The organism is Acinetobacter sp. CAU_H_29a_1 (assembly GCF_058599505.1).
The window spans coordinates 173,014-288,356 of record NZ_CM178655.1 but is presented as its reverse complement, the minus strand read 5'-3'; the positions used below and the strand labels follow the sequence as shown (position 1 = coordinate 288,356).

Below are 115,343 nucleotides of genomic sequence, written 5' to 3'. Positions count from 1 at the left end.
TTGCCACTAAACTTTTTAAAGTGGCTGTTTTTGCAAACGTGGCCTTAAGTTCAGTGGTCAGTGCAATATTCTGCGCCCAGTCATCAATTAAAATATGTTGAATCGCATCCAACTGACTTTCTAGATCTGGATAGTCTTCATGGCTAAAGCCTGCCAATGCATCAGCTGGATCAACCGCTTCTGCAAAGATTTTCTCTGCAATCGGGCCTAAGCCTGCTTCTTTGGCTTTAAATGATTTACTGGTCCGTTTTGGACGGTACGGTGCGTAAATTTCTTCTAAGGCATTTTTAGTTTCAGCAGCATTTACACGTGCCAATAAATCATCAGACAATTTGTCTTGTTCTTTTAATGATTCGATTACCTTGTCGCGACGTTCAAATAAGTCACGTAAATAAGCCAAACGTGTATCGAGCTGACGTAACTGCGCATCATCTAAGCCTTGCGTGACTTCTTTACGGTAACGCGCAATAAATGGAACGCTAGCACCTTCATCAATCAACTTGATGGCAGCCTCGATTTGATTTGGACGTACGGCAATTTCTTTTGCCAACTGCTGAACTAAGTCAGTCATCGTATGTGATCCCACAAGGATATGTACTAAAAGCCATGATTATAAAGACCAAGACTATAAAATCCACAACTGTTTTTATTAATTTAATGGCTTAAATGTGACATATTTCAGGCAAATTTCATAAATCCATCTCATTTTCAGTGTTAAATCTTATTTTTAGGTATTCTTTGCCATTTTTTTCTATGGGCTAAGATGTATACATTTAGTATCTATGTCTTGATTTTACCTGCAATATTTGTTGCTTTAGAGCATAGTAAAGACATACAAATGAGTCGTATACTCAAGACTATCCCGACTTTTGTTTACGATGACAATAAAGAATAAAGGAGCACTTCAATGAGTTTAGTTGTACCTGCTGAAAAAACAGATGCTGTACATAGCGATGCAGATCGCGTTGAACGCATTTTAGTGGTAGATGACGATGTGCGTTTACGTACGCTACTTCAACGCTTTTTAGAAGATAAAGGCTTTGTGGTGAAAACAGCGCATGACGCAACTCAAATGGATCGTCTCTTACAGCGCGAACTGTTTTCACTGATTGTGCTCGACTTCATGCTCCCTGTTGAAGATGGTTTAAGTATCTGTCGTCGTCTACGCCAATCCAATATTGATACGCCTATTATTATGCTTACCGCTCGTGGCAGTGATTCAGACCGTATTGCAGGTCTAGAAGCGGGTGCAGATGATTACTTACCGAAACCATTTAATCCAAATGAGTTGTTAGCACGTATTCGCGCTGTACTGCGCCGCCAAGTGCGTGAAGTTCCAGGCGCACCAAGCCAACAAATGGAAGTGGTCAGCTTTGGGCCATGGTCACTTGATTTATCAACACGTACCCTAACGCGTGAAGGTCAAGTCGTAACCCTAACTACAGGTGAGTTTGCGGTACTGAAAGCCTTGGTACAACATCCACGTGAGCCTTTGACTCGCGACAAATTGATGAACCTTGCGCGTGGCCGTGAATGGGGTGCAATGGAACGTTCGATTGATGTTCAGGTATCGCGCCTACGTCGTCTTGTGGAAGAAAACCCTGCTCGTGCACGTTATATCCAAACGGTTTGGGGTGTGGGTTATGTGTTCGTTCCAGATGGCGCGGAATAATTCAAAACTAAAAAATACGGCTTCGGTCTTTTTAAGCTGAGTAGCAATAATCAGCACGACGGAGTCCTAAAATTAAGCTCAACTTTATCGATTAACCTGCGGTTCGCCTTACTTTTGTTTCGACAAAAGTAAGCAAAACCATTGTCATCTGCAAAACTCGGCATATTTCTGCATTTCAACATCATGCTCGCAGAAACTTTATAACACCCAGACCTCCTGCCTCGAACAATTGCAGATGACTTTTCGCGTATCGCATACCTGTCACCATTGAACTATGTCTCTTACATAGAAACAGGAAATCACGTGAAACTCGAACCCATCGACCCTCAAAAATTTACAGATTACGAAGCGTATTCAGAACGTAAACGCACGCGTTGGGAACGCTTTTTAGATAAAATCAAGCCGCGTTCTGCTGCCATGCGCACCACCGTACTGGTACTCTTCATTGTATTTTTCAGTTTATTTATGTCTTTGTGGTTCTTTTGGCGCACCTTATATCTTCCAGAAATTCAACAACATGCTCGTTATCTTGCTGTTGAAATAGAAATTCTCAACAACCCCGATTTACGGATTTATCATCAAAATACTGAAGTCGATGTCGATGACTGGCTAAGAAGCCGCGTCGGGATTGAATACGTCACCGATCCCAAAGAATATCCCAATGTTAAAGATAAGGTGATTGCCGAGTTCTTTACCAATCAAATTGAAGCTAAGCTGGCCAAAGAATTAAAAGTCGAACATGCCACAGTATATTTCCAATTTAAACCTAGCCCGCGCATTTGGATTCAAACGCCTGAAATGAACGGCAACTGGGTACGGGAACCACTGAAAACCTATGCCAACTACAGCCCTGAGTTAATTTTCGGTTGGCTGCTTGGCGTACCCCTTATTGCAGCAGCCATTATTTTAACCTTGGTTCGTCAGCTCAATCGCCCGCTGCGTCGTCTGCAAAATGCTGCCAACAGTTATAGTAAAACAGGCACAGCACCGTATTTAGAGACCAATCACGGCCCTCAAGAAATTCGCGAGGTCAACCAAGCGTTTAATCACATGATCTATACCCTTGATCAGACTGAACGTGACCGCCGGATTATGCTGGCGGGGATTTCACATGACTTACGCACCCCACTGACCCGTATTCGACTCAGTGCAGAAATGATGCCCGATGATGATTTTTTAAAAGAAGGGCTGATTTATGACGTTGAAGATATGGACGCGATCTTAAATCAGTTCATTTCCTATATGCGTGACGGCTCAGATGAGGAAATTCAAGACACCGATTTAAATATGCTGTTACAAGAATTGGTGGTGCAATTCAAACCGCTGGATATTCGTTTTGAACCTGCTGAATTACCGATTATTCAGGCACGTAGTCTATCTCTTAAACGCCTGATTGGTAACTTGATTAATAATTCAAAACGCTACGGTGCTGAGCCGATTGAACTTTCCGCAACAGTGGAAAATGAACATATTTTAATTAGCGTAGCAGACCATGGTGAAGGCATTCCTGACGATCAAATTGAAGAGCTCATGCAACCTTTTGTGCGTGGCAATGAAGCCAGAACAGTTCAAGGCAGTGGTTTAGGTCTCGCCATTGTGAAACGAATTGTCGACATTCACCAAGGTCAACTCAGCATTCATAATCGGGAACAAGGCGGACTTGAAGCAATTATTTCGCTGCCTCTTCATCACAATCAAGATGCTGAAATTTCCAGCAACAACCCACTCGAAAAATTAAAGCAAACCTTGGTTGAGCATTTTTAAACTTTGTACAATAGTTGATCAAACGATTTTGTTCAACTATTCAACAATTTAATTTTACCAAATATATTTCAACCACTTACAAATCATCAGAATCCCTTATACCCACATTTTTTCAAAAAATTAGACCTTAGCCTAACAGGTATGCACAATGTCGTTCTTGATCGGTACAATCAGTGCCAGATCCAGAATATTAACGAGAGTAAACCATGTCTTTAGATCGTATCCGTTTAGCTTCACTTCACGATAAAGTCATCAGTGCAGAAGAAGCGTCTGCTTTTATTGAAGATGGCATGACTGTAGGTATGAGTGGCTTCACTCGTGCTGGCGAAGCGAAAGCTGTACCTTTGGCATTGGTTAAACGTGCACACACAAATCCTTTAAAAATCACATTAATTACTGGTGCTTCTTTAGGTAATGACCTAGACAAGCAATTGACTGAAGCGGGTGTATTGGCACGTCGTTTACCGTTCCAAGTGGACAACACTTTACGTAAAGCTATCAACAATGGCGAAGTGATGTTCATTGACCAACACTTGTCTGAAACTGTTGAGCAAATGCGTAACCTTCAGTTGAAAAAGCCAGATGTAGCTATCATTGAAGCGGTTGCGATTACTGAAGATGGCGGCATCATTCCAACAACATCTGTGGGCAACTCTGCAAGCTTCGCAATTTTTGCAGAAAAAGTGATTGTTGAAATCAACACCAACTTAAGCCCTGCATTTGAAGGCTTACACGATATTTACATCCCAACTTACCGTCCAACACGTCAACCGATTCCATTGACTCAAGTGGATGAGCGTATTGGTACGCACGCGATCAATATCGACCCTGCAAAAATCGTGGGTATCGTCATCAACAACGACTTACACGATTCTCCATCGACTGTAACTGCGCCAGATGATGAAACTCAAGGCATTGCAGATCACTTAATCGCATTCTTTGAAAAAGAAGTAGCTGAAGAGCGTCTACCGAAAAACTTAGGCCCATTACAAGCAGGGATTGGCTCAATTGCCAATGCTGTACTTACAGGCCTTAAAGATTCGAACTTCGAAGACCTCGTCATGTACTCAGAAGTGTTGCAAGACTGTACTTTCGAATTGATTGATGCAGGTAAAATGAAGTTTGCTTCAGGTTCATCAATTACCCTTTCTGCAAAATACGGCGAGAAAGTATTTAATAACCTTGAAGCGTACAAAGATAAATTGGTTTTACGTCCGCAAGAAATTTCGAACCACCCTGAATTGGTTCGTCGTTTAGGTATTATCGGCATCAACACTGCACTTGAATTTGACATTTACGGTAACGTGAACTCAACTCACGTTTGCGGTACGAAAATGATGAACGGTATCGGTGGTTCAGGTGACTTCGCACGTAATGCACACTTGGCAATCTTCGTGACCAAATCAATTGCAAAAGGTGGCGACATCTCTTCAATCGTACCGTTTGCGTCGCATATCGATCACGCAGAACATGATGTTGACATCCTGGTAACAGAACAAGGTTTGGCTGACCTGCGTGGTTTAGCACCACGTGAGCGTGCTCGTGCGATTATCGACAACTGTGCACACCCACTGTACCGTGATGCATTAAATGACTACTTTGATCGTTCATGTGCAAAAGGTGGTCATACACCTCACCTTCTTCGTGAAGCGTTGTCTTGGCATTCTAACTTTGAAGAAACAGGCCACATGCTTCCTGTTCAAGCAGAAGCAAAATCTGCTTAATTTAAAGTTTAAGAAAAGCGCCCTCTTGGGCGTTTTTTTATGTCTGATGAAAAGTGTAATAAAACACTTATCAAAATAAAAAAACTCAATTAATCTAAAGGCATCCAAAAAATAAAAATGCCAAGCTCATGTTCATTATTCGCCCCTATCTCGAAACAGATTTAGAAGACGTCATTGCACTTTGGGAGGTATGCGACCTCACTCGCCCTTGGAACAACCCTGAAATTGATATTTTTAGAAAAACCGCACAAAAAGATGGTTTATTTTTATTAGCGGTTAAAGATGAACAACTCATCGCCACATTGATGGGTGGTTATGATGGCCATCGCGGCTGGATTAATTATTTGGCAGTACATCCGCACTTTCAACGCAATGGGGTCGCAACCGCACTTATACAGCAACTAGAGAAGCGCCTGATTGCGTTAGGCTGTCCCAAACTACAACTGCTTGTACGTAAAGAAAACATCGACGTGCAAAGCTTCTATGAGCAACTGGGTTATGAGGAAATCGAAGTCGTGTGCTTCGGTAAACGTCTGATTGCCGATTAAGCTTAGACACTCAATGCGCCGATACAGGTAGACGGCCCAATCTTAAAAAAATTGGAAATTTAAGCGCAAAGACTTGGTTCGCATAATCATCAACGGCAAAGAATGCTTTGAACTTATATAAGGGGTCATCTGAATTTTTCGCTCGATAATGTTTCAGTGCAGACCATGTATTTAAATAATCCAACAATTGAGCAGCAGACCATTGAAACGACATCGACAATTCAGGCGTCGCTATTTCCTCAAAGGGAAAAGGAATGGTTTGATAGGCCTCGTCGATATAACGACGTTCGGCATCCCAATAGCCTTTCAAAGTCTTAAAATAAAGTCGTTCAATACAGCCCTGTAACTCAGGTTGCTGCAGCTGAATTAAACCATAGCCAATGACCGCCAAAATGCCGTCAGGTCGCAAAGTCCGCCGCACTTCTGCATAAAAACCATCAAAATCAAACCAATGAATGGCTTGAGCCACCGTGATTAAATCAAAACTCTGCTCGGCAAAACTGGTGTGCTCTGCAGACTGAACTTGATAACTAACATTTTCAAAATAAGGTGCATGTTGTAACTGATGCACACTGATATCTGTCGCCACCACGGCATCAAAATGCGGCGCCAACAATTGAGTTAATTGCCCCGATCCTGCACCACAGTCCCACGCAAATTGAGGAGTTACTACATGCTTGAGTATTTCTTGAATCAAACTCGCTGGATAACTCGGACGTGCGAGTTGATAAAGCTGACTTCCCGATGAAAAGCGGTCTTTCATAAGCCATCCTCAGTCTTATTTTTGACTCAAAATTAGCACATTTTCCATCAACCAAAGCATGATGTTGTCCAACATCTTATACAATCCAACTTTTCATGAGACAAAAAAAAGCCCCAAACATTGTTTGAGGCTTTTTTGAATATGGTGGCGAGACCCAGGATCGAACTGGGGACACACGGATTTTCAATCCGTTGCTCTACCTACTGAGCTATCACGCCGATGCCGTGTATTAAGCCGTATCTCGGGTGAATAGTCAATAAAAATCATCACTTTTTTATTTGATCGAATAAATTTCAGGCAAAAAAAATCCCTGATGGGATCAGGGATTGAAATTTTTAAATAAGATTTTGAATATGGTGGCGAGACCCAGGATCGAACTGGGGACACACGGATTTTCAATCCGTTGCTCTACCTACTGAGCTATCACGCCGATGTCGCGTATTAAACAGTTTAAGCGAAGCAGCGTCAAGTCCGTTTTCAAAAAAATCATTTGAGTGTTTACTTTTACAGCAAACCCAGCGCCCTTCGTACATTTTTTGAGTCATTCTTTAAAATTAAAGCGCATCACCATCGTTATTCATGAAAAAAGCAGCCCAAAGACTGCTTTAAAAAAGCTTAAATTTTACCAATGTGCTCTAAGCAACGGTGAATTGCACCACAGCCCGGCTCGAACACTTTGACACCTTTGGCTTCTTCCATACGACAGACTTCTTCAACCAGCCGCTCCGCAACACCTCGTCCACGGTTTGCAGGATGTACTACGATGTATTCTAAGGTTTTATTTTCACCCTGCCCACTACACCAAATGGCGCCAATGACTTTAGTATTAAATTCTGCGGTGTAAAGTAAGGTATACTGAGCTAGATTTTGCTCAAGTTGTTCTACGGCATCATGCCCATCGCCAAATTCAGGACTAGTGTCGTACAGTCGCTCTAGCTGGCTGCGCAACTCTTCTTTTTCCAGTGAAGTATAAGCGTGTACGGTAATAGGCATTGATAAACCCTCCTGAGCAATCTAATATGCGGTGACTTCGTTACGGCGAAACATTTTACATCAATTATTTGACGTCTTTGAGGAACGTGTCTATGACAGAACGTATCAGTGAAGTGGTAAGAAATACCAACGAAACCAAAATTCGAGTTCGTGTAAACCTCGATGGTACGGGTCAAGGCACGCTCAACACAGGTATTCCCTTTTTAGATCATATGATTGATCAAATCAAGCGACATGGCTTATTTGATATTGATCTTGAATGTGATGGCGACTTGGAAATTGATGATCACCACACGGTTGAAGACTGTGGTATCACGCTTGGACAGGCTTTTGCTAAAGCTTTAGGTGACAAAAAAGGTTTACGTCGTTATGGTCATTTTTATGCACCGTTAGATGAATCTTTAAGCCGTGCTGTGGTGGACTTATCTGGCCGTCCAGGTTTATTTATGGATATTCCATTTACCCGTGCCATGATTGGTCGTTTTGATGTGGATCTATTCTCTGAGTTTTTCCAAGGCTTTGTGAACCATGCACTCATGACAGTACACATTGACAACCTGAAAGGGAAAAATAGCCACCACCAAATTGAAAGTGTGTTCAAAGCATTTGCGCGTGCACTTCGTATGGCCTGTGAAATTGACCCACGTGCAACCAACACCATTGCTTCAACCAAAGGTAGTTTGTAATGACCCGTATTGCCCTTCTTGACTATGGTATGGGTAACCTACACTCAGCAGCAAAAGCGCTTGAGCATGTTGGTGCAACGGTCGATGTGACCAATGATCCCAAGTTAGTGGCTCAAGCTGACAAAATTGTATTCCCTGGCGTAGGTGCTATGCGTGACTGTATGCAAGGCATGCATGAAGCAGGGATTGATGAAGTCGTTCGCCATGCGGCATTTAATAAGCCTGTATTAGCGATTTGTGTGGGTATGCAAGCGCTGATGCAACGCTCTGAAGAAAATGGCGGAGTCGATGCTCTCGGTATTTTTGAAGGCAGTGTGAAACGCTTTCCTGATGTAGACGGCTTGAAAGTACCCCATATGGGTTGGAACCAAGTTCATCAAGCCGATCCGAGTCATCCAATGTGGAAAGACATTGAGCAAGATGCACGTTTTTACTTCGTGCACAGCTTTTATGTTGAACCGAAGAACTCTGGCATTGTGGCGGCGACCTGTGACTACGGTTTAGAGTTCTGCACAGCCATCCATCAAGAAAATTTGTTTGCGACCCAGTTCCACCCTGAAAAAAGTCATACCGCAGGTTTACAACTGCTGAAAAACTTTGTGGAATGGAAAATTTAATTTATTCCAGCCTCTGTTTGATTGAAAAGCTCAACTTCGGTTGGGCTTTTGTTTATCCAAAATTGATGCATCTAAGCTCAAAATAAATCAGAAACAGCTTAAGTAAATGAGGCGTGTTACCTCACTCCTGTACCTTTCAATATATAAAATCTTTGCTTTACAGCAGACTAGTATACTCAAGATGACTATGATGCCTTTTCATTGTCACCAAATTTGATTATGATTTGCCTGCTTTTTAGACATTTTTATTTATAAAAAACTTAATTTACAACGATAAGGTAAGTCACTATGACTCAATATGCACAAGAATCTGCGCTAAATGCCGCAGGTCGTTTCGGCCGTTTTTCATACCTTGCATGGAACTGTCTACTTGCCATTGTAGCGTCAATTATTCTAGGTATATTCATCGCCATCTTTCCTAATACTTTCGTGAACTTGGAAACAGGCAACTTCGGTGGCGGCATGATTTTTATCGTCCTGATCTATGTTGCGCTCATGTACTTCACTTTTGTATTTACTATTCGTCGCCTACATGACCGCAACCATACGGGCTGGTTATCACTGTTGATGCTAGTGCCTCTTGCCAACGTGATCCTAATGCTTTACCTGATTTTCGCACCAGGCGATAATCGTAGCAACAGCTATGGCTCACCACGCCCAACCGCAGGCTGGGAAGCCGTTTTGGCATGGATTTACATCCTGATTTTCGTTTTAGCGATTATCGGCGGTATTGCGGCTGGTTTTATGTCCTAAAATCACCTGTGCAAAACAGCCTGCCTAGGTCGGCTGTTTTGCTAAATCAACCTAAAAGCTTTAGGCTTAAGCAACAATGGCATAGTCAAAGCATGATGGATTCTTCTTTTCAACACATCCTTCCCAGCAAAGTCGAAATTCAACAATTTCCTCGTTTTCAAAATTTGCCAAAACAAGCAGTTCATGTCATTCAAAACTTAGAACAGTGTGAAGCAATCCGCGCTGAACTGGAACAGGTTTCCATCTTCGGTTTTGACAGCGAATCCAAACCGACCTTTCAAGTGGGAGAAATCTCCACAGGCCCGCATTTAATTCAACTGGCCAGCGTCGAGCATGCTTATTTGTTTCAAATGAGTCCACCCATTTGGAACTTCCTTGCGCCATTTTTGGCGAATCCCGCCCAACTCAAAGTGGGCTTTGGTTTAAAAAATGATGCCCATCTGTTCCGTAAAAAAGGTTTTGAGCTCAAGGGTGTGGTTGAGCTGTCAAAATGCTTTGCAAGCTTTGGTTTGACTAACCCTGTCGGCATTAAAAATGCCATGGCCCTGCTGTTTCAACTCAACTTCCCCAAAAGCAAAAAAGTCAGCACTTCAAATTGGGCAAGGAAGATACTCACGCCTGAACAAGTTGACTATGCCGCTGCCGATGCCTATGCCGCTCTGTTGGTTTTTGAAGAATTGCGGCGTTTAGAGCGACTCCCAAAAGATATTTCCAAAGAATTAGAGAAAACAACAAAACCTTGTCGTCATGAAAAGCTGTAACAGATGCTTAGAAAATTGCCAATACTTTGCTAAGATGACGGACATTGATTTTATTTAAGATTTGGCTAGGAGCGAAAGCATGCTGATCATCCCTGCAATTGACCTGAAAGATGGCAAATGTGTTCGTTTAAAACAAGGTCGTATGGAAGACGATACGGTTTTTTCTGATGATCCTGTTGCAACTGCACAGCACTGGGTAAATGAAGGCGCGCGTCGCTTACATTTGGTCGATTTAAATGGTGCTTTCGCTGGTACGCCAATTCATAAACCTGTGGTTGAAGCCATTGCTCGCGCACAACCTGAACTGCCAATTCAAATCGGCGGCGGTATTCGCTCACTAGAAACCATCGAACACTACTTAGAAGCGGGTGTGTCTTTTGTCATTATTGGCACCAAAGCAGTTCAAGATCCTGAGTTTGTAGAAGAAGCTTGTAAGAAATTTGCAGGTCATATCATTGTCGGTATCGATGCCATGAATGGCATGGTGGCCACCGATGGTTGGGCCAATGTGACGGATGTGAAAGCAACTGATTTGGCCAAACGTTTTGCCGATGCGGGCGTATCGAGCATTGTCTATACCGACATTGCTCGTGACGGGATGATGCAAGGTGTGAACGTTGAGCAAACTGTTCAACTGGCACAATACTCTGGCCTACCTGTGATTGCATCAGGTGGTGTGACCAACCTTGATGACGTACGTAACCTTAAAGGTCAACCGGGTATTTTGGGTGCAATTACCGGTCGTGCAATTTACGAAGGCAGTTTAAACCTACGTGAAGCACAATTGCTGTTAGATGAACAATCGCTCTAATTGTAGAATTTTAAAAAGAGGTCTTTTGACCTCTTTTTTATGCGCTAAATATCAGTGTGTAAGATCTGCATCTTATTTAATAAATCGCATTACGAATAAACTTTAACGGTACAGTTCCACGGTTGATATATTGGTATTCGATGGCACTCGAAAAAACAATCGACTCTCCTACACCCAAGACTTTCATGTCTCCTGCCAAATCTAAAGTTAGCTCACCCTCCATCACATAGAGCATCTCACGCCAACCTTCTGGGTCAGGTTCTGCACTATAGTGTTCATTTGGGGCCAGTACCCATGTCCACAATTCAACTTTTTGTGTTGCTGCCGCCGAGGCCATTAATTTTGCTTCACTGTATGCTTGTGTACCCTGCCAAGCCAGAACGTTGACCACCGCTTGCCCTTGCTGTTCAGGCGCGGCAATGATCTGTACAAAATCGACCTCAAGCACATCGGCAATCAAGCTGAGTTTCGCCAAACTAATATTGTCCTGCCCTGATTCAACCCCAGCCACCATACGACGGCTTAAACCAGCCAAATCCGCCAGTTGTTGCTGGCTCAAGCCTTTTAAACTTCGATAATGACGCACATTTTGACTGACGTGTTGTAGTACCGCAGGAGACTTCATAAAGTTCAATCAAAAAAATATTGAGCAATATATTGCACACAAAAACAAAGCATGACAAGCTATGTGCAATATATTGCACACCAGTTCTTTTATGTTGAATACTCAGCTCGGTTCTAAAGCGCCTGTCATTGCACTGATTTTAATTACCTTTATTTGGGGCGGCACCTTCTTAGCTGTGAAATACGCCTTAAATTTCAGCTCTCCCATGTTCTTTGTGGGCTGTCGTTTCGCCTGCGCCGCGACAATTATTGGCTTATTTTCCTATCAACATTTAAAACATATTACCCGACAGGACTTGTGGGCAGGTGCACTCATTGGCTGTATGGTCACTATTGGCTATGGCACACAAACGGTCGGACTACAAACAGTCAGTAGCAGTGAGTCTGCCTTTTTAACTGCACTGTATGTACCCCTAGTACCCGTACTATTATGGTTAATCTTTCGTAAAGTGCCCCATTTTATGATTTGGATTGGTGCGCTCTGTGCGTTCATGGGCTTAGTCTTACTTACAGGCAATAGCCTGAATTCAATTTCACTGAACTTTGGCCAGACCTTAACCCTACTCGGTGCAATTGCTATAGCGATGGAAATTATCCTGATTGGTTATTTTGCCCCAACAGTCGACATTGGTCGAGTGACGGTCATTCAACTGGCAGTGGCCTCTGTGCTCGCCTTTGCAGCCATGCCATTGGCAGGTGAACACCGCATTCCAGACTTTTCATGGCCTTTACTGAGTATCGCACTCGGCTTGGGTCTTGCCAGTGCCGTGATTCAATATGTAATGAATTGGGCACAGCGCTCAGTCAATCCATCTCAAGCAGCGATTATTTACGCAGGAGAGCCTGTATGGGCAGCACTGTTTGGGCGTCTTGCAGGAGAACGCTTAGCACCACTGGCTTTGTTGGGCGGACTTTTGGTGGTGTTTGGCATTATGATTAGTGAATGGAAACCGAAACTGCTGAAATCGAAAAAGAACCTCGAACAACTTTAGCCTATCTCCGAAACGAAAAAACTGCTGAATCGAGTGATCAATAGCCCCCAATTCAGCAGTATGGTCAGGTGGTTAGAATGACACCATCTTGCCCGGATTAATCATTGCTCCAATTCCATACATGCTTTTGGCTATTGGAATGACCAACGGCGCCAGTGCACGACCAAAAGGAATGTTCTGATGTTGAATACGGGTTAACCTATTTTTATTGATACATCGGTTGATTGTCGTTTAAACGAATAATGCCTTTAATGGCACGATATACAATCCACACCCATGACAACCCAATCACAGACACGCAGAAGGTTGAAGCACCGAGTGCAACACCTGCGAAAGCGGTGGCATTTTCACCCGTAAAGAATAAGAAAATAAATGGCACAAAGGCAATCACGTTCCAAATCAAATACCACCAAAAGGTGCGAATCTGCCAAGTAAAATGGCTCTCAAAAATGGAACCACGCACAGAGCCACGCTTCACATAATTAATCACTAAAGCAATAATGGCTAGAATCCCTGCGGAAAAAATCGCAACGATATACAAAATATAAAGAATAAAAGTCAGACTACGATTCGGATCTTGATCGACTGAATAATTCATATTGTCCCTCAGGAAGCGGGCTTGAACTTTAAATAGGCAAACTATTGAAAGGAGAAATAAGCCATAAAATTAAAAGAATATTGAATAGAATTGTACAAAAGTAAATCTTTCTAAACGGTTGTTTTTGTGTTTTATGTCGTAGCTTTTGCTGCGCTAACCATGCTGCAGGCCATCCCCCTAAAAATGAAAGGAGATGTAATGTATTTTCAGGTACACGGCGCTGCCCATTTTGTGCAGCCTCTTTGTCTTGTGCATAGAACCAATAACTGGCCGCATTCATCACACTAATCAACAGCAGCACTAATCCACTCAAACGCCCCAGCAATACCAATAGTGCCAAAAACACGATGTATGCCACCGACGCAATTTGCATTGGACTCCAGCGTTGACCCTGTTCGGTCTTTTTCAGTGAGACCTTTTGGGTACGACTCTTTTGGGTTTGTGATGCTTTTAAATAACTGACTTGCTGTGCACGATAACGCCCTTGCGCATCCACAAACACGTTGTATTCCAACGCACAGCCTAAAATAGGACGAGGACCTTGCCGTGCAAAGTCCTTGATATGTAAAAACACGCGATCTTTACTGTCATCGTTGGGCTGAATAAAGCCATAGCCTTTTTCATCGAACCATTCAACGAGTCGTCCTTGGTCACGCATTTTTCTTTCCTATTTAAGCAGTTACAAATTTTAGGCGGTCAATCACCATATTACGCATTTCAGCAGGATTTTTCTGCAAAATATCATCCCCCGTACGGCCTTGTTCAGCATTTTTTTGTGCCACTTGTAAACGCATCATCCAAAAACGTGCAGCAGCCATTGCCAGATACAGCCCTAGGCAAGATTTTTCATCAGTCGTCAAAGGACGAATACTTTCATAGGCGTTTAAGAATGCGATGGCCTTGTCTTCATTTAAGTGCACACTTGGATATTCGGTACAGAAGTCATTCAGTGTAATCGCAATATCAAACAAGAACTCATCTTTATTCAGTTCATAAAAATCTAAAATGCCTTTGAGCTGATTGCCCTCAAACAAAGTGTTGTCACGGAATAAATCCGAGTGGATAAAGCCCTTTGGACGATTCGGATAAACCGCCGATAATGCATCATATAAACCCAACAACTTACTCAGCAGCGCTTGATCCGCTTCACTTAAAGTTGGTTTCATCTGTAACGCTACAGCGAGCCAGTAGTCATGGTCACGGTATTCTGCACGCTCCAGTGGAAAATCTTGCAGTGCGACGTGCATTTGTGCTTGTGCAACCGCAATCGCCTCGGCTTGCTCAAGGGTCGCAGGCATGGGGTGTTTGCCCATCATCCGTGGGGCAATTTGTGCGGGTTTAGCTTTTAAACTATGAATGGCTTTGCCTGAATGACTTAAAGGTACAGGAACCGCTAAACCAGCCTGACCTAAATGCTCAAGCACAGGAACCAACTCGCCTGCACCCTGTTCATCCATTTCTTCAAATACAGTCAATACATACTGCACAGCATTTTCACACACAATAAAATAGTTCGTATTTTGAATACCGCCTTGAATTGGGATCAGATCGATTACCTCAAGTCCATAAGGTGCTGCAAACGCCTGAACTTCCTGTAAAGTCAAAGTGGTATAAACCGACATATAAAACCTGCAAAAAAACTTACATAAGTTTGATAGAATACCCGCTCCGACTATTAAGGTGTAGCATCTAAGTCGCGAAGTTTCATAATCGGCTGTTATTTTTGGAAAAAATTATGCTAGCTAAACGTATTATTCCTTGCCTCGACGTGGACAACGGTCGTGTAGTGAAAGGTGTTCAATTCCTTGATATTCGTGATGCAGGTGACCCAGTAGAAGTAGCACGTCGATATAACGAACAAGGTGCTGATGAAATTACCTTCTTAGACATTACCGCAACTTCGAATGGTCGTGACACGACTTATCGTACGGTTGAACGTATGGCTGAAACGGTTTTTGTTCCCTTAACGGTCGGTGGTGGCGTTCGCAAAGTTGAAGACATTCGTCTCTTACTCAATGCTGGCGCGGACAAAGTCAGCATTAACTCAGCAGCGGTGTTTAACCCAGAATTTGTACAAGAAGCATCGCAACGCTTTGGCGCACAATGTATTGTGGTTGCCATTGACGCAAAAAAAACGGGCGAGAATAAATGGGAAATTTTTACCCATGGCGGCCGTAAACCAACGGGTATTGATGCAATTGAATGGTCCGTGAAAATGGCCGACTTTGGTGCAGGCGAACTGCTGATTACTTCGATGGATGCCGATGGTACTAAAGCAGGTTATGACCTCGAGCTGATGCGTCAAATCAATGACCGCGTCACCATTCCAACCATTGCTTCGGGCGGTGTCGGTAACTTACAACACTTGGCCGATGGTATTTTAAAAGGTGGCGCAGACTCTGTACTGGCTGCTTCGATTTTCCACTTTGGACAACACACCATTCCTGAAGCGAAAAAATACCTTGCGGAACAAGGTATTGAAATGCGTCTATAAACAGACCATAACCATAAAACCTATGAAAAGAGTACTTTCGAGTACTCTTTTCATCATTTTAAAGATGAGAAAAAATGTATCACTTAGAACTAATCTTATTTATTTGTGGTCTATTGATCTGTTTTGTTTTCATCCTTTTGATGAAGAAATATGCTGACCGCCCTTTCGGTATGCTGGCCGTACTGTTACTCCTCGGTTTATGCCTGTATAGCTATATCAGCTTCTGCAAATACCAGTTTAAACAGTATTATGACAAAGCGCTGATTGCACCTGACCAAATTCGGGCTTGTGGTATTTTTACACAATGGTCGGAGGTCACCCATTATCGACGGCACAACATTAGTACTGAAAAAGTGTTTTACTTTCAGAGTGATCGACAAGCTTTTTTATTTAGCAATAGTCCGCGTGCCAGACAAAGCTTCCCTGATCTCAAAACCTTAAACATCAACGAGCATGTTTGCTTTCAGTTTTCCCCGGACTACACCGATGAAATGGATCGCTATATTTTAACCGACTTTAAAAAACAGACGAATTAAAAGGCTCAATTACGCTGTACTTCTGCACAGCCAGTGCCTCTATTATGTAGTAGATGTTAAAGCTTAGAATGCTCGCTGGATCTTGACCGAACTTATGTTCTCAATTTTTGAGATAAAAAAAGGGAGTCTTGCGACTCCCTATAAACCTAGAATAACTACAACATTGTCTTGTTAAACTGGAAAATGAAAAATGACGTACTAGTGCTCATGAGATGATTTCACCTCATCAACAGCTTTACTATAGAATGTTCAAATGACGAAATATTGACAATACATACCAATATTATTGACAAATCACGACAAAAATATCTATTCAGTTATCCTGCAACTGTTTCTGTCGTCTGCGCAGAATTCAGTGTTATCGCTTCTGGTGCCTCAACCCATTTTGCAGGGAAGACCTGATTGACCCACTGGGTGAGCTTATTCGACACCACTTGGGGTAAAGCAATACCCAACGGATTTTGCTCTTGCAAATCCAGCGAGGAAATGACCCGCGTTCCTAAAATATAATCAAACCACGGTTTGGTCACACACCAGTTGGCATCCTGATTGGAGTTCATATGATGATCTAATGCCAAGGAATCTTACGCATTGCCCAGTCTGGCTCTAAGTGCGCACGGCGGTGGATATAATAATAATTTCCTGCACTGTACAACACAGACAACGTCATGCCTTTGGAAACAGGATAAAATAACGTCACAAACACACCCGCCACGACAGCGAGTGATACGATTTCATTTTTGGTACGCCAATTGCTCCAACCTTCAACATAACCATGATCGTGAAACGTGGTTTTCCGCACTTCTCGGTGATGCTCCCAATGCGATTTCATGCTGTCAGGCACAGGGCTATAACGTGGCTTTCCAGCACGGTGTGTTCCATGCAAAATATATTTATGTGCAACCCACTCAAACGCATTGGCAACTACTAGTCCTGCGACAAAACCCTTCCACATGGCAAATTCCTCCTATATTCAGATTGAATATAATGTGCAAACTATGCTAAATATTGACCCTAGCATTCAAATTCATTGACAAATTACGACAAGAACAATAGAGCCAATAAATGCAACATTTCAAAGACTACACAGGTTCTGTCTACGGTGGACTGGGGCATTTACTCTATGCCTATTGCCAAGCCGTGGGCTATCCAATTTCTGAACAGCTTGAAAAAGCACAGAACTTAGAACGTTTTGATTATGCCCTGTGGTTAGAGTTACTGAATGATCTTGACAGCCATCTGTACATCCCTGCGCTCGGACTTGATATTGCAAAGTATGTACAGCCCAAGCATTTAGGCATTTTGGGCTATATTGCGCTGTCCTGCGAAAATTTAGGCGAAGCGCTCACCCGTTATCATGACTTTCACCGCCTCATTTATGATGGCAGTTCACTATATGTTGCAATTGAAGGTGAAAATCTATGCTTTGGTTGGGTGGAGATGCCGATTGAACTCACCACACAACTCAGCAATGAAGTGGCAATGGCGCTGATCATTCAGTTTATGAAACACTTTGTCGCCCATGATGACATCCAGCTCAGCGAGGTTCATTTCACTCACACTGCTCCGAAAAATACGGCACTGTATGAGCAGTACTTTAATTGTAAAGTTCGCTTCTCTCAAAGCAGGCCGATGATGATGATTCCTCTCAGCGAATTATCCATGCCCTTTCAGCAAGGTGATCAAACCCTGCAAAAACTGCTCTTACAGCAAGCCGAAGCCTTACTGGAAAAACTTCCCAACTCTACTCACATCGACCAGCGCTTACAGCATGCGATTTTAACGGGGTTACAAAAAAACCAATATCAAATTGAACATATTGCACGGCAACTGAATTTTTCAGTCCGACAGCTGCAACGTTACTTACAACAACAAGGCACGACCTACCAACAGCGGATGCAAGAAGTTCGACGTATTTTGGCGGAGCAATACTTAAGAGATCCACACCTCAGCTTACAGGAAATTGCACTGTTGCTAAGTTACTCTGAACAAAGTGCTTTTCAACGTGCCTTTAAACACTGGACCCAAGTCACACCTCAGCAGTGGCGTATCCAGCATTTTCACTAAAATCGGATCTGTTTGATCCACGTCATCAGGATGTCATGCTTTTTTTGTTAAATTGATTAAAAAACGAGCATTTCTCATTAAATATAAAGTTCTACGCGAATAAAACATCAATAACTACAAAAAGTGCATTATGAATAAATATCTTGCTGAATTCATCGGAACGTTTTGGTTGGTCTTCGGAGGCTGTGGCAGTGCCATTTTTGCAGCAGCTTTTCCCGAGTTGGGCATCGGCTTTCTTGGCGTTGCACTTGCCTTTGGTTTAACCGTTTTAACCGGTGCCTTTGCACTTGGACATATCTCTGGCGGGCACTTTAACCCTGCGGTCAGTGTCGGCTTATGGGTCGGTGGACGTTTTGATACCAAAGATCTGATCCCCTATGTGGTCTCCCAAGTGGTCGGTGCAGTTTTAGCCGCTTGGGTGTTATACCTGATTGTCCAAGGCCAAGCCGGTTTTGCTGGTACAGGCGGCTTTGCGACCAATGGTTATGCCGAACTGTCACCAGGAAAATACTCCTTAATCTCCGCTTTAATGATTGAAATTGTACTGACTGCAATGTTCTTGATCGTGATTATGGGCGCCACAGATAAGCGTGCGCCTGCTGGTTTCGCGCCGATTGCGATTGGTTTAGCTTTGACCTTGATTCACCTGATCAGTATTCCTGTGACCAACACCTCGGTTAACCCTGCACGAAGTACAGGTGTTGCCATATTTGCTGAAACAGCCGCTTTAAGCCAACTCTGGTTGTTCTGGGTTGCTCCGATTGTCGGTGCCATTATCGGCGCTATTATTTATAAAATTTTAGAAAAAGAGGATTAATTTTTTCTCTATCCCTTAAAAGAAAAAGCCCACAATCTGTGGGCTTTTCTTATTGTTCCACATGGAACATAGATAGGCTTATGTTATAAAAACGGATTGTCAATTTCACCCGACTGCAGATGTTCAATTTTCTCAGGAAGCTGGGCTTCACTTTCAAGCTGTTGCACAATCGCATTCAGATACGCCTGCAATGCTTTGGCCGCAGCTAAACCGGCTTGGTCTTTGGTGAGTTGTAAATTGCCATAAATACTCACGCAGTCCGTGTCATTTTCAAGGGTCAAATCATGGATGGCATGGGACTCATTGCCATGTACAAAAGGTTTAAACATTTTATTTTTACTCTTCTTTATTCTTCAGGCATCGGGCACTGCAGTCGAATGCCTACACATCCAACTGCGTAGAACTTTAACGTAACAGCTGCAAAATATATTGCAATAAGACGTCGACCAATTGTTTCACAATCGCATCTTGATCCGCCGCATCAATACCCGTGCCTTTTGTGACTGTGCTACCACTACTCGACTGAGTAGAGCCCGATTTAAAGTTTTTTTGTAAGGCTTTGAGCTGCTCGGATGAAACCTCTTCTGCGCACTGACTTTCCGCATCCCAATGTGAGTATTGAATTGCACTATTGGCTTTTACCGCCGTTGCTGTCAACGGTAGTTTATAAGTATTACGTTTTTGCTCTTCTGTCAGTTGCGGAAATAAATTCACACCCAACTGCTCTTCCAAATAGCAGACACTGACAATTCTTACCTGCTGTGAATTATCATTCGGTGCGTAATAAGCGCCGATTGCACCCGTTTTTGGCATATAGACCGCTTTATAAACCGCACTCGGAACAATCACTCCCTGACCAATGGTCTTAAGTTTTTTGCCCTGAAATACTGGCCCAGTCACCACAAAAACATCTAGCTTTTGCTTGGTCACAAGCGCCCGTGTGGCTTCTTCCAATTCACGCCACACTTGCTGATTATTTTTAGGAGCCTGTGGCACCATGTTGGCCAAAGAAAAACTGTCGAATTGTGCGGCTTTATTCGGCATATCAGCATTCGGTGCCATATGTCCACGGTCATAGCCTGAACCACGGTAGTCCGACAATGTCGCTCGATGTTCAGTTGCAACATTATTTTCTTCGTGAAAACTATCTTCACGTGGAATTTTTTGGCTCAGGCGCTGCGGCGTCAGAGCCTCTGCAACCCAGAGGGGGGTTTTCGAAACGCCCGAATACATCACATTAAAGCCGTTAAAGCACAGTGCATAGCTGTGTTTACTTAAACTTTCTTTGAGTAAATAGGGCGGAATTTCCCTATAAAATTGTTCTAAACAGGCTGAATTTGAGCTTGGGCTTAAAGACACGTATTGCTGAATTTTTTCTTGACCAAAAGCAATCGCAAAACTTCCCGTTGCCACCAATCCTAAAATCACTTTCAGGCCATTTTGATTAAACATGTTAAACACTGACTTACCTGAACTACTTTTCTTCTTCGCCATTACAACTACAATAAACATCGGTTTTTCACGAGCTTAACAATCAGCGTATACGAAGTATATCGCTCGAGTTCTATTCGCATAACAATTAAACAAAACGCCATATTTAGATGATTTTGCATGTAACAAAATGTCTTTTTTGTAGAGTTTTTCTACGACAACGTGATGCGATTGCGTATCTTTGATTGCTGTCGCTTCAAAAAATATGCCAAGGTAAAAATGAATCGAACGAAATAATACATGCAATTTACGGAGTTCTTATGCATTCTAAGATTTTAGCTTCTCTTGGTTTAATCGGCACAGTGATAAGTGCTTCAGCCTTCGCCGAGCCACCTATCCAACCGGGTGACACCTTAGAAAGTCTCTCTCAAGCCAAAGTCACGACTACTGTTAATGGTCAACCGGGTTCTATTCAAGAACTCGTAAGCTCAGGGCAAATTAAATTGCTTGATCCAAATGCAGCACCTATCAGCCCAGCGAGCCAAGGTGTACCCAATGACCAAGCAGTGATGCCAACATCACCACAGAGTGAAGCCCCTGTTCAACAGGCCGCACCTGACACCACAGTGCAACAACAAGTCGCTGCGACTCCAACAGAGCAACATCCGCTGGCACCAAATGCAGAACTCTCAGCGCAACAAGCTGAAGCGGCGTTAAATGATGCTGTCGCACCCACGGGAAATGCAGACATGAATGCTGCCCCAGCTGCTACACCGCCATTAGATTCATCAGCAGAGGCACCTGTCAATGCGGTTGAGCCTGATTCACTGCCATTACCAGATGCCCCTGCTCAAGCACTTCCTGACGCTTCAGCAGAACAACCTGTCCAAGCGATGCCTGAAGCACCTGAAAATGATCCAATGAACTAAGACTTCAACTGATTTATCCTCCAAAAAAACCAGCATATATGCTGGTTTTTTATTGAAGTTTAAATCTGGATCTGACTACCCAGCTCAACCACGCGATTGGTTGGAATTTGATAGAAGTCGCTCACAGGACTGGTATTCCGTTGCATTGAGATAAAGAGCTTTTCACGCCACGGCGCCATACCATCCCCTACAGTACTGATAATCCGTTCACGCGAGATGAAAAAACTAATTTGCATTAGATCATATTCAAAACCAAGTTCAGCATAGGCCATTTCCAAGGCTTGCGGAATATTTGGCTGATCTTTAAAACCATAATACAAAGTAATACGATAAAAACGGACATCCAGTTTTTCAACACTACTGCGTTCTTGTGACGGAACAAAAGGAATATCGCGTGTAATAACCGTTACCATGATGTTGCGTTCATGCAGGACTTTGTTGTGCTTAATATTGTGAAGCATTGCGTGTGGCACAATATTTGGTGTACCAGTCAAAAAGACTGCATCACCTGGAACGAACTTAGTTTCACTACCCATACTAATGCTTTTAATAAATAGGTCTATTGGCAATGAATCCTTTTCAAGACGCTTCAACACTAATGCACGACCATCTTTCCATGTCATTAAAATAGTATACAGCACTGCACCAATTAAAATTGGAACCCATCCACCTGATAAAATTTTAAGCGAAGTCGAGGCAACAAAAACTGTATCAAGTAACAAAAATGGCACGGCGAATAATGCAACTTTCCACATTGGCCAACGCCACAACCCATAGGCCAAAATAGAGATTAAAATAGTGCCACACAACATAGTCATGGTGACAGCAACCCCATAAGCACTAGCCAAATTCTCACTATTCTCAAACAATAAAATTAAGATCAGTACAGAGATATACAGCGCCCAATTAATAAATGGCAAATAAATCTGACCGCGCTCTACCTCTGAAGTATGTCGCACTGCCAAACGAGGTAAATAACGTAATTGAATGGCTTGATTAACCATAGAAAATACGCCCGTAATAACCGCCTGAGATGCGATAACTGCTGCTGCTGTGGCCAAACCAATCATTGGAAATAGTGCCCATTCTGGAATAAGCATATAAAAAGGATTCGCGAGTGCATCCGCGTCACGCAATAACAATGCTCCTTGCCCTGCATAATTCAATAACAAACATGGTAATACAATAATAAACCAAGCTAAACGAATCGGAAGACGACCAAAATGTCCCATATCGGCGTAAAGTGCTTCACCGCCCGTCATAGTCAAAATCACGGCACCCATAGTCAGAAAAGCCACATAGGGTTGATTAAAGACAAAACTCAATGCCCAGTACGGATTAACCATCAATAATACATGAGGGGTCTGAAAAATACTCCACAGCCCTAAAGCACCAATCGCTAAGAACCACAGTAGGGTTAATGGCCCAAAGAATTTCCCCATTGTCCCTGTCCCATGGCGCTGTACCAAAAATAAGCCAGTGATAATTCCTATGGATAAGGGCTCTAACCACTGATTAAAAATAGGCGTAGCAATACTGAGACCTTCTATTGCAGAAAGAACCGAAATTGCAGGAGTAATAATTCCATCACCAAAAAACAGTGATGCACCAATAAATCCCAGAGCAATAAGATAAATTTTCTTGTTATCACTAATTAAGGTGGTTCGCAGATTTAGTGCCAGTAAGGACATAATTCCGCCCTCACCGTTATTGTCTGCTCGCATAATAATCGTAACGTATTTAAAACTCACCGTTAGCATCATGCACCAAAAAATGAGGGACAAAATGCCTAAAACTGACGCTTCTGATATCGCTAGATGGGCTGTTAAAAAACATTGGCGCAGTGCATAAAGTGGACTGGTTCCAATATCTCCAAACACGACCCCAAGGGCGGCTAAGGTGATTGCGGGCAATGCGGCTTTTTTTGCAGTACTTTGCATAGGGTGTCTTCAATTTAGACAGTATTTTTGCGAATCATATCATCACGCTAAAAGTTTTTCTCTAAATCAATTGTTTCACCTTGTCGATGGCTATGTTTTTCGATATTATCCTCGGCCATGGTGAAGTGTCCGAGTGGCTGAAGGAGCACGCCTGGAAAGTGTGTAAACGTTTATAGCGTTTCGAGGGTTCGAATCCCTCTTTCACCGCCAAATTCTCTAATCATGTAGCCGCATGATGTCTCAAAAGGTTTAAATCTAAAGGGTTTAAGCCTTTTTTGTTGTCTCATACAATATCAGACAATCCCTTGAAATACCCTACTTATTGGGGGTATAAATGAGGGTAAATATTTATACCCCCTGTTTTTATACCCCCAAATACACTATAGGACATGCTGTCATGCTTACAGATGTAAAAATAAGAAAGATCAAACCATTAGAAAAAAAAGCACGATATTCTGATGAAAAAGGCATGTACTTAGAAGTCACACCTTCAGGTGGCATGTATTGGCGAATGAAATTTCGGGTTCATGGCAAAGAGAATATCTTTAGTATTGGGACATATCCTGAAACCTCACTTGCACAGGCTCGCCGTGCTAGAGATGAGGCACGATTAAAGCTTAAAGATGGGATCAATCCCAATGAAGAGAAAAAGCAAAAGAAACAACAAGCTGATGAAAGTATTCTTTTCAAAGCACTTGCTATGGAATGGATGGAAGATCGTAAGGCTGTCATTAAAGAAGGCACTTATTTACGTGACTTATCCGTATTTGAAAAAGACCTTTTCCCTGCGCTAGGCAATATGCCTATTGACCAGATTAAAGGCAAAGATGTGCTTGCATGTGCAAAGAAAATTGAAGCACGTGGCGCACAAGAAATGGCTAAGCGTTCTATCCCTCTAGCTGGGCGTATTTTTCGTTATGCGATTCGTAAAGGGCTAATCGAGAATGACCCAACACCCCACCTTCAAGAAGCTTTAAAACCTCGTAAAGTGAAGCATATGGCTCGCTTGGATATTTCGGAGTTCCCTCCTTTCCTTGAACGAATGGATCGCTATCACGGCAACATCTTGGTTAAAACAGCTTTACAGTTCATGACTTTAACTTTCGTTAGAACGGCTGAACTGATTAACATGGAATGGGGCGAAATTGATTTTGAAAATAAGTTATGGCGCATCCCTGCTTATAAAATGAAAATGGCACTACCTCACATAGTTCCTTTATCAAGGCAATCTATAGCACTGTTAGAAAGCTTAAAACCATTAACAGGTAATAAAAATTTTGTTTTTTATAATCACAGCACGGCGAAACCACTCAGCAATAATGCTCTTTTAAGTGCGATTCGTACTATGGGATATTCAGGAAAAATGACTGGTCACGGCTTTCGGGGGCTTGCATCTACAACATTACATGAACAAGGCTATATGCATGATGCAATTGAAATACAATTAGCACATACAGTTGGTAATGCTGTGTCTCAAGCTTACAATCATGCTCAACATATGGACTATCGAATCAAGATGATGCAGGAATGGTCTGATTTCATTGATAGTTTGCGGAATAATGTAATCCCTTTTCCTAAACATAAAGTTAGTTGAAATTATGGATTCAATTTCTATATCTGAAGCTTATGCACAATTTTGCAAATGCAGAGGAAATAATCTTTCATTAGATTCTTTAGCTGATTTTATTCAAGATTCCAAACTAGACTATTATTTTTACTTTGAAGGTTATATAGCGGAGATAGCCTTCTTAGATTCAACATTACAAGAGAGCTGTATCAAGGGTCAAACACTAAGGCATTATGAAGGATATCTGAAACCATTCGGATCAATACGGAGTATTGTAATTTCACCTAATCACGAGCTGAGTACCTCTATTGCATTAATCAATAATCAACCAGTTGCTTTATTTAACAATGATTTAGATAAAGATGAAACTTTATCTCATATCCAAAAGGAGGTTTCATATGAAATAAATTCGATCTATGAAAGCTTGTCACAAACACGACTTATGCAAGAAAAGCTTCTGCTTAAAAGTGAAGATTTTAATGAAATCCTAAATATCGAACTTAATGAATTAAAAAAAACAATCCTATTATTACAAAATCAATTAACTGAACAATCTGCGCTTAATGCTGAACTTCAAAATAAACTCAACGAACACAGTTTGATAACTAATGAAATCTTATTGCCTGAAAAAGAAGTTCCTCATACCAGAACTCGAAATCAAGTAGTGAAATTAATCCACGTTCTTTGTCATATGAATAAATTGCCAATTCAAAAACCGCAAGTCTGCTTTGCAGCAATAAAAGCACATGCTGATTTAAATGACTTATCTTGTCCCGAAAAAGACTTTACTGGAAATTGGATAAAAAAAATTCATTCTATATAGAAAACTCATTTATCTATATAGACCTATATCCAATCACTTTTTCACATACTGCATCCATAAACAGCATGAGGCTGTTTAAGTCGTAAAGGTGCAGTATGAACAACCCTAATCCTACATATGAGCAATTCCTAAGATCTATTGATTTGGTTGGTAACTCCAAGCAACGAGGACTATTAGGAATCTCAAAATCTACCTTATGGCGATGGATTCAACAGAATCGCTTCCCAGCCCCCTCGAAATTACTCGGCTCTAATATTGCTGTTTGGCGTATGTCTGAAGTCCAAGAATGGATGAAGGCTCAACACTAAAAATGACAGAGCCCAAAATTTACAACCGTAAGCAGGCATCTGAATTTCTCGCACTACATTTGAAAGAAAAAACCGCTTCACAGTGGGAAAACTTTCTTGTGCGAAATATTCGGCAATCAAAGCACGTTTACAAATTGGCATTTAAAGAAATCGGAAGGCAAATCTTCTATTCAGAGACCAGTCTTCGCGCTTTCATTAAATCCACAACAACCCCATACAACCAAATGAACAAAGGAGTTCAAAATGGACATTAAAACTCAAGTACTCACTAACGTTATCACACAAATTGTGGACGACATGAGTCATCATCCCAATTGGGATTCGATGATGAATTTAACTGATTGCTCCCTATTTGATTGTGAAATCAATCATCAAGAGATCTCTTCAAAAATTCAGAAATTACTCCAATGCAAGGAATACATGGATCTTATTCATTATGGGAATCAAATCTTTGATGAAGCAATGACACAAGCATCTCAGGAATTTGGCGAATCTTTGGATCAACTTTCCGAAGACCTTAAGAAAAATTCAACTCCCTTCTTACCATAACTGAAGGTGCGACTTAAAACGGCTCATTGAGCCGTTTTTTATTTCTCACAATTCATAGAGGATTAAAATGATGAATAAGCACTCTATCAGTCAAAAGTGCCACAACCTAATTGAACGCTTGAATCGTTTGGATTTCGTTGATCCTTTTAGTGCTGAATACTATAAGGAAATGAAAGCTATCGAATTTGAAATGTCTCTTCTCGACAAGTTAGATCATGCTCCAGTTACGACAATTGAAATGCCGAACTTCGTGGAAGTTAATGCTGACATTTCGGAACAAAACTTAATCTCTGTTCTCCATTCACTTACAGAGCGTTATTCAGCTAATGCGAAATCAGCAGATGAGTTAGAGACATTGATCTATTCAAATATCAATAACTATGATTTCAAAGCCATGAAGATTAAAGTTAAAGCTCAAATTGATTTTTTAGACCTATACTTTGAAATTGGGAAAGCCTCTACACGGCATGATATTAAAAAGTATTTGACTGAAAAAACAAGAATTACTCACTACATTTCCGAACATAGAAATGGCTTCATCATTCGCCTACATGATATGAATTCATTACTTCAACTACAGCGCCGTATCCAATATTTACGTCACTTTGATTGTAATGCCAATAGCTTGCAAGTTATGGAAATGGAACTAGCCATAGACTTCTATCAATTTAAGCACAGAGCGCTCGCTACAGCCCTTTTTAAATCTATTCGTTTGCCAAGCTCAACAAATAACTTCCGTGTCTTTAAAAGCAAATTAGGTGAATTTACAGCTATGCCTGATACCCCTCTCGCCATGATCAGAAAATTGAATCAAGACTATAACATTGGGATTAATCACAAAAATGCCGATGAATATTGGCATTTATATGTAAAAACAACGGACCAAAATAAGCAGTTACTACCTCGGGTTGATTGGCGCATTCGTGCCGAGAAAAACATTAAATTTAATGTATTAGCTCAAATGGATAATCGGCTTCCAAATGTGAGACAAGTTTTGAGCGAGGGATTCAAAGGTTTAAGCTTTACCCAATTGAAGGAAACTGCTCCATTAGACATGAAAGCAAAATATAAAGATTCAGTTAATGCCTTTGGACTAGAGCAGGAAATTTACTATGACAAGTCGCGTCATAAGCGAACCTTGCCAGAACATATCGAAAAGAACACAGCACTGAACCAACTTATTTCAAATGCTGTGCAAAACCTACTGCGCAATTTTACTGTCAGTCCAAAATAGCACCCAAACTTTCGTAAGCCTTAAATCATAAGGCTTACGGCACATTGCTGAAGATCTGTCTGCCTAATAACTTATATATTCTATTAAGTATCTATACCCGTAGGAATACTTAACATTTACTACACCGCCATTTAACCCATTTCACTCAAATAGTCGAAGTCCTAGACAATTTTGAAAGTAATCAATGCAGACCATTTATACAATTTGGAGATTTTTTTAGGTTCTTATATTTGCTTTACCACTTAATTGAATTCTATGTTGATACAAAGATAAAGCTAATTATAATTAGCACCATCTAAAACTAAACTTAATAAAAAAGAGGGCTTATGCTAAGTTTTTCTGAAGCAGAAACGAAATTAATTGAATTTTTAGAAAAAAACAAAAGTGAATTTCATACTAATCAAAATGAATCCCAGACTCGTTTTTTTATTATTGATTACATATTGTTTGAATGTTTAGGGTGGCGCAAAGATGAAGTATCAATTGAAAAAAATGAAGAAAATAAATTTACAGACTATGAATTAGGTAAACCTAGAATAGCTATTTTAGAAGCCAAACGAGAAGGTAAAACTTTTGAAATACCAGCTTATGACTCCAACTCTTTAATCTTTGACATCAAATCTTGAACCGTACCGGGTTTGTCGGAGACTTTTTATTTAAGTTAGGCCACCTGACCTAACGGGTTAATCTTATCATAGTACATTGCTTCAAACTCAAAAGGCGATACATAACCCAGTGCACTGTGTACACGCTTTTTATTGAACCAATCTACCCAGTTTAGTGTCGCAAGCTGTACATCTGCTAAACCTTGCCAATCTGCTTTTAAATATTCAATCACCTCTGTTTTGTATAAGCCATTCACCGTTTCAGCCAAAGCATTATCGTATGAATCACCAGTCGTACCGACTGATGCTCGTAAATTTGCTGCTTCTAAACGATTGGTATAGCGAATAGAAAGATATTGAACACCTCTATCGGAATGATGAATCACATTCTTTGGCATACCTCGATCGTGCAATGCTTGCTCAAGTGCATCGAGTACCATATCTGTATTCATCCGTGTAGATACTTTCCATCCAACAATTGCTCGTGAGAACACATCAATAATAAAGGCGGTATAGACCCAGCCTGAATTTGTTTGAATATACGTAAAGTCACTGACCCACAGTTGGTCAGGATGATCAGCAGTAAAATTACGTTTCACTAAATCATCTGCTCGTTTTTGGTCATCTCGGCTACGGGTGGTTTGTTTATTCTTACCACGCCAAACACCTTGTATACCTAGCTTTTGCATCAATCGAGCAACTGTACAACGTGCAATAATATAACCCTCACGTTTCAATTTTTGCCAAACTTTACGTACACCATATCGACCTGAACTTTCTTTCCAAATACGTTTGATTTGCTCTGCATGATGTAAATCATGCAGAGCACGTTTCGCTCGATGTTCTGGGTTATCAACGAGATCTAAAGCCCGATAATAGGTCGAAGCTGCAATCGGTAAAATTCTACAAATCGCTTCAACACCATATCGATCTTTATTGTTATGGATAAAATCCACCATTATTTGTGTGGGCGGTCGAGCTCCGCCTGGGCGAAAAAAGCGGCTGCTTTACGTAGAATCTCATTGGCGCGTTGCAGTTCTTTATTTTCGCGTTCGAGTTGTTTGATACGTTCTTGGTCTGAAAGCTGCTGTACTTTAACTGGATTTTGTTTATCTAAATATTTTTGATACCAAACACGTAGTGTTTCAGGAGTACAACCTATCTTAGAAGCAATTGCTGTGATTGCAGCCCAAGTAGAAGGATAATCTTTTTCAGATTCAATTAGTAATTGAACCGCTCTTTCTCTGATTTCAGGGGTATATTTTAATTTTGTCATCGGGGTAGTCTCTCAGAATATTGACTCTCCGACAAACCCGGTACGGTTCATCTCTTATTAAGATGTCACCAGATACTGAGGCTACTATTGATCAAGCAATTTTTTATTGTAACCAACGCGGTGCTCCTATTGGGATTATCAGTAATGGGCATCAATACATTATTTTTATAGCCTCAAGACAGGATGGCGTATCAATCAAAGATGGTAAAGCTATTGTTTTTAAAAGCCTTGAACATCTCGCTAAAAACTTTAAAGATGCTTGGCAAATAATGTCAATTTATGGTGTAAAAGAGAAAAATATATATAAATACTTAAAACCCGATTTTGATGCTATCCCATCAAAATTATCTTCTAAATTAAAACAATATCCAATTGTACGGTATGGAAGTGAATTACAAACGACTCTTAGACAATTGGCAGAAATATTTTTTCAGGATATTGTCGAGAATGAGCAGATTGAAGAACGATTTTTTAAAGAATGCTATTGTGAAAGTGGAGCATTATCTAAATATTCTTTACTTAGCAAAAACATATTAGAAGCACGCTATGCTTCCCTATTTAATAAAGCGGAGACTGCACCTTACATTTCTCCAGTCAAAGAAAAAAGAAATAACAACATCTCACCAGAAATTCTATCCGAAGCTTTGTCACGTAGACCAATTGTCCTACTAGGTGATGTGGGGGTTGGTAAAACTTCTTTCGTAAAGAACCTCATATATCAAGGTGCTTCCGAAGAGTTCAAAAGAGCTTTTTATATTTACATTGATTTAGGCTCGAGTGGAGCACTTGCCAGTGACTTAAAAAGTTTTGTTTTAGATGAAATTGAAAATCAGCTTTTAGAAAAATATGACGTAGATATTAATGATTATAACTTCATAAAAGGAGTTTATGCGTCTGAGATAAGCAGATTCTCTAAAGGTCTATGGGGACAAAAAAAAGAATCCGAACCTGCTTTGTATGAAACTAAACTTTTAGAGATGATAGAAGAGCAGTGTCAAAAAAGAGATATTCATTTAAAAAGAGCTATTAACACCAGATCAAAATCTGAAAATAGACAAATAATTATTTGTCTAGATAATGCAGATCAGCGTGATTATGAAATTCAACAAGATACTTTTATCATTTCACAAGAATTAGCTAAAGATTGGAACACAACTGTTTTTGTTTCCGTTCGCCCACAAACTTTTTTTAAATCTAAAAGATCTGGTGCATTGTCAGCTTATCCTCATAAAGTTTTTACTATCTCACCACCTCGAATAGACTTAGTCATTGCAAAAAGACTTTCTTTTGCCCTAGACATGGCTGAAGGTAAAATTCCATTAGAAACAGTAAATTATGTAAAAGTTAATTCTAAGAATTTAGCTATTTTTCTAAAAGTACTTATTCAGTCATTAGCAATCAATAACGATCTAAAAGAATTTTTAACTAATATAACAGGCGGCAATATCAGAAATGCTATTGAATTAATCGTGAATTTTATTGGTAGCCCAAATGTTGATGCTCAGAAAATTATTAATATTACTGAACAGAATTCAGATAACCAAAAATATATTGTACCATTGCATGAATTTACAAAATCTGCGCTTTTAGGTGATTACTCCCACTATAATGCTGATACTTCAATCGCAACAAATCTATTTGATGTATCTAGTTCTGACATCTATGAACACTTTTTAACCCCAATACTATTAGCATTTCTTTTTTCTAATAACTCTAAACAAGATAGAGACAGTTTTTTCACATTAGAACTTATTCAGGATGAATTACAAAATAATGGATTTACAATTGATCAAATTCACAATGCGATTAGACGTTCTACTAATCGAAAATTAATAGAAACTTCTCAGAGAATAACATTTGATGAAGATGATAATGGTCTGCTTATCGGTGATATGCCTGAAAATTTCCGAATTACCACTATTGGTGCCTATCATTTAAAAAAATGGATGGGATCATTTACATACCTTGATGCAATGATATTCGATACTCCTATCTTCAAAGATGAGATAAAGCACTCTTTTTTTAATAATCTTGAGTCCCTCAATATTGAACATCGCTTAGAAAGAGCTTTAGGTTTCAAACAATATCTTCAAGACATATGGAGAGATTATCCTCACAAACCAGAGTATTTCGATCTATCTAACAATTTTGAGGATAATTATCATACGTTTGAAAATGTAATTAGAGCAGTTCAGCGTACGGAACCTAGTTAATAAAAAATCTTCTAATGGCGGATCTTTCAAAATTATTGGGGGTATAATTGGGGGTAACACCAGATTAACCAAATTTAAATATATATTAATTTCATATATTTAAATTAAAACTATGACTCCCTCTTTCGCCAAAATTTTAAAGACCTTAATCGAAAGATTAAGGTCTTTTTTTATACTGAACATTCTTATTTAGACTTGGCACAAAGTCTGCTTCATAAAAATGACTCTTCACCCAATAGGATAATTTGCACCACAAAGTGAAATATTTATTCAAAAATAAACGCTTGAACCTGATTCAAACTTGAGCTAAAACAATTTCTAAGGGAGGTTAAAATAAATCATCAATGATCATCTAGATGCAATGTTTATGAAGCACAATTCATTTGCGGTATATAACTAGCGAAACACAAAATTGACCAATAAAACTGCTATTCGGGAGTCAGAATGAATAACAGCACCAATTATGTCAAACAAATTAAAAACGCTAAACGAGGCGGTTATACCCCAACCCTTGCAAAGGATGTCAACAAACATAAAATTCAAAAAGCAATTCGTCTGATTGAACAATGGAGAGCGCTGGCCAATGAACTCAAACCTCAAATGCAACTCGACATGGCTTTTACGTTGGAAGAATGTGCCCAAGACCTCGATCAAATTTTAAGGAGCAAATAAGTTCCATGTTTTCATTTAACCCTATTTAAAAACAGTTTCATCACAGCCCCCGAATTTTATTCTTAGCTTTCACCCACCCTTAGGTGGGTGAAGTTTGCACAAAAAATCATGTGCATTTCAATCGCTCACTTTTTGGCTTGCGTTTTCAAGAAAATCCGCTATTATTCTCACCACGTTGCCGGCATAGCTCAGTTGGTAGAGCAACTGACTTGTAATCAGTAGGTCCACAGTTCGAATCCGTGTGCCGGCACCATTTTATACTTAGCCTCGCTTTTTAGTGAGGCTTTGTTGTTTCTGGCCTTTTGGTTTTTTATTTCATTTTAAATGTCTTTAACTGCTGTAATTTGAACATAGCGCACAATGCCCTGTTCAAATAATTTTTGGCAAAGCTTAGCCGTCATTTTAATTTTGAAATAATCCAAATTTTGAGCGGCCTGTTGGACTAAATGCACATGATAATAACGAGAAAACCCCGCCAAAACTGCATCTGATAAATCTTCAATAGCAACCTGCTGATAGCCTTGTGCTTCTATCGAATGCTTTAAATTCGTCTCTAACTGAAGATGTTCCAAATGAACATCGGCTGCTTTTAACAGCATTTTCAGTTGAAGCTTCTCAAAACGATTTAAATTCAAAAATGCATCACTCAACATCAGATAGTGAAAACCGATGCGCCCTTTTGAATTTAAAACAGAATGGGTTGATCTTAGAAATGAATTTACATCACTGTGATAAGCGGCATCGAGGCACAACACCACATTAAAAGGTGCTGAAAATAGCTTTGAATTTAAATTTAAAAATGACGTTTGAATGATGTGTATCTTTGAATTTAAAGTGTGTTGTATGTGCTGAACACATTCGGCTTGTAACTCAACCGCACAAAGTTGCTGAACATGGTAATGCTGCTGCCACAGCAATAGACTCGCACCCTGTCCACAGCCCAAGTCTAGAACACGGTCATTTGATTTTAGCTGTAATCGATCAGCAAGGTGTATGGCTAGTGTTTGGCAAGCCTCAGGATAGGATAACCTTGCATCATCCCAATAGCCAAGATTGCTCCAAGCCAATACAGCGTGATCTCCCAATTGTTTTGCATCAATTGCATATTTATGTTTGGGCAGATGTCGCTGTAAGGTTTGGAGCCATTTCATGCTTTAGTAGCCGAGTTGTGGGGCAACCTCAACTTTAGGTTTTAATCCAACAAACGGCAATGGTGCACCGAAAATTTCTGCAATATGCATTGCTGAAGTTACGGCAGACTCTAAAATAGGCAGACCATCGCACGACCATGAACCACAGAAGAAGACTTTTCGGTTAGCACTTTTATGGCGTTGTTGTAACTCTTTATTCAAAGCCACCGTTTGCGAGTCCACCACCGCACGGGTCAAAGTTACAGTTGAAATCACTTTTTTCGGGTCAATCTCGGTCACAGGCTGCCACGTTTGGAACACAGCGTTTTTACCGACCAAACTTGGTTCGACTGAATTAAGCCAAACCGTGAACTGTTGACGGGTAAACTTACGGTCCATCATATAGCTCAGCACTGACCAGTCTTTACGCTTAGGCGGCATCACGGAAGGATCAGTATGGATCACCAGCTGACCTTGCTCAAAACGGAACTGCTTTAACAGCGCAATATCATCTGCAAACTGAACAGGATCTAAAAACTCTTCAATTTTTGTGGTTGGCGTTGCCACCACCACACGGTCAAACAATTGCTGTTCGCCCTTATTATTTTCAACCAAAACTTTGTCACCTTGTTCAGTGACTTTGCTAATAGCAGATCCGCTTTGGATATTGATGTTTTCAATCAATTTATCGACTAAGGCAGGTGTTCCACCTTGTATACGCAATAAAGCATCGCCATCCGTCAACTGACGTAAAAAGATCAGCAGCGGTTTCGCTGGCCATTCGCCGATGGTTTTTGGATTACAGGTACAGATGGTGTAAAGCACAGGCATGACTGCGCCATGCCAAAACACTTCTTCAATGTCATGCTGGTTGATAAATTCAGCCAAGGTAATGTCTTGATCTTTAGATTTGAAGAATTTAGCAATCGCGGTTTTAAGCTGCAACATACCTTTAACCAAGCGCCATCCATACTGCTGTAGGCCTTTACGGTTATTGATAATCGGGAAATTGCCAATGCGGCTACGGGTAGTGGTTAACCATGTTTCTGTACGGTCTTCAAACAACCAACTACATGCCATGTAAGTGCGTACTGGATACGTTTTGATGCCTAAATAAGTCGCAAGACTTAAGGTGTTTTTCCATAAGTGTGGGTTCATGACACGTAACGGAGCATCAATCAGACCACCTTCAAACTCTGTACTGTGGCTATCCATCCCTCGCCCAGTCAGTGCTTCGAAAATAGTAATATTATGCCCAGCATCCTTTAGAATTCTTGCGGTAGCAAGACCGGCCATGCCGCTACCAATAACTGCAATATCCAAAATTATGATCCGTCAGTCTGACTTATATTGACTGAAATTATGACCCAATGTCGAAAAAATAGGGCTATTAAAAAATACCAGAATCACATTTTTTCATGTGCCGCACCAGTAGAACGATATTTGCTTAAATTACATTTCATTACACTAAAAAGCCACTTAAATAAACACAGGTTTTTTATGAATTTTATTTTAAATAAAAATATAAACCCTTTAAAAACAAAGTATATAAATTAACTATTTTTATAACATCTGTTTTACAAAACAGCGAAAAAGCGCTAATATACGCCTCGCATAAAAAAGATAATTACATCACATAATAATTCATGACCAACTATGCAAAACAAGAAGACTACAGCGCCTAAAAAATCCCTACCCTTGACCGAGTAGGGATTTCTTCTTTTTAGCGACAAGATTTTAGTCCACCACAGCAACAGGGATTTCACCAAACTTGCCACGATTAAAATCATCAAAAGCTTGCACAATTTCCGCTTTGCTATTCATCACAAATGGACCATAACCTTGAATTGGCTCATTTAGTGGTTCACCAGTCAACACCAAGAACTTAGTGTCTTGCAGCGCTTGTAGTTGAATTGCAGCTTCGCCATCTTGAGCAAACATCACAATGGAACTATCCACCACTTTTTGCGTGCCATTAATCAGCACTTCACCACTGAGTACCACCACAATCGTGTTATGCGTGACGGGCACATGGATAAAAGTTTCATACTCTGCTTTTAATTCACCATCCCAAACATTGACGGGACTATACGTTTGAGCAGGGCCATGATGACCACCAAACTCACCCGCAATCACACGTAGATGTCCAGCATTGTCATCCATTTCGATGCGCGGGATATCCGCCACGGTCAAGGCTTGATAACGCGGTGTGGTCATTTTGTCTTTGGCTGGCAAATTCACCCAAAGTTGCACCATTTCAAACAAACCACCATGCTCAGCAAAGGCAGGAGAATGAAACTCTTCATGTACCACACCTGAACCCGCAGTCATCCACTGTACATCGCCAGTATTGATGGTACCACCGCCGCCGCTAGAGTCTTTGTGCGTCACTTCACCACTATAGGCGATGGTAACCGTTTCAAAACCACGATGCGGGTGTGAACCCACACCACGTTGCGATGTGGTTGGATCAAATTTGTAAGGTGCTGCATAGTCCAAAAGTAGAAACGGGCTAATCGCTTGTCCTAAGCGGTCATATGAAAAGAGGTTTTTGACAGGAAAACCATCACCAACCCAATGCATGTCTTGATTACGATAAACACCAATTACTTTTTTCATCTTGGAACTCCTATATCGATAGGATGAATATGCAATCTATACTACCCCTTTCCTCAGCCGTCTTATAGCACTGCGCTAGTACACACAATCACACGAATAGGACAATCTCGTTAAAATCGTATCACCCACATAAAAACCAATTTAAAAACAAAGCCTTTCTTTATCTTTATGGCATATTTTTGCTCAAATTTTCCTATTTTTAAGATTAAGCATCTCGTTTGGCTTATTTTATTGTCTCATTTTCCTACCTATGATGATGTTCAAGCTCAAGGCACTAACCTTCTTACTGATTGCCCTGAGACTCGACTGATAATCACAACGAGAACAGAAAAATGGCGAAACCTTATATTCGTTTAGATAAAGATAATGCAGCGGTTCTTTTGGTTGACCACCAAGCGGGTCTACTTTCACTGGTCCGTGACATTGACCCTGACAAATTTAAAAATAACGTACTCGCACTGGCTGCTGCCGCGAAATATTTTAATCTTCCCACCATTCTGACCACCAGTTTTGAAGAGGGTCCAAACGGTCCTTTGGTCCCTGAGTTGGTCGAAATGTTCCCCGATGCACCCTATATTGCACGCCCAGGGCAAATCAATGCATGGGACAATGAAGACTTTGTTCAAGCCGTAAAAGCCACAGGTAAAAAACAATTGATTATTGCGGGTGTAGTAACTGAAGTCTGTGTGGCCTTCCCTGCACTGTCGGCACTGGAAGAAGAGTTTGATGTCTTTGTGATTACTGATGCATCGGGAACCTTTAACCCCATCACCCGTGATGCAGCATGGGATCGCATGTCTCAGGCAGGCGCACAGCTAATGTCATGGTTTGGTGCAGCTTGCGAATTACACCGCGACTGGCGTAATGATATTGAAGGCCTCGGTTCACTCTTTGCAGCGCATATTCCAGACTATAAAAACCTGATTCAAAGCTATAGCAAAAATACAGCGCAGAAATAATTCAACCTGAGCAAAAGCGATCTTCGGATCGCTTTTTTGTCGTGCGCAATCGTTAGCGATGATACAGTATCAGATCATCCATCACAGACTGCCTTCGGTCACAAATCAATACAGGCTTGAACCCATCATGCATTCATTTGACGACTATTATTATTTTTATCTTGTGGTCAAACACGGCGGTTTCAGTGCAGCAAGTGATGCCTCGAACATCACCAAGTCTAAGCTTAGTCGCCGTATTTTAGACCTTGAAGCCAAGTACAACGTGACCCTGATTCAGCGTTCAACACGACATTTTAAAGTCACACCTTTGGGACAAGAGCTGTTTGAAGAATGTCGTCAAATCATTCAGCAAGTCGAAAGTGCACACAATGTTTTACTGAAACAGAAAAGTGAACCGCAAGGTTTAATCAAGATCAGCTGCCCTTCTGCGATGATGCGCTATCAAGTACGAAGTTTACTCAATCATTTTTTAAAACAATATCCCAAAGTCCAAGTGGAAATGGAGCTGACCAGCCGTCGTGTCGATGTCTTGCATGATGACATTGATCTTGCCATTCGGACCAATTTTAGTGCCAATGAAGACTCGAGTATTGTGGTCCGTGATGTGGTCAAAACCACGCATTGTTTGGTGGCCAGTCCTGATCTGCTACAAGGCCGTGAAATTCAATTTGCCACCGAGCTGAATGACTTTCCGACGCTCGCACTGGGGGTACAAAAGTCCGATTATCAATGGATATTGCATCATACCCAGAGTGATGAACAGATCGTGATTCCTTTAGAACCACGGGTCAAAAGTAATGATGTCGCAGGTGTGTATTATTCGGCTCTAGATGGACTCGGCATTGCCAACCTGCCTTACTTAACGGTAGAGGCAGATATTGCTTCAGGTCGCCTGATTCACATTTTGCCCGACTGGTGTTCCAATATTGGAACCGTACAGTTGGTCTATGCTTCACGTAAAGGACAACGTTTGGTCATGGAAAAACTGATTGAGCATTTGATTCAGGGTTTAAGAGACTTTGCCAGCACCAGCAAGGGTTACCATCTGTAAAAGCTAAAAGAACCTTGCATAAAAAAATCAGCCACTTGGGCTGATTTTTTACAGGTATCATGCTCATGACTTAGCACAATGCAACCATCGAGGTTGACTTAGATTTTACCAACCAAGTCGATTGACGGCGCAAGCGTTGCTTCACCTTCTTTCCATTTTGCAGGACATACTTCGCCTGGGTGCGCATGCACATATTGTGCTGCTTTCACTTTGCGTAATAGTTCAGACGCATCGCGACCAATACCGCCGGCATTAATTTCAATAATTTGGATTTTACCTTCAGGATCAATCACAAAAGTACCACGGTCTGCTAGACCTTCTGTTTCAATCAGCACATCAAAGTTTTTAGACAAAGTCCAAGTTGGATCGCCAATCAAGGGATACTGAATTTTACCAATCACATCTGAAGTGTCGTGCCATGCTTTATGGGTAAAGTGGGTATCGGTCGATACGCCGTAAATTTCCACACCGAGTTTTTTAAACTCAGCATAGTGATCGGCTAAGTCGCCCAATTCTGTTGGACACACAAAGGTGAAATCAGCAGGATAAAAAAATACAACAGACCATTTGCCTTTTAAGTGTTGCTCAGATAACTCAATGAATTCACCATTTTGGTAAGCAGTTGCATTAAACGCCTTAACTTCAGTATTGATTAAACTCATGTATTCGTCCTCAAAAGATTTGTGAGAGTGCTTAAGTGATGAAGCAAGAATACGCACAAACCAAAAATTGGTAAAACAGTAAGTTTTTATTATTTTTATCGGATTTTTAGATTTATTATTTCCCGACACTGTTGCCCGATTTTCACCATCTTGTGACCTAAATGAAAACCTTTCGATTTTTCAAATCGAGCTAATACAGTCAAATCTAGAGTCAAGCAGTGGAAAATCTATGATTTGGGAAGCCATTTCAGAGTCTTGATGTTCAATAAAAAGTGAATTTAAGCCGTTTCGGTCTGGCCTACCTGATGATAAGCACGATTAAAATAAACTAAACTTTGCTCATGCTGGCTTTGTTGAATCGCGACAATACGGCACATAAAAACCGTATGTGTTCCCACCTCTTGAATGTCATCAATTTCACAATCAAAATTGACCAAAGCATCCTTTAAAACAGGTGCGCCAGTTTCTAGCTCTGTCCAAACACCATGTTTGAAACGCTCTTCAGACGTCATTTTAGATGCAAAGACATTCGAAATATGCTGATGTTGTGCACCTAACACATTCACAGTGAGGATTTTATTATCGACAAAATGTGCATGTGAACGCGATGCTTTATTCATACAGACCAATAATGTCGGTGGTGTATCCGTCACACTGCATACGGCAGATGCTGTGAATCCATGACGATCAGCCATGCCTGCCGTAGTTACGACACTCACTGCACTGGTTAACAAAGACATTGCATCTCTAAAGTCTGTTGCTTCAATCATCATTTTATTCCTCAGTAGAACGGACACATGCTTTGACTCAGATAAAAGCTACCTATTTTATCAAACAGGTAGCCCTCTCACATCACGCGCTTGCTGCGTATGAAGCCGAAAGTTCTTTACGAATAATTTCTGCACCTGCGCTTAACGCATTCAGCTTACCACGTGCGACTTCACGTGCTAAAGGGGCCATGCCACAGTTGGTCGATGGATAAAGCTTATCTGCATCGACAAACTGAAGTGCTTTACGTAGTGTATTCGCAACTTCTTCAGGTGTTTCAACGGTGTTGGTTGCGACATCAATCGCACCCACCATGACTTTTTTACCGCGAATCAGCTCGATCAGATCCATCGGCACACGCGAGTTTTGACATTCAAGTGAGATGATATCAACTTTAGATTGTTGCAGTTTAGGAAAAGCTTCTTCGTATTGACGCCACTCTGAACCCAAGGTCTTTTTCCAATCGGTATTGGCTTTGATGCCATAGCCATAGCAAATATGTACAGCAGTTTCACATTTCAGACCTTCAAGTGCTCGTTCAAGCGTTGCAACACCCCAGTCATTTACTTCATCAAAGAACACATTAAATGCAGGTTCATCGAACTGAATGATATCCACGCCAGCAGCTTCTAACTCACGTGCTTCTTGATTCAAAATTTTGGCAAATTCCCAAGCCAGTTTTTCACGGCTTTTATAGTGACCATCATACAGCGTATCAATCATAGTCATTGGACCAGGAAGCGCCCACTTGATCGGCTGATTTGTTTGGCTACGTAAAAACTTAGCATCTTCTACAAATACTGGTTTTTGACGGCTTACAGCACCTACCACTGAAGGTACACTCGCATCATAACGATTACGGATACGAACCGTTTCGCGTTTCTCAAAATCAACGCCATCCAGATGTTCAATAAACGTCGTCACAAAATGTTGGCGGGTTTGTTCGCCATCACTAACGATATCAATACCTGCATGGAGTTGTTCTTGCAATGACAAACGTAAGGCATCTTGTTTCGCTTCGAGTAATGCCTCACCTTCGAGTTTCCAAGGTGACCAAAGTTTTTCAGGCTCAGCAAGCCAAGAAGGTTTCGGTAAACTGCCCGCAGTTGATGTTGGTAATAAAATGGCCATTTTAAATCTCTATTTCAATATTCTATTTCAGTTAAATTAAGCAGCGTTGCTGTTTACGGTATAATTCGCAGCCCATTGTTCAAGGATGTCTTGATAAGGCTTAATAAAGTTCTCTTCCGTCCATTTACCTTGCTTGACCGCGAGCTGACCACGTTCAACACGGTCATAGACAATTTGTGTTAATGAGTAATCTGGATACTCTAAGCTGGCTTGATAGACTTGAGCTGCTGATGAATTTGCATTGTAAATTTCAGGGCGATAAATCTTTTGGAAGGTTTCCATGGTGCTAATCGCACTGATCAATTCAAGATCGGTGTAATCACGCAGTAAATCACCCGCAAAATAGAATGCTAAAGGCGCAGCGCTCCCTTTTGGCATAAAGAAGCGAACCCGTAAGCCCATTTTATGGAAATACTCATCGGTACGTGAATATTCATCTTGTTTATACTCAACGCCTAAAACAGGATGCTCATTGGCAGTACGGTGGTACTTCTTCGCCGTTGAAACACTCAAACAAATCACAGGCTGTTGATTAAACTCTGCTTTAAAAGTCTCTGAGTTCACCAAGTATTGATACAGTTTGCCATGTAGATCACCAAAACCTTCAGGTGCATACGACGTCGAATTCTCTTTATTATGTTCTTTCAGCACCACGCTAAAATCGTAGTCACGTACATAAGACGAGAAGCTATTGCCAATCATGCCTTCAATACGTTGATGGTTATGATGATCATTAATTGTGCTTTTCAGCATTTCAATAATTGGGAAAGTTTGACCATTCCCCTCAATGTCTAAATTTGCAGAAATAATATCGATTTCAAGCGAATAACGATCACCATTCGGGTTATCTGTTTGTGCTAAGGCATTGAAACGATTATTGATCATACGAAGTGTATTACGTAGGTTCTGCTCACGGCTTTCACCACGCGCCAAGTTAGCAAAGTTCGTCGTTAGACGTGTGTTATCTGCTGGTTGATAGTTTTCATCAAAACGAATGCGTTTAATTGAACATGCAAACTCTGTACTCATGGCGATCTGTTACCCTATATTTCTGCGATAAAACTGAATTTCTTTCATGCTCTTTCTAGAGGGTCCAATTTTCTTTTTGGATCTTTCTAGCAAATCGTCTTTCCAGCCTTCTCATATTTTTCTGAGCATCAGGCTAAGAAGCAACGATGAATATGATCTATCGTTAAGAGCGTGGTTTAATTTATACCTGAATGATCACATGAATAAAAATGATTTAATCTCACACCAAAGTGAACTAAATTCATGTTTGTAAATTCTGTCGCTTTAACAATGAATTGTGCGTGGATAATTTTTTGTGGATGTACGAAAGGAAAGAATGAAAACATCAAGCCCTCGTACGTGAGCTGTGAAAAGTCATGATATTGCTAAATCAACGCCATCAACACGCTACCTCTATATTTTAATTATCTATTTATATCAGTAACTTAAAATCATGAGATGATTATTAAAAGATTAGATAAACCTGTCAATTCAATGGTTTTTGTCCGTGTGAAAATGATGGGCGAAAGCTTAGTTTTGAGTTCGTGTATTCATTAACTTTGGTTTCGCTTTCAGACCTTGGCTCTTCCTCACAGAGTCAGGAAATTTAGTATCTTTCCTATCACCAATCAGAATTAAAAAAACAAACATTCGGTCTTTATATTAAGAACAGCTCATCTATATCAAGTAAAACTAAAGAATCATCTCATGCATTTTTTGCATAACTGAATTAAAAATTGCATTGTCGTTTTTTTTAAAAAAAAGTAACACTTGCCACAGTTAAATCCCCAATCGACGATTTAGCACTCAATATCTAAAGCAATGCCTATATAAATTGATCAACATGGAATGTCATCAATGCCTTGCTACATCAGGCCAAAAGTTGATGAAAAGAAGATTAAAGAAGGAACGATAAGTATGAAGCAGAAGAAATTACTGAAATATATTCTGATTGCCATGATCTCTGGAATACTGATTGGTTGGGCTTTTCATAGCACGTTAACGACTGCACAAACCACAGAACTTGCCGCCTATTTTAAAATAGTGACCGATGTATTCTTAAGATTAATTAAAATGATTATTGCACCCTTAGTTTTTGCAACAATCGTTTCTGGTCTTGTCTCAATGGGAAAATCCTCATCGCTGGGATCAATTACCTTAAAAGCCATGAGTTGGTTCATTGGTGCATCATTTATTTCACTTTTACTGGGCATGGGCTTAGCCAATTTATTCCAACCTGGCGCTGGAATGAATCTCACCGTCCCTCAAACAGCGGTTGATATTGGTGTCAGTGCGACAAGTCTGAGCTTAGAAACGTTCATTACGCATATTTTCCCGCGTAGTTTTGCTGAAGCCATGGCCAATAATGAGATATTACAGATTTTGGTTTTCTCAATTTTCTTTGGTTCTGCACTGGCCTATGTTCAACATCATAGTGAAGTGACCGTCATTGGCAAAATTATTGATGAACTCTGTAAGGTGATGTTCCGAATTACAGATTATGTCATGGCATTTGCCCCTATCGCCGTTTTTGCAGCCATTGCTTCCGCGATTACCATTCAAGGCCCTAAGCTGATTATCGATTATAGTATTTTCATTGGACAGTTCTATGTAGGATTACTGGTGCTTTGGACTCTCCTGATTGCTTTCGGCTATATCTTCTTGAAAAAAGATATTTTTAGATTGATGCGAATCGTGCGTGAACCCACCATGTTGGCATTTGCGACCGCAAGTAGCGAATCGGCTTATCCGAAAACCATGGAAGCTTTGGATAAATTCGGTGTTCCTAAACGTATTACTAGTTTCGTGCTCCCTTTAGGTTATTCTTTCAACCTCGACGGATCGATGATGTATATGGCATTTGCCGTGTTATTTATTGCACAAGCCTACAACATTGATTTAAGTTTTTCCCAGCAAGCACTCATACTCTTTACCCTCATGATTACGAGTAAAGGGATTGCAGGTGTTTCACGAGCATCCATTGTGGTGATTGCCTCCACACTGGCTATGTTCAAGCTTCCTGAAGCCGGTATTCTATTAATTTTAGCGATTGATCAGTTTTTAGATATGGGCCGTACGGCAACCAATGTGATTGGAAATAGTATTGCAACTGCCGTGATTGCACGTACTGAGGGCAATAAAGATGAGCTTACGGAGCAAGAAGGTATCATGGTGAACAACATTCCTCCCGCAAACCAATTGGCCGATAACAGTTAGAATTATTTATAGATAAAATAAAAGGTGATTTTTAAATAGTAAGTAAAAGTCCTTTATTTACTATTCATAAAATTACCTTATGTATTATTAATAATATGCTTTACAACAATTAACCAAAATAATTAATAAAATCCAATTATTTATTTTTCTGAATCAAAATATTCCAAATATAATTAATTCGATTTGAAAATGACATTTCACGTTTAACCAAATAGACATCTTGAAATAAATAGTACTGCTTGCCGTCCAGTACTTTTAATTTATTTTCTTGAATTTCTCTTTCAACCAATAATTTAGGCAGCCATGCCACACCTAAACCTTGTAATACCAACTCTTTTAAATCACCTGCATTATCCGTCTCATATAAAGTTCTATAATCCAACTTATTTTCAATCGCTTCATCCACACAGTTTCTTAAATATGCTTGTTTACTATAAGACAACAAAGGAAAAGACTGATCGAGTGAATATTTGGCCGTCCCATCATGATCTAAGGCCGTCACCGGGAGTATTTCCATTTCAACAATTTTATGAAATTCGAACAAAGAACGATCGAATTGTTCTAATGTTTTTTGATCGCAATAGCTGATTAAAAAATCACACGAACCATCTTTTAATAAGCGCATGCCCTGTTTGAAATTAGAGGCAATAATTTCCAATTTTAAGTCCGTCATATCCATGGATAACTCATGAATAAAGCGGGGGAAAAACTGGGTAATGAGCGAGTGTGACACTGCAAACTTGACGGTTAACTCATCATGTCTCACATTCTTTTCTAAATATTTTATTGTTGTAGTGAGTTGATTTTGTATATTTTTTGCCGAAGCCAGTAAAACTTGACCTGCTTCTGTGAAATCAATATTTTTACTATATCTTTTCAATATTTGGAACCCAAGTGAGTTTTCAATATTCTGAATTCTGCGCGTAAAGGCAGACTGTGTGACATGTCGTAGAGCTGCTGCTTGAGATATCGATTTTTCTTGCTCTAACGCAAGTAAATCTTCAATCCATCGAATTTCTAAAGTCATAACTCATTCTTCACTCATCCTTTGATCAATTATAATCTATTATGCAAAAAATGCATGTAGTAATATATTTTTACATTAGAAAAAAAACTGTGCGCACTTTAATATCGATTTATTCGAGATTAGAGTCTATTTAAATGAACATTAAGATTAACACACGCGTTGAAAAGGATTTATTAGGACATAAAGAAATTCCTACTCATTGCTATTATGGTGTACAAACTTTAAGAGCTTTAGAGAACTTTAATTTAAGTCCAAATAAACTCAATCAATTCCCTGTTTTTATTAATGCCCTTGCAATGGTTAAAGCTGCATGCGCAGAAGCCAATTTTAAACTCAATAAACTTGAAGAAAATAAATACAATGCTATTCAGTATGCATGTGAACAAGTTATTAATTATAAGTATCATGACCAATTTCCAATTGATATGATTCAAGGTGGTGCGGGAACATCCACCAATATGAATATCAATGAAGTGCTGGCTAATATTGGCTTAGAACATTTAGATCATTTAAAAGGCGAATATCAATATTTACATCCAAATAATGATATTAATATGTCTCAATCAACCAATGATGTCTATCCAACAGCAATTAAAGTGGGTTTAATTTTTGCAATAGATCAATTGAATAGCCCGTTTCAAAATTTAATTCAAAGTTTTAAGAATAAATCAGATGAGTTTTCACATATCTTAAAAATGGGTCGTACCCAATTGCAAGATGCCGTTCCAATGACCTTGGGTCAAGAATTTGGCGCATTTGCAAATACCTTACAAAATGATTTAAACAAGCTCAATGACATCATGCCGCCTGCTTTAAGTGTTGTAAATTTGGGCGGAACAGCAATTGGAACAGGGATCAATACCGAAGTTAAATATCGTGAATATGCCATCGCAGCATTGTCTGAAATTACGCAAAAGCAGATCAACAGCTCACCTGATTTAATTGAAGCAACCTCCGATATGGGTGATTTCGTTTTATTATCGAGCTTCTTAAAACGTACTGCGACTAAACTCTCAAAAATTGCCAATGACCTGCGTTTGCTGTCTAGTGGCCCTCGTACTGGTCTGAATGAAATCCATTTAGAACCGCGTCAACCAGGCAGCTCAATTATGCCTGGTAAAGTGAACCCAGTTATTCCAGAGGCAATGAATTTAGTGTGTTTTCAAGTCATTGCAAATGATTTAGCTATTACTTTGGCGGCCGAAGCAGGTCAGTTACAGCTCAATGCGATGGAGCCGTTAATTGCTTTTAAACTGTTCGAATCGATCGATTTGTTGGGTAAAGCGATGCAAATGTTCCAATACAAATGTATTGAAAACATCCGTGCCAATGCTGAACACTGTCAGGCAAATGTAGATAATTCAATTGGCATTATTACTGCACTCAACCCATATTTGGGCTATGAAACAACGACTCGTATTGCAAAACAAGCGAATGAAACTGGTCAAAGTGTATTGGCTTTAATTAAAGCTGAAAACCTATTGTCTGATCAAATTTTGGCTGATGTGCTATCGATCAAAAATATGGTTCATCCTCAGCAATCTTTATCATGATTTATTAGCATTTCGTCTTTTTAAAAAGGGATCTCATCAGAGGTCCCTTTTTTATAGAGAGGAAAAGTATGCTATGTCACTCGTATTAGCTGAACATTTTTATTCTATAAAGCTCTTTTTTAAATACCAAATTTGCCTAGCCATAAAAAAAGAACTTGATATAAATCAAGTTCTTCTTTAATACTAAATACAACAATCAATTATTGTACAAGTTAAAATGGAAATCCATATGTATTTTAATATAAATATTAAATTTCAAATACTTATAAAGTATTTTTAATTTTTTGTAAAGTTAAATATCTTTTAATCAATGTTGATTACATTTTCTTAGTTCCTTCTAACATTTATCTTTACAAAAATAACTTAAATGAAAATATCTAAAATTATCTAACTTTATCTTTTTTATATCCAGAAATATTTTCTTTATAACTTCTATGATTCTTATCACTAGATAATCACTTTGATAGGAGAAATAGAATGTCTAGAACACCTAACGATGATCGCTCTGATAGCATGAATCCAAATAATGATGCCTATTGGGATTCTCTAGATAATCATTCAGATCAATTAAATCCAAACAATGATCGCTACCAAGGATAAAGCATTATGCATCTAGGAGATTTCGATCTCCTATTTGTTTTAGGGAAAGCTATGTATTACTCAAAAGATAAGGACATCAATGCATACGTAAAGCGACTACTTAAACATAAGAGCTTTCGTATCATTAGCGGTAAAAAACACGATCAACTGTGTATATTCGAACAGCGGAAGTTAGCTATACCTTCCACTCCGAGTAAACAGAGAAGCTATATTGAATTTAAAAATACTGTTAAACGCATTCTAAGAGAACTAGGAATAGTAAATTATGAAGCAATACTGTGATGATCCATTCTTGGATAATCTGTTACATAAAACTCAAAGGCTTAAAAAAGGGAGTTAATAGTCTCTTTTTAAATTTATTAATAGACGAAAGGGCAGCAAAACTTTCGTTGGCTGCCCTTTCTTACCCACCCCTAACCCTTAATTCATAAACTTAGTTTTCGGGACTTTCGTTTCCTATTCTGTTTCCAGAATCTAAATCTATGCCAGAATGGATTTTACCATCGCGTTACAGCAGCGAATTGGCTGAACTGTAAGACTCAAGCGGTAAAATCAAGTAAGTCGATTACGACTCATTGTGAGGCTTTAGGCGCCTACAGCCTTGAGGTTTACTTTAAGTTACCAAGTTGCAGGAAGCACTTCAACCTCTTTTACTTGATAACCATTCATGACTAACGAAATTAATAATAGGTAATCGATAGTAAAATAATTTACTAAGTATTCTTCATTTACTAAAGACTCTTCACGGTAGTTACGCACAAGTTGAATCAATTCATTCATATCTAGAGGTTCTGTAATTTCAGCTAAAAAATTTGCACTCACCTCATGATGGGCTGGATGATTGTTATTAGGCTTAAATGTAATTAATTTCTGAATTACACATCTAAATTTATTATCACCTTGATCATGAATAGATAAGATAGCTTGTGCATCTTTTCGTTTTATACGTCCTTGATAGTCTCGTTGGGGATTTATAAATTTTTCACGTAAAATCACTTTACCTTCAACCAAAACAAACTTTATTGGAAAAGACTCTTCAATGCCATTCTCTTCTTCCAACCGCATTTCTTCATCAGACTTTCGCACCTGATAGAGTTGTGAGGTAACTTTTCTGAGTTGATGACCATATAAATCTAGAAGAGGCTTTATTTGATCTTCATAAGCTAATTTCACCCCATTCTTCCAGTCACTTACTTGTGATTGACTACTTAACCTACACATCTTTTGTATGCTGATTTGAGTATGCCCATTATCCAAAGCAATTCTGATTAATTGCTTTGTCAGTTTGAACCTTTTACGAGGAGCTTTAGGTTTTTGCTGTAATTGTTCACTCATTGTGACAACCGAATCTAATTTAATCAATAAGTTAAATATAAGCGAAAAGTAGCTTAGAACAAGTGATAAAGTTAAGATAATATTAGATAAATTCAGATATTTTATGGCAAAAATAGATTGGCTAATCGCAAGTAAACAACGAGCTATTGAATTAGGGTACGAACCAATTGAAGCTCCTGAAGCTTTCGGTGGCGAAGTTTTTATCAAGAATGGATTTAAGTGGATTCACGACATAAGTTTTTTAAAACAAAGCCTAAATGTCCAGACTGATAAAGCACTTGAAAATCTTGGTTACAATGTTGACGACTACTATGACTACAATTCAACAAATGGAGAATTTTTAAATATAAAAGCTAAACGAGAGTGGGACCAAATCATGGATGATTATTGGGATTAATACCTTTATGTGCCACTAAACCAATTGATTCAGCACACAGAATAACTCTTCTTAGTCAAAGAAATAGCTTCTCATATTTTAAAAAAAAAGAAGCTATAATCTTTCTTCTCATTTATAGCTCAAGAGTATATTTCCATATTCTACCGATCCCTTTACTGGTCACCGATTTATACGCTTTGGGAATAGGCAAAGTAATATTGATATTAATATTTTTTTCTTTAAGTTTTTTATGCTCTTTCCACCAAAAGAAGACATGACCTATAACTTGAGCTTTAGTTGATAAAGGTACTAAATATATATTTTTGGTGTATTGCTCATTACTGATGATAGATACTAACTTACTAATCTCTTTAGCAGTTGAAAAAGGATCGTGAGCGGCCGCAAAGTATCTAGTACTATTTATCATATTTTTGTGCGGTGATTGAATATTGACAGATTGAAGTACGCTATGTTGAAACATATCAGCACTTAAAGAGGGAAATGAGAATAGAGGAAATAACTTTACCCCTTCATAGCTATTAAGCATCTGAGACATCAATTCAGTATCATAACCAATCGACATAATTGCGGCTTCTTTTGAACCAATTTTAGTAAATTCTGTTCCGCCAATTGGCCTTACTTCATCGCATAATTCGCTAAATTTTGTACGATCATTATTTATATATGTTTTAGGCTCAGTGTAGATTACCTCTACATTAGAACACTTAAGTGCGGCTAACTTTATTACTAAAAAAGCTAATGTATGGCGCATGAATCCAGTACAGTCGATAACAATCTTTTTCTCAGAAAAGTTATCACCAATGCTTTCTTTAAAAGTGTCAACAATCCTTTTTACCTGAAAAGTTTCATGAAAGCTGTCAGAAATAATTACATCATTTAAGTTTTTAATATCATCGTAATTAAAATAATATTCAGGTTGAATGAACCAATATTTTTTTATTGATTTAATATTTTCATATACAATTTCTACACGTTTACTCCTATTAAAGGCAGAAATAAATATATCTATATCATTAATTTTGGACAAATTTTCTGGATTAGTATGACTTCTATAATAAAGATCATAATCTATCATTAGAATAGCTCCCCTTGTTTTGGGCTATCTTCTTTTATAGGATCTACGATAATATTCTTTTTATTAAGAATTGTATTCCACTTAACTTTAACCTGTTTTAACTCTTTATCAAACTCATCCATATTGGATTGACTAAACATTAAATTTACCAACTTGTTACTTAAGCTTAAATCACCACGATAAACTGCTGGCAAATACCATAATGGAGATAACATTGGATTTAATCTAACTTTTATATTTTGTTTATTGGTTAAATTTCGGTCATTTCTTTTGCCAATATTTTGCAATAGTGAAAACTCAATACATGCTTTAAAAATTTTATTACAGTTCTCATCCAAATCAGCTTCAGCAAAACTAATAGCTAATGGAGATGACTCAGGAATTTTTAAAGAAAATCTAGCAGCTTGTAAATATGAGCCAATTTTCTCAATAGCTTGTTTTGCTTGCATACTAATTGAACCATAAGAGGTATCTTCATTAAAAAAATGTTTCGCAGCTTCTCTAAAACCTCGTGATTGAGCTTCAAAACAAATATAATCTTCAGAGAAAAAATCCTTGTTATTAAATTTTAATTGATTTTCAATTTTATATAATACATTTAATACATTTCTTGGATTATATGAAGTTAATTGACACAATGTCTCAAATCCATAATATAAAGGAACCCTTTGCGGATTTTCCATATAATATAATTGAGACATAATATCTGATTTATAATGATTTAATGCAGTATAATAGGACTTTTCTTTACTACCTAATTCAAGATAGCTTTTATATTCAAAATTAACCTTGGCTGCTAAACTCAAAAGATTATTTTCATTAATCTTTTTTGACTTCAAAAATCTAATGATATTTAGTTTTAAGAATAGAAGTGAATCAACCCCATTTGAAAGAATGCTGAAAATCTCAGCAGAGATTTTTTTACTAATCGGCAAAGCACGTATGAAAGAATTTTTTATATAATTATACAATTTCATGTTTTTTTCCTTTGAAATAGAATAATCATTATTTAAATATTTAGAAAAATCTTCATCAGTACCAAAAATTTTCTCCACATCAATTTTTGAATTATCAGATGCAATTAATCTCAAATGTTTTTCAACAAAGTCTAAAATAAATAATCTTAGCTCTTTAGCTTGTTTTGAATTCTGATTATATATAACATCTAAATCAATTAGAATAAATTCATTTCCATCCTTATTCTTCTCATTTAAAGTTTGGCTTGTTACAGCCGATTCCTTTCTTCCTGCTATTCTAAAGAAATAACCAGGCTCACCCATTCGAACAAATTCATTAATTATTTTTTTATAATCATTATTTACGTTTTCAAATTCATCAAAAAGATAAACAACATTATAATTAAAAAAATCTTCACTTAAAGAGTTGAAAAACTCTTTAGTTCGAAAAATAATATTATTTATAATGGTTATATTTTTTATATTACTATCATCATCATATAATATAGAATATTTTAATGCCTCATCAATATTATTAGCCTGATTGTTAATATATTCAAGAATATAACTAACATTCTCAAATTTTTTATTAAAATATTTTTCTGCAACCTCACATACTGCAGAATCATTTATATTACTTTCAGAACAGATATTATCTATCAAATCAAAAGTTGAACGAAGTATTAGAAGCTCGAAATAAACTTTAAAGATGATTTTACCTTGATCTCGACCAAGATGATCAAACTTACTTAGATCATTTGGCAATCTTAAATAAATACTTATTGCACCTAACTCATTCAGGCTAATCTTTAAATCATAAGAATTTCTTTTCAGGGCTACTTTTAATGAAAAATATCTTAACAGGTGGGTCTTTCCAGTCCCTTTCGCCCCTAGTAAATATCGCGATCCTAAAGCACTTAATGATAGCTTTTCTCTAAAAGATTGTTGTCGAGTATCTAACCATGCAGCATTAATTTGGCTATCATTATATTCTGCTGCTCGTAAGGAGCTATAGTCACTTAAAGTTCTTTTCATAGCCCTGATCCTTGCTTACTGTATCTTTTAAAAATTGGAGTGAAATGAGGGCCTGTTTTCCAAAAAATTGGTATAGTATTGTCAGGCGTATTATATGAAAAACCTAACATTAATTGCGAATACCCAAAACCATGCACATCTCGGATTCCGCAACCTAATAATTGTGAATATTTTCGGCTGAATGTTTTAATCTTAGATCGAGAAGGAAACTCACGATTAGCAAAATATCTAGACTTTCTTCCAAAAGCCTTATAAGTTTCATCTAAAATAAATAATGTTTTTGCTTTCTCATTAAAGGATTCGGCATGATTTATTTTATTAAATGCATTATAAGTTGCAAATAAAGATATAAATTGTATCTCTAGATCGGGGAGACTAGCTCTTATTTTTTTTATTCTTTCTTTGATGAATGTGTTTAATTGACGCCCCGTTCCCACTAAATCATCAAAAAACACAACTCGCTTAAGAGTAGTATCTTTAAGGATTATGTTTCCACTTTGATCTTCCTGAAAGATAGCATAATAGTCACAAAAATATTTAACATCAAGATCGTTAATTTGTCTAAAGTAATATAATAAGTGGGACCCACTTTCTGAAGGGTTTCCAGCTCCTAAAAAACGAGTAGCTTCTATTTCTTTGGATAACTCATAGTTAATTAAATCTACATCAAGTGTATTATTATTATTTTTTCTTATCTCTTGTTTTAGAGGTATAATTAGTAGATCTTCATAACATGATTTCAGCATCTGCCTAACCATATCTTGACTGAAATAATTAAAGTTACATAACATATGTAAAGCCATTAATTTTTCACATTCTGGTGTAGAAAAAGAATACCCTGTAAAGTTTTCTAACCATTTTTCAATAACATACCAAGGCTTGTCATTATTCCAAACATATTCATTCAGAATTTGTATTTTTTGCCTATATATTTCATATGTACTATCTGTTTTCATCGTAATTTACTTTTTAAATACCAAAATACTTTCATAATTTATGATTCCAGAAGTTTTATTCCTTTTGATCATAAGTCCTCTTGATTTAATAAAATCAATTAAATGTATTTCCAATTTTAGTCCCTTCTTTTCAAGAAGATCTATTAAAAACTCATCATTATAAAATATATGACTACAGACTGTATTATTACCGACCACCAATACAAGCCTTGCATCATCTTTTAAAGATTTTATAATATTTTCTAGACTAGAATCCATTTCTTTTAAGTAAGTCAAGGTAATATAATATCTGGTTAAATTTTGCTCTTTTATTTTTTCCAGCACATCTTGAAACTTAACATTAAGTTTTTTGAAATAATTATCACTTTTCTCTTTATCTTCTTTTGTAACTCTTTCTTTTCCGATAGAAGAATTAACTAATGTTGTTACCTCTTGAGGTCTTGAAAGTTTTAACCAGTTTAAACTTAAGCTAGATGCTCTAATATACTTTTGTGCAGATCCATAGGGTGGTGAAGTTATTATTAAATCAAAAACAGCATCATCTTTAATTAAAGTAACATTATTAGCTAACAATTTTGGGGTTGTACTATTTTCCTTTAAACAGTTGGCAAAATTCTGTAGGGAAATACTATATTTTTCAACAATTTCTTTAAATGCCATCAGGATATCTACATTTTTAATATAAGTAAGTCTCTTTTCGATTTCAGCTTTTCTTAAGGCACTAAAGTTTGATTTAATTTTTATTTTAACTGGAACTGATACTTGTAAATCACAATAGCTAACTTTCCTAGCAAGATGGCTAAATGCTATTTTGAAAAAGTCTTTTATATCCACTTTATCTAGACTGTCTATACAACTCATTAATTTATCTAATTCATTTTTTACCCTATCGTCATACCAGTGACTAGCATTAATAACATCAATAGCTTCAAATGAATGAGCTTGTTTATATAAGGTAAATAGCTGTTCTAAATGAAAGTCTATTTCATCTTTTTCGAGTTGCGTAGTCTTAACTTTAGTCAAAAGTCTTGCTAAAGGATTAATATCACAATAGAAAGCCTCATACCCTTCTGCGGCTGCTTCAACAATAGTTGTCCCTGAACCGACAAAAGGATCTAAAAATTTATTTGTATTTCGCTCTTTATATAAGGCCTTACAAAAAAATTTCGCTAAATTCGGATACAACTTTCCAGGATAGCTATGAATATCATGACTTAATCCATTTTTATATTTATTTTCAAAAATTAATTTAAAATCAACAATTAACGGCCTATATTTCCCCTGAAATTCGCATACCAATAGATTGTAAATTTCACGTTCACTATAATCTACCAATGTGTAAGTTTGATAGAATTCATTACTCAAATGATTAACGTTAAAACTTAGATCCATACAAATAAAGTAACAAGAAATGTGTCTCTCTATATTGCTTAAGTTAGATGAAGCATTCAAGACTTATATCTATAATCATTTTTTGTTATGTCTAGATATAGTGGGCATGAGATCTAAAATATCTATCTCTAATGCCTGAGCTATTTCATAAATTTTTTCTAAAGTAATATTCACTTCTCCACGCTCTATTCGCCCCATATAGCTACGATCTATATTACAAAGTAAAGCAAGTTTTTCTTGCGTTAGTTTTTTTAGTTTCCTCTGTGCTCGAACCTTCAAACTAAAAGAAACAGTAAGTTCTGACATATTTGAATCAATTGCTCAAAAAACAGAACTATCACTATTTGAGGACTATATATCCACGGCTTATAATCCTCTTTTCATGAAATTTGAAGAGTATTTCATCATGCAACTTCTTAGAATGCCGTTGTTCGAAGTTTTTCTACCTATTATTCAATCAAATTCAATTCATAACTGGACTGCAAATGATTTTTGGAAACGAATGAAATTATCTAAAAAAGAACGTCATCGCTTTAATCGTCAACGTATGTACCGGATATTACGAAAACTTGTTGAATTTGGTTTTTTAGATAAAGAGTTAAACCAGCAGCATCCTAGATTTTCTCTTTTTAACGAAACACCTAAAATCAATGAAATCAGATTCTTAAATGTAAATATCATTGATAGTAGTCCACTAGTTCCATTTAAGAGTAGTCCACTGGATACACTCAAAAACAAGCAAGTTAATCTTAGACATATTTACAAAGGTAGTCCAAATTCCTATCAACATGGATACAAAATATCAAAAATACTTTAATGGCTAGACGTATCTAACTTGGTAACTTCAACGTAACTAAAATCATCTCATACTGATCTGTAGGATTACTCTAAATTTATTAAGAATCTGACAGATTAAAGTTAAAAACTACTCATTAACAATCACTCTAAGATCGATATCTGCAACTTCTCTGAGATAGTTTTCTGTGACTCCAAGTAAAGTCATAATTGAACTTGTAGTTGCCTGCTTGGATAAACTAGGTTGAACAATGAATACTTCAAAATTCATAGGTTTATGGTTTTTTGCAATTCTCAATAATCTTTCAAGATCTTCTTTTGAACCTTTTTCAATACGACTTCTTGAAAACCCATTTTTCTTTTTCTCTTCTCGGCGTAATAAGTGTTGAAAAAACTCTAATCCACTTTTATGTTTCCAATGAATAGACTTTTGTGCCTGACCACAAACCTCATAAAAATTATCAACCCGGGCACTCACAAGTCCATCTTTTGCAAATTTTAAATGGTAAAACTGTACATCAATACTATCTGTAGTTTCTTTGATTGTAATAATATCAGCAATTTCTCCTGAAAAATCATCATCATAAATAATATCAAAATCTTGCTGCTCTAAAACTTGAAGAGTTTTATATTGAATGGAATCTGTTTGAATTGGATTAACACCTTGAGCTTCTTTACTTAAGTCAACACCAACCCAACTCCATGGAATTAGGGCTTCTATTGGATATGGACGAATAACAGATTTAATTTCAACAAATTCATTACCTTGTAGTGATGAACCATCTGCAAACCAAACAATAGGAGGGTTACTATTTAAATAGTCTTCTAAACTATAAATTTTATTTCCAATTTTTATTTGTGCATTTTCAGAGTCAGCTTTAGATATGTTGAAATCAGGAATACTATTACCATTTGGACTTGTTACGTCTAATAACAATTTATTGAACTTGTAACTCTTTGATGGCGTTGAAATTTCAAAGGAAATACCATTAATCAGATCATAGCTAATTAGTTTTAGCTCACAAAAAGCAATATTAGTCTCATCTTTTTCATCTCTGATATTCATTTTAAATTCTGTATTTAAATAAAAACTATCGCTCCAATCAATATAGATTGGTTGAATATCTGGAAGTTTGCTTATTGATTCTGGAATCAATGTATGTTTAAGGATTTGATTTGGATCAATAGAAGGATTAATTAATTTTCCACCAATTGCATTACACCATTTTATAAATTCCTTAATATCATTCTTTAAATAACTCCATATCCGTCCTTTATAAGAGCAACCTAAAGTAATTTTTTCCCCCTCAATGTATCCTGTGCCAAATACAAAAGCTTTTTCTCCCCTTTGTTGTTCTGCAATAGATAATGCATCTTGTATATCAGTTCCAACCTTCATTGAAAAACGAATTTTTCTATTTAAATATTCTTTAAGTCCAACATTCTGTAAAGAGACTCTTTTAATTTCATAAAAACTTTTAAAAACATCTAGTTTTTCGATTAAAGTTGCATTTTTATACAGAACAGCATTAGCTAACTCATGATATAGGCTACTTTTATCTGAACTATGAATAAAAAGTAGTTTATTTATTTCATCATAATAAATAACGTAAAGAGTCCAATCTAAACCATATACTTCCTTATAATTCACCCATTCTATTTCAGATTTTGAAGCTGTAATAATTACGGCTGTATTTGCATCATTATTGATATCATAAAATTTATATTCTAAATCATCATATCCTTTTATTCCTTTTTTAAATCGAGAAAGATTAAATGAGTTCCCAATATTTTTAAAAACAACAGTGCTCAGAGCAAATCTAATATTTTGAAAAGGTATTTTAGAATTTTCTAAATTTTGGAATCCTTTAATAAAATCTCCTAGATCAATCTGTTCATTAATTTGCCCGCTACTTAAGTTTGATAATAGTAAATTCCAATCAGAATCTTGAGCATATAATTCACTTAATTCCTCTTCAGTTTCTGCTATAGCAATGTTAGCAATGAAGGTCGCATTTCCTAAAGTTGAGTCTATTGATGTTCTTGTGAATCTACCTGCAAACTGTAAGGTTATGGGTAAACTTTTGCGAATATCATGAAAGGCTGCAATCTTTAATTGAGGAAGATCAAAACCCTCACCCAACATATTCACAGCAACAATGATTTTGTGCTCTTTTTTTACAATAGCTTCTAGAATTTCTTTTTTCTTTGGAATCCCTGAATAAACCAATACAGGATTTAATTCGGTAAACTGCTTATAATATTCAAAGACTTCATTAGCTCTAGTTTTATCTGCACATCTTGCCATTAAAATATGATCCAATCCTTTAGACAAATCTTCTTTTAAAATTTCTACTGCTTGATGTGCGATCAATTCGTCAGCTTTTTTTTGATCATATTCACGAATAGATTTGAAGTGAATCGGTTTAAAGTATCCTTGCTCTTGGGCTTTCTTTAAACTGAAACTATAGATAATTTTGCCATCTAATCGTTTTCTATCATTACGAAAAGGCGTTGCAGTAAATTGTAGAATTTTTTGTTTAGCGAAAGCATTACTAACTTTTTTCCATGTATCAGCTTCGACATGGTGTGCTTCATCAATAAAGATATTGCTTATTTTTTCATTAATTTCATCTAAAATTTCACCATGGTTGTTTGTTAGAACATTCATAGTGGTAACAATTACATCACTTGAATCAACGAAGTTGTTTAAGTCTTCCGACTTTTTAAAATTTTCATACCAAATGCCAACTCTAGGATATAGAACGTCATTACTTACAATACCAAATTTTTTTAACAGACCTAATTTAATAAACTTTTCATATATTTGTTCACGTAAAGCATCTGACGGAACAGCAATAATAATCTTATTTAGTTTATTTGCGATTAGTGTTGAAAGCATTGTTTCTGTTTTACCAGTTCCTGTAGGCATAACTACAGTTCCAATGACATCATCTTTACTTTTTAAGTGACTTAAAATGGCATATAGAGCTGCAATCTGAGGTTCACGCAGTCCATAAGAATTTGTAGCAGGGTTTTCTTCTTTGAAGTTGAAGTTATTAACCCAAGAGCCAATAATTTCACTATTACTATAATCTCTGAAGCTAGGATGTTTTATCCAGCCCTTTAGTTGAACCTTACCTTGTGAAAAATTACTTTGACTAAATTTAAGATTGGAGTGAATTACATAGTCGAATGCTGATGTTTCAAAATTTTTATTTGAGGTGATTAGTATATTTATACTTTGAACTTGGATTACATCATAGCTTCGATTTGACTCAACCCATGTAAAATCAACAGTATCTTTTTCTAAAATTAAGTGCTCAACTTTATTTTTACAGTCTACGTTCTTGAAAATTAATTTCTTTAATTCAGGTAATACAATGTGATTCATTTTTATCTCATTAATTCAAAATTATAAAAATTAAGCCACCGCACTCTCATTAAACGCTTCAACCACATTTAAAATATTATCAGCATCACCACCAGTAAACACACCATCAATCCCCTCAAAATGGATTTGACTAAAAGGTGGTTCGTAGAGCTGCTCTGGCTGTAGTGTTCCCCGAATGGTTAAGTGTTCAATGACCATTTCAACAAAACGAATCTGTTTTTCATTATAGGTTGTACCTTGCAAATACTTGGAGAAAGCTGCCTGTACAGCTTGGCGATCCAGTCCAACCAATGAACGAATAAATAAGGGTAAACCTTGCTCTGTTCCGAAGCATTCTTCAAACTTTTCTTTGCTTTCAACCTCTTGCGCTTCAAAGACAAAGCGTTCAAGCTCGCTTAAGTCAGTCGGTGTAAGAGCCAAACCACGCTTAAGTTTGGCAATGGTAATATGGTTTTCATTGGCTTTAATAAAGCTTTCGACACGCTTACGGTATTGTGCAAGGTTTACGCCACTTGAAACGACTGGGAGATCGACTGCTTGCATCTCTCCAATTTCATCATCCAGCATGGAATAAACAATCGTTGAGGTTGATTTTTCAATCAGTTTAACCAAGCCGCGAATACGTTTACGCATCGCCTCAAGCATTGGCAAGGTAATGCCTTTCCAATATTCAACGGTTTGAATGTCTTGAATCAGCGCAATCTGTTCTGCAACCACAGGAATATTTTCTTTGCTTTCCAGTTTAGAAGCAATTTCAATCACTCGATTGGCATAACTCTGAATCGCTGTATTGTTCTTTTCTAATACTGCTAGTTCAAGGTTATAACACAACATATCAAACAATTTGGCTTCTAAAGTTTCAGGCTCAAGTTGATTTGGAAGCTTAGAGATGTGTTCTCGTAACGTACCAATGGCAAGGTCATCCAAGTTGTTCCAAGCATCATCATTCTTGAAATGTTCAACATGCTCAAGTTCAGATTTCACAATGAAATTGTCATTGTTCATCGACTTCACTTCAGTCTGTAAACTCTGACGTAGATCTTGCTGTACAGCTTTTAATTCTTCTGTGGCATCGTCCTTCGCATTCAGTAAACTCAGGATATTTAAACGTGCTTTAAACAAACGTTGTCCGAGTGGCTCTGTGGTCGATACAGGTGCACCATCAGGGTTTTCATTGAAGTATTCAAAGTTAGAGCAATAGTCGAAGATAAAGAATTCTTTTTTATCATCTTCAGGGCTAAACAGTTCTTTGCAGAGGCGTGTACCACGCCCAATCATCTGCATAAATTTCACTTTAGAGCGAACCGCTTTAAAGAATACGAGATTGACGACTTCAGGCACATCAATGCCTGTATCGAGCATATCCACTGAAATCGCGATCTGTGGCTCAGGTAAATCTTTCTTGCTAAAGTCATCAATCAGGCTTTGAGGATACTTGGTTGCATGGGTAATGACACGGGCAAACTTGCCATCATATTGCGGATAGTTTTCATTGAAGCGATCAGCAATAAACTGGGCATGTTTTTGATTGACGGCAAAGATAATGGTTTTACCAAGACGATCACCGCCTTCGGTTTTAATGCCATTTTCCATCAAGTGCTTGAGCATTAAATCAATCGTGCCTGTATTAAACAGCTCTTTATTAATCTTGGATGCTGAGACTTCTTCAGGTGCATCTTCATCGCCCCAATTTAGGCTATCCCAATGTTGTTTTTCTTCTTCAGAGAGTTCGTCATATTTCACGCCCTCACGCATAAATTTAAGCGGAACAGAATAGGCTTTCGGTGGCACAAGATAGCCATCGGCAATGGCTTGATCTAAATCATAGTAATCAGTCGGAACACCGCTTTCCAAGCCAAACAGTGCGTATGTATCACGGTCAACTTCATCTCGTGGCGTTGCGGTTAAACCAACAAGCAAACTATCGAAGTATTTAAAAATCTCGCCAAATTTTTGATAAACGCTGCGGTGTGCTTCATCAATAATAATCAGGTCAAACATACCTGTGCCAAATTGTCGTGTACCGTCCGCATTTTTTTCGTCAATTAAGCCGATCATGGTTTGATAGGTAGAGAAATAGACTCGACCGACTTGGTTCTTGTCTTGAAGTAAATTGACGAATGAGGCATCTTTTAAATTGGCTTTAAAGGCATTGTGCGCCTGATTGACCAATGAAGTGCGGTCTGCAAGGAATAATGCCTTTTGCACTACATTGGCTTTCATTAGCACATCGACCAGTGCAATAGCGGTACGAGTCTTACCTGTACCTGTTGCCATGATGAGCAAACCAGCACGTTCTTTGCGTTGGTAGGCTGCAAGCATGGCTTTGATGGCACGAATTTGGTAGTAACGCTCGACAATGTCCGCATTGATTGGGAAGCTGCTTAAATCAGGGTTATTCTTACGTCTTTCGATCAGACGTTTGAGTTCCGCTTGTGTGTAAAAGCCATGAACTAAGCGTGGTGGACCACCTTGCACATCATTCCAGATTCGGGTTTTATAGCCATTGGTATAGAAAATAACAGGTCGTTGTCCTGTTTGTTGTTCTAAGCAATCTGCATAGAGTTTAGCTTGTTGTTGTCCAATATCAGGATCGGTCGAGGTGCGTTTAGCTTCAACCACAGCCAAAGGCAAGCCATTGGCATCATACAGCACATAATCCACTGCACCTTTACCCGATGGGCTAGGCATACCTGTTACAGCAACTTCCTCTCGAACCGTTGTGCCAATTTCCCAACCTGCTTCTTCAAGCATGAGGTCAATTTTAAGTTTTCGAGTTTCGTCTTCTTTATAGTCGGTAGGGTCTTCGATTTTGCTGTTGGCAATTTTGGCTTGTTCAACGTCTGCACGTTTTTGTGCAAGTTCAGCATCTATATTTGCAAGTAATTTTTCACGCTCTTCTAAACTTGCGGACAGTTCAAATAGTTTTTGTTCACGTTCACGTAAAGCTTTATGTTGTTCAGCAAACTTTTTTTCTTTAGCTTCTGTTTCTTTCTGTAGTTGTTCTTGGTTGGCAGTGATTTGCTGGGTATTGTCAGCATTTGGTATTAGTTTTGGGTTAAATAAAATCGACTGAGAGCGGTCTTTTGAGGGTGAGCCATAGTTCCGTTCAAACCAGACATACATCAGGAATAAATGGCTGATGTGTTTTACGGTTTCTTCGGTGGTGAGTTGTTTGAACTTTTTCCCATGTACGGCACTGTTGCCGACCATGCGGATATTGTCCATTTTGTCCCAAATATAGGGAGGAATCAGGTCTTTAAATTTGATGTCATTGAGTAAGTTATGCAGTGAAGCATCGTAAGGTTGGGTCAGTTTTTTATCATATTGATAGAGCCATAGCACAAGGTTTTCAAGTGATGTACGAGCCGCAGCAAGGGCAAATTGAGGGGATATATACGTGAGCTTTTCGGCTTCTTTGGCAGTCGCTGCCAAGCTTTTAAATTCAGGTTCTAAAAACTGAAAATTGCTCATCTTAACCCCATTGTACTTTTTAATTTCAAAATCTTGTTTTTAATTTTTTCAATATATCTTAAAAATTCAAATAATTTCAATAAGATTTTAACCATTAAAATTTAATCTAAGGTAAAATTATACCTTTGAAATAATTGTAACCATGAGCTTGACTGGACACCGATTAATGCACAAATATCTGGAATCTTGATTTGTTCCTTTCTTCTTGCTCTAGCATTAAAAGCATCCCAATCTGCCCCGATAAATCCAATTTCACCAGTAATAACAAAACCACTGGTATTATATTTTTGAGCTGTTGCAATCAAATCCACATCAGGTTCATCTTTAGTTGCATGAGCTGATCCAGCGGCAAATGGATATGCCAATAATTTTGTTCGAATATTGAGGATACGACTTCCGACTTCATCTCTATCAATAATGATCACTCTAAAACGAGTGAGAAAACTATCTAAGATACTTTCATCATACGCAAAGAAAGCACATTTTGATCGAGTTTCTTCTAATATTGAAGAACAAGCACAAAACTTAATTGTTGTTGTCAATGTAAGATCATCTAACATTTCCCAAAGTTTTGGGAAAGTTTGTTCTGGATATACTCGAAAGCAAATGTCTAGCAGAGCGTTTGTGTCTAAGCTTAAATAAATCATCTACATATACACCTGTCTTTGCACATCTTGTAATGTAGTTGGTTTATATGTTGGCTTAATTCCTAAAATATCTTTTGCTGTACTTGCTGAAATTGTATTGTGCGACATTGCTGCAATCACAGTTTGCACAAAATATCGACCAAAATGGCTAATAATTCGAGTTGAAGCAGGGATTTTTGCCTCACCTGATTTATTTTTAGCAATTTTAATTTGGTCAAGTTGTCTTAAATAATCTCTGAGTTGTTGATCAGAAATATATCCCGCTAGTTTTAATTGAATTGCAATAGCTGGTCGGCTCGCTTTTGCTTTAGAACGAACTTTTAACACCAATTCTTCTACAGTCATATCAGACTGATAACAACTTTCTAATAATTCAAATGGTGCAATAACATGACCCGCAACAGTGTCACAATAGCGTTCCATTTGATTATTGGTATTGATTGCATTTATTTTTCCATCGAACACACTTTGTCGTAGTCCCAAGTGAACTAATTCATGCATGATGGTGAACAAACGTCTTTCAGCGGCTTGTCCTGTACTCAAAACAACTATTACAGGAACGACATCAAACCACAAACAAAAACCATCTGAACCGAAAGGCTCTTTGCTTGATTTTTCAATGACTAAAATATCTTTAGCTTCAAAAATACTGCGCCAAGCAGAGTAATAGTCATTATGTTTTACTGCTCGTTTTTGGTGATTCAGATCAAAATAATCAGAAATGATTTTTGCATCTTCGACAGCATCATCACCTGAAAGCATTAAATTAAAATCGAGTGGCTCTTCTCCCATAGTTTCCAAGACATAGAGATAGTCATTTCTTGCTTTAATAGCTTCCCGAAGAACAGCTTGATAAGCATAAGAACTGTTAAATACATCTTCCATATTACGATGATCAACAATTGTTGGAATCTCAGGGATGTATTCCAATTCATTATTGGTCAGATATACACTCGGAACAAAAAGTACTTTAGCGATCTGTTCCAATTCACTAAGCTTGAGAATAGGGGTAGCGTCATTGAGTAATGTATAAACTTTTTCTGCCGTAAGTCCTGATTTTTTGGCGAGTTCATTCGCAGATAGATTTCCTATCTGTTGCATATAGCGTTGAATCGCTACGGGCGAATGTTGGACAAAATCAGTCATCTTTAAACTCAAATCAATATAGAGTCATTGTAGTCAAAAAAGATGACTGATGCATTTATTTTGTTGGAACTCTAAGTCTACCTTTTATAAATTTCCACTAAATGCTTGGTTTTGTAGTGATTTGAATAAATCATCTGCTTGATTCAATGCAAGTTTAGATTTGATTTTTAAACTTTCAATCACTTCGCACTTTTGTACAAAATGATTTTGTTCAACTAAAGGGATATTGAATACTATGATTTCTTTTAAATCCTTAAGATTTAGTGTTTTTTGGGCAACTCCACGTACTAAGCGATCAGCCTGCCGTCTGACACCATAACTTGATAACATCTTTTCCAAAAACTTAGGATTTATCTTATCAAAATCAGGTTTGATATGAGCTATATGTCTTTGAAAACAAAATAATTGATCGCTTTTAACCTTTGCTACATTACCATAACTACCAACAGTTGTATAAAGGATGTCATTCAACTCAATTTTCGTACTTTTTGTTAATGAATCATAAGTGGCTTGATCAATAAATTTTTGAGAAGAATAATCAATTTCTCCATCAACTATATTGCTGATAAATAAAAATGGAATACCTTTTGTTGTCCACTTAGGGCTTTGATGTGTTCCATCAGTAACTTTTTTGCATAAATCTAACAAGGCTACTGTTTCTAGTTCTTTTAAGTTATCGACAGGATCACCAAACATATCGATAAACGTGGCTTGTAAAAGCTGATCTAACTTTTCAATCGCTTGCTGACGTTTTTGGCGTAACTCATCCGCTTGATCTAAAATTGATGCAATTCGGCGTTGTTCTGCAAGTGGTGGGAGTGGGATTTTTACTTCACTTAACTTAGCTTTATTTAATGTTTTACCCATTGCAGCACGATCTGCATTTTCAAGTAAATCTATATGCTGTAAAGCCCAATATAAATAGTTTATATCTACTTGTGAGTCTAACTCTGTTAATGATGCAATAGCCTCATTTGTATACATCGGTTTCTGAGTTATACCAACTTTACCAATACTTAGTTTATAACTCAGTACCAATGTATTTTTAGGAATAAGCTTTATATTTGATGCTTTTACACCAAGATCAGTAATATATTCCTTTGTATTATTTAAATATCTCCCTTGATTCATATCTGCAATAGATAGCCAAGCATGAGTACCATCTCTCCAATAATCACTTTCATGACGAGATGGTGTTTTGCCAATCTGAATAGTACAAATATCTTTCAGAGCTTTTAGTTCAAAACTCACTTAAGCATCTCCTTAAGCGTAGCCATTCCTTCTAAAATATCCTGCTCAAGCACTTCTAAATCCGCCAAAATCTTACTTGGTGCTTCATATTCCACTTGTTCATACACCACTTCCTTATAACGGTTAATCGACAAATCATAACCATTGGCAGCAATATCAGCTTTATCCACCATAAAGCTTTGCTCAGTGGCTTTACGAGTGCTTTCCGCTTCCAAGTTTTTAAAACGGGCAATAATGTCAGGAATGTTGTTATTTTCATGCTTAGACGCATCGAGTTCATTACGCTTATCATCCAGCGAATAACCATCCGCCTGCATATCATAAAACCAAACTTTGTCCGTACCGCCCGACATAGTTTTGGTGAAAATCATAATCGCAGTCGAAACCCCTGCATAAGGCTTAAACACACCTGAAGGCATCGAAATAATTGCTTCAAGCTTTTGCTCTTCTACGATCTTTTGACGCAAATCTTTATGTGCTTTAGATGAACCAAATAACACGCCATCAGGCACAATCACCGCAGCACGACCGCCTGTTTTAAGTAAACGTAAGAACAAGGCTAAAAAGAGCAATTCAGTCTTTTTGGTTTTAACTACCGCTTGAATGTTCTTAGCACAGCTTTCATTGTCCAAACTACCTGCAAATGGTGGATTGGCTAAAATCAAACTGTATTTTTCAGCAATATGTGAATGTGCTTCACTCAAAGAATCACGGTTTTCAATTCGTGGGTTTTCAACACCGTGCAGCATCATGTTCATTGAACCAATACGAAGCATGGTGCTATCAAAGTCATATCCAAAGAAGGTGTCGGAGCTAAAACGCTTAGCCGCTTCAGGATTGGCAAAAATTTCAGTGCTGTAATGATCATTTAAATATTCACTTGCAGCAACAAGGAAGCCAGCTGTACCACACGCAGGGTCACAGATGGTATCGGTTGGCTTAGGTTGCATCAGCTCCACAATCATCTTAATAATGTGGCGAGGGGTACGGAACTGACCGTTTTGACCTGCCGAAGCAATTTTACCGAGCATATATTCGTAAATATCGCCCTTGGTGTCTTTGTCATCCATTGGCACATCGGCAACCAAATCCACCACTTTAGTTAATAGCGCAGGTGTTGGAATGGTAAAACGCGCATCTTTCATGTGATGGCTATAGGTGGTTTCGTCTTCTGCACCGAGGCTTTTAATGAATGGAAAAACTTCATTGGCAACGGTGTTATACAGCGTTGCTGCATCACCCAAAGTAATAAACTTCGACCAACGAAGATGATCTTGCTCAGGCGTGAAAATTGGATGTTCTACTGGCTTCTTTAAACGGTTGGCTTTCTTTTCTTTGGTGATCTGAATTTCATCGAGTCGGCGAATAAACAGCAAATAAGTCATTTGCTCCATGACTTCTAAAGGATTGGAAATACCGCCACTCCAAAATGCATTCCAAATCTGGTCAATTTTGCTTTTAATTTCGCCTGTAATCACGTAGATGACTCTCAAATTTCTTTGAGAGTATTGTGGGAGAAATCAACAAAAAAAGCTATTTGAATTAAAGGAGATGCGACAGGGTTTGGCGTTATATTTATATCATTCCAAATCACGAGGCTCTGTACTAATGTATCTATTCTGCTAGTCTATAATTTAACCCATTTAAAGCAACATAAGGTTTTAAACATGAAAATTCAAAGTATAGAGGATGAAAGGGAGATAGCTGCTACAGCAGCTAAGGTACTGCATGAAAGATTTATTGAGGCTGCACGCACCGAAACAGTACTTTATGTAAAGAATGATGCTGTATGGAGTAAGGCTCCAAATGGTGATCCCATCTTAATTAAACAATTGTTTAGAAGTAACCCCGATCTCGCCAAAAAATTTGCTAGTAGAGGAACTTATAAAATTAAAAAATGAAACATTAGCACTATAACAAATAGTTCATACCAAGCAGAACCCTATAAGTCTTTAGGGTAAATGCTAATACCACAATTTATAAATTTAGCTTTTTAGCAAACAAGTTCTTATCTAGTTAATCTTTAGGTAGTAAATGATAAGGTTCAACTTTAAGAATATGCGCGATTTCATAAAGCTTTAAAACTGTAATATTGACCTCTCCACGTTCAATACGACCAAGATAACTACGGTCAATACCACACTGTAACGCTAATGCTTCTTGTGTAATTTTTTTCTCTTTTCTTTTTTTGCGTATTAATTGACCAATCTCAATAGATAATTCTAACATTTAAAATAAATTGTTCAAAAAATAGAAATATCACTAATTGAGGATTAAATATCCACGGACTATAATCCTCATTTTCAATAAAAGATTAAAAGACTGAACATGAAGAGACCTGTACATTTGCCGTTGTATCACGAATTCTTAGAATTATTCGATAACTACGAAATTCAAAATTGGGAAGCCAAACAATTTTGGGAAAAACTTAATATTAGTCAGAACAACAGAAATGAAAAATCTAAGAGGCTTATGTATTCTGGTTTAAGAGTTTTAATGCAACTTCAATATTTAGAAGTAAATCCGTCAATATCCAAAAAAAATATCTTTTCTTATACGGAAACACCACGTATGAATGAACTCAGGAATCGAACAAAGAAGCAAAAATTGGAAGAGATTTTTTCTAAAAAGAAAACAGAATTTTTAGATCAAATTAAAGATAAAGAAAATAATATTGAGTTTCTACAATCATTATTATCGGATGATAAAACATTAGAGAAATATTTTATTAACCATAAAGAAACTATGGAGAATGATATTAAAAATCTAAAATCAAATATTAAATTAATGGACGATATAATGAATAAATAAACGTTTCTAAATTAATTTATTATAGTAAAAACAATAGCTTAAAATAAAAAATAATTACTTGACTTAAGCATACCCATCCGATATTTTTTCCTCAAATTTATTCAAAATTCGTCTGATATGATCAAGTCAATTAAGCAAGTTCGAGATGATTTTATAAAATCAGGAATTTCAATCGCAGAATGGGCACGAGATAATAGGGTCTGTTGACATTTACTGTTCATAATTAAACCTATAAAGGTAGCCATAAAAATATACAGGCTAAGGCAACAGCACTTTGATAATTTCTTTTGAGCTTGTCATATCGAGTAGCTATTCCTCTAAATTGCTTTAATCTACAAAACATATTTTCAACTAAATGCCTGATTTTATATAAATACCAGTCCATATGATCATTGTTCGATTGGCTATTTATTTTCTTTGGTATATTCGCTTTTGTCCCTGTTTTTCTGATCTGTTCACGCAGTGGTTCTGAATCATAGCCTTTATCTGCGCAGACCACTTTTGTCTCTTTTAAGTCTAATGTTGATATTAAATCAGGTGCAACTTTGACGTCATGTGTGGTTCCATCGGTAATCATGAAATCAACAGGATTGCCATTTGCATCAACAATCAAATGTATTTTTGAGGAGTTTCCTCCTACACTTTTAGAAATGGATTGATTCGCTATACCGGCAGAATGTTGATGAGCACGTACGTGAGAGCCATCAATAAAAATCCACTCTATATCGGCGCATGATGCTAATAATTTGAATAATCTAAGCAACTTACCACTGCTTGACCAACGATTAAAACGTTTGAAAATAGAGTTTGATTGACCAAAATAGGAAGGAATATCTCGCCACGGACAGCCTGTTCTAATTCTATAGAGAATAGCTTCAATAAAATTGCGTAAATTTGAGTTGTGGTGAATGGATAAATTACGCAGAATAACTTTCAACTTTTGTCAGTGTTGATCTGTCAGCATGGTACGAGGCATAGCGAATAGTAAAATTGGGTTTGGCGATTTGATTTTACTACTTCGCTATTTTTTAAGCTAAAAGTGTCAACACACCCTAATTTTTCACCTGACCTCGTATACCGAATTTTAAAAAATAATAAAGTTCCACGACGTGGTGAAAGCCATAAGATAGCTGTGAAACTAGGCATCAAGGAGCAAAAAGATATGGATTAATTCAATGTGATTTTTATTTAACCGCAGAAAGTATAAAGACCCATGCGTCAACATGAGTCTTTATAAATTTGTCTTTTACTTGGAAGTGCAAGACAAATTCATTCTAAGTGGCATTGATTTTTTTATCAATGTCTATGGTGCTTTCTGTCTCATTTTCTTACTTTGAGATAGATTCTATGAACACATCTATTGAAAAAATTAGGCTAGTAATTAGCTATATATTTAGTCATAAAAGCAATCGAGAAATAGCTAAAATTGTAGAAATCTCTCGTGAAACTGTATCCAAAATCAAGTCCTTACTAATTTTGACAGAATTAACTTATGAAGATTTTACTAAACTAAACAATTCAGAATTAGAACAAAAATTAAAAATTAATCGCTCAATAAAACGTATCAAAAAGTCACAACCTGACTGCGAAGCGATATGTAGTGAGTTAGCTACGTATAAAGGGCTTACAAAGGCTATTCTTTGGGAAGAATATAGATTGAAAACTCATGGAAATGGTGTTGGATACACACGGTTTTGTGAACTAATAAAACAAGCACAAAAACATAAAGACATTCCAATGAAGCAAGAATATTATCCGGGTGAAATAGTGCAAATTGATTACAGTGGGAATCTTGTAGATATTGACTTATTTAATGGTGATGTAATAAATGCCAATATTTTTGTTGGGGCTTTACCTTTTTCTAGTTTAATTTTTGCTTATGCCACGGAATCACAAAAAACCGAAGATTGGATTCGAGGATGCTCTCAGATGTTTGATAAAATTGATGGTATTCCTCAAACTATTGTTTGTGACAATGCTAAAGCATTAATTACCAAACATAGAAATCGAATCGTTGAAGTTAATCCATATTTTCAAGAATTTTTAGAATTTCATAAAATTAATGTTCTTCCAGCTCGACCACGGAAACCAAGAGATAAAGCAGTCAGTGAAAATGCCGTAAATATTGTACAAAAGCAGATTTTAATGAGAATACGTCATGAAAAATTTACAAGTATAAAGGCTTTGAATGAAAGACTTGAATATATGGTGGATTGCTATAATCATAAAAAAACTAAAACTTTTTCGCAGGGTCGGATGGCTATATTTCTTGAGCATGAAAAAAAATTACTTAGACCCATACCTTTAATCAAATACAAAGTATTGAATGAATATTCGAAAACAATAGTACCTTCTGATTATCATGTGAAATATTTGAACAATTCTTACTCTGTTCCTCATCAGTATATTAGAGAAAAAGTTGAGCTAAAAATTTTAAATAATCAGCTATATATCTATCAAGATAAAAAACTAATCGCTCAACGTACGCTTCTTCAAGGCGAAGGAAAAATCTCTACATTTTATGAACATAAAACCGAAAATCATAGAACTACAGATTATCTATCTAAGGAAAGTATTTTAAATTGGTCCCAATCAATTGGCACTAACACGTTCAATTACTGCAATATGATTATTTGTAAAAACTCAAATTTATACAACAACTTAAATTATTTATTTGATTTCAGAAGTTGGGTTAATAGTAAACAATTCATTGATCGACTTGAACAGGCCTTATGTTATGCCTATAAATTAAAAATAGAAAATTTGGCTAGATTAAAGTCCATTATTGAATCAAGATCATATTTGGAGTTTGATCAACAAGATGTTGTAAAAGAACATAAAAATCTGCGTGGTTCCAGTTATTATAAAGGGGATAAATAAATGTTAAATCCTCATTTATCAACATTACTTGCACAGTTGAAATTGCATGGTTTTACTCAATCATTAGATTCTAATATTGATGCTGTTTATTCAGGTGAAATCAATTTTGAAGAAGCTATGATTGATGCTGTTTATTCAGGTGAAATCAATTTTGAAGAAGCTATGATTGATGCTTGTAAAACCGAGTTGTTAACTCGGGCACGAAAGCTCACTGAACCACTAATACGAAATGCGCATCTAAGATATCCTCATGCTTGTATTGATGAAATTAAGTTTGATATAGAACGTCGTGGCTTATCAAAGCAATTTGTTAATAGATTCTCAGAGTGCACTTGGATTAATTTACATAAGAACATGAGCATACAAGGTCCAACTGGGGTAGGAAAAACATGGCTTGCATGTGCTTTCGCAACTGAAGCATGTAAAAAAGGTTATAAGACTATTTTTTATAGAGCATCTGAGTTTTTTGAAGCATTAGAACAAGCTATAGATCAATCAAATGAAAAGCTTTTTATTAAAAAATTGATTAGATATGATTTACTTATAATTGATGATTTTGGTCTTAGTAATATTCCTCCAAAAATAGAAAGTCATTTACTAGAATTTATTGATAATTATTCAATATGCGGCAGCTTACTTATTACAATGATCCTAGACAAAATAATGGACAGTACTTCCCTCTAAAGATAACGTAACTTTACTCTTTGGAGATTCAAGAAATGGCTAAACGTTTTAATCCCGAATTTAAACAGCAAGCAATTGATTATGCACTTTCAAACTCCCACGAGCCTATAGCTGCAATCGCCCAGAAATTAGGTGTGGGTTATTCAACCTTAGACAAATGGATTCGTGAAGCCAATCCAGTGGGTTCAAGCAAACGTCAACTTTCACCAGAAAAACAGCGGATCGTGGAATTAGAGAAAGAAGTCAAGCAGCTCAGGGAAGCCAATGACATCTTAAAAAAAGCGCATGTGTACTTTCTAACAGATCATGCCAAGAAAAGTACACGGTAATTCAAGATCTTGATATGAATGAAGTCACCGTATCTTCTGCCTGTAAATGCCTAGATGTCAGCACTTCAGGCTATTATGCCTGGCGAAAACGTCAGGCCAATACAGCACAGAAATATAATGACTTAAAAGCCGTATATTGGCAGCATCATGCACGATTGGGTGCACCTTCATTAGTACATGACATGCATGATTTAGGTTACAACATGAGCGAACGTACTATTGGAAGGATGCTAAAAAAGCTTGGTTTACGTAGCAGGATTGCACGTAAATACAAGCATACAACTGATTCAAACCATCGTTTGCCTACAGCACCTAACTTGTTGGATCGCCAATTTACAGTTACTCAGCCTAATAAAGTCTGGACAACAGACATTACCTATATCCGCACTAAAGAAGGTTGGTTGTACTTATGTGTGATGCTAGATTTATTTAGCCGTCGTATCGTGGGGTGGCAAACCAGCCATCGAATAGACCGCCAATTGGTGTGTGATGCGTTTAATTATGCAATGGCTCGTCAGGGTTATCCAACTGATGTTATGGTTCATTCGGATCAAGGTTCACAGTACTGTAGTCGTGATTTTAGAGCACTATTACTGACAAATGATTGTATTCAAAGTATGTCTAGACGAGGAAACTGTTGGGATAATGCAGTGACTGAAAGCTTCTTTCATACATTAAAAGGTCATGTGGTACATGGCAGTGTGTTTTCGACTCGAAAAGAAGCGAATGCTTTCTTGTTTGACTATATTGAAATTTATTACAATCGGGTCAGAAGACATTCTGCAAACGGCTGGTTAAGCCCAGAAGCCTTTGAACAGAAATATTTTAAAAGTTTAGAGGGGCTGGTTGTCCACGATACTGTCTAGGATCACAAGTCAATTCTCATATGATTTATGGCACACAAAATTCCATGATCCTACCATTGCTGATGCAATTCTAGATCGAATTATCCATAACTCTTATACACTGGAAATAGATGGTGACTCAATGAGGAAAACTGTAATGCTAGATACAACTACCACTCTTTAAGAGTGGTAGGTTTTAAAGTGAAATGGGTGGCAGATTTTGGGTGTGATATACATCTTAAACAAAGAAGAATCTGATGTTTCTAAAATCAAGTTAGAGGAAGTAAAAGTCAGTTCTGAAATTATGTTTTTAGAAAAACAAGTTGAAAAATATAGAAAACTAGAACTAAGTTTTCCTAGCATCTCAAACAAAATTTGTGATGCGAAAACGGTTTGCTCATCACAACTTCTTGAGTTAAAAGCGTATCGCTCTGCTCTTCAGAGCGTTATCGCATCTTAGATAAATATCAAATTCGTCCAGAGAAAGGGATTTCTTTATCAAATTCTTTCAGAGTCTTTTCAGTAGTTGTATGACTTGGTAAGGCTGTTTCAGGATGAACAGGCTTATCAACATCACACACTTGAATACCTTTTTGACGAATATGATAGGCAATTTGCTGCCATCTCTGTTTCCATTTCAGTTCCTTTTCTTGGAAAGAATTAAGTTGTATTTTTAAAGACTCTATTTCTGTTTTTAACTCATCAACAGTTTTATCTAAAACTTCCTTTGAAGTAACCTCACCTTTGGACAACGACTGCTTGGCAACATCATAAGCAGCTTTTATTTGAGGCTTAGCTTGCATGGACTGACGAGAGAATTTGAATCTATCCTCTAAAATAGCCCAAGTTAATTTAGATCCAAAATGACCCAACGCCCATTTGTTTAACTCACGAATAATTCTTTGCTCATCAACTTCGGTCATACGCTGAAACTTACTAGACATTTGAAAGTTCCTCTAAATAAGCTTTTGGGTCAAATTCAATTACACCATTATCTTCTAGCTGCTTTGACAAAACATTAATTTTTTTATTGTTGTGCAACTCCCAATCTAGACTTTTCTTCACCCGATTGGATTGCTTTTGTTGCTGTACAGCTTCTTGAGCATGGACAGTAATCGCTAAGATACGTTTTTGCTCATCTAATCGCTGCTTATCGTCTTTAACCCAAACATAGTCCCTACACTCAGCAGAACACTGTAAATGCCGCTCACAAGGCAACTGTGAGAAATTATGAATACATAATCCAGTTCCAACATCATGTACTGCCTGAACTCTAGCAACCAATACAGCATCTTGTAATTCGATTGGTAGATTAAAAATCTGTTCAGCTAACATGCCTCTAGCTTCACCATTTTTTAATTGTTCTCTAATAATAAGTGCTTTTTTTTCAGGACTAGTATGTTGATAAGCCTTGGTATCCTTAGGATCTGAGCGTCCAAACCATTCTGTTTGCAATAAGTCTGATAGACCACCTTCGTCGAGCATCGTATTTAATGTATGCCTGAAATCATGTGTAGTAAATTCAGGCATATCTCTCAAACCAACATATTCAGTCACTAAATTATCTATATGTCTTAAAAATGTACTAAGCATAGAATGAGTACATTTTACAGATAACCAATAAGCTTCTTTACTATCTAACATGTAATAACGCAAAAACATCAGGTCATGTAAAAAAAACTTTTCCCCAAATTGATCAATATGAATGGGTAAAAGACTTCTTGGATTAAACTTATAGTTGCAATATATTTTTATTCCCTCATGAGTTGTATAACATATTGGATGAGTTGTTTTTTGACCTGTAGAAGATAACTTTTCATAATCAAGAAATACCAAACCTTCTTTAGCCAACCTACTTCTAGAGTCTAAGATGCTAGGACTTATTCCCAATTTTCTTAAGTCATTCTTATAAATTTTTTTTGGACAATTTTCTAAAAATCTAAGATCTACCGTTTGAGATCTATGCATTTCAACAGCAGTTACCCTGCATTTTTTTGTCAGAGATTGGATTTCGGAAATAATATCTTTTATTAGAGGTAATATTTGTGAGGGCAGATGTAACTTTCTTTTAGGTGTAAACGTATTACCTTTTGATACCTTTCTAGGAAAATAATCTAAGTACGATACATCATCTTTATCAATTTGAATTTCTTGATTAGGCAATAAAGAAAGTTCTGAAAATCGCCTCCCCGTACAAGCAAAGAAAGTTAATAACAGTATATAAAAACGATATTTATGATCGTGGGGTAAATTTTGATATAGCTGTCCAAGTACTTTAAAGACCATTGGTGCTAATACTTTTTCATTGGTTATCAAAGTATCTGGATCATCTAATCGTTTCGTACCAACAGCATTTACAGACTCTGGTCTTTTTTGCTTAGAATATTTGTAATTAAGACGGTTCTTACATAAACCATTTGCATCAAGATGACCTGCAAATTCTGCAGCTAACTTATGAAAATTGTAGGCTGATGATTCTGAGTAGTCTTTTGCGATTTCATTGCATGCAAGATCAAAGTCTGCTCTAGTAATATCGTAAATAGAAGCGTTACGCTGTTTAATAAAATAAGCGATATAGCCAACAAGCGTAATAAATCCTCGTTGATTCGATAAGTTCTGTTGCTTCGAATGCAATCTTAATAAAAATAAAGCTTTTGCAAGCTGCTCTAAATCTCCACCTATACGCTGTCCACCTAATTTGGGTGAATAGTAGAAATATATTTTGACCGTAAAATTATTCTTCCCACTTTGTTCTAGTAAACGCCCTCCTGTTATTTCCCAGACTTTATCAGCCCATTCAACACGCTCAAATCCCTCCAATTTTAATAGTTTGGCCTTAGAAACCAGATTATTAAAGTTCTCTTGTCTGTCGATTTCTAAGCTTGTTAAGAAAGGAATAACCTTTGATTTTCTTAAAACTTTTTCAGTACTCATACATATTCCTTCTTACAAGCTTCTGCTACTTGTGCCACAGCAAAGATAACTTCATCTAACTGGATTCCTAAACGAGCATTTTCATATTTTTCTAAACGCTCATTTCTACTGTTAAGTAGACTCTCAAGTACGTATTCATGGTCAGCATGTCTATAAGGCTGGAATTTTGGACATAAATAGCAAGAGAAGGGTGGATCTAAATGACATATAGAGGATTCCCCACATACTCCAATATCCTCTATCTCATCCTCAATTTTTTCCCCCTTAAAAACTAAGTATTTTTCAGAATTATCACCATTAATAGCATCTTTTGAGGAATCAATAATATGTCCAGTAAAATAGCTAAGGTATTGAGAAAACCCCTTAGCTATTGCCTTATCAAGTTGAATAACAATCTTACCAGCTAGCTCAAAATAAACTTGGACATGCTGAGTATCAGTATGGTCCAAAATTCTAGCTAGAGCAGCTTTACTAATACCCTCAGCAGCTAAACCAGTTGCAAGGGTGTATCGAAGTCTTCGAGCTGAAACATGCATTAATTCCTTTGTCAGAGGCGAAATGATGTTGTGTCGTCTGACAAACCCTTTAATTAAAAAAGTGATCATTGAAGAGGAAAAGTTATAAGCATTATCATAATCACCAGACAATATCGCTGCTTTATTCCCTTTTGTATTTAAAAAGATTGGCTGAGGATTTGGTAGGTTTTTACCCTCATGGTAGAGAATAGTATTAGTTTCATTATTGGCTTTGATTAAGTTATGAATATATTCTGCGAAAGCTGGATCAAGAAACTCCTCAATATAATCATCTCGTGGATTGACTAACCTCTTTTTAATACGCGGAACTCTTAAGACATAAATAGGATCATCTGATTTAGGTGTTAAATTAACAAGATCAGAATGTCTTAAATAAGTTAGATTAGCTGGATTTCGACCATAAGCAATTGAAAGAGCAATAGCAGCCTTTTCTTGTAAATGTTCAAATTCCTGACTCTGATCTTTTTTCAAAGCCTGAATGAGTAGAGGAAGCTCTAGACTATGATTCAAAGGTCCTGAGTCTGGATCTTCTATCCGTACAGCTTCGCCTTTTGGATTCCCCGGAATAGACATCGTTTCTAAAATACTGGCATAAGCTGTTGAAAAACCTAATTCAGGATAATGCTCAGCACCATATAAATACCACTGGATAGGTCTATACAACGCCCATAACTTTTTTTGCTCCCGTGCCAAATTGATTGCTTTCTCAACCACTAAGATTAGAGTTTCTTCTATATCTTGGGCACAACTTATTATTTCTACATTAGTTCGAAAAAATTTTGCCCAAATATCTTGAAAGTGTTGTAAGCCAGCATGAGTTGATACCTTTTCTATCTTTTCAATAATGAAAGATTTAAGTACCCAATTTAAGTCTTCATTGGGAATTTTTGAAAAATCTAATTTTGAGCTAGTAGTATCAATAGCATAGGGTAAATTCCATACATTACCCCCTGTATTTATCTTTTTACCTTCGCGACTAGTAATAAAATTCGGAATTTCTCTCCAACCATTCTCATTAGCAAGTAAATCCTGTTGCATAGTTTTAGATTCCAAAAATCTCACGTTGATATTGTCCTAAATACTTATTAGCTTCTAATTCAGTTTCTTTGAATGTATAGATATCTTGCGAGGACAACGAACTATCCCCCCTCAAATATGCTAATGCTTTTTTTCTATTGTCTTCTTCAACACCAGCTTCTCTTAACAATCGCTCCATTGAAGATGAAAAAGTATGTCTTAAGGTTTTTGGACTAAAATTTGTAGGTAAAAATTCAGAATGCTTTTCTTTCAAGATTTGAAAATATTGAGTGATTGATGGAATTGAAAGAGGTTTTCCATCTTGATTAAGAATTAAGTAATCCGATTCGATAGAAGTTTGATTTCTCTGATCTAACCTCTCTCTCCATTTTGTAATATAGACATCTAACTCTTTCGCAAGAGCTTTATCATTAATTGATAATGTACGTCCATTTCTCTTAATTTGAGGTCTTTGCTTTCTTTTATCTTTAGCATCAGGTGGGCGACGATGCACTCTTATGGAAGATATTCCCCCAAACTGTACATCTTCAACTCTTAAACTCAATAACTCTCCAGGACGTAATCCAAAGGAGAGCATTAGCATCACCATAATATAATTTCTATATTCAATCGGATTTTGACTTCCATTTTTTGGTCTAATCAGCTTAATAAGATTAGATTGCTCACTACTAGTTAACCCTTTACTAAGACTTTTATTAGTTGGTGGTGAATTTATAAAACAGCGATCAAGTAAGGAGATAAGCCTTGTCTTATATGTAATGTAGTATTGATAATTATTTGATGTGAAAGGTAGAGTCCCGATATACATCTCAATATACCAGTTTAAAAACTGTTTAATCGTGATGAGTCTTTGATTAAAGGTATCTGGCTTGACTGCGATCTTGATCGTCTTATGTCTTTTTTCATGATCTTTTCTTAGAAACTCTACAAGGCTTCCTGTAATTTCAGCTTCAGTAAAAGGTCTCTTCTGAATCAACCTTTCATATAAGTCAATATTATGAATGTGAAACCATTGATATAGTAATTTTATTTCTCTTAAATTCCTGATCAGTGTATTAGAGCTGGCATGCCTTTTGGAGAGAATAAACTCATTTGGCAAAGGTATTGGCATACCATCATCATCTAAGAGTATAGGCAATAACTCTCCAGAATCATGCAAGATTACCTCTACATCCATCTTATAAATTTCCAATCTTGATATATTCTTTTCAACATACTAACTTAACAAAATAAATTATATATGCACTTTTAAATTAACATTTTCTATAGTTAAAAAATAGCTCCTCTTATTAACAACATAAAAGAAGCCATTTTTCTATTTAAGCAATTGAGTTTAAATAAATTTAAAACAATAAAATCTTAAATAACTTAACAAATTACTTAGATATATGATCTAGAACGGAAGATCATCATCCATATCTGCTGGTGCTGCCGCAGGCGCTGACTGAGGTGCCGTCTTTGGTGCAAAACCGCTTGGGTTGTTGTTCGCATAACCACTTTGTTGGTTATTGCTATTACCCGCTGCTGGATTACCGCCATAACCACCTTGGTTGTTGTTATTGTTATAACCACCACCTTGGTTATTGTTGAAACGTGGTTGTGCATAACCATCATTTCCGCCTTGCATTTGCTCACCTTGCTGACGGTTGTTGTCGAGCATCTGCATTTGCTCACCACGAATTTCTGTGGTGTAGCGTTCTTGACCATTTTGATCTGTCCACTGACGAGTACGCAGTGAACCTTCAATATAAACTTTCGAACCTTTACGTAGGTATTGTTGCGCAATTTCACCTAGACGGTTGTGTAACACAATACGATGCCATTCGGTTTGCTCTTTACGCTCACCGGTGCTTTTATCTGTCCAAGAGTCGCTCGTGGCAATTGAAAACTGGGTCAACGAACCACCATTTGGGAAAGTTTTCGTCTCTGGATCTCGGCCTAATGTGCCCACTAAAATAACTTTATTTACACCGCGCATCTGATGTTTACTTCCTATCTATTTCTATTATTTACTTTATAAGAGTTATGCTTAAATGGCTACCTCTTTCCCCAACAACTGCGTTAAATCTTGTCGCGTAGCATCATCTATTTGCTGCTTATCGACTTTTACATACGCTACTTGCTGATCAGACATCACCACGACCTCTTCAATACCACGAATCGCTAAAAGCTGTGAAGTCCATTCGTCCGTTTGTTTATGCTCAGGTAAACGCAATACCATCGAAGACAAATAGCGCGGTTGTGCCAAGCCAAAACTAATCAATAACCAAACAATCGCAAGTCCAGTCAGGATGCTCCAGCCCAAGGCTGTATTGTTTAACAGCAGCAACTGACCGCCTGTGACACCACCAAAGAATGCGCCTAAAAACTGGCTGCTGGCATTGACGCCCATCGCGGTGGCTTTGGACTGAATCGGTGCAGCTTTCGATAACCATGACGGCAACAAGGCTTCCATGACGTTAAAAGCAATAAAGAATAAGCCCAAACCTGTCAGCAAAATATACTTCGACTCAAAGCCAAAAATTAGGATGCCCAAGCCTAAAATAATGCCGCCAATGGCCGTTAAAAAGATGCCTCGCATCTTGCGATATTTTTCAGCCAATACAATACTTGGAAAAGCAAAAAATAGGCTAATCACCAACAGCGGCAAATACACCCAGCCATGCGAATTTAGTGGAATTTTTGCAAAATCGATGAGCTGTGAGGGAACATAAATAAACATTGCTGTCAGCAATAAATGTAAGCTAAACACCGACACATGCAGACGGTTTAGATCACCCATTTTTAGGACTTGTTTGAGCTGAGCCAAATAACCTTGATGATAATTACGATGATGGCGGGTGACTTTTGGCACCAAAAACAGCATCGAAATAGCCGCCAAACCCATGATGGTCGTTACCCAGAATAATCCTGAAATCCCTACTAAACCGGTAAGCCACGGCCCCAAACTAAAAGCCACAGCAAAAGAAACGCCGATACTCATGCCCATGGTTGCCATGGCTTTCATACGGTTTTCTTCACGGGTCACATCCGCCAGTAGTGCCATCACCACGGCAGACACTGCACCACCACCTGCAATGGCACGGCCAATAATCACCCCATAAATGGTGTCTGACATTGCGGCAATTGCACCACCTAAAGCAAATAGAAGTAGCCCAAAAACCACCAAAGGCTTACGGCTATAACGGTCGGCAATCAAGCTGAAAGGAATCTGTAAAATGGCCTGTGTTAAGCCATAAATCCCCACAGCCAAACCGAGCAACGCAGGCGTTGCATATTCATAGGTCTGCCCTGCCACAGAAAATACAGGGATGATCATGAACAAACCCAACATGCGTAAGGCAAAAATACTGCTTAAGGCAAAAGTTGAACGACGTTCTAAAGCATTCATCATAAACGTGGACAGACTGTATTGAATTAATCTTGGATCAAGATTATAGGCTATTCAATCCGACTAGCGGCATGAATTTTATGTTTAATAAAAGCCTTCCTGATCTGAAAAACAAAAAGCGCAGCCTGAGCTGCGCTTTTCTGCGGTTTAAAGCCATCTGCTTTAAGCGGCTTGATGTTTTTTGTATTGAATAGAAGCAATAACAGCCCAAACAATAAAGGCCACACCAATTAAACCCGTGACAACTTCTGGTACATGTAGACCTGTACCACTTGCCAACATAATGAATGCTAAAGCACCAATGGCGTAGTGTGCACCATGCTCAAGGAAGACATAGGCATCCAAGGTACCTTTTTCGACCAAGTAAATGGTCATCGAACGCACGAAAATCGCACCAATCGCGAGACCCAGCATAATAATCACGACATCGGAAGTAATCGCAAACGCACCAATTACACCATCAAAACTGAACGATGCATCAAGTACTTCTAGGTATAAGAAACCACCAATACCTGCTTTGACCACACCTGTGGTTGCGCCATTGGCATCATGTGTAACCGCATTGCCGTCTTCATCAACTTCAGGTTCACCGCCCAACAAATGACTTAAGACTTGTACACCAATATAAACCACGATGCCCCAGATTCCCGCCATGGTCACCACCAGACGTTTGGCTTCATCGACATTGGCCGCCATCACCAAAAGTGCAATCAGTGCAAGGAAGACCGACATTGCAGGAACATTGGCTAAGTTGGTCAAACGACGTTCTAACCAGCGGAACCAGTGTGTATCTTTCTCTTCATCTAAGAAGAAGTTTAAGAACACGAGTAACAAGAATGCACCACCAAACGCAGCTATTTCAGGGTGGTGATCCATCAGACGTTGTGAGTAGGTTTTTGGATCATTCAAAGCCAATTGAACAACTTCAACGAAGCCCATATCTGCAGTTACCGCCACAATTGCGACAGGGAAGATTAAACGCATACCAAATACAGCGACTAAAATACCCACGGTAAGGAATAACATTTTCCAAAAATGATCCCAACCTCGTAACACAGATGCATTGACAACGGCATTATCAAAAGATAACGAGACCTCCATCACCGCTAAAATTGCAGTGATGGTCAAAGCAGTAAACATGGTCTTTAAGCCCGCTTCTGGTCCATGGGTAAAACCCCAGTACGCAGACAACGCAAGACACACGATCGTAAAAATGATAGAGAAACCAAAATGTTTCATCATGACAGATCGACCTATAAAAAATTTGAAGATGAACAAAAACTTAAAAAACAGGTTGAGTTTTATGGCCGCAATTATGACGCTTTTTGAGTCCGAAACCAAAACATCTTCGTTAATTTTTACTTATCTCACCGATGTACGGAGATGGATTGTTGTTCCGAGCAAACTGTTGTTATAGTCTTGCCCATATTTTGGCTTCCCTTAGGATCTAATCATGGCTTTTTCTCAAGACGTTTGGCAACGTAATGTCGACTTATATCAAAAAACACTGGCTTTACCTTTTAACCAAGAATTGGCCTCTGGCACACTTAATAAAGAAGCATTTTGTCATTATGTGATTCAAGATGCGCACTACTTGGTGGCTTATGGTCGTGCTTTAGCGGTGTGTGGTGCCAAAGCGTATGAGGCTGACGACATTATTCAGTTTAGCCAAGGGGCTAAAGAAGCGATTGTGGTGGAACGCAGTTTACATGATGGCTTTATGAAAAATTTTGATATTTCAAAACAGCAGTTTGAAGAAACACCGCTGACTTTGGCATGTCACCATTACACTTCATTTCTAACGGCAACAGCATGGTCTGAAAGCTACCCAGTGGTGTTAGCGGCACTCTTACCTTGTTTTTGGATTTATGCTGAAGTCGGTAAAGACATTGTGGGTAACTCTATCGCCAACAATCCATACCAAGCCTGGATCGATACTTACGCAGGTGAAGAGTTCAACCAAGCTGTGCGTAATGTAATTGCAACCATCGATAAAGTGGCTGCGCGTTGCGATGCGGATACCATTGAGAAAATGCATAAAGCCTACCGTAAAGGGGCTGAACTCGAATGGTTGTTCTGGGACAGCGCTTATAAACAGCAACAATGGCTCGGTTTAGATCACGCTTAAAAACGTACATGATCCAAAAAGCCCTGAACCCTTCAGGGCTTTTTATTGACCGAATATCGTATTTTTTCAGATGGCGCGATTGCTATTTTAAGCGTTTAAAACTAAACTTTAATAATGATAATAATTATCATTTGCATAATTAACTTTCGAGGGCCGTTCTCATGCATCCTGATACTCTAGGTACTGAAGCCATTCGTGCATTTTTTACCGTACAATGCTGCTGGCTAAATAACGAAGAAATATACCTTGAAAAAGGCTGTTTACACTGCGGTTCTGCCGCGACCTATCTCATTTATTATACCAATCCACATATTCAAAAATTGATGTTGGCTTTTATTAAGAAATATCATTGTGTTTTAAGTCGAGAACAAGACTTACTCGACCTACCAGACTTTGAAGATGACTACGACGCCTTCTTACAAACTCTTGAGCATGAAGTCAATTTCTATGCCCGTCTCCATCATGACATTATCCGTCCCTTTGCTTTTGAGACGGTCGATTCAATCTTTGAACGTCGTTATACGCTAGCATGCTAAATACTGCAACCATAACAATGCTCTATCCCTGAAGGCGTACGGCAAACAAAAAATAGTACAGCCATGATTCAACTTTTGCGCTACGCCGAATGGGTGATCCTCTCTTTTTTACGCAACTTATAAAGACCTTCCAGTTTTCAGTCACAACCAATGTCGATACGTTGAGACTTGTTTCAACACTTAAATCTAGCTACAGTCTAGCAGCATCACTTTTCTTTTGGCCGACATGATTTGTCGCTATAAAATCATGTTTAACACTTGAATAAAGCATAAGTCGTTATCATATACCTCCTTCATCTGCACAATTTCGAGATAGTTTTATGAGCCAAAGTCATATCCGTATTCGAGGCGCACGTACCCATAACTTAAAAAATGTGAACCTTGATATTCCCCGCGACAAATTCGTGGTGATCACGGGGCTTTCTGGTTCAGGTAAGTCATCGCTTGCATTTGATACGCTGTACGCCGAAGGCCAGCGTCGTTATGTCGAATCACTCTCGGCCTATGCGCGCCAGTTCCTATCACAAATGGAAAAACCTGAAGTTGATTCAATTGAAGGCTTAAGCCCAGCGATTGCAATTGAACAGAAATCGACCAGCCATAACCCACGTTCTACGGTGGGAACCATTACCGAAATTTATGACTATTTACGTCTACTCTACGCACGTGTCGGCACGCCATTTTGCCCAGAGCATGATTTGCCGATGGTGGCACAGACCGTATCAGAAATGGTCGATGCAGTAAAAGGATTGGATGAAGGGACAGCGCTGATGCTGCTTGCACCAGTTGTCCGTGAGCGTAAAGGTGAATATTCCAACCTGTTTGAACAGCTACAAAGTCAAGGTTTTGTACGAGCACGTGTCGATGGTGAAATTGTAGATCTCGACCCAATTCCAGAACTCGATAAAAAGAAAAAACACACCATTGAAGTGGTCGTCGATCGTTTTAAAGTTCGTGATGATCTCGGCAACCGCATTGCAGAATCTTTTGAAACTGCTCTACGTTTGGGTGGTGATATTGCCATTCTCTCGTGGATGAACAGCGAACACCCAGATCGGGTCTTTTCGGCTAAACACTCATGTCCTGAATGTGACCGTGCCGTTGCAGAACTTGAGCCGCGTTTGTTTTCATTTAACAATCCCTTTGGTGCCTGCCCAACCTGTGATGGTTTAGGGACCCGTAGCCATTTTAGTGCCGAAAAACTCATTCCAAGTCCTGAGGTTTCTATTAGCCAAGGCGCGATTCGTGGTTGGGACAGACAACGCCCGTACTACTACAGCATGATTGAAAAAGTGGCGTCGCATTTCGGTTTTTCTTTGGATAAGCCTTGGAATGAACTGGATGCCGACACCAAAAAGAAATTTCTCTACGGCACAGACAAAGAAAAAGTTGATTTAAGTTATATCGATGAGCGTGGTCGTAAACATAATCGTGTACAACCTTTTGAAGGAATTTTGCCACATTTAGAACGTCGCTATCGTGAAACTGAGAGTAACTATGTTCGTGATGATTTAGCACAATATCTGTCTAATGCAGCATGTGATGCCTGCGGTGGATCACGTCTGAATGAAATTTCACGCCATGTTCGGGTGAAAGACAAAACCATTGCCCAAATTACTAAAATGTCGATTGGTGATGCTGAAAGTTATTATCAAGACTTAAATCTTGATGGCGCAAAAGGCGAAATTGCCGATAAAATCTTTAAAGAAATTCGTGAGCGCCTGCACTTTCTAGTCTCTGTGGGTTTGAATTATTTAAGTCTATCTCGTTCAGCAGAAACATTGTCTGGTGGTGAAGCGCAACGTATTCGTTTGGCTTCGCAAATCGGTGCAGGTTTGATGGGTGTGATGTATGTCCTCGATGAACCATCGATTGGTCTACATCAACGTGATAATGATCGCCTATTGGAAACCTTAGTCCGCTTACGTGATTTGGGGAATACCGTTTTAGTCGTTGAGCATGATGAAGATGCGATTCGTGCAGCGGATCATATTATTGATATTGGTCCAGGCGCAGGTATTCATGGTGGTCATGTGATTGCTGAAGGAACTTATGATGAAATCCTTGCGAATAGTGAATCTCTCACGGGTCAATATTTATCAGGCAAACTGAAAATTGAAGTGCCGAAAAAGCGCACTGAACCGCCAAAGCCTGAAGAACAAATTAAATTGATGGGTGCTGCGGGTCATAACCTACAAAATGTAGATTTAGTTATTCCTTTGGGCATTATGACCTGTGTCACGGGTGTGTCTGGTTCAGGAAAATCGACATTAATTAACCGTACTTTATTGCCTTTAGCAGCGACACAGCTTAATGGTGCAACGACATTAACGGCTGAGAAATTTGACTCGATTGATGGTCTGCAATTCCTTGATAAAGTTGTTGATATTGACCAAAGCCCAATTGGTCGTACACCTCGCTCCAACCCTGCAACGTATACGGGTTTGTTTACTCCGATCCGTGAATTGTTTGCGCAAACACCTGAAGCCAAAGCACGTGGTTATGCTGCGGGACGTTTCTCGTTTAACGTGAAAGGTGGTCGTTGTGAAGCCTGCGAAGGTGACGGCATGATCAAAGTGGCTATGCACTTTTTACCTGATATGTATGTGCCTTGTGATAATTGTCATGGTGAACGTTATAACCGTGAAACTTTAGAAGTGGGTTATAAGGGTAAGAACATTTCCGATGTGCTGAATATGACCGTTGAAGATGCCATGCATTTCTTTGATGCGATTCCTGTTATTCATCGTCGTTTGGAAACATTGAATCAAGTGGGTTTAGGCTATATTCGTTTAGGTCAGTCTGCAACGACACTCTCAGGTGGTGAAGCGCAACGTGTGAAATTGGCACGTGAATTGGCAAAACGTGATACAGGTAAAACGCTGTATATCTTGGATGAACCCACTACTGGTCTACATTTCCATGACATTGCTAAACTGTTAGATATCCTTCATGAGCTACGCAATAAGGGCAATACCATTGTGGTGATTGAGCATAATTTGGATGTAATTAAAACTGCTGACTGGGTGATTGATTTGGGCCCTGAAGGTGGTGCAGGTGGTGGTCAGATTATTGCAGAAGGAACGCCCGAACAGGTTGCGAAGAATAAAGTTTCACATACTGCAAAGTTTTTAAAGCCGTTGCTTAAATAACATGCAATAAGTTTAATATAGCGGTATGATAAATCACCATGGCTTTGTTGCACAAACCTATCTGTAAAGGCTTTTTTAGCGATATAATTTTCAAATGAAGAAGCCTACACACAAAATCTACCGCACAACCAATTGGCCCGCATATAACCGAGCACTCATGAGTCGCGGAAATATTGCCATTTGGTTTGATCCTGCTACGCAATGGTATGCGCCATCAAAAGGCAAACAAGGGCGAAATCAAACCTACTCCGACGCAGCCATCCAATGCTGCTTAATGATTAAATCCTTATTCCGTCTGTCTTTACGTATGGTCACTGGCTTTGTGCAAAGTCTGATTAAACTTTGCGGATTAAATTGGATAGCTCCAGATTACACCACGCTTTGTAGAAGACAAAAGCATATTGATATTGTAATCAGCTACCAAAAAAGTAGCGATGGGCTGCATCTACTCATGGACTCTACAGGCATGAAGTTTCTAGGTGAGGGCGAATGGAAACGCAAGAAACATGGACCTGAATATCGTCGCCAATGGCGTAAACTTCATATTGGTATAGATGCTAAAACCCTACAAATACGAGCAGTTCAGCTTACAACCAATAATGTCAGTGATTCACAGGTGCTTGGTGATTTACTTAATCAGATTCCACAAGATGAGCGGATTGACTCTGTTTATACCGATGGAGCTTATGACACCAAGCAATGCCGTCAGGTCATTGCAGATCGGCAAGCGCATGCGGTGATTCCACCTAGAAAAAATGCGAAACCATGGAAAGATACAAAGAGTAGCTCGCTAGAGCGAAATGAATTACTTCGAACAATTAAACGTTTAGGCAGGACACTATGGAAAAAATGGTCAGGCTATCATCGGCGAAGTTTGGTTGAAACTAAGATGCATTGCATCAAATTATTAGGAGATAAACTCAGTGCAAGGAGTTTTGATAGCCAAGTGAATGAGATCCATGCACGTGTAGCAGTCCTTAACAGATTTACGGAATTAGGTCGACCACTTACCCAAGTTACGCCTTAAATTTGGCTCAATTAGGGGCGCTTTGCATTTCAAATCTTTGTGCAACAAAGCCAAGCTGAGTCAATCCATCCTTAATAATATTCATGTTTAGTGTGAATTTCATTCAATATTTTTAATTCCCATTTTTTAAAGTGCCTATATTTACACATGCGACATTTAAGTGCATAATGCACAATATTGGGGCGAATTAGAGTATATCCTCAGCAAATATTCTAATTTTTCCACAAATTTTGGCGGAAAAAACCAACCTCTTTTAGAAGTTGGTTTTTTTTTGCTTAAATAAAAGTTTTTAATGAAAAATATAGCCTCAAATTCGCACCATTATTGTGCATTAAATTCCAATAGATTTTTATTAGAAAAAAGAAGATCTCGAAAATTTAAATAAAAAAAAGCCCAACCTTGGGGAAAGTTGGGCAGATAAACAAAAACTGTTTGAGGAGAATTAGCTTCTCAGAAAACAACAATATTGTTAAATGATTCGCTAAAGTCATTATGAAATAAATCCGTTCTCTTGTAAAGCCAACTAAAGCACTATGGATTAACACAACGCTATAATTTGCGTGAAAATTATCACAAATACTCAGAGGATATGTACATTATGCAAGCAAAAAACGAGCTTTTTGCGCTAATTTTAGGCGTTTTTTAGATTTAGGACACAAAAACGCCTATATTTGAGGTGCCTTATTTAACTTTTTTACCGTTTATATCCATATATTCAATCTAATTTACCAATTAAAAACCAAGTTCAGTACAATTCATTTTCCTGCATTCTCTGTTTTCTAAATAGGTATACCCTATTGTTCTGCTGTAAGTTTTTTTTGGTTGACATGGATACACTCAATTGAGCAATTTTTAACCTCTAACATATCTAGAGTAATTACTCAATAATATAATACCATTAGAGCTCATTGACTTAATAAATTGTTACAATAGAATAGCATTAGTTTAATCCAATGTTAACAATCTGGTAAATATCATGAAAAAACTCGGTTTAGCCACTGCTTTATTATTAGCCATGACCGGTGCTCAAGCATACCAATTCGAAGTACAGGGTCAATCTGAATACATCGATGCATCTGATGCAAATGACAAAGATTTTACTGGCGGTTTACAAGGTACTTTCTACTTTAAAGATGTTGATTCATCTAAAGGTCCTTTAGCTGAAGCTGCTTTTTTAAACCAAGCTTCAAATGTTTCTTTGGCATATAACTATGCTGAATTAGGCACTGACGGTACTGATTTCATCGCACACAACTACGGCGCTAAAGCAGAAGCGTATATTCCTACTAAATTCGTTCCAGCATATGCAAGTGCGTCTTATAGCCACACACATTTGGATGGTAAAAACAGCGAAACGCCTGATGACAATGGTGACCGTTATGCACTTGAAGTGGGTGCTTTAGCTGCTCCGAACTTCTTGGTTGCTGTAGGTTATACTAGCGTTGCTGACCAATTTGCTCTTGATGCGTTCAACGTAATGGGCAATGGTGTTGTTAAAGCTGTTGGTGAAGCTGCTACGATCGGTGAAGATCAAGACGCGGTTACTGCACGTACTAAATACGTAGGTAACATCGACGGTACAAACATGGCGCTCGGCTTAGAAGCTGGTCTTGTTTACGGTGAAGACACCGCTTACCAACTTAAAACTGACCTTTACTTAACACCTGCGTTAAGTGTTGGTGCTTCTTATGTTGAATCAAGCTTTGCTGGTACTCCAGATTCAGCTTGGGGTGCAAACGTTAACTACTTCATCACTCCAGCAGTTGCTGTAGGCGCAAGCTATGTAAATGCTAACGCTAAAGACAATACTGAGAATCTCGATACACAAACTGTTGGCGTAAACGCTAAATTCCGCTTCTAATTCAATTTAGAAACTGAATAGAAAAAAGGACGCTTTAAGCGTCCTTTTTTTAGTTTGTGGCTCTAACTAAATTTAAAAAATGTAAATGACGCTCATATTGGTCAATAATATCTTGCAAGAGATCATCTAAAGTCCAATCCATTACATCATAATTCTGCCCACCTTCTCTTAAGAAAACTTCAGCTTGATAAAACTGCTGTTCTTCAAGTCGATCTGCCATAAAACTAGGTGGCTGGGTTTCACGGGCAACCACCTGATAGATGAAGTTAATTTCATTATGGTGATCTACGCGTAACTGTAAGCCATGCTCAATCGGTTGGATGGTCACGTCTAGCTGACGGCGCTGAAATTCCTTTTGCACCGCTGAAAATGCATGTTGTACTTGCTGACCAATGAATTCTTCAACCTCAGACTGAGTATGTGGATAATGCATAATCAGACCTAGACGCTGTTGCCAACTGCGTGGATTTTGAATCGCACGTGGCGTGATTCGCGCATCTTGTAGTGCACGCATTTTGGTGACATCCAAACGCAGTGCTTTCACTAAGCCCCAACAGACCAGTAACATAATCAAAGTAAAGGGCAAGGCACTCATAATTGTGGCCGATTGTAAGGCCGAAAGTCCGCCTGCCATCAGTAAGATAATCGACAGTAACGCAATCAAAATGGTCCAAAACAATCGTTGCCATAAAGGTGAATTTTCTGTTTCTGCGGTTAAGTAATCAATCACCAATGAGCCTGAGTCGGCTGAAGTCACAAAGAATAGCACCACCAGAACAGTCGCAATCAGGCTCGATATTTGAGAGAAAGGTAAATGGGTCAAAAATTCAAACAGTGCGACGGATGAATCTTGTTGTACCGCTGAGATTAAAGAAGTGTGCCCATCTTGAATAATACTGAACAGCGCTGCATTCCCCATGAAGCCCATCCAAATCAGGGTAAAACCTGTTGGAATGAACAACACCCCGACAATGAACTCGCGAATAGTTCGACCTTTAGACACTCGGGCAATAAACATTCCAACAAAAGGCGACCACGAAATCCACCAGGCCCAATACATAATGGTCCAACCACCAATCCAACCATTGGGTTGATAGGCATAGAGGTTGAAGGTCATCGTGAACAGATTGGATACGTATTGCCCTGCATTTTGAATGCTGGTTTGTAAGATATAAATGGAAGAACTGGCAAAAAACACAAATAGCAGTAAAACCACTGCCAGCACCAAATTCAATTCAGATAGCCGTTTAATGCCTTTGTCCAAACCAAAACCGACTGAGAGCGAAGCTAAAAAAGTGACAAAAATGATTAGCCCGACCTGAATGCCAATACTTTGCTGAATGCCAAAAAGATAATTCAGTCCCGAATTAATTTGGGTCACCCCAAAACCAAGTGTGGTCGCAACCCCGAAAATGGTGCCTAAGGTTGCAAAGGTATCAACCGCATCTCCCGTTACACCATAGATTTTTTTGCCCACCAAAGGATATAAAGCGGAGCGAACCTTTAAAGGTAAATTATGTCGGAAAGAGAAATAAGCCAGTGACAAGCCCACAAGTGCATAAATGGCCCATGCATGTAATCCCCAGTGGAAAAAGGTGATCCGCATCGCTTGTTGTGCAGCATCTACGGTTTGCCCATCGCCCGTGGGCGGGTTGACATAGTGCATCACGGGTTCAGCAACACCGAAGAACATCAAACCAATCCCCATCCCTGCGGTAAACAGCATGGCGAACCAAGAACCACTGCTATATTCAGGCAGACTATGATCAGGGCCGAGTTTGATTTTCCCCATATCGGAGAGTGCAATAAAGATCAGTAAGATCAGAAATAACGCGACAGATAAAACGTAAAACCAGCTAAATGAGTCAATAATCCATTGATTTAAATGTTTGGTTAAAGCCTCAAAACCACTTGGGTCAAAAAGAATCAAGGCCAGAAAAAGCACCAGAATCACGACAGTGCTGAGAAATACATTCCGTTTGATATTTGCAAACAGCGATGGCTTTATGGAAGGCATAATTCCCCCAGAAAATTATTTTTAGTACAAAGATATAACCAAAATGGTTAATTAGACGAGTCTAATAAAGATTGAAGAATGAATAGCTTAAAATTTAACGATTCTGTTCCATCATAATTTATGTTTAAAAATAAGGCAGTGCGAATCCTGTAACAGTTTAATTCTCTTTATGATCATTGGGTCGATGCTGAATATACTGCAAGGCAATCAACCGTGAGACGACTAAAGCCAAATACATCACCCCACAAAACATCTGTAACATCGCAATCATGCGAGCCAGCGGTGTTAGTGGCATTAAATCGGACAAACCTGTCGCCGACTGCAAACTAAAGCTTAAAAAAAGTAAATCGAGCCATGATTGTGCGCCCGCCACGTTGGGATTTAAAAAGCTATTTGGTTCCAAAATCTGACAAATGCTATATAAAAAGGCAAAACCCCATGCAATAAGCGTAAAAACTGCCCCTGCAGCAAATAGCTCATCTTTGGTCAAATAACGGTCTGCAAACATATAGCGCAGCAAGCCATAGGCCGCAATAAAATAGGCCATCGCCTCAAAGGCATGGCTAATCACCAAAAGCATCGGATCTCGCGCACCCAGCAAAATCAGTAAGGAAAAGAACAATGCCCCACCAACAAAACTCAACCCGAGGATGGTAAACACGGGGGTTTGGCGAATGACCTTGGCAATGAGTAACAGGACCAAAACACCTAAGCCCCAAACCAATACACGTAAGGACAGGCTATGGCCGCTCAACAGCGCCAAAATCAGCATAATAAATTGCAACAGCAGTAACCATGCTGAAGGCAGTAGACGGAAGCCTTTCCAAAATTCGACAAATACTTGCATATGCAGCCTGTTGTTTTTAAAGCCAAGTTTGATTGTTTCTTGTTCTCGCTTTTTTTAACTTAGCATGAATAGCCACTGAAACCGATGCTTTTTATTCATGTCAGTCGATTCATTTTGCCCAACAATTTGAGTACTGCTTGAGTACTGAATAGCACAATCTAGGTCTTTCAGCATTCAAAGCCAACACAGTTAAGAGCGTCAACACCATAAAAAAAAGCCCCGATGAAGGTAATGCCAGTCAGTTAAGAAATTGACTGGCATTTTCTTGGATATTTTTGTGCTTTAATTTTCACTACTCGCGGACATTGCCTTTGCCTTTTTTCAGGTAATACAAATATTTTAGATTGTTCAAATAATTGCGCTAAATGTTTGGGTAGGTTTCCTGCTGATTCTAAAGGTGTGTGCCTTAAGATATTGATAATACTCATAGATGCAACATGGAAACTGATCCTTAAAGGACTCACCTTTGCATGTTCAGCGATAAACCTCATCTGTCTTCTTAAGATATTATATGCAATAAATACCCCCCACAATTCTTGATAGACCAAATCAGGTTGTTTGCTTCTTAAAATCCTTGCATCCTGTAAATCACTTTTAATTTCCCGATAACACATTTCTATTTCCCAACGCTGGATATAAAGCATTGCAAGGTCTTTGAATGGATAAACTTTAGAATCTGTTAATGATGTAATGTAACGTCTTATTTTTCCTGCATATTCAACTTCAATTAAACGTGCTTCCCAATAGTCACCCAATGACGGATTTATCTTTTTTGCTCTTGCTGAAACAGGCATTTTGATCTGAAAGTCATGGGCCGCATTATGATGAATCACTTCATAACGCAGGTTGTCCTTTGCTCGCATCAACCAATGACTCTCTTCTGCCTGAGATTGCCAGCTCACTAAAAAATCAGCAGAGAAGTAAGCACGATCAAATAGGGTAATACTGCGAACTGGTGCTTTTAATTGACTGGCTAAGGTTAATTCACCTTGATCCATACTGCCCATTTGGGCATCAATCATTTCATGGGTATTGGTATTCACCAGGCAAGTCGCTCTAACTTGTGGGTAAGGTGCAGCTGCTGTTTTGCCTTTGGATGAACCAAAGTGCTTAAAGTTTTCTTCTGTATGAGGCATAGACCAAACCACACCATCTACAGCACAAACGCATAGACCGTGAAAGTTGCTATATTGTTGTTGTGAGTCTTTAAACCATGCCTGACTTAATGTCGAAAATAAAGCACTCATGGGTTCTAAGCCTAAGCGTTGTCTTGCTTGTACGGATGCACTCGGTACACAGTATTCTGCCGTACCGAAAACAAGTTGCAATTGTTGAACCACATACCAAATCGGTTGATTTCGAAATAGAGCAAGTCCGATTACCAGCCAAACAACATGTTCAGCAGGCAGTTTTCTTTTTCGAATTGATGCTTTACCTGTTTGGTCTAAGCAATCTTCAATCCAGTTTAAATCAATCAATTCACTGAATTGTGAAAGTGAAGGTAAGGTTTGTTTTAATGTTAAATCTAGATTCTGAGATAAATTCATAAAAAAAGAGCGTATTTACATACGCTCTTTTTACAGCATTTTAACTTTTTTTGCTTAACTGACTGGCATTACCGATGAAGGGGCTTTTTTTAGTTCAGGTTCAGATTAGTGATCTGAAGCACCTGAGATACCAATACCTGTTTGTGAACGTACATACTGCGCATCAAATGCTTTACGTTCTGCTTGTGCACGTGCTGAGTTATCAGTCACAGAGAACAACCAGCAGCAGAAGAACGCCAATGGCATTGCAAAGATTGCTGGACCATTGAATGGGTTCACTGGCGTTTCAGAAATGCCCAATGTATCGACCCAAACGGCTTTAGATAAGATAATTAGTGTTACTGCAGTCACTAGACCAATCACACCTCCAATCACCGCACCACGCGTGGTTAAACCTTTCCAGAACATTGACAGTACAAGCACTGGGAAGTTCGCACATGCTGCTACAGAGAATGCTAACCCGACCATGAAGGCAACGTTTTGTTTCTCAAATAGAATCCCTAAAATCATTGCAAAAATAGCAAGACCTAAAGTCGCGATTTTAGACATACGAAGTTCAGATTCAGGAGTCGTTTGACCTTTCTTGAACACGTTTGCGTACAAGTCATGTGAGATTGCTGAAGCACCTGACAAGGTCAGACCTGCAACAACAGCAAGAATCGTTGCGAACGCCACTGCTGAAATGAAGCCCATGAACAAGTCACCGCCCAATGCATCAGACAAGTGAACCGCTGCCATGTTGTTACCACCAACAAGCTCTAGCTTGCCAGTTACTGCCATTTTCGCGACATCAATGAACTGTGGGTTGTTCGATACATAAAGGATCGCACCAAAACCAATGATGAAGGTTAAAAGGTAGAAGTAACCAATGAAACCTGTTGCTACAACCACTGATTTACGTGCTTCTTTAGCATCTTTAACGGTAAAGAAACGCATTAAGATGTGTGGTAGACCCGCTGTACCGAACATTAAAGCCAAACCTAAAGAAATGGCATCAATTGGGTTCGCTGCAAGTTTACCTGGGCCCATGATATTGCCCGCTTCTGCTAGAGAAATGTCATGTACTTTAGAGAAAACTTGAATTGACTGCGTGAACATTTCAGAGAAGCTGAAGCCTACGCCTTTCATCACCATGAAAGCCATGAATGTCGCGCCAGACAAAAGCATTACAGCTTTAATAATCTGTACCCAAGTCGTTGCCAACATCCCACCGAAGATCACGTAAGCCATCATCAAAAGGCCGACAATCACTACAGCAATGTTGTAGTTCAAACCAAATAACAGTTTGATCAACTGACCTGCACCCACCATCTGAGCGATCAGATAGAATGCAACGACAACCAATGAACTCACTGCTGCAAGCGTACGCACTGGTTTTTCCGCTAAGCGGAATGACACCACGTCAGATAAGTTGAACTTACCTAAGTTACGTAGACGTTCAGCCACCAAGAACAATACGATTGGCCAACCGACCATGAAACCCAATGAATACAGCAAGCCGTCGAAGCCTGAACTGAAAACCATTGCAGAGATACCCAAGAATGACGCTGCGGACATATAGTCACCCGCAATCGCTAAACCATTTTGGAAACCTGAGATCCCGCCACCCGCTGTGTAGAAGTCAGCAGTGTTGGTGGTTTGTTTTGCTGCCCATTTGGTGATGAGCAAAGTAAATCCGACAAAGATACCGAACATGATAATGGCATGCCAGTTTGTCGCTTGCTGTTGAGCCTCACCCAAATCTGGGCCTGCAAGTGCTAGGCTCGAAGCCAACAGTGCTGTAGCAGCGACTGTAAGCGCTTTCAATGAATTCCATTTCATTAGTGCTGTCCTTTCTCTTGCGCAATGGCTTCAACTTCACGCATTGCTTCTTCATTTAATGCGTCGAGTTTGTTATTCGAGATATACGAATAAACACCACACAAAACAAAAGACAATACAATAATGCTTAGACCCAATGGCATGCCAATCGTGGTCACCCCACCACTGACTGAAGTCATTAAAAATTCTTTGTTGTAGCCGACCAACAACATGAAACCAACGTATACAACCAACATAATAGTTGTCAGTGTCCAGCTCAGTTTACTTTTACGACTAACCATTTCCTTGAATTTGGGATTTTGTAGAATCTGTTCTACTTGTCTCTCATCCATAACCATACTCCTGTTTGTATCCAACCGTAGATACAATTTTTTAATTCGAATTATTACATTTGCTAAAGTAGCAAGCTTCTGTATTGGTTGTAATTTAGACTTTGGTCTGTAAATTTTAAACAAGCTCAGCAGCCGCTATCCGAGATGCGCTATGATGGCCAAGATGAAGGAAAAACTTTAGGTAAAATGAACAGCTGGCTCATTATCGGGGTATTGGCCCTCTATATCGTCTTACTCTTTATCTGCGCCTTTTTTGGTGAGAAACACGCCAGCCGCTTGAGCACGCGTGGGCGCATGCTATTGTTTAGTTTAACTTTAGGGGTCTACTGTTCATCTTGGACCTTTTATGGCGCAACAGGTGCAGCAGTTCGTGAAGGCATTATCTTTCTGCCGATCTACCTTGGCCCACTACTCTTCGTCGCACTGGGCTATGACATTTGGCGTCGTTTAGGCCGCGTCCGTCAGCACCATGCTATTTCATCAATTGCCGATTTTGTTGCTGCACGTTATGGTAAAAGTGGGCCTTTGGCCTCGATGGTGACCATCCTCGCCGTTATTGCGATTATTCCTTACTTAGCCCTGCAGTTACGCGCTATTGCACTTAGTGCTGCGGTGATTTTAGAGCCCACCGCAGGCAGTATCGCCTCAACCACCAACGGTGTGCTATTCCTCACCGGTATTTTAGCGATTTTAGCCATGATTTTCGGGACCAGACAGATTGCCAATACAGAACAACATGGTGGTCTGATGTTGGCGGTTGCCTTCGAGTCTTTTGTCAAACTGTTTGCTTTGCTGTGTGTCGCACTCTTTTTCGTGTTTGCTGCACCTGAAAACATCCATCAAATTTCTAAGGATGTCGCGGAGACTTTCCATCAAGTACAACTGATTGGTGTGCCCGATACGTTTTGGATTCAAACCTTATTGGCTGGACTCGCGATCATTTGCTTACCGCGTCAGTTCCACGTCGCTGTGGTCGAATTGCGTGATGAAAAACATATTCGTGGGGCACGGCGCTGGTTCGCAGTTTATTTAGTTTTAACCATCATTGCTATTATCCCAATTGCCAGTTGGGCACTGCATGCAACGCCAGGTTACTTAGCGATCCCCGATGTCGCGGTTTTGTCTTTACCCTTAAGTTATGGCCAAGACTGGTTAACCTTATTAGCCTTTTTAGGTGGCTTTTCTGCCTCTACGGGTATGCTGTTGGTGTCTTCAGTGGCCCTGTCGATCATGCTCAGTAATGACTTGATCATGCCTGCCTTATGGCGTACCAATTTACTGTCCCGCCACGATAAGCGCTTACCCTTGGTGCTTAAATTTACCCGTCGGGTCTGTATTTTAGCCGTAATGCTCCTGGGTTTTTTGTTCTTCCATTTCTTTAATGACATCGACCAACTTTCAGTCTTTGGCTTATTGGCCTTTAGTGCGGTGGCTCAGTTCTCACCTGCCCTCATAGGTGGTCTGTACTGGCGTGGCGGCAGTAAACAAGGCGTCTATGCAGGTTTATTGGCCGGTTTTGGTATGTGGGCCTACACCCTGTTATTACCCACTGTACTGCGCAGTTTACCTGCTGAATATTCACACTTTACCGAAAGCTTTCTCAATTTCGGGCCAATGGGCATTAACTGGTTACGCCCTGAAGCCCTGCTCGGTTTTGAATCCTTTGCCGCACTCACTCATGGAGTAGTGTGGGCACTCGGTCTAAATATTATTTTATACATTTGGATTTCCCGAATTTTCCGCCCCAGCGTGGCCGAACAAATTCAAGCAGAAAGCTTTTTCTATTATGAAACCAAGCCACTGCCGACACAGAGCACGTCTACAGACATCAACTACATTCATCACGATGTTGCACGTTTAAAAGTTGGTGATTTAATCACCTTAGCCAAACGGATTACTGGCGATGGCGCAACCATGCGCGCTTTCCAACAGTTCTGTGCCCAGAACAATGTGGTGCTGAATGAAAACAGCAATGCCAACGGCATGTGGTGGCGTTTTACCGAACAATATTTGGCAGGCACTATTGGTGCTGCATCGGCACGTACCCTGCTCACCACCGCAATGGTCAACAATGGCCTCGCTTTGGGGCAAGTAGCAAACATTCTAGACCAAGCCTCACAGTGGCAACGTTTTAATCAAAACCTGATCATGACCATGATTGACCACATGACCCAAGGGGTGAGTGTGGTCGATGAAAATATGTGTTTGGTGGCATGGAATAACCAATATTTAAAATTGTTTGATTACCCGAAAGACATTGTCTATGTCGGTTGTCCGATTTCCGATTTGATTCGGTATAACGCAGAGCGCGGCGAATGTGGCCCAGGTTCGGTTGAAGAACATGTACGGAAACGGATGCACTGGATGCAAGTCGGTAGTGCGCACGAGTTTGAACGCATTCGTAAAGATGGTCGTGTCATTCAGATGCGTGGTAACCCAATTGAAGGCGGCGGCTTTGTCACCACCTTTGCCGACATTACTGCCTTCCGTGAAAATGAAGCCATGCTAGAGGCGCGTGTCCAAGACCGAACTCAACAGTTAGCAGATGCATTAACTGAACAACAACTGGCACGTGAACAAGCCGATAAAGCCAATATGTCGAAAAGCCGCTTTATTGCCGCGGCCAGTCATGACTTATTGCAACCGATGCATGCTGCGCGTCTGTTCAGTACGGCTTTAGAACAAAGCGTACAAAGTGAAGAAGACCGTAAAACGCTACAACAGCTTGATCGTGCCTTACACGGTGCAGAAAGTATGTTGTCTGCTCTACTGGATATTGCCCGTCTTGAAGGTGGCACCATTCAACCCAACCGCCAGGCTTATCCGCTGCATGATTTACTCAGCGACCTTGAATTACAGTTTAAATCCATTGCCGCACAGCGCGGTATTCGTTTTAGCGTACATGATGCTCAGTTCTGGATTGATACTGACCCACAGTGGATTCGCCGTATTATTCAAAACTTTGTCAGTAATGCCCTACGCTATACCGCCAAAGGCAAAGTGGTGGTGGGTGTACTCCGCTCCACGGACAAACCACGCCATATTCGAATTGGAGTTTGGGATACAGGACCCGGGATTGCAGAAGAACAACGGATTAAACTATTCCAAGAGTTTGAGCGCTGTGGCCATACCTCACCGTGGGGTGAGCAAGGGCTTGGCTTGGGTTTGGCCATCGTACAACGGATGACTAGCCTGCTCGACTACCCAGTGCATGTCTATTCAGAGTATGGCAAAGGTTCATGCTTTATGATTGAAGTACCAATCATTGACCCACCAAAAGTCGTGGCAGCGCCTGTACAAGCGGTACCACTCAAAACCAAAGCCTATAAGATTTTGTGCTTGGACAATGACGAAACCATTTTAGAAGGGATGTCGACTTTACTGACCAAATGGGGCTATCAAGTGTTTAAGGCAACTGAACCTGAACAGGCTTTTGAGATGATTCAACAAGAAAACATTCAGGTCTGGTTGGTCGATCAGCACTTAAATCATGACAAAATTGGTTTGGACTTTATTTTGGCCAATCGCCAAGAAAATGTACCTGTCGCTTTGATTACCGCAGACTCAGATCCTGAACTGCCACAACGGGTCAAAGATATGAATATCGTGCTTTTAAAAAAACCATTAAAACCTGCTTCTTTACGAGCATGGTTATCGGGTTTAAAAATTTCAAATCCTGAATAAATTCACTACATTTGCTCACAAAACCCAAGTCATCTGACTTGGGTTTTGTCTTTTTTAGGCTCTGTATACATGGCAAACTGACTAAAATTTTAAAGATTTCGACCAAAGTGCTCATTTTCAGCACGTTGAAGCCCCACAGTATTGACTAAAAATTACACATCTATTTTTACTATGGCAAAATACACCAGTTACATTAGTGAACACTTGTATACTTAGTTACAATTTTTTAAGCATTTGTTTTATTTAAACTAAATATACATAAAAACGCAAACTACGACTTTAGTCGTATTCATCTCCACAGGGGATTGGCAGATAACTAGGACTAAGAAAAGATCAGTTTTTCTACCTATATATCCCCTTCCTTCGCTGAAGAAACTGATCATCCTTCTCTTGGAGTTTTATGATGAACATTTCTAAAGCAATGCCACATGGCTCAGATCAGTCACAACAATTTTTGCGCCAGTATAGTGCCAATGCCTTTTTACCCAGTATTGACTGGGTCGAACTCTTTAAACAAAGTAGACTCAATGAAACTCATGTTCAGGCCTTAGATACGCTGTATCACACCGCCATTCCCCTCGCATTACAAGTGTTTGAACAACTCGACTTTGATGTGTTTCGCCCCGCGGCTTACCAACCGCAAGGTTTAGGTCTATTTGAAAAACTTCAGCAACAAGAAGACCCGTTCTTGCTGGCATTGGAAGCCGAATCCAGCGGACTCAGTGAAGATGTGCGCCATCAAATTTGGAGCATGCTCCTTCGCGGCGGTGCAGTTTTGGTGTTTAAAGCATGGCTCGGTAAAGTCAAAACCGATCAGGATCAACTCGACACCACCCAGTTTGACCAACTGTCGGATCTGCTCTTTGTAAAAACACCACCACAAGTCTTGGCGGATCGTTTAAGTATTGATGCCCAAGGGACACAAGACCATATTTTCCTTATGTATGACAACGAAATCTACTTAGACCGTTTCAATAGCTTGGAAACGGCGGCTTTATTTGTCGATCTTGGCGTGTATGACGCAGCCTTTTTAAGTCTGCGCGATGACCGCGTTGCCGCTTATTTGAAACAACAGGGCTATGTCTCTGAAGAGCAAATTGATGACTTGCAATGCGCTTTAAATCCTTTATTTTGTACCGATGTCACCAGCAAACAAAACTGCTTGGCTTAAACTTAAGACCGAAAAAAAGCGCTGATGATTCAGCGCTTTTTTTAATTCAATAGATCAGCTTACATTCGTTTTTCTTCAATATTTAAAGCATTGATCGCGAGTACCGCTTGAGTTCGGTTCTGTACTCCAAGCTTACGGAAAATCGCAGTCACGTGTGCTTTAATCGTCGCTTCTGAAACGTCAAGTTCATAAGCAATCTGCTTATTCAGCAAACCTTCTGCCACCATCATCAATACACGGAACTGCTGCGGTGTTAAGGATTGAATTCGCTCAGCCAGTGCAGTTTCATCGGCAGCACGTGGGTCAAAGTTCATGTTAGCGGGTAAATTTGGCGGCAACCAAATTTCACCATCTAAGACTTCGCGAATTGCTTCGCCAATATGACTTGGATGTGCCGACTTTGGAATATACCCCATCGCACCATGCGCAATTGAACGCTGAATGATCGACGTCTCTTCATGCGCTGAAACGACAATAATCGGTAATGATGGATACTGGGCACGAACGTGTACCAATGCAGAAAAACCTGAAGCACCTGGTAAGTTTAAGTCCAATAGCACCAAATCAGGTTCAGGACCTTTTTCAAGGCGTTCATAAAACTCGTTTACTGCGGCTGTTTCATGAATTTGAGCTTGCGGTAAGCTATAACGAACAGCTTGGATTAACGCATGGCGAAACAGCGGATGGTCATCAACGATTAATATATTCATAAGCAACGAGAGATTTCGAGTGCACTAGTCTTGACTATTCTAACCATACAAGTGCCGATAAGGATATGCAAAGTCTAACTTTTTTTCACTTTATCACGCTTTATTCAGAAAAATAGCCTCAACTCCAAGTCGATATTGAAATATAAATAACTAATCACATTTTGATATAAAATTTATCAGCACATCGAAAAAGGTTATTTATTTTAAATATATATAAAAAATACAACCACTTAATAAAAATTTCAGCAACCTTTTTCAGGCTCAGCAGATATATCTTAAAATCAGATAACCTAACGCTATTTCTTTATTTTACAGACCAAATGTAGATATTAGATAAATAAGCCCATTCCGAGATACAACACTTTAGGGCTGTCCTTATGTCTACTTTACTGCAAAAACCACTCAATATTGTCGCTGTGTCAGGCGGTTTAAATACCCCGTCTAAAACTGAGGCGCTAGTACAAGAAATATTAAATGAACTGGGGGAAGCAACCCCAATCCATGTACATTTTATTAAATTCAGCGAAATTGGACATCTACTCGGTGGTGCGATTTACCGCAACCAACTGCCACAACGTGTACAAGATGACTTAGCCGCGGTCGAAGCTGCCGATGCGTTGATTGTTGGAACGCCAGTTTACCGTGCTTCATTTACTGGTTTATTCAAACACTTTTTCGACTTTGTTGAGCAAACGGCGCTGGTCGATGTACCGGTACTGCTTGCAGCCTCAGGCGGCAGTGAACGTCATGCGTTGGTACTGGAGCATCAACTTCGCCCACTATTTAGTTTCTTCCAAGCGCAAACTTTACCTATTGGAGTCTATGCCACAGACAAAGACTTTACACCCGCGTATACCATCCAAAGTGAATTATTACGAGATCGGATTACTCTTGCGGTAGCTCGTGCTTTACCCATCCTAGAATGGGCACCTGCGAAAGGTCAGCGTGCAGAAGTGGTGAAAGAAAAGACCCAACTTGCGAATCAGAACTTGGGTATCAACACGCAAATCGAACAAGACGATGTGCTGCCTTCAGCGGCAGTACCAAATTTAGATGCAGCCGAGTCTCGCTTGCATCAGAAAAAAGCCAAACCACAGGTCGCTTAACGCAAAAAGCATGGAGAGGGTTTTCACATGTCACAACAGAATAAAAATATTACGTTTGCTTATTGGGTACCCAATGTCAGCGGTGGCTTAGTGGTAAGTAATATTGAGCAACGCACAGATTGGAGCTATGACTATAACGTCCGTTTAGCACACACTGCGGAAAAGAATGGCTTTGACTATGCTCTGACTCAGATTCGTTTTACTGCGGGTTATAACGCACAAAACCAACATGAGTCGGTCAGTTTTAGTCACGGTATCTTAGCCAAAACCAGCAAACTCAAAGTCATAGCCGCCATTTTACCTGGCCCGTGGAAACCCGTGCTTGCCGCAAAACAGCTTGCAACCATCGACCACTTAACCCAAGGACGTATTGCGATTAATGTGGTCAGTGGTTGGTTTCGCGGCGAATTTGATGCCATTGGTGAAGCATGGCCTGAACATGACCAACGCTATGCTCGCTCCGAAGAGTTTATTCGTGCATTAAAAGGCGTTTGGACCCAAGACAACTATAGTTTCTATGGAAAATACTACCAGTTCAAAGACTACACCTTGTCGCCCAAACCTGTGCAAAAGCCGCATATTGAAATTTTCCAAGGCGGCAGTTCACGCGCTGCACGAGATATGGCTGCACGGGTTTCAGACTGGTATTTTACCAATGGCAATACACCGGATGAACTCAAAAAACAGATTGATGATATTCGTGCAAAAGCCCAACAGAATGGCCATCAGGTCAAAATTGGGGTGAATGCTTTCATTATTGCACGAGATACCGAGGAAGAAGCGAAAACGGTTCTGCAAGAAATTATTGATAAAGCCAATATTCAAGCGGTACATGCCTTTGGTGAGGCTACCCGTGAAGCGGGAGCAGCAACACTTGAAGGTGAAGGCAACTGGGCCAAATCGACCTTTGAAGATTTGGTTCAATATAATAATGGCTTTAAAACCAATTTGATTGGTACACCACGCCAAATTGCCGAACGTATTGTGGAATTAAAAGCCGTTGGGGTGGATTTAATCCTTTCAGGTTTTTTACATTTTATCGAAGAGGTTGAATACTTCGGTGCCAAAGTGTTGCCATTGGTTCGTGAGTTGGAAGCTCAACAGCAATCCGTTGAGAATGCCAAATCTGCTTAGCTCGGTAAGCAGCAGACACGAACTAAAAAATAATAATGATAGGTGACTCTATTCTTCCCTCAAGGCTCGGCTTGAGGGTTTTTTTATTGGTGTATAATCCACACAAAGTAAAAATCCCCCCTTTATATGAACAACAGCCAACTCTCTAAATTCATTAATCTCTCTTTGGCCTTTTTATGGGGCTATCAAGGTCTAATTCCTAAAATCCTTTTTATCAATCCCGATGAGATTGCCATTTGGCAAACTTTTGGGCTGTCCTACGCACAGGCCCAACTGGCAGGTCAGGGCTCAGGTGTGCTTGAGTGTGTTTTTGCTTTATTATTTCTGTTGAGCTCCAGTAAATATCTGCATTACCTCAGTATCTTCAGCCTAGTGTTTTTATTCGCACTGGTCGCTTTTCTAATACCAGACAGTCTCATTCGTGCTTTTAATCCTGTGGCTATGAACCTTGCAATGATCAGCCTATCCATTTGTTATTGCATGCTTCACAACCAAGAAGCGACTTCCTTTAGTTCACAAAGTAAAGGATCCATATGAATTCAAAATCAGGTTGCATCGTCATTACAGGCAGTTCTAAAGGTATCGGCTTGGGTTTAGCTCAAGCCTTCTTGGAACAACAACAAGCCGTTGTGATTTCTGGGCGAAATAGCACAGATTTACAGCGCACCCTGCAACAGCTACGGCATCGTTTTCCCGCTGCGCTGATTCATGCTGTCACTTGTGATGTCACGAAGATCCATGAAGTACAAATGCTTTGGGATGAAGCCATTCAACAATTTGGTGCTGTTCAGATTTGGATTAATAATGCAGGCAGTTGTACAGCGTCACTAGACTTTAAAGATCTCGCAGCAGCAGACATACAGACTGTGGTTCAGACCAATATTCTAGGCAGTATGTTCGGCTCACAAGTGGCCTTAAACGGCATGCTGGCACAAGGCTATGGTCAAATTTTCAATATGGAAGGTTGGGGTACTCGCGGCGAATGGAGTGCAGGCATGACCGTCTATGCCACCACCAAACGTGCCGTAGGTTACTTTAGTCAAGCCCTATTTAAAGAAACCAAACAGACCAACATTCAAGTCGGCACACTCAGTCCCGGAATGGTAGCAACCGACCTACTGGTATCCTCATGGCAAAATGGCAATGTTCAGCACTGGAACAAAATGAAACGGCTTTTTTTGTTTATTGTCGATCCTCCCGAAGTGGTCTGTCGCTATTTGGCTCAACGTATTTTAGAGAATAAACGTCGCCATACTCGAATCGTATGGATGACGCCCTTACGTCTGTTGCTCCGATTTTTTCGGCCCTATTATTGGCGTCGAAATCCAATCAAAGATACAGCTTTAGCACATCTCAACTCAAAATAATGCCACATCAAGTTGTAGATCATTTACATTAAACATACCCCCGAATTAGGAAGACTTCTGATGTACACAGGTATCGTACAAGGCTTAGAGAAAATTTTAGATGTCCGTCAAGGCGACGGTTTTAGCACCCTTGTAGTTTCAAATACACACAACTTTTTTCACGATGTCTTCATCGGTGCAAGTGTAGCCATCAATGGCACCTGCTTAACTGCAACGCACATCGATCTGACCACCAGTCAAGTCCATTTTGATGTCTCAGATTTGACTCGACGCCTGACCACTTTAGGGGCTTTACAGACAGGCGATGAGGTGAATATCGAACGTTCAGCCAAAGTCGGGATGGAAAATGGGGGACACAACTTGTATGGACATATCGAAGGAACGGCTACGATAAAGCAGCTGAGCCGTCACGGCGAGACTCTGCATGTGGATCTCCACATTCCCGAGGGTAATATCAAATACTTTTTCTTAAAAGGTTTTATTGGTCTGAATGGTTGTAGCCTCACCGTCAACCGTGTTGATCGTAACAGCCATGAAATCTCTGTCGATTTGATTCCTGAAACCTTGCGTCTGACCACGTGGGCATCGGTACAAGTCGGCGATGCGGTCAATTATGAAATTGATCAGATGACGCGGACGATGGTTGATACCTTAGAAAGCATCCATCAGCGTTAAGATAGCTCTTCTAATGGGACTGCACCCCATATATGCAGGTTTATAGCACAATCCAAATCTGTTCGCTGTTTATGCCAAAATAAAAAATACCGTCTGCTTAAGACGGTATTTTTTAGGTCGATTTTATCCGTTTGGATATACTTCTTTAATCAACACTTCGACCACTTGCGGTTCAGCCAGCGTCGATGTATCGCCCAAACTATCTAATTCGTTCGCCGCAATTTTTCTTAAAATACGGCGCATAATTTTGCCTGAACGTGTTTTGGGTAAAGACGGTGCCCAATGTAAGGCATCTGGTGTCGCCACAGGGCCCAACACCTTTCTTACCCACTGAATCAGCTCTGCACGGAGTTCTTCCGTTTGCGCTGTGCCTGCTTGTAAAGTGACAAAGGAACAAATTCCCTGCCCTTTGATCTCATGTGGCATTCCTACTACGGCAGCCTCAGCAACCGCCTCATGTGCCACCAAAGCACTTTCCACTTCGGCCGTGCCTAAGCGGTGCCCTGACACATTCAGTACATCATCGACTCGACCTGTGATCCAGTAATAACCATCTTTATCACGGCGTGCACCATCGCCCGTGAAATAGGTTCCCGGATAAGTTGCAAAATACGCTTCGATAAACCGATCAGGATCCCCCCAAATGGTTCGCATTTGTCCCGGCCATGAATCCTTAATCACCAGATTGCCTTCGGCCTCACCTTCTAACTCTTTGCCTTCAGCATCAACCAAAGCGGGTTGAATCCCAAATAAAGGACGCGTTGCAGACCCTGGTTTAAGTGGTGTCGCACCCGGAAGTGGAGAAATTAAAATCCCGCCTGTTTCAGTTTGCCACCAAGTATCCACCACTGGGCAACGGCTTTCCCCCACCACTGTGTAGTACCAATTCCATGCTTCAGGGTTGATCGGCTCTCCAACGGAACCAATTAAACGCAAACTGCTACGGTCACTCTCACGGACAAAGGCATCCCCTTCACGCATCATGGCGCGGATCGCTGTCGGTGCTGTGTACAAAATCGTCACATTGTGTTTGTCGACAATGTGCCCTGTACGTGCCCAACTTGGATACTGTGGAATCCCCTCAAACATCACCGTTGTGGTTCCATTCGACAATGGTCCATACAGCACATAAGAGTGTCCCGTAATCCAGCCCACATCGGCGGTACACCAAAACACATCATCTTGTTTTAAGTCGAATACTTCACGGAAGGTACTATTCACATAAGTTAAATAGCCCCCTGTGGTATGCAGCACACCTTTGGGCTTACCGGTTGAACCTGAGGTATATAAAATAAATAGGGGATCTTCGGCATTCATCGGTTCAGGTGGACATATCTCATTGACGGTCATGATTTCCATGTGATACCACAAGTCACGCCCTTCTTTCAGCGTGATCGGATTACCTGTCCGATATACCACAATCACGTTTTGTACCGAGTCTGTACCGGGTAGATTCAATGCCGCATCTACATTTTCTTTCAGCGGAATCGGTTTACCCCCCCGCATTCCAGAGTCTGCGGTAATCACAATTTTGGCTTGACTGTCATCAATTCGGCTCGCCAATGAGTCAGGTGAAAAGCCACCAAACACCACACAATGCACGGCACCGATTCGGGCACAGGCCAACATCGAAATGGCCGCTTCTGAAATCATCGGCATATACAGCACTACACGATCACCCTTCACCACGCCATGCTTTTTCAAAACATTGGCAAAACGACACACTTCGTCATACAGTTCAGCAAAGGAAATGATTTTATGGCGCGACGGATGGTCACCTTCCCAAATAATGGCAGGTTTATACGGATGCTCTTTTAAGTGGCGATCAAGGCAGTTAGCACTTAGGTTTAACTGCCCATCGGCAAACCATTCAATTTTAAAATTGTCTTTATCATAACTGGTGTTTTTAACTTGGCTAAAAGGCTTGATCCAATCGAGTTTCAACGCTTGTTCAGCCCAATACTCGTCAGGTTGTTCTATCGATTTTTGATAGCGTTCAAAATATTCTTGTTCATTGGTGCGCGCAGTTTTTTCAAATTCTGCAGGTACAGGATATACTTCTTTCATATCATACTTCCTTATATTCTGACTCTCATCGCGAGAGTTCATGCCACAGTTATTGGTTTATTATTGGACTGCATAACCACAGTATGACGATTGTTTTTTAAACAGATCAACACGGCTTTGGTCGTATATTATTTCTACAATTTAAAACACATTTTATAGTGATCTTTCAATGAGATCCTGTGTTTAATCCGTAACATGAACAACGTCGAACTCCGTAAAGTGGCTCCAGCTAGGCTTTTTAAACATATTGTTACACTTCAGGCTGTGCTATTTCATACATAGGAGCATGGCTCAGCACCTTGATTCAAAAAATCAAGCATTTAAAAAACAGACAGATAGATTTTTATCCGTTTATCAATCACTCAGAATGCGATAATTTCATACGCTTTTCTCTATTAAATACACACAATTTTCAGGCAAAATATGCCAAATTTTCAGCGATTGGAGCACCAGTGTCAGAACAAACCCATACCTTGAGCGAGGTTGCTCAAGGTACGTCAGAGATGCTACATGACGCGACAGCGAAAACCACCCAAAGTGTAATTGCACATACAGCAAAATATAATGATGCCTATTCCACCATCGACAAATTTGTCGATAGTTTTTGGGAGCGTATGCCTTATTTTTGTATTGCGCTGATTACCTTCGTCATTTTTTATTTGCTCTCCAAACTGTTTAAGCTTTTTGTTCGTAAAGCACTATCTGATCGTTCTTATACCAAACAAAACCTTGTCCTTGTCCTGAACCGTGTCGGCAGTTCGGCCATCGTCTTTATTGGCTTCCTGATTGCCATGGTGATTGCGATTCCAGGTTTCACACCCGGTCAGCTGATGAGTGCTTTGGGGATTGGCTCGGTTGCCATTGGTTTTGCATTTAAAGATATCTTCCAAAACCTACTTTCAGGAATCCTGATTTTACTGGGTGAACCGTTTAAGATTGGTGACGACATCATTGTCTCGGGTATGGAAGGTAACGTTGAAGATATTCAAATTCGTGCCACTTACCTACGTGCGCCAGATGGTCGCCGTATCGTGATCCCCAATGCGACTGTGTATACCAGTGCGGTCACTGTCAACACCGCCTATCCACGTCGTCGCTGCGAGTTCTTGGTCGGTATTGGTTATGAAGATGACATCAAAAAAGCCAAAGATATTATTTTAGGTATTTTAGACCGAGATACGACCATTTTAAGTCAGCCAAGTTTTAGCGTGAACGTCGCTGCACTTGCAGATTTTTCAGTGAACCTCAAAGTCCAATGGTGGGTCAACACCACAGAAACCACGGTATCTGGCTCAATCAGTTCAGTACAAGAATATGTAGTTCAGGCCTTTGCTGAGCAAGGGATTTCTATTCCTTACCCAGTTCAAGAAGTTCGCGTCGCAAAAAATGACAGCTACCCGACAGAAGCCTCAACCGCTAAATAAGCGCCCTAAAACATAAGGGATCACGGTTTCAGTCCGAATAATACGGTTGCCTAAGCTCATCGCTTGGCAGCCGTTTTTTACAAGTAATTCAACTTCGTAAGGGATAAATCCACCTTCCGGTCCGATCACAACCGTACACGGATGCTGAATCGCAAAAGGCATTTTGGCATCGCTATAAGGATGTGCCACATAAGCAGGACAATCAGCTGAAATCAGACTTGGCAATTGATCTTCAACAAAAGGCTTAAAGCGTTTATAAATTTCAATTTTCGGTGCAAGCGTATCGCCTGCCTGCTCTAGCCCCAAAGTCACATATTGATCCAACTGTTGTAAGAACGGAGTTTGCCAATAACTTTTATCGACCCGATAGCTGTGCAGCAAAATGATTTTTTCAACCCCTAAAGTCACCGCATCCATAATCAAACGACGCAGAACTTTAGGGCGTGGCATCGCGACAATTAAAGTCACTGGTAGTTTGGCTGGTACAGGTTCTTCATATAAGGGTTTTATGCGTACAGCTGTTTCGGAAACCTCAACCACTTGCGTAAGATGACGCTTTCCGTTTTGTATCCCGACTTTTAAAGTATCACCGGCTTTCAGCTCTAAATGACGATGCAAATGTTCAAGCTGGCGCTTGGCACTAATGGACCAGAGTTCAGATTCAGTTTGGCGCGGATCTAAGAGAACAATATTCATAATTTGAAAAAACTACTTTAAACTTTGCGAACTCGTGATATTCAGCAGCTTAATCACTCATAGCCACAAATAACAATATAAATTTAAAGCCCCTGTGTAGGCATGACCCTACTTTTGAAAGAGCAAAAGTAGGCAAAACTCTTTGTTAGGCTGATAGTACATCCCTATACCACAGCCTAACGGTGGCATCCCTGCCACCTCACCGTTCCTATTTATTGTGAATAGTCTATAAATAAGCATCAATCACTTGAATATGCTTGGCTAGAGAACCAGTATTCAGTTGCATAATCTTTTGTGCCGCTTGATTCAGTGTATTGGCCTGCTCAGTATCCTCTAACAGTGTCATCAATACCGCAGCAGCTTGTTCAGCATCCTCAACAACTTTCACTGCATCGGCTTGTACAAATTCATCGACAATGGTTTGGAAATTAAAATAGTTTTTGCCCAAAACCGTCGGCACATGTAACGCAATCGGCTCTAAAATATTATGCCCACCACCCGGTTCATTCAGTGAGCCTCCGACAAAACAGGCATTAGATAAGGCATACCATAACCACATCTCCCCCATCGAATCGGCTAAATAGACTTGGGTGTCCGCCTGTATGCTTTGTCCCGTACTTCTGCGAGTGGTATTTAAATTTAAACTTTGTGCAACAGCAAAGACCTCATCAAAACGCTCTGGATGACGTGGTACAACAATGCACAACAGTTCAGGCTGTGTATCCAAATATGGCTTAAACGCGCTTAACAGTTTTTGTTCTTCGGGTGCATGAGTACTGGCAATAGTGATGATCTTACGCCCAGCGAGTGACCATTCTTGCTTGAGCTGAGCTGCCTGTTTGACAGCCGATTCTGGCGCATGAATATCAAACTTAATACTCCCCACCACCTGTGTTAGCGATGGTGCTGCACCGAGCTGAATAAAGCGCTCTGCAGTTGCCTGATCTTGTACCAAAAGCTGATCTAGTCCGTGTAACATCGGCTGCGTAAGGCTAGATACTTTGGCATAGCCTTTGGCTGATTTTTCAGAAAGACGTGCATTAATCAAGATACATGGCACCTGACTCTGCCCCGCTTGGGCAATTAAATTCGGCCACAGTTCCGTCTCAACCAAAGCCAACAGCTTAGGCTGATACAATGTAAAAAACTGACGAACTAAAGGTTTTTGATCCGCAGGTAAATATACAGCTTGGAACAGGTCTAAATAAGGTGCTTTTAAGAATAGGGATTTGGCCCGTGCCTGTCCAGTTTTGGTGGTATTGGTCACCAAGACTGGATGACCGGCTTTTAAATAATGCTCGATGAGAGGCTGCGCTGCATTGGTTTCACCCACCGACACCACATGAAACCAAATCGCTTGGCGATTTTTAACCGGTTGAAATGGCCCGAAACGTTCGAGACATTCTTGTTGAAATTGTTCTGTAGTCTCTGCACGTTTTTTTATTTTAGACTTATACAGCGGTTTGATCAGCGCAAGTGCTGCGTTATACCAAAAAGGAGTAGCCAAATACGTGCTCCAAAAATCAATGCAAAAATAAAACAGCGCAACTCATATTATCCCATGAATTGCGCTGTTATCTTGTCGCGAATTGAACGGAAAAGCAATTTAAACCGCAGCAGTTTCCATTTCAGCTAAAGTCGGATAGTCCACATAGCCTTCAGCGACATCCGTTCCAATCATATTTTCCAGTTTCAGTTCATTCAGTGGTGCATCTTGCAGTAAACGCTCATACAAGTCTGGATTGGCAATATACGCCTTACCAAAAGACACCGCACCAGCCTTGCCTGATGCCAACAGCTGAATCGCATCTTCACGACTCAGTTGCATATTGGCAATATAAGGCACTCCACCAGAACGCTCTTTCATATATTCAGAAATACTGTCTTCAGCCAGATATTCACGGGTAAAGAAGAAGGCAATCTTGCGTTTGCCCAGCTGCTCCATGGCATAGCCAAATGTTTCACGTGGATTATCATCGCCCATGTCATGGTCATCACAACGCGGCGCAAAATGTACCCCTACACGATCTGCACCCCATACTTCAATCAGTGCATCAGTGGCTTCTAGCAGGAACCGTGTACGATTTTCCACTGAACCGCCGTATTCATCTTCACGCTGATTGGTTTTGCTTTGCAAGAACTGGTCAATAAGATAACCATTGGCAGCATGTAATTCCACACCATCAAAACCGGCTTCTTTAGCACGAATCGCGGCTTGCTTATATTGCTCGGTAATCGCGTGAATTTCAGAAACCTCCAAAGGACGTGGCAATACATAAGGACGTTTTGGACGTAGTAAGCTGACATGACCCGCCTGTTGTACTGCACTTGCAGAGACTGGTGTTTCACCATTTAACAGATCCGGATGCGATACACGACCAACATGCCAAAGCTGGGCAATAATCAGACCGCCCTTCTCATGAACCGCTTGAGTGACCTTTTTCCAGCCTTCGACCTGAGCATCGGTAAACAATCCTGGAGTATTCAAATAGCCATTGGCTTCTTCAGAAATCACTGTAGCTTCAGAAATGATCAGGCCAGCACTTGCACGTTGCGCATAGTACTCAACCATCATTGGGGTTGGAACGCGATCAGCAGTTGCGCGGTTACGGGTCAGCGGCGCCATGATGACACGGTTTTTAAGCTCTAACGCACCGAGCGTTAAAGGAGAATTTAATTCAGCCATCGTTACTCCCACCTGTTAAAGGTGTTGTTGTAGGTGTTCGATAAATTGCTGAATCAACGCTTCATTGCGAGAAAAATAAGACCATTGTCCATATTTTTCCACTTGAATTAAACCGGCCTGCTGTAAAACGGACAAATGGTTCGACATCGTCGATTGCGATACATTTCCCAACCGTTCGATATGACCTGCACATACGCCGCGTCTAAAGTCACTACATTCGTCACTCGATAAAAATTGTTCCGGTTTTTTTAACCATTCCAAAATTTGGCGACGCGTTGGATTAGCCAAGGCTTTAAAAATTAAATCTATATCCATACTCAAGACACGTTTAATGGGCAACAAAGCGTTGTCAGCTTGTTTTACTTAATATATCGCATTTTTTCGATTTTAATATCGATTTTTTTAGATATATTGTAAAATAACTGATAACACTTTGCTTTCATTCATCATTTAAATTACAAACCTTGTTTTAAGCTTGCTTCAATAAACTTATCAAGGTCACCATCTAGTACTGCACCAGTGTTGGAGTTTTCAACACCCGTACGTAAGTCTTTAATACGCGAGTCATCCAACACATAAGAACGAATCTGACTGCCCCAACCAATATCCGACTTCGAGTCTTCAAGTGCTTGAGCTGCTTCGTTACGTTTGCTCATTTCCAATTCATACAACTTCGCACGTAACTGTTTCCAAGCATGGTCACGGTTGGCATGCTGTGAACGTTGGTTCTGACACGCCACCACAATACCTGTTGGCGCGTGGGTTAAACGTACCGCAGAGTCTGTTTTGTTAATGTGCTGACCACCTGCACCAGAAGCACGGTAGGTATCGGTACGCACGTCAGATGGGTTGATATCAATTTCAATGTTGTCATCGACTTCTGGCGAGACAAACACAGCAGAGAATGAGGTATGACGGCGGTTACCCGAGTCAAATGGCGATTTACGTACTAAGCGATGTACGCCCGATTCGGTACGCAACCAACCATAGGCATATTCACCTTCAACACGAATCGTCGCCGACTTAATCCCAGCCACATCGCCGTCTGACTCTTCCATCAATTCAGCTTTAAAACCATGACGTTCAATCCAGCGCATATACATACGCAGTAGCATTGAAGCCCAGTCTTGTGCTTCTGTCCCACCTGAACCGGCTTGAATTTCCACATAACATGGATTTGGGTCCATTGGGTTACTGAACATACGGCGGAATTCAAGCTTCGCTAACTCTTCTTCTGCAGAAGTCAATTCAGCTTGGACATCAGCCAACAGACTTTCATCATCTGCTTCTACTGCCAAATCAAGCATCGCTTGCGCATCTTCAAGCTGCGTTGCCAAACCATCTAACACATTTAAGACGTTTTCAAGTTCGCCTTTTTCTTTGGCCATGGCTTGTGCACGGTTTTGATCATTCCAAATCGCTGGGTCTTCTAATTCACGGAGAACCTCTTCTAAACGCTCTTTTTTCAGATCGTAGTCAAAGATACCCCCGTAATGTGAGACCACGGTCGTTTAAGTCTTTTAATTGGTTTAGATACGGATTAATTTCCACGTGAATTACTCTCAATCAATATAAAGCGAAAAATAGCCGCTGATTATATCACAGTCGACGGCTAGGATTATTCATCTCAAATTCGACAAAAACACACCGTTCTTTCTAGAGATTAAAACTGTTTAGCCTCCAAAAAAGCATTCTCTTGAACCGCAATCAAGCTGCATATAAATGCGAACCATCCCATAAAATACATACCGGAGAAGTATTCTCAACAGACAAACGGACTAAACATTTTGAGTTAAAATTGATTAAAATAGCGTCAAAAATTATGAAATCCACAGAATCTACACAATTTTAATAAAACAAAACATTATAAATTTATAATTTATTATCAATCATTTAAATTTAAAAAATTACACGATGTAACCGTAGATACAGAGCATTAACTTTCCTTTGGTTGACGCTTTTTTATTTTGCCCTAGACTGAAGTTGTAACAAAAAATTAATGAAATACAGTTCCACTTACGAGGGGTACATACCATGAAAAAATTAGCAATTGCTTCAGCATTACTTTCAGCTCTAGCGATCACAGGTACTGCGCATGCATACCAAGCAGAGGTGGGTGCTTCAGCTGGCCTAATTGATCCAGACAACGGTAGTTCAAGCGGCTCTTTTGGCGTAGATGGCACATACTATTTCAACCCAGTTCAAACACGTAACGCGCCACTTGCAGAGGCAGCATTCTTAGACCGTGCAAGTAACGTTAACGCAAAATACCAATACGACGAAGTAGGTGATGATGAGCGTCATCAATATGGTGTCGGTGCTGAAGTATTCATTCCGAACTCAGACTTTTACCTAGGTGGTAAAGTGGGCCGTGATGATTACTCTTTTGACAATGGCGGTGACTTTGATACCACTGTTTATAGCGCTGAAGTCGGTTATTTACCTGCACCAGGTTTATTAATTGCTGCAGGTTTAAAAGGTTATGACAACGACTATAACGACGGTGTCGATCCAACTTTACGTGCTAAATATGTGACTACACTGAGCAATGGTAAAGACATT

General features: G+C 39.3%; 104 protein-coding genes, 4 tRNA genes, 3 pseudogenes and 1 other annotated feature (2 of these 112 only partly in view). Of the genes and pseudogenes, 55 read left to right on the top strand and 56 right to left on the bottom strand.

The annotated features are described in order from the left end of the window. Positions 1 to 571, bottom strand: partial view of a Tex family protein gene (locus tag AC4MDD_RS01355; protein ID WP_491882210.1) — the 5' end (the start) only. It extends 1,781 nt beyond the left edge of the window; only the first 571 of its 2,352 coding nucleotides appear in the window; the start codon lies at positions 569 to 571; its stop codon lies off the left edge, out of view. A 336-nt stretch (positions 572 to 907) separates the two neighbouring features. Here AC4MDD_RS01355 and ompR point away from each other — a divergent pair, with 336 nt between their 5' ends. From ompR to AC4MDD_RS01335, 4 genes are all read left to right on the top strand, one after another. Further along, the gene (gene ompR / locus AC4MDD_RS01350; protein ID WP_004691545.1) at positions 908 to 1,672 is read left to right on the top strand and encodes an osmolarity response regulator transcription factor OmpR; all 765 of its coding nucleotides are present in this window, start codon (positions 908 to 910) and stop codon (positions 1,670 to 1,672) included. 303 nt (positions 1,673 to 1,975) lie between these two features. Next, positions 1,976 to 3,436 (top strand): ATP-binding protein, encoded by a 1,461-nt coding sequence (locus AC4MDD_RS01345; RefSeq protein ID WP_491882209.1) that lies wholly within the window; start codon positions 1,976 to 1,978, stop codon positions 3,434 to 3,436. A 206-nt stretch (positions 3,437 to 3,642) separates the two neighbouring features. Beyond that, complete coding sequence (gene scpC / locus AC4MDD_RS01340) at positions 3,643 to 5,160, top strand: succinyl-CoA:acetate CoA-transferase ScpC (RefSeq protein ID WP_004978127.1); 1,518 nt, start codon at positions 3,643 to 3,645, stop codon at positions 5,158 to 5,160. A 128-nt stretch (positions 5,161 to 5,288) separates the two neighbouring features. Next, a complete protein-coding gene (locus AC4MDD_RS01335; protein ID WP_004691549.1) occupies positions 5,289 to 5,708 on the top strand; it encodes a GNAT family acetyltransferase in 420 nt (139 codons plus the stop codon). A gap of 10 nt (positions 5,709 to 5,718) precedes the next feature. On the opposite strand, the gene AC4MDD_RS01330 is transcribed toward AC4MDD_RS01335, so the two are convergent. From AC4MDD_RS01330 to AC4MDD_RS01315, 4 genes are all read right to left on the bottom strand, one after another. Next, positions 5,719 to 6,471, bottom strand: a complete 753-nt coding sequence (locus AC4MDD_RS01330) for a class I SAM-dependent methyltransferase (RefSeq protein ID WP_491882208.1) — start codon at positions 6,469 to 6,471, stop codon at positions 5,719 to 5,721. Positions 6,472 to 6,613: 142 nt separating this feature from the next. Further along, positions 6,614 to 6,689, bottom strand: a tRNA-Phe gene (locus AC4MDD_RS01325). A gap of 136 nt (positions 6,690 to 6,825) precedes the next feature. Next, a tRNA-Phe gene (locus AC4MDD_RS01320) sits at positions 6,826 to 6,901 on the bottom strand. Positions 6,902 to 7,086: 185 nt separating this feature from the next. Next, positions 7,087 to 7,464 carry a GNAT family N-acetyltransferase gene (locus AC4MDD_RS01315; protein WP_004691552.1) on the bottom strand — a complete coding sequence of 126 codons (378 nt, stop codon included), beginning with the start codon at positions 7,462 to 7,464 and terminating at the stop codon, positions 7,087 to 7,089. Between the two features lie 92 nt (positions 7,465 to 7,556). Here AC4MDD_RS01315 and hisB point away from each other — a divergent pair, with 92 nt between their 5' ends. The 5 genes from hisB (at position 7,557) to hisA (ending at position 11,092) form a co-directional block, all read left to right on the top strand. Continuing rightward, positions 7,557 to 8,150, top strand: coding sequence for an imidazoleglycerol-phosphate dehydratase HisB (hisB, locus tag AC4MDD_RS01310; RefSeq protein ID WP_491882207.1), 594 nt, complete (start codon positions 7,557 to 7,559; stop codon positions 8,148 to 8,150). Next, positions 8,150 to 8,767 (top strand): imidazole glycerol phosphate synthase subunit HisH, encoded by a 618-nt coding sequence (gene hisH / locus AC4MDD_RS01305; RefSeq protein WP_004691555.1) that lies wholly within the window; start codon positions 8,150 to 8,152, stop codon positions 8,765 to 8,767. The genes hisB and hisH overlap by 1 nt, the downstream gene beginning before the upstream one ends. 288 nt (positions 8,768 to 9,055) lie before the next feature. Next, complete coding sequence (locus tag AC4MDD_RS01300) at positions 9,056 to 9,520, top strand: DUF805 domain-containing protein (RefSeq protein WP_348923827.1); 465 nt, start codon at positions 9,056 to 9,058, stop codon at positions 9,518 to 9,520. Between the two features lie 95 nt (positions 9,521 to 9,615). After that, the gene (locus tag AC4MDD_RS01295; protein ID WP_491882589.1) at positions 9,616 to 10,281 is read left to right on the top strand and encodes a 3'-5' exonuclease; all 666 of its coding nucleotides are present in this window, start codon (positions 9,616 to 9,618) and stop codon (positions 10,279 to 10,281) included. A 79-nt stretch (positions 10,282 to 10,360) separates the two neighbouring features. After that, the gene (hisA, locus tag AC4MDD_RS01290; RefSeq protein ID WP_004691558.1) at positions 10,361 to 11,092 is read left to right on the top strand and encodes a 1-(5-phosphoribosyl)-5-[(5-phosphoribosylamino)methylideneamino]imidazole-4-carboxamide isomerase; all 732 of its coding nucleotides are present in this window, start codon (positions 10,361 to 10,363) and stop codon (positions 11,090 to 11,092) included. Positions 11,093 to 11,168: 76 nt separating this feature from the next. Here hisA and AC4MDD_RS01285 read toward each other — a convergent pair whose 3' ends face one another. Beyond that, positions 11,169 to 11,717, bottom strand: coding sequence for a helix-turn-helix domain-containing protein (locus AC4MDD_RS01285; protein ID WP_491882206.1), 549 nt, complete (start codon positions 11,715 to 11,717; stop codon positions 11,169 to 11,171). A 91-nt stretch (positions 11,718 to 11,808) separates the two neighbouring features. Between AC4MDD_RS01285 and AC4MDD_RS01280 the strand changes: the two genes are divergently transcribed. Beyond that, positions 11,809 to 12,708, top strand: coding sequence for a DMT family transporter (locus AC4MDD_RS01280; protein ID WP_234304405.1), 900 nt, complete (start codon positions 11,809 to 11,811; stop codon positions 12,706 to 12,708). A 72-nt stretch (positions 12,709 to 12,780) separates the two neighbouring features. Here AC4MDD_RS01280 and AC4MDD_RS01275 read toward each other — a convergent pair. From AC4MDD_RS01275 to AC4MDD_RS01260, 4 genes and pseudogenes are all read right to left on the bottom strand, one after another. After that, positions 12,781 to 12,906: pseudogene (locus AC4MDD_RS01275) on the bottom strand (hypothetical protein); the annotation flags it as partial. Positions 12,907 to 12,913: 7 nt separating this feature from the next. Then, positions 12,914 to 13,306 (bottom strand): DUF4870 family protein, encoded by a 393-nt coding sequence (locus tag AC4MDD_RS01270; RefSeq protein ID WP_004691561.1) that lies wholly within the window; start codon positions 13,304 to 13,306, stop codon positions 12,914 to 12,916. A gap of 28 nt (positions 13,307 to 13,334) precedes the next feature. Further along, entirely contained in the window at positions 13,335 to 13,964 is a 630-nt protein-coding gene (locus AC4MDD_RS01265) for a DUF1294 domain-containing protein (protein WP_348923831.1), read from the bottom strand. A 13-nt stretch (positions 13,965 to 13,977) separates the two neighbouring features. Further along, positions 13,978 to 14,928, bottom strand: coding sequence for a homoserine kinase (locus AC4MDD_RS01260; RefSeq protein ID WP_348923832.1), 951 nt, complete (start codon positions 14,926 to 14,928; stop codon positions 13,978 to 13,980). Positions 14,929 to 15,041: 113 nt separating this feature from the next. On the opposite strand from AC4MDD_RS01260, the gene hisF reads away from it, so the two are divergent. Next, on the top strand, positions 15,042 to 15,800 hold the full coding sequence (gene hisF, locus AC4MDD_RS01255) for an imidazole glycerol phosphate synthase subunit HisF (RefSeq protein ID WP_491882205.1): 759 nt from the start codon (positions 15,042 to 15,044) through the stop codon (positions 15,798 to 15,800). 140 nt (positions 15,801 to 15,940) lie between these two features. Beyond that, entirely contained in the window at positions 15,941 to 16,336 is a 396-nt protein-coding gene (locus AC4MDD_RS01250; protein WP_228256463.1) for a hypothetical protein, read from the top strand. Between the two features lie 317 nt (positions 16,337 to 16,653). Here the strand turns inward: AC4MDD_RS01250 and AC4MDD_RS01245 are convergent. Next, positions 16,654 to 17,291 (bottom strand): annotated as a pseudogene (locus AC4MDD_RS01245) (hypothetical protein). 110 nt (positions 17,292 to 17,401) lie between these two features. On the opposite strand from AC4MDD_RS01245, the gene AC4MDD_RS01240 reads away from it, so the two are divergent. Both AC4MDD_RS01240 and aqpZ read left to right on the top strand, forming a co-directional pair. Then, positions 17,402 to 18,403 (top strand): AraC family transcriptional regulator ligand-binding domain-containing protein, encoded by a 1,002-nt coding sequence (locus tag AC4MDD_RS01240; protein WP_491882204.1) that lies wholly within the window; start codon positions 17,402 to 17,404, stop codon positions 18,401 to 18,403. A 130-nt stretch (positions 18,404 to 18,533) separates the two neighbouring features. Beyond that, positions 18,534 to 19,220: an aquaporin Z gene (gene aqpZ / locus AC4MDD_RS01235; RefSeq protein ID WP_087011827.1), complete on the top strand. Its 687-nt coding sequence runs from the start codon at positions 18,534 to 18,536 to the stop codon at positions 19,218 to 19,220. Between the two features lie 83 nt (positions 19,221 to 19,303). Here aqpZ and AC4MDD_RS01230 read toward each other — a convergent pair whose 3' ends face one another. Both AC4MDD_RS01230 and AC4MDD_RS01225 read right to left on the bottom strand, forming a co-directional pair. Beyond that, a complete protein-coding gene (locus AC4MDD_RS01230; RefSeq protein ID WP_062032074.1) occupies positions 19,304 to 19,549 on the bottom strand; it encodes a hypothetical protein in 246 nt (81 codons plus the stop codon). A gap of 76 nt (positions 19,550 to 19,625) precedes the next feature. After that, a complete protein-coding gene (locus AC4MDD_RS01225; protein ID WP_286405516.1) occupies positions 19,626 to 20,714 on the bottom strand; it encodes a DNA/RNA non-specific endonuclease in 1,089 nt (362 codons plus the stop codon). Between the two features lie 257 nt (positions 20,715 to 20,971). Here AC4MDD_RS01225 and AC4MDD_RS01220 point away from each other — a divergent pair, with 257 nt between their 5' ends. Continuing rightward, complete coding sequence (locus AC4MDD_RS01220) at positions 20,972 to 21,580, top strand: hypothetical protein (RefSeq protein ID WP_473338340.1); 609 nt, start codon at positions 20,972 to 20,974, stop codon at positions 21,578 to 21,580. A gap of 59 nt (positions 21,581 to 21,639) precedes the next feature. Here the strand turns inward: AC4MDD_RS01220 and AC4MDD_RS01215 are convergent, their stop codons facing one another. Then, complete coding sequence (locus tag AC4MDD_RS01215; protein ID WP_005401570.1) at positions 21,640 to 23,520, bottom strand: potassium transporter Kup; 1,881 nt, start codon at positions 23,518 to 23,520, stop codon at positions 21,640 to 21,642. Between the two features lie 119 nt (positions 23,521 to 23,639). On the opposite strand from AC4MDD_RS01215, the gene AC4MDD_RS01210 reads away from it, so the two are divergent. The 8 genes from AC4MDD_RS01210 (at position 23,640) to AC4MDD_RS01175 (ending at position 28,627) form a co-directional block, all read left to right on the top strand. Further along, a tRNA-Ser gene (locus AC4MDD_RS01210) sits at positions 23,640 to 23,730 on the top strand. A gap of 187 nt (positions 23,731 to 23,917) precedes the next feature. Next, complete coding sequence (locus AC4MDD_RS01205; protein ID WP_491882203.1) at positions 23,918 to 25,114, top strand: tyrosine-type recombinase/integrase; 1,197 nt, start codon at positions 23,918 to 23,920, stop codon at positions 25,112 to 25,114. A gap of 4 nt (positions 25,115 to 25,118) precedes the next feature. Further along, complete coding sequence (locus tag AC4MDD_RS01200; RefSeq protein WP_491882202.1) at positions 25,119 to 25,910, top strand: hypothetical protein; 792 nt, start codon at positions 25,119 to 25,121, stop codon at positions 25,908 to 25,910. A 95-nt stretch (positions 25,911 to 26,005) separates the two neighbouring features. Next, a complete protein-coding gene (locus AC4MDD_RS01195; RefSeq protein ID WP_491882201.1) occupies positions 26,006 to 26,218 on the top strand; it encodes a helix-turn-helix transcriptional regulator in 213 nt (70 codons plus the stop codon). Beyond that, the gene (locus tag AC4MDD_RS01190) at positions 26,197 to 26,472 is read left to right on the top strand and encodes a hypothetical protein (RefSeq protein ID WP_162789669.1); all 276 of its coding nucleotides are present in this window, start codon (positions 26,197 to 26,199) and stop codon (positions 26,470 to 26,472) included. The genes AC4MDD_RS01195 and AC4MDD_RS01190 overlap by 22 nt, the downstream gene beginning before the upstream one ends. Next, entirely contained in the window at positions 26,462 to 26,767 is a 306-nt protein-coding gene (locus tag AC4MDD_RS01185) for a hypothetical protein (protein WP_491882200.1), read from the top strand. The genes AC4MDD_RS01190 and AC4MDD_RS01185 overlap by 11 nt, the downstream gene beginning before the upstream one ends. 67 nt (positions 26,768 to 26,834) lie before the next feature. Next, the gene (locus AC4MDD_RS01180) at positions 26,835 to 28,001 is read left to right on the top strand and encodes a hypothetical protein (RefSeq protein ID WP_491882199.1); all 1,167 of its coding nucleotides are present in this window, start codon (positions 26,835 to 26,837) and stop codon (positions 27,999 to 28,001) included. Between the two features lie 326 nt (positions 28,002 to 28,327). Then, complete coding sequence (locus AC4MDD_RS01175; RefSeq protein WP_491882198.1) at positions 28,328 to 28,627, top strand: hypothetical protein; 300 nt, start codon at positions 28,328 to 28,330, stop codon at positions 28,625 to 28,627. 35 nt (positions 28,628 to 28,662) lie between these two features. Here AC4MDD_RS01175 and AC4MDD_RS01170 read toward each other — a convergent pair. Next, a protein-coding gene (locus AC4MDD_RS01170) for an IS3 family transposase (protein WP_491882197.1) occupies positions 28,663 to 29,882 on the bottom strand; the annotation gives its coding sequence in 2 pieces (ribosomal slippage) (positions 28,663 to 29,606 and positions 29,606 to 29,882; 1,221 coding nt in all). Continuing rightward, positions 29,491 to 29,607 (bottom strand) — a sequence feature (AL1L pseudoknot). Its footprint overlaps the gene before it by 117 nt. Before the next feature lie 62 nt (positions 29,883 to 29,944). Here AC4MDD_RS01170 and AC4MDD_RS01165 point away from each other — a divergent pair. The 3 genes from AC4MDD_RS01165 (at position 29,945) to AC4MDD_RS01155 (ending at position 33,020) form a co-directional block, all read left to right on the top strand. Continuing rightward, on the top strand, positions 29,945 to 32,095 hold the full coding sequence (locus tag AC4MDD_RS01165) for a hypothetical protein (protein WP_491882196.1): 2,151 nt from the start codon (positions 29,945 to 29,947) through the stop codon (positions 32,093 to 32,095). 444 nt (positions 32,096 to 32,539) lie between these two features. After that, positions 32,540 to 32,767, top strand: a complete 228-nt coding sequence (locus AC4MDD_RS01160) for a hypothetical protein (RefSeq protein WP_491882195.1) — start codon at positions 32,540 to 32,542, stop codon at positions 32,765 to 32,767. A 177-nt stretch (positions 32,768 to 32,944) separates the two neighbouring features. Next, positions 32,945 to 33,020, top strand: a tRNA-Thr gene (locus tag AC4MDD_RS01155). Between the two features lie 67 nt (positions 33,021 to 33,087). Here AC4MDD_RS01155 and AC4MDD_RS01150 read toward each other — a convergent pair. From AC4MDD_RS01150 to AC4MDD_RS01140, 3 genes are all read right to left on the bottom strand, one after another. Next, positions 33,088 to 33,918: an SAM-dependent methyltransferase gene (locus tag AC4MDD_RS01150; RefSeq protein WP_491882194.1), complete on the bottom strand. Its 831-nt coding sequence runs from the start codon at positions 33,916 to 33,918 to the stop codon at positions 33,088 to 33,090. Between the two features lie 3 nt (positions 33,919 to 33,921). After that, positions 33,922 to 35,220, bottom strand: coding sequence for an FAD-dependent oxidoreductase (locus AC4MDD_RS01145; protein ID WP_004978178.1), 1,299 nt, complete (start codon positions 35,218 to 35,220; stop codon positions 33,922 to 33,924). 414 nt (positions 35,221 to 35,634) lie between these two features. Beyond that, positions 35,635 to 36,516: a pirin family protein gene (locus AC4MDD_RS01140; RefSeq protein ID WP_004978180.1), complete on the bottom strand. Its 882-nt coding sequence runs from the start codon at positions 36,514 to 36,516 to the stop codon at positions 35,635 to 35,637. A 332-nt stretch (positions 36,517 to 36,848) separates the two neighbouring features. On the opposite strand from AC4MDD_RS01140, the gene ycaC reads away from it, so the two are divergent. Both ycaC and AC4MDD_RS01130 read left to right on the top strand, forming a co-directional pair. Then, positions 36,849 to 37,475: an isochorismate family cysteine hydrolase YcaC gene (gene ycaC / locus AC4MDD_RS01135; RefSeq protein WP_004691629.1), complete on the top strand. Its 627-nt coding sequence runs from the start codon at positions 36,849 to 36,851 to the stop codon at positions 37,473 to 37,475. 127 nt (positions 37,476 to 37,602) lie between these two features. Next, on the top strand, positions 37,603 to 38,526 hold the full coding sequence (locus AC4MDD_RS01130; protein ID WP_491882193.1) for a LysR substrate-binding domain-containing protein: 924 nt from the start codon (positions 37,603 to 37,605) through the stop codon (positions 38,524 to 38,526). A 98-nt stretch (positions 38,527 to 38,624) separates the two neighbouring features. Here the strand turns inward: AC4MDD_RS01130 and ahpC are convergent, their stop codons facing one another. The 4 genes from ahpC to AC4MDD_RS01110 all read right to left on the bottom strand — a co-directional run bounded on the left by ahpC (position 38,625) and on the right by AC4MDD_RS01110 (position 42,116). Further along, complete coding sequence (gene ahpC / locus AC4MDD_RS01125; protein WP_491882192.1) at positions 38,625 to 39,188, bottom strand: alkyl hydroperoxide reductase subunit C; 564 nt, start codon at positions 39,186 to 39,188, stop codon at positions 38,625 to 38,627. A gap of 278 nt (positions 39,189 to 39,466) precedes the next feature. Further along, positions 39,467 to 39,958: a flavin reductase gene (locus AC4MDD_RS01120; RefSeq protein WP_035326242.1), complete on the bottom strand. Its 492-nt coding sequence runs from the start codon at positions 39,956 to 39,958 to the stop codon at positions 39,467 to 39,469. Between the two features lie 82 nt (positions 39,959 to 40,040). Further along, a complete protein-coding gene (locus tag AC4MDD_RS01115; protein ID WP_004691635.1) occupies positions 40,041 to 41,087 on the bottom strand; it encodes a methionine synthase in 1,047 nt (348 codons plus the stop codon). 36 nt (positions 41,088 to 41,123) lie between these two features. Beyond that, positions 41,124 to 42,116, bottom strand: coding sequence for a DUF1852 domain-containing protein (locus AC4MDD_RS01110; RefSeq protein WP_491882191.1), 993 nt, complete (start codon positions 42,114 to 42,116; stop codon positions 41,124 to 41,126). A gap of 897 nt (positions 42,117 to 43,013) precedes the next feature. Here AC4MDD_RS01110 and AC4MDD_RS01105 point away from each other — a divergent pair. Then, on the top strand, positions 43,014 to 44,312 hold the full coding sequence (locus AC4MDD_RS01105; RefSeq protein WP_491882190.1) for a dicarboxylate/amino acid:cation symporter: 1,299 nt from the start codon (positions 43,014 to 43,016) through the stop codon (positions 44,310 to 44,312). Between the two features lie 136 nt (positions 44,313 to 44,448). Here AC4MDD_RS01105 and AC4MDD_RS01100 read toward each other — a convergent pair whose 3' ends face one another. Then, complete coding sequence (locus tag AC4MDD_RS01100) at positions 44,449 to 45,339, bottom strand: LysR substrate-binding domain-containing protein (RefSeq protein WP_279677407.1); 891 nt, start codon at positions 45,337 to 45,339, stop codon at positions 44,449 to 44,451. Between the two features lie 134 nt (positions 45,340 to 45,473). Here AC4MDD_RS01100 and AC4MDD_RS01095 point away from each other — a divergent pair, with 134 nt between their 5' ends. Beyond that, positions 45,474 to 46,892 carry an aspartate ammonia-lyase gene (locus AC4MDD_RS01095; RefSeq protein WP_491882189.1) on the top strand — a complete coding sequence of 473 codons (1,419 nt, stop codon included), beginning with the start codon at positions 45,474 to 45,476 and terminating at the stop codon, positions 46,890 to 46,892. 477 nt (positions 46,893 to 47,369) lie between these two features. After that, positions 47,370 to 47,492: a hypothetical protein gene (locus AC4MDD_RS01090; protein ID WP_257232889.1), complete on the top strand. Its 123-nt coding sequence runs from the start codon at positions 47,370 to 47,372 to the stop codon at positions 47,490 to 47,492. Positions 47,493 to 48,110: 618 nt separating this feature from the next. On the opposite strand, the gene AC4MDD_RS01085 is transcribed toward AC4MDD_RS01090, so the two are convergent. Continuing rightward, positions 48,111 to 48,827: an XRE family transcriptional regulator gene (locus AC4MDD_RS01085; protein WP_491882188.1), complete on the bottom strand. Its 717-nt coding sequence runs from the start codon at positions 48,825 to 48,827 to the stop codon at positions 48,111 to 48,113. 103 nt (positions 48,828 to 48,930) lie between these two features. On the opposite strand from AC4MDD_RS01085, the gene AC4MDD_RS01080 reads away from it, so the two are divergent. Beyond that, a complete protein-coding gene (locus AC4MDD_RS01080) occupies positions 48,931 to 49,224 on the top strand; it encodes a hypothetical protein (RefSeq protein WP_031953506.1) in 294 nt (97 codons plus the stop codon). Positions 49,225 to 49,336: 112 nt separating this feature from the next. Here the strand turns inward: AC4MDD_RS01080 and AC4MDD_RS01075 are convergent, their stop codons facing one another. From AC4MDD_RS01075 to AC4MDD_RS01055, 5 genes are read right to left on the bottom strand one after another with little or no spacing between them, the layout of a single operon-like run. Then, the gene (locus AC4MDD_RS01075) at positions 49,337 to 50,299 is read right to left on the bottom strand and encodes a hypothetical protein (protein WP_031953507.1); all 963 of its coding nucleotides are present in this window, start codon (positions 50,297 to 50,299) and stop codon (positions 49,337 to 49,339) included. Next, positions 50,299 to 52,290: an ORC-CDC6 family AAA ATPase gene (locus AC4MDD_RS01070; RefSeq protein ID WP_031953508.1), complete on the bottom strand. Its 1,992-nt coding sequence runs from the start codon at positions 52,288 to 52,290 to the stop codon at positions 50,299 to 50,301. The genes AC4MDD_RS01075 and AC4MDD_RS01070 overlap by 1 nt, the downstream gene beginning before the upstream one ends. Continuing rightward, entirely contained in the window at positions 52,287 to 53,246 is a 960-nt protein-coding gene (locus AC4MDD_RS01065; protein ID WP_050459352.1) for a phosphoribosyltransferase-like protein, read from the bottom strand. Before AC4MDD_RS01065 ends, AC4MDD_RS01070 begins: the two co-directional genes overlap by 4 nt. Positions 53,247 to 53,252: 6 nt before the next feature. Then, positions 53,253 to 54,698 carry a DNA adenine methylase gene (locus tag AC4MDD_RS01060; RefSeq protein WP_228133733.1) on the bottom strand — a complete coding sequence of 482 codons (1,446 nt, stop codon included), beginning with the start codon at positions 54,696 to 54,698 and terminating at the stop codon, positions 53,253 to 53,255. A 15-nt stretch (positions 54,699 to 54,713) separates the two neighbouring features. After that, the gene (locus tag AC4MDD_RS01055; RefSeq protein ID WP_031953513.1) at positions 54,714 to 54,944 is read right to left on the bottom strand and encodes a helix-turn-helix domain-containing protein; all 231 of its coding nucleotides are present in this window, start codon (positions 54,942 to 54,944) and stop codon (positions 54,714 to 54,716) included. Between the two features lie 100 nt (positions 54,945 to 55,044). Here AC4MDD_RS01055 and AC4MDD_RS01050 point away from each other — a divergent pair, with 100 nt between their 5' ends. Then, positions 55,045 to 55,455, top strand: a complete 411-nt coding sequence (locus tag AC4MDD_RS01050; RefSeq protein WP_279692338.1) for a hypothetical protein — start codon at positions 55,045 to 55,047, stop codon at positions 55,453 to 55,455. Positions 55,456 to 55,563: 108 nt separating this feature from the next. On the opposite strand, the gene AC4MDD_RS01045 is transcribed toward AC4MDD_RS01050, so the two are convergent. From AC4MDD_RS01045 to AC4MDD_RS01020, 6 genes are all read right to left on the bottom strand, one after another. Beyond that, complete coding sequence (locus AC4MDD_RS01045) at positions 55,564 to 58,827, bottom strand: DEAD/DEAH box helicase (RefSeq protein WP_279692336.1); 3,264 nt, start codon at positions 58,825 to 58,827, stop codon at positions 55,564 to 55,566. Positions 58,828 to 58,857: 30 nt separating this feature from the next. Continuing rightward, positions 58,858 to 62,301, bottom strand: a complete 3,444-nt coding sequence (locus AC4MDD_RS01040; RefSeq protein WP_031953518.1) for a DEAD/DEAH box helicase family protein — start codon at positions 62,299 to 62,301, stop codon at positions 58,858 to 58,860. Between the two features lie 101 nt (positions 62,302 to 62,402). Next, positions 62,403 to 62,948: a DUF4411 family protein gene (locus AC4MDD_RS01035; RefSeq protein WP_031953519.1), complete on the bottom strand. Its 546-nt coding sequence runs from the start codon at positions 62,946 to 62,948 to the stop codon at positions 62,403 to 62,405. Beyond that, a complete protein-coding gene (locus tag AC4MDD_RS01030) occupies positions 62,949 to 64,094 on the bottom strand; it encodes an ImmA/IrrE family metallo-endopeptidase (RefSeq protein WP_031953520.1) in 1,146 nt (381 codons plus the stop codon). It lies immediately after the preceding gene. Between the two features lie 84 nt (positions 64,095 to 64,178). Continuing rightward, entirely contained in the window at positions 64,179 to 65,345 is a 1,167-nt protein-coding gene (locus tag AC4MDD_RS01025) for a restriction endonuclease subunit S (protein WP_491882187.1), read from the bottom strand. Further along, entirely contained in the window at positions 65,342 to 66,823 is a 1,482-nt protein-coding gene (locus AC4MDD_RS01020) for a type I restriction-modification system subunit M (protein WP_031953522.1), read from the bottom strand. Before AC4MDD_RS01020 ends, AC4MDD_RS01025 begins: the two co-directional genes overlap by 4 nt. 189 nt (positions 66,824 to 67,012) lie before the next feature. Between AC4MDD_RS01020 and AC4MDD_RS01015 the strand changes: the two genes are divergently transcribed. After that, positions 67,013 to 67,246, top strand: a complete 234-nt coding sequence (locus tag AC4MDD_RS01015) for a hypothetical protein (protein WP_031953523.1) — start codon at positions 67,013 to 67,015, stop codon at positions 67,244 to 67,246. 115 nt (positions 67,247 to 67,361) lie between these two features. Here AC4MDD_RS01015 and AC4MDD_RS01010 read toward each other — a convergent pair whose 3' ends face one another. Beyond that, positions 67,362 to 67,574: a helix-turn-helix domain-containing protein gene (locus AC4MDD_RS01010; RefSeq protein WP_005142173.1), complete on the bottom strand. Its 213-nt coding sequence runs from the start codon at positions 67,572 to 67,574 to the stop codon at positions 67,362 to 67,364. 99 nt (positions 67,575 to 67,673) lie between these two features. Here AC4MDD_RS01010 and AC4MDD_RS01005 point away from each other — a divergent pair, with 99 nt between their 5' ends. Beyond that, positions 67,674 to 68,156, top strand: a complete 483-nt coding sequence (locus tag AC4MDD_RS01005) for a hypothetical protein (RefSeq protein WP_031953524.1) — start codon at positions 67,674 to 67,676, stop codon at positions 68,154 to 68,156. A 229-nt stretch (positions 68,157 to 68,385) separates the two neighbouring features. Here AC4MDD_RS01005 and AC4MDD_RS01000 read toward each other — a convergent pair whose 3' ends face one another. Then, on the bottom strand, positions 68,386 to 69,093 hold the full coding sequence (locus tag AC4MDD_RS01000; protein WP_228133746.1) for an IS5 family transposase: 708 nt from the start codon (positions 69,091 to 69,093) through the stop codon (positions 68,386 to 68,388). 114 nt (positions 69,094 to 69,207) lie between these two features. Here AC4MDD_RS01000 and AC4MDD_RS00995 point away from each other — a divergent pair. The 6 genes and pseudogenes from AC4MDD_RS00995 to AC4MDD_RS00970 form a co-directional block, all read left to right on the top strand. Next, positions 69,208 to 69,327 (top strand): annotated as a pseudogene (locus AC4MDD_RS00995) (helix-turn-helix domain-containing protein); the annotation flags it as partial. Positions 69,328 to 69,503: 176 nt separating this feature from the next. Continuing rightward, complete coding sequence (gene istA / locus AC4MDD_RS00990) at positions 69,504 to 71,036, top strand: IS21 family transposase (protein ID WP_491882186.1); 1,533 nt, start codon at positions 69,504 to 69,506, stop codon at positions 71,034 to 71,036. Continuing rightward, the gene (locus tag AC4MDD_RS00985) at positions 71,037 to 71,720 is read left to right on the top strand and encodes an ATP-binding protein (protein WP_228133751.1); all 684 of its coding nucleotides are present in this window, start codon (positions 71,037 to 71,039) and stop codon (positions 71,718 to 71,720) included. Positions 71,721 to 71,755: 35 nt separating this feature from the next. Beyond that, positions 71,756 to 72,915, top strand: a protein-coding gene (locus AC4MDD_RS00980) for an IS3 family transposase (RefSeq protein WP_122968152.1) whose coding sequence is annotated in 2 segments (ribosomal slippage) — positions 71,756 to 71,990 and positions 71,990 to 72,915 — 1,161 coding nt in all. Because the reading frame shifts where the segments join, the coding sequence is not laid out codon by codon here. Continuing rightward, complete coding sequence (locus AC4MDD_RS00975; protein ID WP_079377814.1) at positions 72,896 to 73,078, top strand: ATP-binding protein; 183 nt, start codon at positions 72,896 to 72,898, stop codon at positions 73,076 to 73,078. Before AC4MDD_RS00980 ends, AC4MDD_RS00975 begins: the two co-directional genes overlap by 20 nt. 36 nt (positions 73,079 to 73,114) lie before the next feature. Beyond that, complete coding sequence (locus tag AC4MDD_RS00970) at positions 73,115 to 73,354, top strand: hypothetical protein (RefSeq protein ID WP_228133726.1); 240 nt, start codon at positions 73,115 to 73,117, stop codon at positions 73,352 to 73,354. Between the two features lie 7 nt (positions 73,355 to 73,361). Here AC4MDD_RS00970 and AC4MDD_RS00965 read toward each other — a convergent pair whose 3' ends face one another. The 7 genes from AC4MDD_RS00965 to AC4MDD_RS00935 all read right to left on the bottom strand — a co-directional run bounded on the left by AC4MDD_RS00965 (position 73,362) and on the right by AC4MDD_RS00935 (position 82,035). After that, positions 73,362 to 73,838 (bottom strand): hypothetical protein, encoded by a 477-nt coding sequence (locus AC4MDD_RS00965; RefSeq protein WP_031953530.1) that lies wholly within the window; start codon positions 73,836 to 73,838, stop codon positions 73,362 to 73,364. Continuing rightward, positions 73,831 to 75,828 (bottom strand): integrase, encoded by a 1,998-nt coding sequence (locus AC4MDD_RS00960; protein ID WP_031953531.1) that lies wholly within the window; start codon positions 75,826 to 75,828, stop codon positions 73,831 to 73,833. The genes AC4MDD_RS00965 and AC4MDD_RS00960 overlap by 8 nt, the downstream gene beginning before the upstream one ends. Beyond that, positions 75,825 to 77,402, bottom strand: a complete 1,578-nt coding sequence (locus AC4MDD_RS00955) for a site-specific integrase (RefSeq protein ID WP_031953532.1) — start codon at positions 77,400 to 77,402, stop codon at positions 75,825 to 75,827. The genes AC4MDD_RS00960 and AC4MDD_RS00955 overlap by 4 nt, the downstream gene beginning before the upstream one ends. Positions 77,403 to 77,406: 4 nt before the next feature. Continuing rightward, positions 77,407 to 78,579: a tyrosine-type recombinase/integrase gene (locus AC4MDD_RS00950; RefSeq protein ID WP_032025663.1), complete on the bottom strand. Its 1,173-nt coding sequence runs from the start codon at positions 78,577 to 78,579 to the stop codon at positions 77,407 to 77,409. 216 nt (positions 78,580 to 78,795) lie between these two features. Then, positions 78,796 to 79,380 carry a single-stranded DNA-binding protein gene (ssb, locus tag AC4MDD_RS00945; RefSeq protein ID WP_491882185.1) on the bottom strand — a complete coding sequence of 195 codons (585 nt, stop codon included), beginning with the start codon at positions 79,378 to 79,380 and terminating at the stop codon, positions 78,796 to 78,798. 51 nt (positions 79,381 to 79,431) lie between these two features. Beyond that, a complete protein-coding gene (locus AC4MDD_RS00940; protein WP_491882184.1) occupies positions 79,432 to 80,796 on the bottom strand; it encodes an MFS transporter in 1,365 nt (454 codons plus the stop codon). Positions 80,797 to 80,955: 159 nt separating this feature from the next. Then, positions 80,956 to 82,035, bottom strand: a complete 1,080-nt coding sequence (locus AC4MDD_RS00935) for a DUF475 domain-containing protein (protein ID WP_004978202.1) — start codon at positions 82,033 to 82,035, stop codon at positions 80,956 to 80,958. Between the two features lie 211 nt (positions 82,036 to 82,246). On the opposite strand from AC4MDD_RS00935, the gene tenA reads away from it, so the two are divergent. From tenA to omp33-36, 5 genes are all read left to right on the top strand, one after another. Continuing rightward, on the top strand, positions 82,247 to 82,921 hold the full coding sequence (gene tenA, locus AC4MDD_RS00930) for a thiaminase II (protein WP_004691671.1): 675 nt from the start codon (positions 82,247 to 82,249) through the stop codon (positions 82,919 to 82,921). Positions 82,922 to 83,082: 161 nt separating this feature from the next. Continuing rightward, a complete protein-coding gene (locus AC4MDD_RS00925; RefSeq protein WP_491882183.1) occupies positions 83,083 to 83,457 on the top strand; it encodes a hypothetical protein in 375 nt (124 codons plus the stop codon). A gap of 320 nt (positions 83,458 to 83,777) precedes the next feature. Beyond that, complete coding sequence (uvrA, locus tag AC4MDD_RS00920; protein ID WP_491882182.1) at positions 83,778 to 86,609, top strand: excinuclease ABC subunit UvrA; 2,832 nt, start codon at positions 83,778 to 83,780, stop codon at positions 86,607 to 86,609. Positions 86,610 to 86,703: 94 nt separating this feature from the next. Next, positions 86,704 to 87,636, top strand: a complete 933-nt coding sequence (locus tag AC4MDD_RS00915) for an IS5-like element ISAba12 family transposase (protein ID WP_053579251.1) — start codon at positions 86,704 to 86,706, stop codon at positions 87,634 to 87,636. Between the two features lie 976 nt (positions 87,637 to 88,612). Continuing rightward, positions 88,613 to 89,497, top strand: coding sequence for a porin Omp33-36 (gene omp33-36 / locus AC4MDD_RS00910; RefSeq protein WP_058870480.1), 885 nt, complete (start codon positions 88,613 to 88,615; stop codon positions 89,495 to 89,497). A gap of 49 nt (positions 89,498 to 89,546) precedes the next feature. Here the strand turns inward: omp33-36 and AC4MDD_RS00905 are convergent, their stop codons facing one another. From AC4MDD_RS00905 to AC4MDD_RS00885, 5 genes are all read right to left on the bottom strand, one after another. Next, positions 89,547 to 91,514, bottom strand: coding sequence for a glycine betaine transporter (locus AC4MDD_RS00905; protein WP_004978219.1), 1,968 nt, complete (start codon positions 91,512 to 91,514; stop codon positions 89,547 to 89,549). 157 nt (positions 91,515 to 91,671) lie between these two features. Then, a complete protein-coding gene (locus AC4MDD_RS00900) occupies positions 91,672 to 92,361 on the bottom strand; it encodes an ion channel (protein ID WP_004691682.1) in 690 nt (229 codons plus the stop codon). Positions 92,362 to 92,603: 242 nt separating this feature from the next. Beyond that, entirely contained in the window at positions 92,604 to 93,908 is a 1,305-nt protein-coding gene (locus AC4MDD_RS00895; protein WP_062032364.1) for an IS4 family transposase, read from the bottom strand. A 105-nt stretch (positions 93,909 to 94,013) separates the two neighbouring features. Next, positions 94,014 to 95,729, bottom strand: a complete 1,716-nt coding sequence (locus AC4MDD_RS00890; RefSeq protein WP_004691683.1) for a cation acetate symporter — start codon at positions 95,727 to 95,729, stop codon at positions 94,014 to 94,016. Beyond that, complete coding sequence (locus tag AC4MDD_RS00885; protein ID WP_004691685.1) at positions 95,729 to 96,061, bottom strand: DUF485 domain-containing protein; 333 nt, start codon at positions 96,059 to 96,061, stop codon at positions 95,729 to 95,731. The genes AC4MDD_RS00890 and AC4MDD_RS00885 overlap by 1 nt, the downstream gene beginning before the upstream one ends. A 186-nt stretch (positions 96,062 to 96,247) precedes the next feature. Between AC4MDD_RS00885 and AC4MDD_RS00880 the strand changes: the two genes are divergently transcribed. Then, positions 96,248 to 99,745: a hybrid sensor histidine kinase/response regulator gene (locus tag AC4MDD_RS00880; protein WP_005401534.1), complete on the top strand. Its 3,498-nt coding sequence runs from the start codon at positions 96,248 to 96,250 to the stop codon at positions 99,743 to 99,745. 403 nt (positions 99,746 to 100,148) lie between these two features. Continuing rightward, entirely contained in the window at positions 100,149 to 100,916 is a 768-nt protein-coding gene (locus AC4MDD_RS00875; protein ID WP_339399873.1) for a hypothetical protein, read from the top strand. Between the two features lie 59 nt (positions 100,917 to 100,975). Here the strand turns inward: AC4MDD_RS00875 and AC4MDD_RS00870 are convergent, their stop codons facing one another. Beyond that, positions 100,976 to 101,626, bottom strand: a complete 651-nt coding sequence (locus AC4MDD_RS00870; RefSeq protein WP_004691689.1) for a response regulator — start codon at positions 101,624 to 101,626, stop codon at positions 100,976 to 100,978. Between the two features lie 377 nt (positions 101,627 to 102,003). Between AC4MDD_RS00870 and msuE the strand changes: the two genes are divergently transcribed. From msuE to AC4MDD_RS00845, 5 genes are all read left to right on the top strand, one after another. Continuing rightward, entirely contained in the window at positions 102,004 to 102,732 is a 729-nt protein-coding gene (gene msuE / locus AC4MDD_RS00865; RefSeq protein ID WP_086209150.1) for an FMN reductase, read from the top strand. Positions 102,733 to 102,759: 27 nt separating this feature from the next. Continuing rightward, a complete protein-coding gene (sfnG, locus tag AC4MDD_RS00860; RefSeq protein ID WP_491882181.1) occupies positions 102,760 to 103,866 on the top strand; it encodes a dimethylsulfone monooxygenase SfnG in 1,107 nt (368 codons plus the stop codon). Positions 103,867 to 103,992: 126 nt separating this feature from the next. Then, positions 103,993 to 104,403, top strand: a complete 411-nt coding sequence (locus tag AC4MDD_RS00855) for a DoxX-like family protein (protein ID WP_491882180.1) — start codon at positions 103,993 to 103,995, stop codon at positions 104,401 to 104,403. Then, positions 104,400 to 105,233, top strand: a complete 834-nt coding sequence (locus AC4MDD_RS00850) for an SDR family NAD(P)-dependent oxidoreductase (RefSeq protein WP_491882179.1) — start codon at positions 104,400 to 104,402, stop codon at positions 105,231 to 105,233. The genes AC4MDD_RS00855 and AC4MDD_RS00850 overlap by 4 nt, the downstream gene beginning before the upstream one ends. 60 nt (positions 105,234 to 105,293) lie before the next feature. Next, the gene (locus AC4MDD_RS00845) at positions 105,294 to 105,908 is read left to right on the top strand and encodes a riboflavin synthase subunit alpha (protein ID WP_078388330.1); all 615 of its coding nucleotides are present in this window, start codon (positions 105,294 to 105,296) and stop codon (positions 105,906 to 105,908) included. 123 nt (positions 105,909 to 106,031) lie between these two features. Here the strand turns inward: AC4MDD_RS00845 and acs are convergent, their stop codons facing one another. Further along, positions 106,032 to 107,975, bottom strand: coding sequence for an acetate--CoA ligase (gene acs / locus AC4MDD_RS00840; protein ID WP_491882178.1), 1,944 nt, complete (start codon positions 107,973 to 107,975; stop codon positions 106,032 to 106,034). A gap of 452 nt (positions 107,976 to 108,427) precedes the next feature. On the opposite strand from acs, the gene AC4MDD_RS00835 reads away from it, so the two are divergent. After that, positions 108,428 to 109,399 (top strand): mechanosensitive ion channel family protein, encoded by a 972-nt coding sequence (locus AC4MDD_RS00835; RefSeq protein WP_005401523.1) that lies wholly within the window; start codon positions 108,428 to 108,430, stop codon positions 109,397 to 109,399. Here AC4MDD_RS00835 and AC4MDD_RS00830 read toward each other — a convergent pair. From AC4MDD_RS00830 to prfB, 5 genes are all read right to left on the bottom strand, one after another. Next, positions 109,385 to 110,095, bottom strand: a complete 711-nt coding sequence (locus AC4MDD_RS00830; protein ID WP_005401522.1) for a 16S rRNA (uracil(1498)-N(3))-methyltransferase — start codon at positions 110,093 to 110,095, stop codon at positions 109,385 to 109,387. The genes AC4MDD_RS00835 and AC4MDD_RS00830 overlap by 15 nt on opposite strands. 226 nt (positions 110,096 to 110,321) lie before the next feature. After that, positions 110,322 to 111,602 (bottom strand): 3-deoxy-D-manno-octulosonic acid transferase, encoded by a 1,281-nt coding sequence (locus tag AC4MDD_RS00825; RefSeq protein ID WP_491882177.1) that lies wholly within the window; start codon positions 111,600 to 111,602, stop codon positions 110,322 to 110,324. 99 nt (positions 111,603 to 111,701) lie between these two features. Beyond that, complete coding sequence (locus tag AC4MDD_RS00820) at positions 111,702 to 112,781, bottom strand: alkene reductase (protein ID WP_005401520.1); 1,080 nt, start codon at positions 112,779 to 112,781, stop codon at positions 111,702 to 111,704. 15 nt (positions 112,782 to 112,796) lie between these two features. Then, the gene (locus AC4MDD_RS00815; protein ID WP_039890693.1) at positions 112,797 to 113,096 is read right to left on the bottom strand and encodes an ArsR/SmtB family transcription factor; all 300 of its coding nucleotides are present in this window, start codon (positions 113,094 to 113,096) and stop codon (positions 112,797 to 112,799) included. Between the two features lie 140 nt (positions 113,097 to 113,236). Continuing rightward, a protein-coding gene (prfB, locus tag AC4MDD_RS00810) for a peptide chain release factor 2 (protein WP_155115836.1) occupies positions 113,237 to 114,332 on the bottom strand; the annotation gives its coding sequence in 2 pieces (ribosomal slippage) (positions 113,237 to 114,259 and positions 114,261 to 114,332; 1,095 coding nt in all). 483 nt (positions 114,333 to 114,815) lie between these two features. Here prfB and AC4MDD_RS00805 point away from each other — a divergent pair. After that, a protein-coding gene (locus AC4MDD_RS00805) for a putative porin (protein ID WP_005401517.1) crosses the window boundary here: on the top strand, positions 114,816 to 115,343 show its 5' portion. It continues 249 nt past the right edge of the window; the window shows 528 of its 777 coding nt (coding positions 1–528); its start codon is at positions 114,816 to 114,818; its stop codon lies beyond the right edge, outside the window.

What these genes read in the sequence shown, in the direction of transcription:
- AC4MDD_RS01140 (WP_004978180.1), bottom strand. Translation starts at nt 36,516, where the DNA reads ATGAAAAAAGTAATTGGTGTTTATCGTAATCAAGACATGCATTGGGTT.
- AC4MDD_RS01165 (WP_491882196.1), top strand. Translation starts at nt 29,945, where the DNA reads ATGTCACCAGATACTGAGGCTACTATTGATCAAGCAATTTTTTATTGT.
- AC4MDD_RS01220 (WP_473338340.1), top strand. Translation starts at nt 20,972, where the DNA reads ATGCATTCTAAGATTTTAGCTTCTCTTGGTTTAATCGGCACAGTGATA.
- AC4MDD_RS01035 (WP_031953519.1), bottom strand. Translation starts at nt 62,948, where the DNA reads ATGATTTATTTAAGCTTAGACACAAACGCTCTGCTAGACATTTGCTTT.
- AC4MDD_RS01080 (WP_031953506.1), top strand. Translation starts at nt 48,931, where the DNA reads ATGGCAAAAATAGATTGGCTAATCGCAAGTAAACAACGAGCTATTGAA.
- AC4MDD_RS01250 (WP_228256463.1), top strand. Translation starts at nt 15,941, where the DNA reads ATGAAGAAATATGCTGACCGCCCTTTCGGTATGCTGGCCGTACTGTTA.
- AC4MDD_RS01215 (WP_005401570.1), bottom strand. Translation starts at nt 23,520, where the DNA reads ATGCAAAGTACTGCAAAAAAAGCCGCATTGCCCGCAATCACCTTAGCC.
- ssb (WP_491882185.1), bottom strand. Translation starts at nt 79,380, where the DNA reads ATGCGCGGTGTAAATAAAGTTATTTTAGTGGGCACATTAGGCCGAGAT.
- AC4MDD_RS00905 (WP_004978219.1), bottom strand. Translation starts at nt 91,514, where the DNA reads ATGCCTTCCATAAAGCCATCGCTGTTTGCAAATATCAAACGGAATGTA.
- AC4MDD_RS01230 (WP_062032074.1), bottom strand. Translation starts at nt 19,549, where the DNA reads ATGTTTAAACCTTTTGTACATGGCAATGAGTCCCATGCCATCCATGAT.
- AC4MDD_RS00870 (WP_004691689.1), bottom strand. Translation starts at nt 101,626, where the DNA reads ATGAATATATTAATCGTTGATGACCATCCGCTGTTTCGCCATGCGTTA.
- AC4MDD_RS01040 (WP_031953518.1), bottom strand. Translation starts at nt 62,301, where the DNA reads ATGAGCAATTTTCAGTTTTTAGAACCTGAATTTAAAAGCTTGGCAGCG.
- hisB (WP_491882207.1), top strand. Translation starts at nt 7,557, where the DNA reads ATGACAGAACGTATCAGTGAAGTGGTAAGAAATACCAACGAAACCAAA.
- ahpC (WP_491882192.1), bottom strand. Translation starts at nt 39,188, where the DNA reads ATGAGTTTAATCAATACTGAAGTTAAGGCGTTTAATGCAACTGCTTAC.
- AC4MDD_RS00900 (WP_004691682.1), bottom strand. Translation starts at nt 92,361, where the DNA reads ATGCAAGTATTTGTCGAATTTTGGAAAGGCTTCCGTCTACTGCCTTCA.
- msuE (WP_086209150.1), top strand. Translation starts at nt 102,004, where the DNA reads ATGTCTACTTTACTGCAAAAACCACTCAATATTGTCGCTGTGTCAGGC.
- ycaC (WP_004691629.1), top strand. Translation starts at nt 36,849, where the DNA reads ATGGCGAAACCTTATATTCGTTTAGATAAAGATAATGCAGCGGTTCTT.
- AC4MDD_RS01185 (WP_491882200.1), top strand. Translation starts at nt 26,462, where the DNA reads ATGGACATTAAAACTCAAGTACTCACTAACGTTATCACACAAATTGTG.
- AC4MDD_RS01055 (WP_031953513.1), bottom strand. Translation starts at nt 54,944, where the DNA reads ATGTCAGAACTTACTGTTTCTTTTAGTTTGAAGGTTCGAGCACAGAGG.
- AC4MDD_RS00915 (WP_053579251.1), top strand. Translation starts at nt 86,704, where the DNA reads ATGAAGAAGCCTACACACAAAATCTACCGCACAACCAATTGGCCCGCA.
- ompR (WP_004691545.1), top strand. Translation starts at nt 908, where the DNA reads ATGAGTTTAGTTGTACCTGCTGAAAAAACAGATGCTGTACATAGCGAT.
- AC4MDD_RS00880 (WP_005401534.1), top strand. Translation starts at nt 96,248, where the DNA reads ATGAACAGCTGGCTCATTATCGGGGTATTGGCCCTCTATATCGTCTTA.
- AC4MDD_RS01225 (WP_286405516.1), bottom strand. Translation starts at nt 20,714, where the DNA reads ATGGCGAAGAAGAAAAGTAGTTCAGGTAAGTCAGTGTTTAACATGTTT.
- sfnG (WP_491882181.1), top strand. Translation starts at nt 102,760, where the DNA reads ATGTCACAACAGAATAAAAATATTACGTTTGCTTATTGGGTACCCAAT.
- AC4MDD_RS01095 (WP_491882189.1), top strand. Translation starts at nt 45,474, where the DNA reads ATGAACATTAAGATTAACACACGCGTTGAAAAGGATTTATTAGGACAT.
- AC4MDD_RS00830 (WP_005401522.1), bottom strand. Translation starts at nt 110,095, where the DNA reads ATGAATATTGTTCTCTTAGATCCGCGCCAAACTGAATCTGAACTCTGG.
- AC4MDD_RS01085 (WP_491882188.1), bottom strand. Translation starts at nt 48,827, where the DNA reads ATGAGTGAACAATTACAGCAAAAACCTAAAGCTCCTCGTAAAAGGTTC.
- AC4MDD_RS01265 (WP_348923831.1), bottom strand. Translation starts at nt 13,964, where the DNA reads ATGCGTGACCAAGGACGACTCGTTGAATGGTTCGATGAAAAAGGCTAT.
- AC4MDD_RS01295 (WP_491882589.1), top strand. Translation starts at nt 9,616, where the DNA reads ATGGATTCTTCTTTTCAACACATCCTTCCCAGCAAAGTCGAAATTCAA.
- AC4MDD_RS01090 (WP_257232889.1), top strand. Translation starts at nt 47,370, where the DNA reads ATGTCTAGAACACCTAACGATGATCGCTCTGATAGCATGAATCCAAAT.
- hisF (WP_491882205.1), top strand. Translation starts at nt 15,042, where the DNA reads ATGCTAGCTAAACGTATTATTCCTTGCCTCGACGTGGACAACGGTCGT.
- AC4MDD_RS00940 (WP_491882184.1), bottom strand. Translation starts at nt 80,796, where the DNA reads ATGATGAATGCTTTAGAACGTCGTTCAACTTTTGCCTTAAGCAGTATT.
- AC4MDD_RS00935 (WP_004978202.1), bottom strand. Translation starts at nt 82,035, where the DNA reads ATGATGAAACATTTTGGTTTCTCTATCATTTTTACGATCGTGTGTCTT.
- AC4MDD_RS00815 (WP_039890693.1), bottom strand. Translation starts at nt 113,096, where the DNA reads ATGGATATAGATTTAATTTTTAAAGCCTTGGCTAATCCAACGCGTCGC.
- AC4MDD_RS01315 (WP_004691552.1), bottom strand. Translation starts at nt 7,464, where the DNA reads ATGCCTATTACCGTACACGCTTATACTTCACTGGAAAAAGAAGAGTTG.
- omp33-36 (WP_058870480.1), top strand. Translation starts at nt 88,613, where the DNA reads ATGAAAAAACTCGGTTTAGCCACTGCTTTATTATTAGCCATGACCGGT.
- uvrA (WP_491882182.1), top strand. Translation starts at nt 83,778, where the DNA reads ATGAGCCAAAGTCATATCCGTATTCGAGGCGCACGTACCCATAACTTA.
- AC4MDD_RS01015 (WP_031953523.1), top strand. Translation starts at nt 67,013, where the DNA reads ATGAAAATTCAAAGTATAGAGGATGAAAGGGAGATAGCTGCTACAGCA.
- AC4MDD_RS01065 (WP_050459352.1), bottom strand. Translation starts at nt 53,246, where the DNA reads ATGAAAACAGATAGTACATATGAAATATATAGGCAAAAAATACAAATT.
- AC4MDD_RS00855 (WP_491882180.1), top strand. Translation starts at nt 103,993, where the DNA reads ATGAACAACAGCCAACTCTCTAAATTCATTAATCTCTCTTTGGCCTTT.
- AC4MDD_RS01205 (WP_491882203.1), top strand. Translation starts at nt 23,918, where the DNA reads ATGCTTACAGATGTAAAAATAAGAAAGATCAAACCATTAGAAAAAAAA.
- AC4MDD_RS01030 (WP_031953520.1), bottom strand. Translation starts at nt 64,094, where the DNA reads ATGACTGATTTTGTCCAACATTCGCCCGTAGCGATTCAACGCTATATG.
- AC4MDD_RS00820 (WP_005401520.1), bottom strand. Translation starts at nt 112,781, where the DNA reads ATGGCTGAATTAAATTCTCCTTTAACGCTCGGTGCGTTAGAGCTTAAA.
- AC4MDD_RS01070 (WP_031953508.1), bottom strand. Translation starts at nt 52,290, where the DNA reads ATGAAAAGAACTTTAAGTGACTATAGCTCCTTACGAGCAGCAGAATAT.
- AC4MDD_RS01075 (WP_031953507.1), bottom strand. Translation starts at nt 50,299, where the DNA reads ATGATAGATTATGATCTTTATTATAGAAGTCATACTAATCCAGAAAAT.
- AC4MDD_RS00850 (WP_491882179.1), top strand. Translation starts at nt 104,400, where the DNA reads ATGAATTCAAAATCAGGTTGCATCGTCATTACAGGCAGTTCTAAAGGT.
- AC4MDD_RS01100 (WP_279677407.1), bottom strand. Translation starts at nt 45,339, where the DNA reads ATGACTTTAGAAATTCGATGGATTGAAGATTTACTTGCGTTAGAGCAA.
- hisH (WP_004691555.1), top strand. Translation starts at nt 8,150, where the DNA reads ATGACCCGTATTGCCCTTCTTGACTATGGTATGGGTAACCTACACTCA.
- AC4MDD_RS01175 (WP_491882198.1), top strand. Translation starts at nt 28,328, where the DNA reads ATGCTAAGTTTTTCTGAAGCAGAAACGAAATTAATTGAATTTTTAGAA.
- AC4MDD_RS01330 (WP_491882208.1), bottom strand. Translation starts at nt 6,471, where the DNA reads ATGAAAGACCGCTTTTCATCGGGAAGTCAGCTTTATCAACTCGCACGT.
- AC4MDD_RS00890 (WP_004691683.1), bottom strand. Translation starts at nt 95,729, where the DNA reads ATGAAATGGAATTCATTGAAAGCGCTTACAGTCGCTGCTACAGCACTG.
- AC4MDD_RS01160 (WP_491882195.1), top strand. Translation starts at nt 32,540, where the DNA reads ATGAATAACAGCACCAATTATGTCAAACAAATTAAAAACGCTAAACGA.
- AC4MDD_RS00965 (WP_031953530.1), bottom strand. Translation starts at nt 73,838, where the DNA reads ATGTCTAGTAAGTTTCAGCGTATGACCGAAGTTGATGAGCAAAGAATT.
- AC4MDD_RS01010 (WP_005142173.1), bottom strand. Translation starts at nt 67,574, where the DNA reads ATGTTAGAATTATCTATTGAGATTGGTCAATTAATACGCAAAAAAAGA.
- AC4MDD_RS00960 (WP_031953531.1), bottom strand. Translation starts at nt 75,828, where the DNA reads ATGAGTACTGAAAAAGTTTTAAGAAAATCAAAGGTTATTCCTTTCTTA.
- AC4MDD_RS01115 (WP_004691635.1), bottom strand. Translation starts at nt 41,087, where the DNA reads ATGGCCATTTTATTACCAACATCAACTGCGGGCAGTTTACCGAAACCT.
- AC4MDD_RS01260 (WP_348923832.1), bottom strand. Translation starts at nt 14,928, where the DNA reads ATGTCGGTTTATACCACTTTGACTTTACAGGAAGTTCAGGCGTTTGCA.
- AC4MDD_RS00895 (WP_062032364.1), bottom strand. Translation starts at nt 93,908, where the DNA reads ATGAATTTATCTCAGAATCTAGATTTAACATTAAAACAAACCTTACCT.
- AC4MDD_RS01240 (WP_491882204.1), top strand. Translation starts at nt 17,402, where the DNA reads ATGCAACATTTCAAAGACTACACAGGTTCTGTCTACGGTGGACTGGGG.
- AC4MDD_RS01120 (WP_035326242.1), bottom strand. Translation starts at nt 39,958, where the DNA reads ATGATTGAAGCAACAGACTTTAGAGATGCAATGTCTTTGTTAACCAGT.
- aqpZ (WP_087011827.1), top strand. Translation starts at nt 18,534, where the DNA reads ATGAATAAATATCTTGCTGAATTCATCGGAACGTTTTGGTTGGTCTTC.
- AC4MDD_RS01300 (WP_348923827.1), top strand. Translation starts at nt 9,056, where the DNA reads ATGACTCAATATGCACAAGAATCTGCGCTAAATGCCGCAGGTCGTTTC.
- AC4MDD_RS00885 (WP_004691685.1), bottom strand. Translation starts at nt 96,061, where the DNA reads ATGGATGAGAGACAAGTAGAACAGATTCTACAAAATCCCAAATTCAAG.
- AC4MDD_RS01335 (WP_004691549.1), top strand. Translation starts at nt 5,289, where the DNA reads ATGTTCATTATTCGCCCCTATCTCGAAACAGATTTAGAAGACGTCATT.
- AC4MDD_RS00985 (WP_228133751.1), top strand. Translation starts at nt 71,037, where the DNA reads ATGTTAAATCCTCATTTATCAACATTACTTGCACAGTTGAAATTGCAT.
- AC4MDD_RS01285 (WP_491882206.1), bottom strand. Translation starts at nt 11,717, where the DNA reads ATGAAGTCTCCTGCGGTACTACAACACGTCAGTCAAAATGTGCGTCAT.
- AC4MDD_RS00875 (WP_339399873.1), top strand. Translation starts at nt 100,149, where the DNA reads ATGAACATTTCTAAAGCAATGCCACATGGCTCAGATCAGTCACAACAA.
- AC4MDD_RS01150 (WP_491882194.1), bottom strand. Translation starts at nt 33,918, where the DNA reads ATGAAATGGCTCCAAACCTTACAGCGACATCTGCCCAAACATAAATAT.
- AC4MDD_RS01280 (WP_234304405.1), top strand. Translation starts at nt 11,809, where the DNA reads ATGTTGAATACTCAGCTCGGTTCTAAAGCGCCTGTCATTGCACTGATT.
- AC4MDD_RS01190 (WP_162789669.1), top strand. Translation starts at nt 26,197, where the DNA reads ATGGATGAAGGCTCAACACTAAAAATGACAGAGCCCAAAATTTACAAC.
- AC4MDD_RS01045 (WP_279692336.1), bottom strand. Translation starts at nt 58,827, where the DNA reads ATGAATCACATTGTATTACCTGAATTAAAGAAATTAATTTTCAAGAAC.
- AC4MDD_RS01195 (WP_491882201.1), top strand. Translation starts at nt 26,006, where the DNA reads ATGAACAACCCTAATCCTACATATGAGCAATTCCTAAGATCTATTGAT.
- AC4MDD_RS01005 (WP_031953524.1), top strand. Translation starts at nt 67,674, where the DNA reads ATGAAGAGACCTGTACATTTGCCGTTGTATCACGAATTCTTAGAATTA.
- istA (WP_491882186.1), top strand. Translation starts at nt 69,504, where the DNA reads ATGAACACATCTATTGAAAAAATTAGGCTAGTAATTAGCTATATATTT.
- hisA (WP_004691558.1), top strand. Translation starts at nt 10,361, where the DNA reads ATGCTGATCATCCCTGCAATTGACCTGAAAGATGGCAAATGTGTTCGT.
- AC4MDD_RS01270 (WP_004691561.1), bottom strand. Translation starts at nt 13,306, where the DNA reads ATGAATTATTCAGTCGATCAAGATCCGAATCGTAGTCTGACTTTTATT.
- AC4MDD_RS00845 (WP_078388330.1), top strand. Translation starts at nt 105,294, where the DNA reads ATGTACACAGGTATCGTACAAGGCTTAGAGAAAATTTTAGATGTCCGT.
- tenA (WP_004691671.1), top strand. Translation starts at nt 82,247, where the DNA reads ATGGCTTTTTCTCAAGACGTTTGGCAACGTAATGTCGACTTATATCAA.
- AC4MDD_RS01180 (WP_491882199.1), top strand. Translation starts at nt 26,835, where the DNA reads ATGATGAATAAGCACTCTATCAGTCAAAAGTGCCACAACCTAATTGAA.
- AC4MDD_RS01105 (WP_491882190.1), top strand. Translation starts at nt 43,014, where the DNA reads ATGAAGCAGAAGAAATTACTGAAATATATTCTGATTGCCATGATCTCT.
- AC4MDD_RS01110 (WP_491882191.1), bottom strand. Translation starts at nt 42,116, where the DNA reads ATGAGTACAGAGTTTGCATGTTCAATTAAACGCATTCGTTTTGATGAA.
- AC4MDD_RS00955 (WP_031953532.1), bottom strand. Translation starts at nt 77,402, where the DNA reads ATGCAACAGGATTTACTTGCTAATGAGAATGGTTGGAGAGAAATTCCG.
- AC4MDD_RS00950 (WP_032025663.1), bottom strand. Translation starts at nt 78,579, where the DNA reads ATGGATGTAGAGGTAATCTTGCATGATTCTGGAGAGTTATTGCCTATA.
- AC4MDD_RS01200 (WP_491882202.1), top strand. Translation starts at nt 25,119, where the DNA reads ATGGATTCAATTTCTATATCTGAAGCTTATGCACAATTTTGCAAATGC.
- scpC (WP_004978127.1), top strand. Translation starts at nt 3,643, where the DNA reads ATGTCTTTAGATCGTATCCGTTTAGCTTCACTTCACGATAAAGTCATC.
- acs (WP_491882178.1), bottom strand. Translation starts at nt 107,975, where the DNA reads ATGAAAGAAGTATATCCTGTACCTGCAGAATTTGAAAAAACTGCGCGC.
- AC4MDD_RS01050 (WP_279692338.1), top strand. Translation starts at nt 55,045, where the DNA reads ATGCAACTTCTTAGAATGCCGTTGTTCGAAGTTTTTCTACCTATTATT.
- AC4MDD_RS01130 (WP_491882193.1), top strand. Translation starts at nt 37,603, where the DNA reads ATGCATTCATTTGACGACTATTATTATTTTTATCTTGTGGTCAAACAC.
- AC4MDD_RS00925 (WP_491882183.1), top strand. Translation starts at nt 83,083, where the DNA reads ATGCATCCTGATACTCTAGGTACTGAAGCCATTCGTGCATTTTTTACC.